General features: G+C 71.7%; 101 protein-coding genes, 1 tRNA gene, 4 pseudogenes and 1 riboswitch (2 of these 107 cut by a window edge). Of the genes and pseudogenes, 57 read left to right on the plus strand and 49 right to left on the minus strand.

The features are described 5' to 3' along the window. Together P3T35_RS01610 and P3T35_RS01615 are read left to right on the plus strand one after the other, a co-directional pair. A protein-coding gene (locus P3T35_RS01610) for a type I restriction endonuclease subunit R (RefSeq protein ID WP_101381022.1) crosses the window boundary here: on the plus strand, positions 1-1,516 show its 3' end. The gene continues 1,535 nt to the left of window position 1, outside the view; 1,516 of the gene's 3,051 nt are visible here — the last part of the coding sequence; its start codon lies beyond the left edge, outside the window; the stop codon is at positions 1,514-1,516. A gap of 621 nt (positions 1,517-2,137) precedes the next feature. Next, the gene (locus P3T35_RS01615) at positions 2,138-4,282 is read left to right on the plus strand and encodes an AIPR family protein (RefSeq protein ID WP_101381023.1); all 2,145 of its coding nucleotides are present in this window, start codon (positions 2,138-2,140) and stop codon (positions 4,280-4,282) included. 581 nt (positions 4,283-4,863) lie between these two features. Here the strand turns inward: P3T35_RS01615 and P3T35_RS01620 are convergent. From P3T35_RS01620 to P3T35_RS01630, 3 genes are all read right to left on the minus strand, one after another. Continuing rightward, entirely contained in the window at positions 4,864-7,053 is a 2,190-nt protein-coding gene (locus P3T35_RS01620) for an NACHT domain-containing protein (protein ID WP_101381024.1), read from the minus strand. Further along, the gene (locus tag P3T35_RS01625; protein WP_101381025.1) at positions 7,050-7,487 is read right to left on the minus strand and encodes a chromosome partitioning protein; all 438 of its coding nucleotides are present in this window, start codon (positions 7,485-7,487) and stop codon (positions 7,050-7,052) included. Before P3T35_RS01625 ends, P3T35_RS01620 begins: the two co-directional genes overlap by 4 nt. A 110-nt stretch (positions 7,488-7,597) precedes the next feature. Then, on the minus strand, positions 7,598-8,857 hold the full coding sequence (locus P3T35_RS01630) for a hypothetical protein (RefSeq protein ID WP_280703969.1): 1,260 nt from the start codon (positions 8,855-8,857) through the stop codon (positions 7,598-7,600). Between the two features lie 692 nt (positions 8,858-9,549). On the opposite strand from P3T35_RS01630, the pseudogene P3T35_RS01635 reads away from it, so the two are divergent. Both P3T35_RS01635 and P3T35_RS01640 read left to right on the plus strand, forming a co-directional pair. Then, positions 9,550-9,660: pseudogene (locus P3T35_RS01635) on the plus strand (DNA-binding response regulator); the annotation flags it as partial. Positions 9,661-9,918: 258 nt separating this feature from the next. Continuing rightward, positions 9,919-12,048, plus strand: coding sequence for a histidine kinase (locus tag P3T35_RS01640; protein ID WP_101381026.1), 2,130 nt, complete (start codon positions 9,919-9,921; stop codon positions 12,046-12,048). A gap of 30 nt (positions 12,049-12,078) precedes the next feature. Here P3T35_RS01640 and P3T35_RS01645 read toward each other — a convergent pair whose 3' ends face one another. After that, positions 12,079-12,687: a response regulator transcription factor gene (locus tag P3T35_RS01645; RefSeq protein WP_101381027.1), complete on the minus strand. Its 609-nt coding sequence runs from the start codon at positions 12,685-12,687 to the stop codon at positions 12,079-12,081. Between the two features lie 86 nt (positions 12,688-12,773). Between P3T35_RS01645 and P3T35_RS01650 the strand changes: the two genes are divergently transcribed. Next, complete coding sequence (locus P3T35_RS01650; protein ID WP_101381028.1) at positions 12,774-13,508, plus strand: ABC transporter ATP-binding protein; 735 nt, start codon at positions 12,774-12,776, stop codon at positions 13,506-13,508. After that, the gene (locus tag P3T35_RS01655) at positions 13,505-16,030 is read left to right on the plus strand and encodes an FtsX-like permease family protein (protein WP_101385095.1); all 2,526 of its coding nucleotides are present in this window, start codon (positions 13,505-13,507) and stop codon (positions 16,028-16,030) included. The genes P3T35_RS01650 and P3T35_RS01655 overlap by 4 nt, the downstream gene beginning before the upstream one ends. A gap of 12 nt (positions 16,031-16,042) precedes the next feature. Here the strand turns inward: P3T35_RS01655 and P3T35_RS01660 are convergent, their stop codons facing one another. Continuing rightward, complete coding sequence (locus tag P3T35_RS01660; RefSeq protein ID WP_101381029.1) at positions 16,043-16,567, minus strand: DUF2269 domain-containing protein; 525 nt, start codon at positions 16,565-16,567, stop codon at positions 16,043-16,045. A 228-nt stretch (positions 16,568-16,795) separates the two neighbouring features. Here P3T35_RS01660 and P3T35_RS01665 point away from each other — a divergent pair, with 228 nt between their 5' ends. The 4 genes from P3T35_RS01665 (at position 16,796) to P3T35_RS01680 (ending at position 22,996) form a co-directional block, all read left to right on the plus strand. Then, positions 16,796-17,497 carry a hypothetical protein gene (locus P3T35_RS01665; protein ID WP_101381030.1) on the plus strand — a complete coding sequence of 234 codons (702 nt, stop codon included), beginning with the start codon at positions 16,796-16,798 and terminating at the stop codon, positions 17,495-17,497. A 124-nt stretch (positions 17,498-17,621) separates the two neighbouring features. After that, entirely contained in the window at positions 17,622-19,829 is a 2,208-nt protein-coding gene (locus P3T35_RS01670) for a PHD finger domain-containing protein (RefSeq protein WP_143676840.1), read from the plus strand. A 33-nt stretch (positions 19,830-19,862) separates the two neighbouring features. Further along, complete coding sequence (gene grpE, locus P3T35_RS01675) at positions 19,863-20,447, plus strand: nucleotide exchange factor GrpE (RefSeq protein WP_101381032.1); 585 nt, start codon at positions 19,863-19,865, stop codon at positions 20,445-20,447. Between the two features lie 50 nt (positions 20,448-20,497). Continuing rightward, the gene (locus P3T35_RS01680) at positions 20,498-22,996 is read left to right on the plus strand and encodes an Hsp70 family protein (protein WP_101381033.1); all 2,499 of its coding nucleotides are present in this window, start codon (positions 20,498-20,500) and stop codon (positions 22,994-22,996) included. Between the two features lie 6 nt (positions 22,997-23,002). On the opposite strand, the gene P3T35_RS01685 is transcribed toward P3T35_RS01680, so the two are convergent. Then, complete coding sequence (locus P3T35_RS01685) at positions 23,003-23,788, minus strand: aminotransferase class IV family protein (protein WP_101385096.1); 786 nt, start codon at positions 23,786-23,788, stop codon at positions 23,003-23,005. A 157-nt stretch (positions 23,789-23,945) separates the two neighbouring features. Next, a riboswitch (M-box (ykoK) riboswitch) is annotated at positions 23,946-24,121 on the plus strand. Positions 24,122-24,418: 297 nt separating this feature from the next. On the opposite strand from P3T35_RS01685, the gene P3T35_RS01690 reads away from it, so the two are divergent. The 3 genes from P3T35_RS01690 to P3T35_RS01700 all read left to right on the plus strand — a co-directional run bounded on the left by P3T35_RS01690 (position 24,419) and on the right by P3T35_RS01700 (position 28,308). Then, positions 24,419-26,080, plus strand: a complete 1,662-nt coding sequence (locus tag P3T35_RS01690) for an NRAMP family divalent metal transporter (protein ID WP_180356500.1) — start codon at positions 24,419-24,421, stop codon at positions 26,078-26,080. A gap of 210 nt (positions 26,081-26,290) precedes the next feature. After that, on the plus strand, positions 26,291-27,562 hold the full coding sequence (gene aroA / locus P3T35_RS01695) for a 3-phosphoshikimate 1-carboxyvinyltransferase (protein WP_101381034.1): 1,272 nt from the start codon (positions 26,291-26,293) through the stop codon (positions 27,560-27,562). A gap of 194 nt (positions 27,563-27,756) precedes the next feature. Beyond that, positions 27,757-28,308, plus strand: coding sequence for a Uma2 family endonuclease (locus P3T35_RS01700; RefSeq protein WP_101381035.1), 552 nt, complete (start codon positions 27,757-27,759; stop codon positions 28,306-28,308). A gap of 18 nt (positions 28,309-28,326) precedes the next feature. Here the strand turns inward: P3T35_RS01700 and P3T35_RS01705 are convergent, their stop codons facing one another. The 7 genes from P3T35_RS01705 to P3T35_RS01735 form a co-directional block, all read right to left on the minus strand. Then, positions 28,327-29,184, minus strand: a complete 858-nt coding sequence (locus P3T35_RS01705) for a hypothetical protein (protein WP_280703970.1) — start codon at positions 29,182-29,184, stop codon at positions 28,327-28,329. A 314-nt stretch (positions 29,185-29,498) separates the two neighbouring features. Beyond that, positions 29,499-30,767, minus strand: coding sequence for a PQQ-binding-like beta-propeller repeat protein (locus P3T35_RS01710; protein ID WP_143676841.1), 1,269 nt, complete (start codon positions 30,765-30,767; stop codon positions 29,499-29,501). Between the two features lie 484 nt (positions 30,768-31,251). Then, positions 31,252-31,863 (minus strand): hypothetical protein, encoded by a 612-nt coding sequence (locus P3T35_RS01715; RefSeq protein WP_101381038.1) that lies wholly within the window; start codon positions 31,861-31,863, stop codon positions 31,252-31,254. A gap of 241 nt (positions 31,864-32,104) precedes the next feature. Further along, positions 32,105-32,413: an antibiotic biosynthesis monooxygenase gene (locus P3T35_RS01720; protein WP_218976697.1), complete on the minus strand. Its 309-nt coding sequence runs from the start codon at positions 32,411-32,413 to the stop codon at positions 32,105-32,107. 170 nt (positions 32,414-32,583) lie between these two features. Next, entirely contained in the window at positions 32,584-32,787 is a 204-nt protein-coding gene (locus tag P3T35_RS01725; RefSeq protein ID WP_180356501.1) for a hypothetical protein, read from the minus strand. Between the two features lie 109 nt (positions 32,788-32,896). Further along, positions 32,897-33,154, minus strand: a complete 258-nt coding sequence (locus P3T35_RS01730) for a DUF397 domain-containing protein (RefSeq protein ID WP_101381041.1) — start codon at positions 33,152-33,154, stop codon at positions 32,897-32,899. Further along, positions 33,151-33,963 (minus strand): helix-turn-helix transcriptional regulator, encoded by an 813-nt coding sequence (locus P3T35_RS01735; RefSeq protein WP_101385098.1) that lies wholly within the window; start codon positions 33,961-33,963, stop codon positions 33,151-33,153. Before P3T35_RS01735 ends, P3T35_RS01730 begins: the two co-directional genes overlap by 4 nt. Positions 33,964-34,134: 171 nt before the next feature. On the opposite strand from P3T35_RS01735, the gene P3T35_RS01740 reads away from it, so the two are divergent. After that, positions 34,135-34,590 (plus strand): ATP-binding protein, encoded by a 456-nt coding sequence (locus tag P3T35_RS01740; RefSeq protein ID WP_101381042.1) that lies wholly within the window; start codon positions 34,135-34,137, stop codon positions 34,588-34,590. 161 nt (positions 34,591-34,751) lie between these two features. On the opposite strand, the gene P3T35_RS01745 is transcribed toward P3T35_RS01740, so the two are convergent. Both P3T35_RS01745 and P3T35_RS01750 read right to left on the minus strand, forming a co-directional pair. Next, positions 34,752-35,657 (minus strand): AraC family transcriptional regulator, encoded by a 906-nt coding sequence (locus P3T35_RS01745; RefSeq protein ID WP_101381043.1) that lies wholly within the window; start codon positions 35,655-35,657, stop codon positions 34,752-34,754. Continuing rightward, positions 35,654-36,238: an isochorismatase family protein gene (locus P3T35_RS01750; RefSeq protein ID WP_180356502.1), complete on the minus strand. Its 585-nt coding sequence runs from the start codon at positions 36,236-36,238 to the stop codon at positions 35,654-35,656. Before P3T35_RS01750 ends, P3T35_RS01745 begins: the two co-directional genes overlap by 4 nt. Before the next feature lie 144 nt (positions 36,239-36,382). On the opposite strand from P3T35_RS01750, the gene P3T35_RS01755 reads away from it, so the two are divergent. Both P3T35_RS01755 and P3T35_RS01760 read left to right on the plus strand, forming a co-directional pair. After that, a complete protein-coding gene (locus P3T35_RS01755) occupies positions 36,383-36,790 on the plus strand; it encodes a DUF3224 domain-containing protein (RefSeq protein WP_101385100.1) in 408 nt (135 codons plus the stop codon). A gap of 77 nt (positions 36,791-36,867) precedes the next feature. Then, complete coding sequence (locus P3T35_RS01760; RefSeq protein ID WP_101381044.1) at positions 36,868-38,430, plus strand: hypothetical protein; 1,563 nt, start codon at positions 36,868-36,870, stop codon at positions 38,428-38,430. 43 nt (positions 38,431-38,473) lie between these two features. Here P3T35_RS01760 and P3T35_RS01765 read toward each other — a convergent pair whose 3' ends face one another. Next, positions 38,474-39,079 carry an HAD-IA family hydrolase gene (locus P3T35_RS01765; protein WP_101381045.1) on the minus strand — a complete coding sequence of 202 codons (606 nt, stop codon included), beginning with the start codon at positions 39,077-39,079 and terminating at the stop codon, positions 38,474-38,476. Positions 39,080-39,161: 82 nt separating this feature from the next. Next, positions 39,162-39,517, minus strand: a pseudogene (locus P3T35_RS01770) (ABC transporter ATP-binding protein); the annotation flags it as partial. 128 nt (positions 39,518-39,645) lie between these two features. Here P3T35_RS01770 and P3T35_RS01775 point away from each other — a divergent pair. Together P3T35_RS01775 and P3T35_RS01780 are read left to right on the plus strand one after the other, a co-directional pair. Beyond that, positions 39,646-41,217 (plus strand): protein kinase, encoded by a 1,572-nt coding sequence (locus P3T35_RS01775; RefSeq protein ID WP_101381046.1) that lies wholly within the window; start codon positions 39,646-39,648, stop codon positions 41,215-41,217. Positions 41,218-41,279: 62 nt separating this feature from the next. Beyond that, positions 41,280-42,242: an MmcQ/YjbR family DNA-binding protein gene (locus tag P3T35_RS01780; protein ID WP_101381047.1), complete on the plus strand. Its 963-nt coding sequence runs from the start codon at positions 41,280-41,282 to the stop codon at positions 42,240-42,242. 72 nt (positions 42,243-42,314) lie between these two features. Here P3T35_RS01780 and P3T35_RS01785 read toward each other — a convergent pair whose 3' ends face one another. After that, positions 42,315-43,691, minus strand: coding sequence for a hypothetical protein (locus P3T35_RS01785; protein WP_280703971.1), 1,377 nt, complete (start codon positions 43,689-43,691; stop codon positions 42,315-42,317). Positions 43,692-43,894: 203 nt separating this feature from the next. Further along, entirely contained in the window at positions 43,895-44,158 is a 264-nt protein-coding gene (gene tatA, locus P3T35_RS01790; RefSeq protein ID WP_101381048.1) for a Sec-independent protein translocase subunit TatA, read from the minus strand. A gap of 264 nt (positions 44,159-44,422) precedes the next feature. Here tatA and P3T35_RS01795 point away from each other — a divergent pair, with 264 nt between their 5' ends. Beyond that, positions 44,423-44,686 (plus strand): hypothetical protein, encoded by a 264-nt coding sequence (locus P3T35_RS01795; protein WP_101381049.1) that lies wholly within the window; start codon positions 44,423-44,425, stop codon positions 44,684-44,686. Between the two features lie 191 nt (positions 44,687-44,877). Here P3T35_RS01795 and P3T35_RS01800 read toward each other — a convergent pair whose 3' ends face one another. Then, a complete protein-coding gene (locus P3T35_RS01800) occupies positions 44,878-46,035 on the minus strand; it encodes an acyl-CoA dehydrogenase family protein (RefSeq protein ID WP_101381050.1) in 1,158 nt (385 codons plus the stop codon). Between the two features lie 240 nt (positions 46,036-46,275). On the opposite strand from P3T35_RS01800, the gene P3T35_RS01805 reads away from it, so the two are divergent. Next, entirely contained in the window at positions 46,276-47,463 is a 1,188-nt protein-coding gene (locus tag P3T35_RS01805) for a TetR/AcrR family transcriptional regulator (RefSeq protein ID WP_101381051.1), read from the plus strand. A gap of 38 nt (positions 47,464-47,501) precedes the next feature. On the opposite strand, the gene P3T35_RS01810 is transcribed toward P3T35_RS01805, so the two are convergent. Further along, complete coding sequence (locus tag P3T35_RS01810) at positions 47,502-47,801, minus strand: hypothetical protein (RefSeq protein ID WP_101381052.1); 300 nt, start codon at positions 47,799-47,801, stop codon at positions 47,502-47,504. Positions 47,802-48,046: 245 nt separating this feature from the next. Here P3T35_RS01810 and P3T35_RS01815 point away from each other — a divergent pair, with 245 nt between their 5' ends. The 5 genes from P3T35_RS01815 to P3T35_RS01835 all read left to right on the plus strand — a co-directional run bounded on the left by P3T35_RS01815 (position 48,047) and on the right by P3T35_RS01835 (position 57,229). Next, the gene (locus P3T35_RS01815; protein ID WP_101381053.1) at positions 48,047-49,945 is read left to right on the plus strand and encodes an ATP-binding protein; all 1,899 of its coding nucleotides are present in this window, start codon (positions 48,047-48,049) and stop codon (positions 49,943-49,945) included. Positions 49,946-50,072: 127 nt separating this feature from the next. Further along, positions 50,073-52,478 carry a hypothetical protein gene (locus P3T35_RS01820; RefSeq protein ID WP_101381054.1) on the plus strand — a complete coding sequence of 802 codons (2,406 nt, stop codon included), beginning with the start codon at positions 50,073-50,075 and terminating at the stop codon, positions 52,476-52,478. Between the two features lie 200 nt (positions 52,479-52,678). Continuing rightward, positions 52,679-54,574 (plus strand): threonine/serine exporter family protein, encoded by a 1,896-nt coding sequence (locus P3T35_RS01825; RefSeq protein ID WP_280703972.1) that lies wholly within the window; start codon positions 52,679-52,681, stop codon positions 54,572-54,574. A 56-nt stretch (positions 54,575-54,630) separates the two neighbouring features. Continuing rightward, on the plus strand, positions 54,631-55,584 hold the full coding sequence (locus P3T35_RS01830; protein WP_101381055.1) for a hypothetical protein: 954 nt from the start codon (positions 54,631-54,633) through the stop codon (positions 55,582-55,584). A 142-nt stretch (positions 55,585-55,726) separates the two neighbouring features. Beyond that, on the plus strand, positions 55,727-57,229 hold the full coding sequence (locus tag P3T35_RS01835; protein ID WP_101381056.1) for a C40 family peptidase: 1,503 nt from the start codon (positions 55,727-55,729) through the stop codon (positions 57,227-57,229). Between the two features lie 77 nt (positions 57,230-57,306). Here the strand turns inward: P3T35_RS01835 and P3T35_RS01840 are convergent, their stop codons facing one another. Both P3T35_RS01840 and P3T35_RS01845 read right to left on the minus strand, forming a co-directional pair. Then, positions 57,307-58,065 (minus strand): VOC family protein, encoded by a 759-nt coding sequence (locus tag P3T35_RS01840; protein ID WP_280703973.1) that lies wholly within the window; start codon positions 58,063-58,065, stop codon positions 57,307-57,309. Between the two features lie 117 nt (positions 58,066-58,182). Beyond that, positions 58,183-58,713: an SMI1/KNR4 family protein gene (locus P3T35_RS01845; RefSeq protein WP_101381058.1), complete on the minus strand. Its 531-nt coding sequence runs from the start codon at positions 58,711-58,713 to the stop codon at positions 58,183-58,185. A gap of 47 nt (positions 58,714-58,760) precedes the next feature. Between P3T35_RS01845 and P3T35_RS01850 the strand changes: the two genes are divergently transcribed. The 3 genes and pseudogenes from P3T35_RS01850 to P3T35_RS01860 all read left to right on the plus strand — a co-directional run. Continuing rightward, on the plus strand, positions 58,761-59,543 hold the full coding sequence (locus P3T35_RS01850) for an MBL fold metallo-hydrolase (protein WP_101381059.1): 783 nt from the start codon (positions 58,761-58,763) through the stop codon (positions 59,541-59,543). Between the two features lie 67 nt (positions 59,544-59,610). Further along, positions 59,611-60,159 carry a hypothetical protein gene (locus tag P3T35_RS01855; protein WP_101381060.1) on the plus strand — a complete coding sequence of 183 codons (549 nt, stop codon included), beginning with the start codon at positions 59,611-59,613 and terminating at the stop codon, positions 60,157-60,159. Between the two features lie 81 nt (positions 60,160-60,240). Next, positions 60,241-61,464 (plus strand): annotated as a pseudogene (locus tag P3T35_RS01860) (GNAT family N-acetyltransferase); the annotation flags it as partial. Positions 61,465-61,546: 82 nt separating this feature from the next. On the opposite strand, the gene P3T35_RS01865 reads toward P3T35_RS01860, so the two are convergent. Both P3T35_RS01865 and P3T35_RS01870 read right to left on the minus strand, forming a co-directional pair. Continuing rightward, on the minus strand, positions 61,547-62,209 hold the full coding sequence (locus P3T35_RS01865) for a class I SAM-dependent methyltransferase (RefSeq protein WP_101381061.1): 663 nt from the start codon (positions 62,207-62,209) through the stop codon (positions 61,547-61,549). Between the two features lie 45 nt (positions 62,210-62,254). Next, positions 62,255-63,049 (minus strand): TetR family transcriptional regulator, encoded by a 795-nt coding sequence (locus tag P3T35_RS01870; RefSeq protein WP_280703974.1) that lies wholly within the window; start codon positions 63,047-63,049, stop codon positions 62,255-62,257. A gap of 163 nt (positions 63,050-63,212) precedes the next feature. Between P3T35_RS01870 and P3T35_RS01875 the strand changes: the two genes are divergently transcribed. After that, positions 63,213-63,746 (plus strand): GNAT family N-acetyltransferase, encoded by a 534-nt coding sequence (locus P3T35_RS01875; RefSeq protein ID WP_101381062.1) that lies wholly within the window; start codon positions 63,213-63,215, stop codon positions 63,744-63,746. Here the strand turns inward: P3T35_RS01875 and P3T35_RS01880 are convergent. Beyond that, positions 63,743-64,966, minus strand: a complete 1,224-nt coding sequence (locus tag P3T35_RS01880) for an MFS transporter (RefSeq protein ID WP_101381063.1) — start codon at positions 64,964-64,966, stop codon at positions 63,743-63,745. The genes P3T35_RS01875 and P3T35_RS01880 overlap by 4 nt on opposite strands. A gap of 139 nt (positions 64,967-65,105) precedes the next feature. Here P3T35_RS01880 and P3T35_RS01885 point away from each other — a divergent pair, with 139 nt between their 5' ends. Continuing rightward, positions 65,106-66,074: a LysR family transcriptional regulator gene (locus tag P3T35_RS01885; RefSeq protein WP_101381064.1), complete on the plus strand. Its 969-nt coding sequence runs from the start codon at positions 65,106-65,108 to the stop codon at positions 66,072-66,074. Positions 66,075-66,230: 156 nt separating this feature from the next. Here the strand turns inward: P3T35_RS01885 and dmpI are convergent. The 3 genes and pseudogenes from dmpI to P3T35_RS01900 form a co-directional block, all read right to left on the minus strand. Further along, positions 66,231-66,428: pseudogene (dmpI, locus tag P3T35_RS01890) on the minus strand (4-oxalocrotonate tautomerase DmpI); the annotation flags it as partial. A gap of 97 nt (positions 66,429-66,525) precedes the next feature. Continuing rightward, entirely contained in the window at positions 66,526-67,449 is a 924-nt protein-coding gene (locus P3T35_RS01895; RefSeq protein ID WP_101381066.1) for a LysR substrate-binding domain-containing protein, read from the minus strand. 107 nt (positions 67,450-67,556) lie between these two features. Then, on the minus strand, positions 67,557-68,192 hold the full coding sequence (locus P3T35_RS01900; RefSeq protein ID WP_101381067.1) for a YceI family protein: 636 nt from the start codon (positions 68,190-68,192) through the stop codon (positions 67,557-67,559). A 175-nt stretch (positions 68,193-68,367) separates the two neighbouring features. On the opposite strand from P3T35_RS01900, the gene P3T35_RS01905 reads away from it, so the two are divergent. Then, complete coding sequence (locus P3T35_RS01905) at positions 68,368-71,475, plus strand: DEAD/DEAH box helicase (protein WP_101381068.1); 3,108 nt, start codon at positions 68,368-68,370, stop codon at positions 71,473-71,475. Between the two features lie 253 nt (positions 71,476-71,728). Further along, positions 71,729-72,853, plus strand: a complete 1,125-nt coding sequence (locus P3T35_RS01910) for a MerR family transcriptional regulator (RefSeq protein WP_101381070.1) — start codon at positions 71,729-71,731, stop codon at positions 72,851-72,853. A gap of 60 nt (positions 72,854-72,913) precedes the next feature. Here P3T35_RS01910 and P3T35_RS01915 read toward each other — a convergent pair whose 3' ends face one another. After that, positions 72,914-73,528: a LysE family translocator gene (locus P3T35_RS01915; protein WP_101381071.1), complete on the minus strand. Its 615-nt coding sequence runs from the start codon at positions 73,526-73,528 to the stop codon at positions 72,914-72,916. Then, complete coding sequence (locus P3T35_RS01920) at positions 73,528-74,307, minus strand: metallophosphoesterase (protein ID WP_101381072.1); 780 nt, start codon at positions 74,305-74,307, stop codon at positions 73,528-73,530. The genes P3T35_RS01915 and P3T35_RS01920 overlap by 1 nt, the downstream gene beginning before the upstream one ends. A gap of 145 nt (positions 74,308-74,452) precedes the next feature. Here P3T35_RS01920 and P3T35_RS01925 point away from each other — a divergent pair, with 145 nt between their 5' ends. Further along, complete coding sequence (locus tag P3T35_RS01925) at positions 74,453-75,094, plus strand: CGNR zinc finger domain-containing protein (protein ID WP_101381073.1); 642 nt, start codon at positions 74,453-74,455, stop codon at positions 75,092-75,094. Positions 75,095-75,164: 70 nt separating this feature from the next. Here the strand turns inward: P3T35_RS01925 and P3T35_RS01930 are convergent, their stop codons facing one another. Next, positions 75,165-76,664 (minus strand): MFS transporter, encoded by a 1,500-nt coding sequence (locus tag P3T35_RS01930; protein WP_101381074.1) that lies wholly within the window; start codon positions 76,662-76,664, stop codon positions 75,165-75,167. Between the two features lie 191 nt (positions 76,665-76,855). Between P3T35_RS01930 and P3T35_RS01935 the strand changes: the two genes are divergently transcribed. The 4 genes from P3T35_RS01935 to P3T35_RS01950 all read left to right on the plus strand — a co-directional run bounded on the left by P3T35_RS01935 (position 76,856) and on the right by P3T35_RS01950 (position 79,115). Beyond that, positions 76,856-77,587, plus strand: a complete 732-nt coding sequence (locus tag P3T35_RS01935) for a TetR/AcrR family transcriptional regulator C-terminal domain-containing protein (RefSeq protein ID WP_101381075.1) — start codon at positions 76,856-76,858, stop codon at positions 77,585-77,587. A gap of 52 nt (positions 77,588-77,639) precedes the next feature. Next, positions 77,640-77,996, plus strand: a complete 357-nt coding sequence (locus P3T35_RS01940; RefSeq protein ID WP_101381076.1) for a helix-turn-helix transcriptional regulator — start codon at positions 77,640-77,642, stop codon at positions 77,994-77,996. Positions 77,997-78,025: 29 nt separating this feature from the next. Next, on the plus strand, positions 78,026-78,571 hold the full coding sequence (locus tag P3T35_RS01945) for a hypothetical protein (RefSeq protein ID WP_101381077.1): 546 nt from the start codon (positions 78,026-78,028) through the stop codon (positions 78,569-78,571). A gap of 184 nt (positions 78,572-78,755) precedes the next feature. Continuing rightward, positions 78,756-79,115, plus strand: coding sequence for a DUF2516 family protein (locus tag P3T35_RS01950; RefSeq protein WP_101385104.1), 360 nt, complete (start codon positions 78,756-78,758; stop codon positions 79,113-79,115). Positions 79,116-79,143: 28 nt separating this feature from the next. Here P3T35_RS01950 and P3T35_RS01955 read toward each other — a convergent pair whose 3' ends face one another. Further along, positions 79,144-80,862 carry a PP2C family protein-serine/threonine phosphatase gene (locus P3T35_RS01955; protein ID WP_280704097.1) on the minus strand — a complete coding sequence of 573 codons (1,719 nt, stop codon included), beginning with the start codon at positions 80,860-80,862 and terminating at the stop codon, positions 79,144-79,146. A gap of 231 nt (positions 80,863-81,093) precedes the next feature. Here P3T35_RS01955 and P3T35_RS01960 point away from each other — a divergent pair, with 231 nt between their 5' ends. Beyond that, positions 81,094-81,654, plus strand: a complete 561-nt coding sequence (locus P3T35_RS01960) for an O-acetyl-ADP-ribose deacetylase (RefSeq protein ID WP_101381078.1) — start codon at positions 81,094-81,096, stop codon at positions 81,652-81,654. Positions 81,655-81,825: 171 nt separating this feature from the next. On the opposite strand, the gene P3T35_RS01965 is transcribed toward P3T35_RS01960, so the two are convergent. After that, complete coding sequence (locus P3T35_RS01965) at positions 81,826-82,656, minus strand: SAM-dependent methyltransferase (RefSeq protein ID WP_101381079.1); 831 nt, start codon at positions 82,654-82,656, stop codon at positions 81,826-81,828. A gap of 226 nt (positions 82,657-82,882) precedes the next feature. On the opposite strand from P3T35_RS01965, the gene mshA reads away from it, so the two are divergent. After that, complete coding sequence (mshA, locus tag P3T35_RS01970; protein ID WP_280704099.1) at positions 82,883-84,193, plus strand: D-inositol-3-phosphate glycosyltransferase; 1,311 nt, start codon at positions 82,883-82,885, stop codon at positions 84,191-84,193. Positions 84,194-84,465: 272 nt separating this feature from the next. Next, entirely contained in the window at positions 84,466-84,993 is a 528-nt protein-coding gene (locus tag P3T35_RS01975) for a YbjN domain-containing protein (protein ID WP_101381080.1), read from the plus strand. A 154-nt stretch (positions 84,994-85,147) separates the two neighbouring features. Here the strand turns inward: P3T35_RS01975 and P3T35_RS01980 are convergent, their stop codons facing one another. Continuing rightward, positions 85,148-86,434 (minus strand): MFS transporter, encoded by a 1,287-nt coding sequence (locus tag P3T35_RS01980; protein ID WP_280703975.1) that lies wholly within the window; start codon positions 86,432-86,434, stop codon positions 85,148-85,150. 158 nt (positions 86,435-86,592) lie between these two features. On the opposite strand from P3T35_RS01980, the gene P3T35_RS01985 reads away from it, so the two are divergent. Next, positions 86,593-87,351, plus strand: a complete 759-nt coding sequence (locus P3T35_RS01985; protein ID WP_101381081.1) for a phosphoglyceromutase — start codon at positions 86,593-86,595, stop codon at positions 87,349-87,351. A 143-nt stretch (positions 87,352-87,494) separates the two neighbouring features. Here the strand turns inward: P3T35_RS01985 and P3T35_RS01990 are convergent, their stop codons facing one another. Continuing rightward, positions 87,495-87,659 carry a hypothetical protein gene (locus P3T35_RS01990; protein WP_180356503.1) on the minus strand — a complete coding sequence of 55 codons (165 nt, stop codon included), beginning with the start codon at positions 87,657-87,659 and terminating at the stop codon, positions 87,495-87,497. 133 nt (positions 87,660-87,792) lie between these two features. After that, positions 87,793-88,488 (minus strand): phosphate signaling complex protein PhoU, encoded by a 696-nt coding sequence (gene phoU, locus P3T35_RS01995; protein WP_101381082.1) that lies wholly within the window; start codon positions 88,486-88,488, stop codon positions 87,793-87,795. Between the two features lie 273 nt (positions 88,489-88,761). Between phoU and P3T35_RS02000 the strand changes: the two genes are divergently transcribed. Both P3T35_RS02000 and P3T35_RS02005 read left to right on the plus strand, forming a co-directional pair. Continuing rightward, complete coding sequence (locus tag P3T35_RS02000; RefSeq protein WP_101381083.1) at positions 88,762-90,039, plus strand: ATP-binding protein; 1,278 nt, start codon at positions 88,762-88,764, stop codon at positions 90,037-90,039. After that, complete coding sequence (locus P3T35_RS02005) at positions 90,036-90,731, plus strand: response regulator transcription factor (RefSeq protein WP_101381084.1); 696 nt, start codon at positions 90,036-90,038, stop codon at positions 90,729-90,731. The genes P3T35_RS02000 and P3T35_RS02005 overlap by 4 nt, the downstream gene beginning before the upstream one ends. A gap of 94 nt (positions 90,732-90,825) precedes the next feature. Here P3T35_RS02005 and P3T35_RS02010 read toward each other — a convergent pair whose 3' ends face one another. Next, positions 90,826-91,548, minus strand: coding sequence for a DUF461 domain-containing protein (locus tag P3T35_RS02010; RefSeq protein WP_101381085.1), 723 nt, complete (start codon positions 91,546-91,548; stop codon positions 90,826-90,828). 400 nt (positions 91,549-91,948) lie between these two features. Here P3T35_RS02010 and P3T35_RS02015 point away from each other — a divergent pair, with 400 nt between their 5' ends. The 6 genes from P3T35_RS02015 (at position 91,949) to P3T35_RS02040 (ending at position 98,673) form a co-directional block, all read left to right on the plus strand. Then, positions 91,949-92,431, plus strand: a complete 483-nt coding sequence (locus P3T35_RS02015) for a CarD family transcriptional regulator (protein ID WP_030244332.1) — start codon at positions 91,949-91,951, stop codon at positions 92,429-92,431. A 286-nt stretch (positions 92,432-92,717) separates the two neighbouring features. Continuing rightward, entirely contained in the window at positions 92,718-93,440 is a 723-nt protein-coding gene (gene ispD / locus P3T35_RS02020; protein ID WP_101381086.1) for a 2-C-methyl-D-erythritol 4-phosphate cytidylyltransferase, read from the plus strand. Further along, the gene (gene ispF, locus P3T35_RS02025; RefSeq protein WP_101381087.1) at positions 93,430-93,936 is read left to right on the plus strand and encodes a 2-C-methyl-D-erythritol 2,4-cyclodiphosphate synthase; all 507 of its coding nucleotides are present in this window, start codon (positions 93,430-93,432) and stop codon (positions 93,934-93,936) included. Before ispD ends, ispF begins: the two co-directional genes overlap by 11 nt. Positions 93,937-94,059: 123 nt before the next feature. Then, the gene (gene cysS / locus P3T35_RS02030; protein ID WP_101381088.1) at positions 94,060-95,454 is read left to right on the plus strand and encodes a cysteine--tRNA ligase; all 1,395 of its coding nucleotides are present in this window, start codon (positions 94,060-94,062) and stop codon (positions 95,452-95,454) included. A gap of 172 nt (positions 95,455-95,626) precedes the next feature. Beyond that, positions 95,627-96,619, plus strand: coding sequence for a 23S rRNA (guanosine(2251)-2'-O)-methyltransferase RlmB (gene rlmB, locus P3T35_RS02035; RefSeq protein ID WP_101381089.1), 993 nt, complete (start codon positions 95,627-95,629; stop codon positions 96,617-96,619). Positions 96,620-96,963: 344 nt separating this feature from the next. After that, entirely contained in the window at positions 96,964-98,673 is a 1,710-nt protein-coding gene (locus P3T35_RS02040; protein WP_280703976.1) for a DoxX family protein, read from the plus strand. Positions 98,674-98,761: 88 nt separating this feature from the next. On the opposite strand, the gene P3T35_RS02045 is transcribed toward P3T35_RS02040, so the two are convergent. From P3T35_RS02045 to ugpC, 3 genes are all read right to left on the minus strand, one after another. Further along, positions 98,762-99,508 carry a nucleotidyltransferase family protein gene (locus P3T35_RS02045; protein WP_101381091.1) on the minus strand — a complete coding sequence of 249 codons (747 nt, stop codon included), beginning with the start codon at positions 99,506-99,508 and terminating at the stop codon, positions 98,762-98,764. A 144-nt stretch (positions 99,509-99,652) separates the two neighbouring features. Then, positions 99,653-100,111, minus strand: a complete 459-nt coding sequence (locus P3T35_RS02050) for a hypothetical protein (RefSeq protein WP_101381092.1) — start codon at positions 100,109-100,111, stop codon at positions 99,653-99,655. Between the two features lie 129 nt (positions 100,112-100,240). Further along, positions 100,241-101,332, minus strand: a complete 1,092-nt coding sequence (gene ugpC / locus P3T35_RS02055; protein WP_101381093.1) for a sn-glycerol-3-phosphate ABC transporter ATP-binding protein UgpC — start codon at positions 101,330-101,332, stop codon at positions 100,241-100,243. Between the two features lie 257 nt (positions 101,333-101,589). Here ugpC and P3T35_RS02060 point away from each other — a divergent pair. Next, positions 101,590-101,663, plus strand: a tRNA-Thr gene (locus P3T35_RS02060). Between the two features lie 79 nt (positions 101,664-101,742). Here P3T35_RS02060 and P3T35_RS02065 read toward each other — a convergent pair. From P3T35_RS02065 to P3T35_RS02075, 3 genes are all read right to left on the minus strand, one after another. Continuing rightward, positions 101,743-102,861, minus strand: a complete 1,119-nt coding sequence (locus tag P3T35_RS02065; RefSeq protein WP_280703977.1) for a site-specific integrase — start codon at positions 102,859-102,861, stop codon at positions 101,743-101,745. 304 nt (positions 102,862-103,165) lie between these two features. Then, positions 103,166-103,549 (minus strand): hypothetical protein, encoded by a 384-nt coding sequence (locus tag P3T35_RS02070; RefSeq protein ID WP_143676842.1) that lies wholly within the window; start codon positions 103,547-103,549, stop codon positions 103,166-103,168. A 282-nt stretch (positions 103,550-103,831) separates the two neighbouring features. Further along, positions 103,832-104,416 (minus strand): hypothetical protein, encoded by a 585-nt coding sequence (locus tag P3T35_RS02075; protein ID WP_180356504.1) that lies wholly within the window; start codon positions 104,414-104,416, stop codon positions 103,832-103,834. Between the two features lie 309 nt (positions 104,417-104,725). Here P3T35_RS02075 and P3T35_RS02080 point away from each other — a divergent pair, with 309 nt between their 5' ends. The 3 genes from P3T35_RS02080 (at position 104,726) to P3T35_RS02090 (ending at position 105,506) form a co-directional block, all read left to right on the plus strand. Continuing rightward, the gene (locus tag P3T35_RS02080) at positions 104,726-104,920 is read left to right on the plus strand and encodes a helix-turn-helix domain-containing protein (RefSeq protein WP_280703978.1); all 195 of its coding nucleotides are present in this window, start codon (positions 104,726-104,728) and stop codon (positions 104,918-104,920) included. Beyond that, positions 104,917-105,141 carry an excisionase gene (locus tag P3T35_RS02085; protein ID WP_101381097.1) on the plus strand — a complete coding sequence of 75 codons (225 nt, stop codon included), beginning with the start codon at positions 104,917-104,919 and terminating at the stop codon, positions 105,139-105,141. The genes P3T35_RS02080 and P3T35_RS02085 overlap by 4 nt, the downstream gene beginning before the upstream one ends. 143 nt (positions 105,142-105,284) lie before the next feature. Then, the gene (locus tag P3T35_RS02090; protein WP_101381098.1) at positions 105,285-105,506 is read left to right on the plus strand and encodes a hypothetical protein; all 222 of its coding nucleotides are present in this window, start codon (positions 105,285-105,287) and stop codon (positions 105,504-105,506) included. A 149-nt stretch (positions 105,507-105,655) separates the two neighbouring features. Here P3T35_RS02090 and P3T35_RS02095 read toward each other — a convergent pair whose 3' ends face one another. Continuing rightward, a complete protein-coding gene (locus tag P3T35_RS02095; protein WP_143676844.1) occupies positions 105,656-106,213 on the minus strand; it encodes a hypothetical protein in 558 nt (185 codons plus the stop codon). A gap of 166 nt (positions 106,214-106,379) precedes the next feature. On the opposite strand from P3T35_RS02095, the gene P3T35_RS02100 reads away from it, so the two are divergent. After that, positions 106,380-106,718 carry a hypothetical protein gene (locus P3T35_RS02100; RefSeq protein ID WP_143676845.1) on the plus strand — a complete coding sequence of 113 codons (339 nt, stop codon included), beginning with the start codon at positions 106,380-106,382 and terminating at the stop codon, positions 106,716-106,718. Positions 106,719-106,929: 211 nt separating this feature from the next. Here P3T35_RS02100 and P3T35_RS02105 read toward each other — a convergent pair whose 3' ends face one another. The 4 genes from P3T35_RS02105 to P3T35_RS02120 all read right to left on the minus strand — a co-directional run bounded on the left by P3T35_RS02105 (position 106,930) and on the right by P3T35_RS02120 (position 110,654). Next, the gene (locus P3T35_RS02105; protein WP_101381101.1) at positions 106,930-107,964 is read right to left on the minus strand and encodes a C40 family peptidase; all 1,035 of its coding nucleotides are present in this window, start codon (positions 107,962-107,964) and stop codon (positions 106,930-106,932) included. Between the two features lie 314 nt (positions 107,965-108,278). Further along, positions 108,279-109,493, minus strand: coding sequence for an MAB_1171c family putative transporter (locus P3T35_RS02110; RefSeq protein ID WP_101381102.1), 1,215 nt, complete (start codon positions 109,491-109,493; stop codon positions 108,279-108,281). Next, complete coding sequence (locus tag P3T35_RS02115; RefSeq protein ID WP_101381103.1) at positions 109,486-110,025, minus strand: hypothetical protein; 540 nt, start codon at positions 110,023-110,025, stop codon at positions 109,486-109,488. The genes P3T35_RS02110 and P3T35_RS02115 overlap by 8 nt, the downstream gene beginning before the upstream one ends. 149 nt (positions 110,026-110,174) lie before the next feature. After that, positions 110,175-110,654, minus strand: coding sequence for a helix-turn-helix domain-containing protein (locus tag P3T35_RS02120; RefSeq protein ID WP_101385109.1), 480 nt, complete (start codon positions 110,652-110,654; stop codon positions 110,175-110,177). A 314-nt stretch (positions 110,655-110,968) separates the two neighbouring features. Between P3T35_RS02120 and P3T35_RS02125 the strand changes: the two genes are divergently transcribed. The 3 genes in view from P3T35_RS02125 to P3T35_RS02135 are tightly spaced (at most 37 nt apart) and all read left to right on the plus strand, a layout consistent with a single transcriptional unit that may run on beyond the window. Then, a complete protein-coding gene (locus P3T35_RS02125) occupies positions 110,969-111,280 on the plus strand; it encodes a hypothetical protein (protein WP_101381104.1) in 312 nt (103 codons plus the stop codon). Positions 111,281-111,304: 24 nt separating this feature from the next. Beyond that, positions 111,305-112,060, plus strand: coding sequence for a hypothetical protein (locus P3T35_RS02130; protein WP_101381105.1), 756 nt, complete (start codon positions 111,305-111,307; stop codon positions 112,058-112,060). Between the two features lie 37 nt (positions 112,061-112,097). After that, positions 112,098-113,601 carry the 5' portion of a hypothetical protein gene (locus P3T35_RS02135; protein WP_101381106.1) on the plus strand. Its footprint extends 311 nt past the window's final position, so only the first 1,504 of its 1,815 coding nucleotides appear in the window; it begins with the start codon at positions 112,098-112,100; its stop codon lies beyond the right edge, outside the window.

A 113,601-nucleotide genomic window follows, 5' to 3' on the forward strand; every position in this document is an offset into this window, starting at 1 on the left:
TCAGGCCACCAACAAGCCGGTGGCCGCGATCGACACCGAGTCCGCACTGCTGCACCCGGACCGGGTGCGTATGGTGGCTGAGTACATCCTGGACCGCTTCGACCAGAAGACCCGACGCGGTGAGGGATACGTCCTCAAGGACAAGCGCGTGCGCGGGTTCAATTCGATGTTCGCCACGGCCTCCATCGACGCAGCCAAGCGGTACTACAACGCCATTGAGAGGCTGCAGCGTGAGCGGGCGCAGGCAGCCCAGGCTGCGGGAAAGCGGTACGAGCGCCTGAAGGTTGGGCTGATCTACTCCTTCGCCCCCAACGAGGATGAGCCGGACGGCCTGCTGGGCGAGGAGGACTTCGAGCCCGACGGCTTGGACAAGGCGTCCCGCGACTTCCTGGAGGACGCAGTCCAGGACTACAACGACATGTTCGGCACCTCGTACGACACCTCTTCGACAAAATTTGAGAACTACTACAAGGATCTGTCAGGTCGACTCAAGAACCGCGAGCTCGACCTGGTCATTGTGGTCAACATGTTCCTGACGGGGTTCGACGCCACCACCCTCAACACCCTCTGGGTGGACAAGAATCTCAAGCAGCACGGCCTGATCCAGGCATTCTCCCGTACCAACCGCATCCTCAACTCGGTCAAGACCTACGGCAACATCGTTTGCTTCCGTGACCTAGAGGACGAGGTCGACGACGCCCTCGCGCTGTTCGGGAACAAGGACGCCGCCAGCGTCGTCAAGATCGCCCCCTACGGGGAGTACTACTCCAAGTACCAGCAGAAGATCAGCGACTTGCTCGACCGCTTCCCCCTCGGCAAGGAGATCGTTGGGGAACAGGCTCAGAAGGACTTCATCGCGCTGTTCGGTGCGATCCTGGGCCTGCGTAACATCCTGGTCGCCTTCGACGAGTTCGCTGGCAACGAGATCCTCACCCCTCGGCAGATGCAGGACTATCAGTCGATCTACCTGGACCTGTATGAGGACTTCCGGCGAACCGCTGAGGGTGACAAGGAGTCCATAAGCGAGGACGTCGTCTTCGAGATCGAGCTGGTCAAGCAGATCGAGGTTGGCGTCGACTACATCCTGATGCTGGTGTCCGAGTACCAGAAGCAGAAGGGCAACGGCGTCGACAAGGAGCTTGAGGCTCGCTCGAACATCGCCCGCGCTCTGGAGGCCAGCGCGTCGCTGCGTAACAAGAAGGACTTGGTCATGGAGTTCGTCGACTCCATCTCCGCCGACATCAACACCGTCCACGCCTGGCAGGCCTACATCGCCCAGAAGAAGCACGACGAGCTCGAGCGAATCATCGCCGAGGAGAACCTGAAGCCTGGGCCCGCCCGCGCCTTCGTGGAGGATGCCTTCCGCAACGGTGAGATCCCGACCGGCGGTACCGCAATCACCAAGATCCTGCCCCCGGTCTCCCGGTTCGCCCACGGCAACAACCATGGAACCAAGAAGGCCGTCGTGTTGGAGAAGCTCAAGGCCTTCTTCGACCGGTTCTCCGGCCTGTCCTGACGCTGTCTAACTGCTCGCCCTCGACGATCGCCGGTACGGAGTGGAGCGCCAGCGCGCGATGAGTACCACAACGCGCGCTGGCGCTGGTTTGCAAGCGTCACGTGGCGAGCAGGATCGCTCTGGCCCCGTACCGCACTTTCCCGTGAGATGTGCCGTTTTGAAGTCGTTACGCTGCCAGTCACGTACCAGCACGCACACCACGCGGGCAGGCGACGCTGCTGTCGTGCTGGATGACGACCACGTGGGTGTCCTCTTGCGGATCATCCACGACCAGGCACCGTCTGGCCTCACAGTCACGGAGAGGATCCTGGCAGAGGAGATCGACTGCGTGGTCACCCGCGCTCTCGCCCGGTAATGGGACAACGCCGATGCTCGCAACCGGGGAGACCGTCGCGCCGCCGCCGCGGTCTTCCGCTGGTACATATTGAAGCCGGTGGGGGAGCCGTATGACTCCATCGTCGCCTGCATCGAAGCCGGCTACCTCGTTGACTGACGATGTACGGAGGCCCGGCAACCTGTGGCGGTTGCCGGGCCCTGCCGCGCTGCTCACTCGGTTCACCCCCACGCTCTGAACCACCTGGGTAGGCTGGGCAGTTAGGGCGAGACCGGGAGTGGGATCAGATGGGGAAGAGCACGCAGGGGATGCCGCTGGAGGTGCGGCAGGTTCGCGAGGCGTTGCTGAGGGAGTTCGCTGACCGGATTTCCATGGACGATTTCGAGAAGAAGGATCCCAAGGAGCGTGAGGCCGCCCTCTTATCCCGGGCTGTATCGGCGAAAGCAGCTCGTATCCTGACTGACTGCACCTCGGACGAGGCGGCCGCTGGGGTGATCGATGGCCGGGACGACTTTGGCATCGACTCCGTGGCCTTCTCCGCTTCCGGGACGGAACTCTGGCTGATCCAGGCCAAGTGGAAGAACTCTGGGACAGCAGGCTTCGATACCGAGGCCGCACTCAAGCTCATCCAGGGGCTGAAGAAGCTCGATAACCGGGATTTCGATCACTTCAACGAGCGTCTGCGGCTTCTTGGGGACCGGGTGCACGGCGTTCTCAAGCTGCCAACCTGCAAGGTGCATTTGGTCGTCGCCCTCATGGGGGATAGCCGACTGTCGCCCGAAACGCATAACATCCTTGACGAGGCGGCGCGGGAGTTCGGTGGTTTCGGCCGCACTGTCGAATATCGAGTGGTTGGCCAGGCTGACTTCCATCGGGCCATTCGGGAAGATCTAGAACCGGAGCCGATCACACTCACCGCGAAAATGACCGAAGGCTGGCACGACCGCGATACCCCTTATGTGGCCATAATTGGCGAGGTGAGCGCTGCGGAGCTTGCCCAGTGGTATGCGGACAACGGCGAGCGTCTCTATGATCGGAACGTCCGAAAGTCGCTCGGGCTCACCGGGGTCAACAAAACCCTGGTCGACAGCATGTTGGAAGATCCCGACGGTTTCCTCTATCGCCACAACGGCATCACGGTGCAGTGCGATGTCATCGAAAGGGAGTTCTTTGCGAAGCGTGCGACCGGCGCGCCCATCTCCCTGACCCTCCGCAACGCAAGCGTCGTGAACGGGGCGCAGACCGTCACCTCGGCGAACCGGGCCTTCGAGAAGGATCCGGACACGGTGGCGGAAGCTTATGTCTCGGTGCGGATCGTCTCCGTACAAGGGGCGCCCGAGGGTTTCGCGCAAAGCATTACCAAGGCGACCAACACCCAGAATCACATGGAGCGCCGGGATTTCATCGCAATCGACCCGGTCCAGAGTGAGATCCAGAAGGATTTCAAGCTCTCACTTGACAAGGAGTACGTCTTCCGGCGCGGCGAGATGGACCCGGCCCCCGAGTCTGGGTGCTCGGTCACCGAGGCAGCTACCGCCCTCGCCTGTGCATATCAGGATCCGACCTTCGCTGTCCGGGTGAAGGGGTCGACGGAGGCTCTGTGGAAGGAAGGTGCTGACGGCGCCTATACCCGCCTTTTCGGGCAACAGCCGAGCGCCTACCAGATCTGGCGCTCCGTCCAGGTCCTGCGGGAGATCCGCGATGAGCTGACGAAGCTCCGGTCGACGCTGTCGGGGAGGGCGGCGTCCATCGCGGATAGCGGGGCGCTACTGGCCGCCCATGTGGTGTTCCAGCGTATCGGCAGCGAGGCGATCGAAGAACCCGACAGTGACTTGGACGCGATCATTCGGAGCGTGCCCGAACAGGTGCGAGGTGTGCTGGCTTGCCTGATCGACATGGTGGACAAGCTCTTCACTAACAAGAGCTACATCACCAGCACATTCGCCAGTGACGAGAAGTCCAGGCAGCTGGTCCAGGCGGTATTGCTGACACTCGCCGCAGGGAACGGCACCCCTGATCTATCGGCGTTTGTGGCGGCAGCCAACGAGAAGCGTGCGAAGCGTCCGCCGACGATTCACCTTCTCGTGGACCACGACCTCATCCCCGATGGCACCCTGCTGGCTTACGCAGCCAGTGACACGGAAGAACGAGCCATCGGCGCCTGGCTCGACCAGGACCCGCGTCGGCGTCGGGCGACCTGGCTCAACGACCGCAAGGCGCCGATCCTCTGGGAGGCGGACGGGCGACGCTACTCCCCGACTGGACTGGTGAACTACATCTGGCAGCAGGCCGAGTGGCGGGAGCAGTGGAGTGCTGTTCAGGGGCCCAAACAGTGGCGGGTTCCTGGAGAGGGGACGTTGGTGGAGATCGCGGAACGGCTGTGGCGGCGGTTGGATACGGAACAGGAACCGGAGGAGGCCAGCGAGTCTTAACCAGACCGCCCCGATCAGCACCGTCCTGGTCGGGTTCGCAGACTCTCACGCTCTTGCCCTGCGGTCGCCAAGCGTTGTGCCAGATACTGCTCAAATCTGGCCGTGCGGGAACCAGGATGCGTGAGCGATGCGTGAGCGGACGGGGCAGCACGTGCCGGTTCGGGTGGGATCGTGGATCACGGGGCAACGTCCTGACCTGCGAATTTATCACCAGACGCTCGATGCTGGCAGCAGCCAGCATGATCACTCTCGGGCTCGTAATGCGTAGGTCGCGGGTTCGAATCCCGCAGGCGGCTCCGAGAAGGCCCAGGTCAGATAGCCCATGACCTGGGCCTTTGCTGTTCCGCGACCTGCGGGCAGGCGTCGGCGACGCGCTACGAGATCCTTGCGTGAGCGATGCATGGGAACCGCTTGCCCCACGCCCAAGCTGCAGCGCCGCCGTTTCCATCACTTCTTGAGCGCGATATCCAGGTATGCCTGCACCGGCTCGAAGACCCCGTACGGGGCACGTACGAGAGGATGTCTGGAGGCGCCACCCAAGCAGGCGCAGAGAAGGCGGCCGGCAGGGCATGCGCGGCGTTTCAGTCGACTGGATCACCGGTGGGACGGTCGCGCCGTTTGCGCTGTTGCGGTGCTTGGGCGAAGTGCTCTTGAAGCCGCGCATGGCGGAACTCGTAGACCGCGCCGACCTGGCGCAGGACGCCGCGTTGGTGGGCGTCTTCGAGGAACGCCATCGTGTCCCAGGGCAGCTTGCCCCTGAGAGGCAGCCAGACGCGTGCGACGACCATCCACTGACCCCACGCAGTCAGGCTGAGTCCGGATCCGAGCCCGCCTCCGAGCGCGGTGAGGAATGCGAATCTGAGCGAATCGCCGGAGGTCCAGGAGATTCCGATGCCCCAGACGCAGTGGTGCAGCAGTTCGTCGCTGAGCCAGACCCCGGCTGCGGACACGATGCCGAGCGGCGGTGCGAACATGAGCAGTTGCAGGCGCACGGTCCTGCGGTTCCGGTCCAGCAGGTCACGGGGTCCGGGAGCTATTTCGACGGCGATGGGAGCCTCGAGCCAGGCCATCAGTGCGCCTATGAGCCCGCCTGCGAGTGCGAACGGGCCCGCGAGGAGCACCACGTATACCAGCCCGATCAGAAGCTCATGCGCGTTCCAGAGGATCAGGGTGGGCACGAGCCCTTCCAGCGCCCCGATCCCGACCCCGGCACCGAGCCCTGCCAGCGCCCCGATCCCGGCCCGCGCCAGGATCTCGCGGGGAGACCTGGCACCTGACCCTTCTGCCTTGCTGCCGATGGGCGTCCACACGCGCGAGGGCTCCAGCGCCGCGCCCCTGCGCATGGTCCCGATCCCGTGCGCGAGTGCAAAGACCAGTCCGGCCGGGACGCCGTTGACCAGTGCGTCCACGAACCCGACTTGGAGTCCTAGCCAGAGCCGGTACCCGAGCCCGTGCCCGGGTGCGGGGTAGGTGAGACCGTTGATGATCGCGTCCGTGGGTCCGACGACGAGTCCAACGGCCAGCCCGGACATCAGTCCGATGAGGAGCATGCGTTGGAACAGGCCCATGGTGGTGCCCAGTTGCCACCATGCGAGGCTGGGTTTGCCGCGTTGTTGGAGGTGGCGGGCGAGGTGGCCGAGCCAGTCGGTCACCTGTTTCACATCAGGGCGCCGCGCGTCCGTGAACAATCCGTCCGGCTCCCTGCGGCCAGGCTGGGGTGGCGGCGGTGGGTCACTCGAGTAGACCGACGGGACGAGCGACTTCAGCAGGTGGGTCTCGATCGCCTTCCGGGTGGGGAATCTGTCAGACGTCGCGAGGTCCCCGGGGCCCTCTTCATCGTTCAGGCGTGCGTAGGCCTGGCGGCACAGCCACAGCATGAGCGGACCCTTCAAGACCCTGGCCACGGTGCTGGACGGGTCCTGAACCAGCGCCTGCGCGAGCGGATCCCAGTACTCCTGATGCTGCGGGGTGGCGCTCCTGAGCAGGTAGTCCGAGACCTCCTGAGCGGTCAGGGGTTCGGCTTGGACCACAGCGGCCGCGCGAATTACGGGGTCGCGCTTGATCGCTTTGGCGTACTCCTTCGTCCGGCAGGTGAGGACCAGGGGTCCGCCCTCTCCCAGGACCCTGTTGAGTTTCCGCAGGGCTACCGGCTGGTCAGCAGCGGGCAACTCGTCCAGGCCGTCGAGCACCGGCAGGACGCGCCGTTTGGCGACGATGGTGCGGACCGTGCCGAGGGCCAGAGAGGGGTACTCGTACACCAACTGCCGTTCCAGCCACGTCTTCAGGTGCTCCCTCCGGGGCTTCCAGGAGGCGAGCGAGAGCAGGACGGGGACTGGGTCCCCCTTGCCCATCTGCTGGAGCAGCTCGATCACCAGCAGCACGGCCAGGGTGGTCTTGCCACTGCCCGCCTTGCCCAGCACCACCAGTCTGCGCTTGAGCGTGCCCGTGAACCTGTCGGCGAAAGCAGGAAGATCCGCAACGCTGCCCGCCACCGGATCCCCTGTCAGGCGGCGGTGGTCACCGAGCTGCTTGATCGATCCCTCGCGCCACCTGACGGGAATCGGCTCCGGGTCACACAGACCGCGCATAGCGGCCTCCTGCCGCCACTGCGCGTCCACCATGCTTCCCAGCTCTTGCACCGCCGTCTCCACCGGATCGGGGAACTGCAGCTCGAAGTAGTTGTTCTGGACGTTGTGGTCGCCGAACATCAATGCGGAGACGGCCTTGAAGACGAAGACGCTTGACTTGACGCCAGGCTCCGCAGCGGTCACTTGGACTCGAAACGGTTGTCCTGTCGGCCCTTGTCGCCGATCACGAACGCAGCCGACCCTTCGACGGTGATCCGGCTGATGTTGTACTTGCCGGTCCCCGGGTCAGCGGACGCCGGGAGGGCCTGGGCCACCCGGTCCACAGCCTCCGCCAGTGCCTTGGCGAAGGCGCTGTCCTGCGTGGTCGCATCCTCCAACACCGCCTCCAGCTGGTTTCGGGTCTCCGCGGTCGGCTCTTGCCGACCGGAGCCGGCCTCCAGCATCACGTTCTCCAGCACCGGCGCAGGGCCCAGCCGGGAGACCACCACGTCGTGCAGGTGGTCCATCCCGGCGTCCAGCGCCCGATCGACCTCTGCGTCCGCCCGGCCGGCCACCCGCCGAGCTTTGCGCACGGCCCACGCGAAGAGATACCCGACCGCCAACTCCACACCCACCACGTTCGCCTCCTCTGTAGGACACGTTCGTCAGTCAACTGACCTTAGCTGCAAGCACCCGGCCGCATGGCGAAGCTCTGAAGGAGTGCCGCGACGGCCGAGCAGGGTGTTGCTCAGGGACCTGGGTTCCCTGTCGTCTCGTCCACGGGCTCGCTCACATGCCCGTACGCCAGCGCCGTTGCGCGAATACGGCGTTTCCTGGTCCAGGCGCTGAGGACGGCGGCGGCGATGCCGGCGGCGATCAGGACAGCGGCGATCAGGAGTGGGTACGGGAAGTGCTCGTGCTTGGCCGGCAGGAGGATGGAAGCGGTACTGAGCGGGGCGCCACCGCTCGGTTGGGAGCTCGCTGTGCTGGCCGACGCGCTCGCAGTGCCGGGAGTCGACGGTGCCGTGGCTGTGGGTGCAGCCGATGCTGACGAACTCGGTCCACCCGTTGCGTTCGACGGAACCGCACCACCTGATCCGCCGCTCGCGCCGGTTCCACCGCTCTTACCCGTTCCGCCGCTCGTGCCTGTTCCGCCGCTCTTACCCGTTCCGCCGCTCGTGCCTGTTCCGCCGCTCTTACCCGTTCCGCCGCTCGTGCCTGTTCCGCCGCTCGTGGCCGAGCCACCGCTCGTGCCCGTTCCGCCGCCCGTGCCCGAGCCGCCCGACGACGCCCCGGTCTTTGCGTCTGAGGGCGTTGCGGTCGGGGTGCCGGGGTTCCCGCCGTCCGTCGACCCCGAGGAAGGCGCTGGCGTAGGCGGGGGCGGCTCCGTCACCGCGACGGACTGGAGGACGTTGTCCTGCGCGGAGCCCGGCGAGCAGGACCCGCCAATCGTGCCCAGGGCGGCGCCACTCGCCGTCCTCGGGGTGACTTGCGCGGTGAAACTCCCGATGGTGATCTTCGCCTGACCTCGCTGGCTGAGCGTCATGGGAGGCGCGGCACCGGTCGCCGTAAGCGCGAACGAGCCGGACGCCGGGATCGCGGTCCTGGCAATGGACATGGTGATGTCCTCCGGAACGTTGCCCTGCGGCGCCACCACCGTGCCGTGTCCGACCACCGTTCCGTCCACGCTGGTGGCACCGAGGATGGCCGCGTACTGCGCGAAGCTCGCGTCCACCATCGCCGTCCCGCGGACGGTGAACCGCGGACTGGGCCGGCCCACCACCATCGAGGTGGGAACGTCCGCATCGATCGTGATGTCCGCGGCAGCGCCGATCACCCCGGACGAGCACGAGTAGTGCAACGTGCGCGAGACAGGGGCAGCGGCGGAGGATCCGACGTCGAGCACCGCCCCCACACCGACGGCAGCCATGACCGTCGCCGTCACCCCGAGGACGGCCCGTGCCCCGAACCGTCCCGCGCGACGTCCTTTGCCGAGCGTGATATTCATGATCACTCCCGATGGCGGCCTCCCCGATTCCCCCGATGCCAGTCAGTATGGCGACTGGTCATAAATGGATGGTTGCAGCCGACACGCCGTACTGTGCGTAAGCTGACTGAACATCAGATACCCGCCATCACATCCGGTAACCAGTAAGCAAGCGCAGCTCGTGTGAAGCTGTGGGGGTCGGCACTCCGTTCGGCCTCGGCCATGGCACGGCCGACCGCGAGCCAGGCGTTGCCGTGATCGCCGAGCTCGAGTACCAGGCTCACCGCACTGGTGACGACGGTGCTGCCCTACCTGCTCGCGTTCGGCGGCATGCTGCCGACCAGCCCGGCCGAGTGGCTGCTCCGGCTCACGCCCGCGGCGGGCTTCGCCGTCCAGCAGAGCCTGCCGCGCTACGACCAGGGCTTACCGTCTACGCGCCGTCCTCGGGCTACTTCCCGCTCCAGCCCTGGGCCGGCCTCGCCATCCCCGGAGCCTGGACGGCGCTCGCCCTCGCGGCGGCGACCGTGCTGCTGCGGCGGAGGGACGCATGAGTGCCCGCGATCTCGCGGCGCTGCGCCGGGCCTGCCGCGCCGAGTGGACCACGCTGCTCCTCGACGGCACGCTGCTGCGACTGCGCCTGAGTCCAGGCTGGGGTGCGGCGGCCCCCCCGATGCTTTACGCGCGCTTTACACACTGTGCCAGAATTCCTGGGTGTGGCTATGAAGTTGCTGATAGCCGATGGCCAGGAGATGGTGCGGCGCGGGATGCGGCGGATCCTGGAGAGCCAGCCGGACATGGAGGCGGTCGGCGAGGCGGCTGACGGCGGGCCCGCACGAGGGCGGTTGGCGGGTCAGCGGGGTGCTGCCGCTGGGCAGCTGAGTCCTCGGCGGCGTGGGTGCAGCGGGTGGGTTGCGGTGATCGTCCCCGGTGTGGGTCGGTGGCGGGCTCTGGGAGGCGGGCCCGCGGTATCGTCCCTGCGCAGGTCGGCGGCGGGCGGGCCACGGTGATCGTCCCCTGCGTGGGGCGCTCGCGGGCGTTCGGGAGGCGGGCCGCAGTGATCGTCTTCGGCGTACGATGCCCGCGTGGAGGGGGAATCCGGCGGGGACGTCGCGCCGCGGCTGGCACGCGCCCTGGTGGTCGCCGTGGCCGCCGCGCTCGCCTCGGCGCACCTGCTCAAGGGGCTGGGACGGATACCGACGGCCCCGGTCACCGGTGGCGCGATAGCGGCGGCCTGCCTGGCCCTGGTGGTGCTGCAGCTCCGGCACACCCGCTCCACCCCGGCGCGGGGTCGCGGGCCGGGCTGGGCGGTAGCGGAGTTGGCGGTCGCCTTCCTCGCGGTCGGCCCGCTGGGCGTCTCGGTCGGCCTGCTCTGCCTGCCCGCCGCCTCGCTGCTGCTGGAGCGCCGCCGGCTGCTGCTGGCCCTGTTCGGCACCGGCGCCGTGCTGGTCGAGGCCCTGCGGTCGGCGAGCATCCGCGACGCCGTCGACCTGCTGCTGACCGTCGCGCTCGGCGGCGTCATGCTGTACGCCGTCACCACTCTGGCCCTGCTGGCGACCCGGGTGCACGCCGCCCGGCTCACCCTCGCGGCGGCCGCGGTCACCGATGAGCGGCTGCGCATCGCGTCCAGCCTGCGCAGTGAGCTGTCCCAGGGCCTGGCGGAGATCCACGGCTTGGCCGTCCGACAGGACCCGTCGGCCCTGGACCGGTTGATCGCGGTGGCGCGCCGGACGCTGGCCGCCGCCCGCGCCACCGCCGCGGAGCTGCGCAGCCTCTCGCTGGCCCCGGAGGCGGCGAGTGCCCGGGCGCTGCTGGCGTCCGCCGGTATCGCGGCCGACATCCGCGTCGGGCACCGCGAGCCGCTCGGACCGGCCGGGACGGTGCTGGCGACGGTGCTGCGCGAGGCGGTCACCGCGGTCGTCCGGGTCGGTGACGCCCGCCGCTGCGAGGTCTCCACCGGCGAGCGGGCCGGGCGGGTGGTGCTGCGGGTGGTCAACGACGGCGTGCCGACGGCTGCCCTCGGTGCGGACGTGCTGGACGATCTGGCGGCCCGGGTCCGCGCGGTCGGCGGCCGGCTGACGGCGGGTCTGGAGCCGGACGGCCGGTTCGCCGTGGAGGCGACGGTCGCGGCCACCCCCGCCCCGGCGGCCGCCGCCGACCCGCCCGAGCTGCGTGGTGCGCTCGGCCTGTACCACTTCCTGCTCGCCGCCTTCTGCGTCAAGGCGCTGATGTTCGTCCCGGCGTCGGATCGCGGCCTCGGCGTGGCGTGCGTGCTGGTGTTCAGCGCCGTCCAGGCCCGCTTCGCGTTCCAGGACGCGGCCCTCCTCCGGTCGCCGGTCGGGGCCCGCCTCGCCCTGCTCGCCTCGGCGGTTCTCGCGCTGCTGCCGCTGCCCTGGTTCGGGCGGAACTGGATCGGCGCGGCCGGCATCCTGGCCGGCTCGCTGCTGATCGTCCTGCCGCTGCGGGCGGGCGCGGCCCTGGCTGCCGCGCTGGCGGTGGCAGCCGGCGTGATCAGCGGCCATGGTGCGGGTGCGGTGCTGCTGGCCGCGGTCAACATGCTGATCACCTGCGTGGTCGTCTACGGGGTGCTGCGCCTGGTCCGGCTGGTGCGGGAGCTCCAGCAGGCGGGGGCCGGGCTGGCCCGCGCCGCCGTCGTCACCGAACGCCTGCGCGCGGCCCGCGACTTGCACGACCTGCTCGGCCACGGTCTGGCCGCGATCCTGCTCAAGGCCGAGCTGGCGCGGCGCCTGGCGGACACGGACACCGGCCGCTGCCGGGCCGAGTTGACGGACATCGTGTCCCTGGCCGAGCGCGGGCAGGCCGAGTTGGGGGCGGTGGCCGGTGACAGTCCCCGGCTGTCCTTCGCCACCGAACTGGCTTCGGCGGCGGCGGTCCTGGAGGCGGCCGCGATCACGGTGGAGCTGGAGGACGCGCCGGTGCCGCCCGAGGCGGGGGCCGTGCTGAGCGTGGTCCTGCGCGAGGCCGTGACCAACATCCTGCGGCACAGCTCGGCCCGCCACGCGCGGATCGCCGCCTCGGTGGCCGGCGACCGGGTGCGCCTGGAGGTGGAGAACGACGGCGCCCCGGACGGCGTGACCGCGCCCGGTTCCGGGATCGGCGGGCTGACGGTCCGCGTCACCGAGGCCGGCGGCACCCTGGCGGCGGGCCCGGACGACGGCTGGTACCTGCTGAGCGCCGAACTGCCACTGAACTGACCAGCCAGACCTGCTACTTGGCGGTGCGACTTACAGCCAGCCCGCATCGCGGGCGATGCGCACCGCGTCCGTCCGGTTCCGGGCGTTCAACTTGCCGACCACCGCGGTCAGTACGTTGCGCACCGTCCCGGTCGACAGGTGCAACCGCGCGGCGATCTCCGGCGGTTCGGCGCCTCCGGCCAGCTCCCGCAGCACGTCGTTCTCCCGTGGGGTCAGCGGGTTGTCCGCCAGGTCCCAGGCAGCGACGGCCAGTGTCGGGTCCAACACCCGCCCACCGGAGGCGACTTGGCGAATCGCCGCGACGAGTTCCGGTGGCGGAACGGTCTTCAGTAGGAACCCGTCGACCTTCGCGTCCAGGGCCTTGCGGAGCAGCCCGGGACGGCCGAGCGAGGTGAGCATCAGAGTCCGGCAGCCCGGCAGCTTCTCCTTCAGGGCCGCTGCCGCCTGCAGGCCGTCCGACCGGCCCGGCATCTCGATGTCGAGGACCGCCACGTCGGGCGTGAAGACCAGCGCCCGCGGCACCACGTCGTCGGCCGAGTCGGCCTGCGCCACGACCTCCAGATCGGGTTCCAGTTCCAGCAGCGCCACCAGCGCGCCCCGCACCACGTGCTGGTCCTCGGCCAGCAGGATTCTGATCACGTCACGACCCTACCCGTGACGATGTCACGGGTGCCGCGTGATGCCGTCCCTGGGCGGGGAGTTCGCAGGTCGGCACGCTTGAGCACATGAGCGAAGCGATCACTTTGGACGCCGTGAGCAAGGTCTACGGCAAGGGGCGGGGCGCGGTCGCCGCGCTGCGGGAGGTGACGGTGCGGTTCCCCAAGGGCGGCTTCACCGCGGTGATGGGGCCGTCCGGTTCGGGCAAGAGCACCTTCCTGCACTGTGCGGCCGGTCTGGACCGGCCGACCTCCGGCACGGTCCGCCTGGGCGACACCGACCTGTCCCGGCTCAGCGAGACGAAACTGACCGAACTGCGCCGGGAACGCGCGGGTTTCGTGTTCCAGTCCTTCAACCTGATCTCCTCGCTGACCGTCGAGCAGAACGTCACGCTGCCGCTGCGCCTGGCCGGGCGGCGTGCCGACGCCGGGCGGCTGGCCGAACTGGTCCGCCGGGTGGGGCTGCAGGACCGCGCCGGGCACCGGCCGGCCCAGTTGTCCGGCGGCCAGCAGCAGCGGGTGGCGATCGCCCGGGCGCTGATCTCCGACCCCGAGGTGGTCTTCGCCGACGAGCCCACCGGCGCGCTGGACACCATGACGGCCCGCGAGGTGCTGACCCTGCTGCGGCAGACCGTCGACGAACTCGGCCAGACCATCGTCATGGTCACCCACGACCCCGTCGCCGCGTCCTACGCCGACGAGGTGCTGTTCCTGGCCGATGGCCGGGTCGTCGACACCATGCTCGGGCCGACCGCCGCCAACGTCGCCGACCGCATGATCCGCCTGGGAGCGTGGAACCGATGATGCTGGGTCTCTCCCTCGCCACCCTCCGGCACCGGATGGCCGCCTTCGTCGGCGCGTTCGTCGCCCTGTTCTGCGCCGCCGCCATGGTCTGCGGCTGCGGAACGCTCCTGGTCACCGGCCTGACCAGCACGGTCCGGCCGGAACGCTACGCGGCCGCGCCGATCGTGGTCTCCGGGGACCGGAACGTCCACGCCATCGAGAAGCAGGGCAACGGCAAGACCAAGGAGAAGACCAAGCCGATCGCCGACCACGCCTGGGTGCCGGCCGACCTCGCCGACCGCATCAAGGCCCTGCCGTCGGTGCGGGCGGTCGCCACCGAGGTGACCTTCCCGGTGCTGCTGCCCGGCGGTCGCAGCAGTGAGTCCTGGGGCCACGGTTGGGAGTCCGCGCCGCTGGCCGGCCTCACCCTTGCCGCCGGGCGGGAGCCGTCCGCCCCGGACGAGGTCGTCGTCGACGCGGCCACCGCCGCCCGGGCCCACCTGTCCCTCGGCGCCACGACGCCCGCGCGCACCGCCTCGGGCACCCTGGCCGTGCGGGTGGTCGGCGTCACCGCCCAGGGGTTCGGGAGCCAGGCGGCGGTGTTCTTCGCCCCCGACCGGGCCCGTCAACTCGCCGGCCATGACGGCCTGGTCAGCGCGATCGGCGTCTTCCCGGCCGGACCGTCGGCCGCCGCCGACGTCCGGGCCCTGCTCGCCGCCGCACCGACGGTCTCCGGCGCACCGACGGGCTCCGGCGCCTCGGCAGCTCCCGGCGCCCCGACGGTCCCCGCCGCCGTGGTCAGCACCGGTGACGACCGGGGGACGGTGGAGTTCACTGACGCCGCCAACGCCCAGGTCCGCCTGATCAGCATGGGCGCCGTGCTGGGCGGCACCTCGCTGCTGGTCGCCCTGCTGGTCGTGGTCGGCACCTTCGGCCTGTCGATCCAGCAGCGGCAGCGGGAGATCGCGGTGCTGCGCGCCGTGGGCGCGACCGGACGGCAGGTCCGCAAGATGATCGGCGGCGAGGCGCTGGTCGTCGGCCTGGTCGCCGGTGCCCTCGGCGCCGTCGCGGGTCTGCCGCTGGGTGGCTGGCTGCACGAGCGGTTCGTGGCCCTGGACGTGATCCCGGCGAACCTGCCCGTCGTCCTGTCGCCGTTCCCGGTGCTCGTCGCGGCGGCCGCCACCCTGCTGTCCGGCTGGGCCGCCGCCCGGATCTCGGCCCGGCGCGCCACCGCCATCAAGCCGGTCGAAGCCCTCGGCGAGGCCGAGCTCAAGCCGGCGCGGCCGAGCTGGGGCCGGATCGGGTTCGGCGTCCTCGCCGCCGCCGGCGCCGGCGTGCTCACCGAGCTGCTCACCGTCCTGCACACCGACGCGGCGTCCACCCCGGTCTGCTTCAACGCCGTCCTGCTGTGGTGCACCGCGCTGGCCCTGCTCGGCCCGGTGGTCGTCAGGGGTGCCACCGCCGTGCTGGGCCTGCCGCTGCGGGTGTCCCGGGTCGGCGGCTACCTCGCCGCCCACAACCTGCGGGCGGGCGCGCACCGGCTCTCCTCGGTGGTCACCCCGCTGACCCTGCTGATCGCGATGGCCTGCACCATCCTGTTCACCGCGACCACCGTCGACCACGCTGCCGGGGCGCAGCGCCAGCGCGGGAACGTCGCCGACTTCGTGGTGGGGCCCCGCGTCCCGGCGACCGCCGCTACGGAGGTCGCCGCCGTCCCCGGGGTCCGGACGGTGACCCGGGTGCTGCACACCACGGTTCGCGACGGCCTGGCCGAGCGCAGCGTGCAGGCGGTCACGCCCGAGCACCTGGCCGACACCCTCGACCTCGGCGTCACCGCCGGCGACCTCGGCCGGCTGGCGGACGGTACTGCGGCGGCCGCCGACGGGCTGGGCTACCGGCTCGGGCAGCACGTGCACCTGACCCTGGCCGACGGCACCCCGGCCGATGTCACGGTCGTCGCCCTCTACAGCCGCGGCCTCGGCTTCGGCGACCTCGTCCTCGCGCACGGACCGGTCGCCGCCCACGTCGACGTGCCGCTGGACGACGAGTTGCTGGTCCGCGGCGACGGCCTCACCCGGCCGGCCCTCGCGGCGGCCCTGCACGCCGATCCCGGCCTCGGGGTGCTCACCAGCGCCGCCGCCGAGGGCTCGCAGACCCAGGTGAGCACCCAGATCGGCTACGTCATGCTCGGCCTGATCGTCGCCTTCGTCGCCATCGCGGTCCTCAACACCCTGGCGATGAGCATCGCCGACCGCCGCAGGGAGTTCACCGCGCTCAAGCTGACCGGTGCCACCCGGCGGCAGATCCGGCGGATGCTCGGCTGGGAGACGGTGACCTCCGTGGCCATCGCCACCGCCTTCGGCCTCGCGGTCGCGTTCGCGGTGCTCACCACCTACGCCGAGGGCATCACCCGCGGCACCGCCGGGATCGCCATGCCCGGCAGCCGGCTCGCCGCGATCCTGGTCGGCACCGTCGTCCTCGCCGCCGTCGGCACCTGGCTCCCCGCCGGCAGCGCCCTGCGCGGCCTGCGCCGCCCGGCCTGACCACCGGCTCGCTCAGCGGCCTCGCGACCGGCCGGAGGGCTTGAGGCCGGAGGGCTTGAGGACGGAGAGGACGACGTTGGTGAGGTACACCGACAGGGCGACGGTCGGGATGATCACCAGGTTGTAGCGGGTGAAGCCGAGGTGCATGTCGGCGATGGTGCCGGCGGGGTGCCGGGCGACCAGCCGGGCCGCCTCGTGCAGTCGGGCGGTGAGCTCGACGATCGAGGCGGCCGCGGCGGCCAGGGTGAGCCAGAACTTGACGGTGACCCAGCGGTACTTGAAGAGGCGCCAGGGCGTGCCGAGGGCGAGGGCCAGCCCGCTCAGCAGGGTGAGCAGGCTGAGCGGGACGATCAGTGCGTCGCCGAGGAGCCGCATCGTCAGATAGGCGCTGCGCAGGGTGGTGGCGCTGGAGGTCAGCAGGCCGGCGGTGCCGAGGGTGAGCAGGCAGAGCATCAGGCCGAGCCAGCTCATCGAGGCGGCGAGGTGGACGATCAGCAGGGTCTTGCGGGCGGCCGGCGAGAGGCGTTTGGTCGCCATGACGCTTGGCCCTCCCTTCAGTTGAGCGGTTCCCGACCCTGGGATCCTCGCCGTCGCGGCCCGGCCGCGTCGTCACCCGGCGGACGGCCGTCGGCGTACTTCCGCGGGAGTACGGCACAAGCCCCCCGGCGGGGGACGCTCGGACGGCGGGCGGTCCGGTGAACTGAGGCCCGCCGAGCCTGGGCCCTCCAGTCGGCGCCGCCCCAACTACGGAGGACGTCAACCGTGTTGACCTCAGTCACGACCCCGCCCCGCCGTACCTCCACCGGGGCGCTCAGCGGCGTCCTGTACGTGCTGTTCTTCGTGGCCAGCCTGGTGATGGGCGGCGTCACCGCGCCGTCCGGCCCGATCGCCACGCCGTACTCCAGTGACCAGGTGGCCCGCACGTTCCTGTCCGCCGACCCGTCCGCGCTGCACCGGTCGCTGCAACTCACCGGCCTGCTCCAGATGTTGTCGGCTCTGGCGCTGCTGGCCTTCGTTCCGGTGCTGGCGGATTTCGTGAGCCGCCACGGGAGTTCGGCGCGGGCGGGCCTGGTCCGCACGGCGGGCGTCGCGTCCGGGGTGCTGCTGGTGGTCTCCTCGGCCGGGGGCTGGATCCTGTCGATGGTCAACTCCCTGGGTGACCTGGCCGTTTCCCGCACCCTGATGGATCTCACCTTCATCACCGGCGCCGCTCCCGCGATCGGCACCCTCGGCCTGGTGCTCTGGCAGGTGTCGCGCACCGCCCTGGCCGCCCGAGCGCTGCCCGCCTGGATTGGCTGGGCCGGGTCGGTGCTGGCCGTGGCGAGCGTGCTGTCGCTGCTCTCCCTGGTCGCCGAACCGGCCACGCTGCTGATCCCGGTCGGCCGCTACCTGGGCTTCGTCTGGTTCCTCGCGGTGAGCCTGCTGCTGTGGCGCCGGGGCGGGACCGATGGCACCGTGTCGCGCTGAGTCCACCTGACCTAACCGCTGTCCGCGAGTCAGTGGAATTACCCTCAGGCGTGACGAACCGTCAGTACCGTGCTCGGCGTCCCTTGCGGCGAGCGGTGCGGGCGAACGAGGGGGTGCGCCAAGGGTGTCGGAGGAGCAGGGGGCAGCCGGGGGTGGCGCCGTGCGGCCGAGCCTGGTGCTCAGTCGGGCCGCCAGGGCGCTGGCGGCGGGGGAGTATGCCCAGGCCGTGGGCCTGCACCGGCAGTTGGACACGATGCGGCCCGGCCTGTCGCCGCAGTTCCTGCCGGCCAGGGCCGCCGCCCGTGGTTTTCTCGCCGCCCGGGCGGGCGACTGGGCGGCGAGCGCCGACTGGTACGCCTTTGTGCTGGACGCGCACGTCGAGGGGTTGCTGCCCGAGCCGCCGGCCGAGCGGCGCTGCCGGGTCCAGGGCTGCCGGCGGGGGCGGGGCTTGGAGCCGATGCTGCGCTGCGGCCAGTGCCATCGGCTCTGCTGCTCCGAGCACGGCGCCGCCCGGCCGGGTGGCCCGCAGCGCTGCGACGACTGCCTGTGGACCGCGCTGAGCAACCTGACCATCGCGGCGGTCGCCCTCGACAGCCCGCAGACGGCCCTGCCGGCGCTCACCGCCTGGTGCGAACAGGGCGACTGGGAGGACGCCGGGCTGCTGCGCGACGTGCTCACCGGCGACCCGGGTGCAGCGGCCCAGCTGCCTGCCGAGTGCCGCGAGTTGGGCCGGGTGGTCCTGCTGCGTCGGGCCGCCGGAGTGAGCGACCGGCGCGACCTGTTGGACCGCTTGTCGCAACTCGGGCAGGTGGACGGCCTGTTGGCCGGACCGGCCCGGGAGCTCCAGGCCCAGGCCGCCCAGCAGGCCACCCGCCGGGGCGATCCGGCCGCCGCCGAGGAGGCCTGGCGCCGGGCCTGGGCAGCGGCGCCGAGCGACCTGGCACTGGTGCACGCCGCAGGGCTCGCGGCCCTGGCGGCCGCGACGGCGGAGCCGGATCCGGACCGCTGCGCGGCCGCGGCCCGGCGCGCGATCGGCTGCCTGGCGGTGACGGTGAACGGCGGAGCCTACTGGAAGGCGCTGGCCGAGAGCACCGGCCGCCCGCTGACGGACGAGGAGCAGGACGAGGTCCGCATCGCGTTCGACGAGCAACTCCGGCTGCGCTTGCGGGTGCTGGACACCCGGCTGGCGCGGCCCGCCCACCAGGGCCTGGAGCTGGCCTGGACGGTGGAGACGGAGGCCGTCCGGCTGCTGATGGAGCTGGCCGTCGAGGCCGTGGGGCCGCCCCTGGAGACCGGCTCGGGCAGCACGCTGCTGGGCGGTCCGATCTTCCTGACGCTCAGTCAACCCTTCGCCGGGGAGCCGCTCGGCGTCCGGCCGGGCGGCCTGGCCGGCGTGCTGGCCCTGCTGCGCGAGCACCTGTCCTGGCCGCCCGGCCGGGAACCGCAGCACAGCCATCCCGTGACGTTCCTCCGCCTCGTCGAAGTGGCCTCGCCGAACGGGCCGTTCCTGCAACTGCTGGCCGAGAAGCGCTTCCAGGAGGCGATCGAGATCGCCGAGGAGGAGCTCGACGCGACGCCCGCGGACCGGCGCGGAGACCTGCGCCGCGAGGAGCTCCGCCATCTGCTGGGCCGGGCGCTGCTCGGCCGCGCCAAGGAGCGATTGGACGAGCAGGATTGGCAGGCCGCCTTCGAGGACTACGAGCGCGCCGCCGACCAAGGAGCCGAACTGAAGCCGCATCAGGCCGACTTGGAGCAGGCCACCTACCAGTGGGGCAAGGAGCTGCGCCGTGGGGACCGCAGCTCCTGGCAGTCCTACGCGGCCGTGCTGAACCGCGCCCTGCGCCTGCTGCCGAGCCGCGGCCTGGCCGAGAACCTGGAGGAGGCGCTCCGCCGCCTGCCCGCCGACTACAAGCTGCCACCGGTGCAGCGCCCCGAGCGCGCGCGGGTCAGCCGCCCGCACGCGGAGCCGGCGCCCGAGGCGGCCGCCCCGAAGGCGGCCCGGCCGCGCACCGAGCAGTTGTCGCCCTACTTGGTGCTGGATGTGCCGCCGTCCGCCGACGGCTCTGCCGTGCAGGCCGCCTACCTGCGGGAGTTGAAGGCGGCCGGCCGGGACGCCGTCCGCAAGAAGCAGGTCGCCGCCGCCCGCAGCGCCCTCAGCAGCCCGCAGCGGCGCCGGATGGCCGACCTGCTGGTCCCGCTGCCCGGCCTCGCCGCCGACGGCGGGTCGCTCGACGAACTGGGCGCCCACTGCGGTCGGTTGGCCGAGCAGCAGGCCGCCGCGCTGCGCCCGCTGCCACCGGCGCTCGCCCAGCTGATCCCGCTCGCCCCGTAGCCGCACCCGACCCCGCCGCCGAAGGACCCGCCAATGACCACCCCGCCACCCGAGCCCGACCTCGACTTCCTCAAGCGCCGCTGCGCCGCACTGGCCACCCGGATGGAGCGTCTGAAGGACGAACACCGCGACGAGAAGAGCAGGTTGCTGTTCAGCCTGATCAGCGTCGACGACGCCCTGCTGCGCACCCAGGCCTGGCTGGTCCGGGTCGACCCGGAGGCCTCGGGGCTGCCGCCGGGCGAGGTGGTCCGCCAACTGCTCGACCAGGTCGACTCGGTGGGCGAGCTGCTGCAGCTGCGGCTGCGGGAGTTCGACGTCCGGCCGCTGCGCCTGCTGGACGGGCATCCGGACGCCGAGGTGGCAGACGTGGTCGAGCTCTGGCCCACCCTGGAGGCGGAGCCGGGCACGGTGCTGGAGGAGCGGCGCCGCGGCTTCCTGCTGGGCGCCGAGATCCTGCGCCGGGCCGAGGTCGTGGTCGCGGTGGAGCCGCCGCCGGGCTCCGGCATCCCCGCACCCCGGGACGGGAAGGAACCCGGGCGGGACGCCCGACGGGCCCGCTCCCACGCCCGGTCCGCCCGCTCCACCGCCCGCCGGGTCCGCCGCCTGCAGCACGGCTGACCAAGCCCCCAACGTCCGCATTTTCCGAACCCACGTGAGGACTTCGTACGGTGTACCGCACCCTCGGAATCGATCTGGGCACCACCAACTCCGTCGCCGCCTGGATGCGCCACGGCAACGCCGAGGTGATCCGCAACCAGGACGGCGAGCTCGCCACCCCGTCCGCCGTCGCGCTCGACAACGACGGCGGCCTGCTGGTCGGGGCGCCGGCGCTGGGCCGGCGCGGCGCCGGCCAGGACGTCATCTGGGCGGTCAAGCGCCTGATGGGACGGCAGTTCGACGATCCCGAGGTGCAGCAGGCGGTGCGGCACCTCGGCGCCGGCGGCTACGCCGTCTCGGGCGCGCCCGACGGCGGGGTGCTGGTCCGGCTCGGCAAGCGCGACTACACGCCGGTGCAGATCTCCGCGATGGTGCTGCGCCGGATCAAGCGCGATGCCGAGGCCCGCACCGGCGAGCGCTTCGACCGCGCCGTGATCACCGTGCCCGCCTACTTCCACGAGCCGCAGATCGCCGCCACCCGGGACGCCGGGCAGCTGGCCGGGTTCCATGTCGCGCGGGTGCTGACCGAGCCCACCGCCGCGGCGCTGGCGCACGGCTACACGGCCGGGACCGAGGACGCCCCGGCCGTGCTGGTCTACGACCTGGGCGGCGGCACCTTCGACGTCTCGGTGCTGACCCTGGTCACCGAGCTCACCGACAACCTGGCGCTCGGCGGCGACCGGCTGCTCGGCGGCGAGGACTTCGACCACCTGCTGGCCGAGCAGTTGGAGGACCGGCTGTGCGACCAGCAGCCGGGCTACGACCCGCTGCCCGGCGACTCCCGGCTGCTGCGGGTGCAGGCCGAGCAGACCAAGATCCGCCTCTCCGGCGTCGACCGCACCGAAGTGCTGCTGCCCTCGCTCGGCAAGACGGCCGTCAACTTCCGTGCCGCGGTGACCCGCGGCGACTTCGAGCAGCTGATCCGGCCGCAGGTCGAGGCGACCGTGGCGGAGGTGCTGACCACCCTGCGCAGCGCCTCGCTGCTGCCCGAGGACATCGACCACGTGCTGCTGGTCGGCGGCTCCAGCTCGGTGCCGCTGGTCCGGGAGCGCCTCGCGGACGTCTTCGGGGCCGAGACGCTGCGCAGCGACGTCGACCCGATGCTCTGCGTGGCCCAGGGCGCCGCCGTGCAGACGGCCCTGCTGGCCGAGTTGGAGTGCCCCGGCTGCCTGGCCAAGTGCCCGCTGACGGCGGACAGCTGCCCGGACTGCGGGGCCGGCCTGGTGGGCCGGCCGACGGTCGACTGCCCCGGCTGCCACCTTCCGGCGGACGTCGCGCTGGGCGCCTGCCCGCTCTGCGCCGCCGCGCTGCCGGATGCCGAAGCCGAGCCGCCCGTCAACGACCGGGTGCCGAACCGCAGTTGCCCGGGCTGCGGGCTGCCGGTGCCGGACGGGACGACGGTCTGCCCGGCCTGCGACACGGTGCTCACCGACGGCGCCGAGCAGGCCGGCCTGCGCTGCGCCGGCTGCGGCGAGGTCAACCCGGCCGGCGCCACCGCCTGCCTGTTCTGCGACGAGCCGTTCCCGGTCGCCGACCCGCAGAACGTCACCGCGCACCCGCTCGGCCTGAAGCTCAAGGACGGCCGCTTCTCGGTGCTGGTCGAGAAGGGCACCCCGTACCCGTTCGAGCCCGTCCTGCGCACCTACAACCTCAACGCCAGCACCGGTGACACTCTGGAACTCGCGTTCTACGAGGGAGAGTTCCGGCATGCCGACCGCAACTCCCCGTTCGGCACGGTGCACTGCCAACTGCCGCAGGGCATCTCCGGCACGCACCGGCTCACCGTCTCGGTGGAGCTGTCCACCGATCGGCTGGTGATCGTGCGCGCCAGCATGGAGGGCGAGGAGTTCGTGGTGCAGCAGTTCCGCCGCAGCGTGGTGCCGCCGCGGATCCGGGAGCGGGCGGCGGAGGTGCGGCGGGATCTGGCGCACTATGTGCAGCGCTGGCACCGCGAGCTCACCGAGGCCGAAATGGACGTGCACCAGGGGGCGTTGAGCACGCTCGACCGGATCATCGAGGGCGAGGGCATCGACGACTCGCTGGACTCGCTGCTCGACGAGACCGATGAGCGCCGCCGCCGGCAGACCTTCATCCGCAACCAGGACGCGGACGCCTACCTGTTCCGGCAGCACCTCGGCTCGCTGCTGCCCGCCGCCACCGACGCCGAGCTGTCCCGGGTGCGCGACGAGCTGCGCCGGGCCCGCGACGTCGCCGACTTCATCCGCGCCTACCGGATCGCCGAGCAGATCCGCGAGCTGGTCGCCGGGCTCGGCCCCGACATGCGCCGGGTGATGCTGAGCTGCGCCTTCGCCAATGAGGAGCGGCTGCAGCCCAAGCTGCGCCGCGACATCGAGACCGCCAAGCGGGAGTTGGAGACCGCCCACGCCAACGGCGACACCCGGCGCAAGGAGGCGGCCTTCGACAGCTTCCTGCGCTTCCAGAGCGAGGTGGACGACCAGCTGTCCGCCGGCCAGGACCGCAAGCCCCGGATCGTCCGTCCGGAGGACTGAGCCCCGTCAGACCTCTTCGCCCGCCGGCCGCCAGTAGGCCCCGCGCAGCCGGTCGAGCACCGGGTGCGCGGGCGGGAACCGGTGGCCGTCGACGGCGGTGATCGGGCGCACCCCGATCGCGGTGTTGCAGGCGAACGCGGCGTCGTACCCGCCCAGTTCGTCGTGGCGCACCGGCTCGGTGCGGTGGTCGGGGTGGAGCGCGGTGAGCAGCCGCATGGTGACGCCCGCCAGCACCTCGGCGCGCGGCCAGACCAGCCGCTCGCCGCGCACCAGCCCGAGGTTCCAGGTGGCGCCCTCGCCGACCAGCCCGTCCGGGTCGGTGAAGAGCACGTCGTCCCACCCGTGCAGCTGGGCGTCCCGGCGCAGCCGCAGCGAGTCGTAGAGGCCGACGTGCTTGATCGCCGGGTCCGCCCGCCGGTGCACGGCCGAGCAGACCCGCAGCGGCGCCAGTCCGCCCGGGTCGCCGGCTGCTCGGGTGCTGACCAGGATCCGCGGATCGCGGGCGTCGGCCGGCCGCCCGAGGTCGAACCCGGGGTCGTAGACGGTCACCCTGGCGATCATCGGCGCCGCCTCGGCGGCCAGCGCCTGGCGCAGGTAGCCGCGCACCAGGCCGGTGTCCAGCTCGACCCCGAACAGGGCCCGGCAGTCCGCCGTGAGCCGCGCCAGGTGCAGCCCGAGCCCTCGCACCGTGCGGCCGTCGTCGGTGCGCATCGTGGTGAAGTGCCCGTAGGGCGTCAGGGCCAGCGGAGCCAGCCGGTCGGCGGTCACCGGCTGCCCGTCGAGGATCATCATGCGCGCCAGCATGGCAGCGGCGGCGGGCTCCCGGCGGGACGCCCCCACCCGAAGAGCGTTCCGCGTCACACGTCAAAGTTTGGTAAATATGGCAAGCGTCTGTTCGGCCGGGGGCTAAGCTTGTAGAGGTTTGCGACGGGTCGCAGACTGGAATTCGAAGGCACCTCGTTCGGTGAGGCGTCTTCACGGACACAGGCCACTGATCCCAACCGTCGAGAGACGCTCCGGATCAGGACAGATCTTCCCGACCTAAGGGTTGATCCCAAGTGGCTTCTGGCGAATGCGCCGGATCACGCCGTGAAGTGCCAAAGCTCTGACGAGTTGGGGTGTGCCGGCCTGCCTCGGGCGGGTTGGTCCGCTCCTTGCCGTGTCGTTCTGCGCGACGGATGGTCCGCGCGCACCGGCCGGGAGGAGGCGAGAGACATGGACTGCAGTAGTCCGGGCCACAGTTGCCCCTATTCCCGCCTGTCCTCGTACTCCATCGGCACGCGGTAACCACCTTCTCTGCGCGTTCATCTGATGTGGCGTCAGCCCTGTGCTGCCTGCTGCCCGGATAGTGCCCTCGCAGGGCGGATAGCTGCTGCGTGCCCCCGAACTCCCCCTGATCCGGGGGGCTGAGGGAGGTTCGTCATGACCGACACCATCACCACCTCGCGCGACACCATGGCGCCCGTCGCGGCGCACACTGCGGCCGTGCTGGACGACGCCCACATCGGCGACATCCAGGGCGCGTTCGGCACCATCAAGCTGGACGACACCGCCCCGCGCCAGGGCCTGTCCGCCAAGCTGAAGACCTTGCTGGCCATCGTCGGCCCCGGCCTGATCGTGATGGTCGGCGACAACGACGCCGGCGCCTTCTCCACCTACGGCCAGGCCGGCCAGAACTACGGCACCCACCTGCTGTGGACGCTGCTGCTGCTGGTCCCCGTCCTCTACGTCAACCAGGAGATGGTGCTGCGCCTGGGCGCGGTCACCGGTGTCGGCCACGCGCGGCTGATCCTGGAGCGGTTCGGCAAGTTCTGGGGCGCGTTCAGCGTCATCGACCTCTTCCTGCTGAACGCGCTGACCCTGGTCACCGAGTTCATCGGCGTCACCCTGGCGGCCGGCTACCTCGGGCTGCCGAAGGTCCTGTCGGTGATCCTGGCGGCGGCGATCATCATCGCCTCGGCGTTCACCGGCTCGTTCCGCCGGTTCGAGCGGGTGGCCATCTCGCTCTGCGTCGGCTCGCTGCTGCTGGTGCCGATCTACTTCATGGTGCACCCGAAGACCTCGCAGATGGCGCACGACTTCGTGGTGCCCAACATGCCGGGCGGCAGCGGCCAGTTGGCCACCGTGATGCTGCTGATCATCTCCATCGTCGGCACCACCGTCGCCCCGTGGCAGCTGTTCTTCCAGCAGAGCTACGTCATCGACAAGCGCATCACCCCGCGCTTCATGAAGTACGAGAAGATCGACCTGTGGATCGGCATCGTGATCGTCGTGGTCGGTGCCGCCGCCATGATGGGCCTGACCGCCGCCGCCTTCGCGGGCACCGATGGATTCGGCCAGTTCAGCGACGCGGCGGGCGTGGCCAAGGGCCTGGAGGCCCACGCGGGCAAGCTGGTCGGCGTGCTGTTCGCGATCGCCCTGCTGGACGCCTCGATCATCGGCGCCTTCGCGGTCTCGCTCTCCACCGCCTACGCGATCGGTGACGTCTTCGGCATCAAGCACTCGCTGCACCGCGGCGTCGGCGGCGCCAAGGGCTTCTACGCGGTCTACGCCGGCCTGGTCCTCGCGGCCGCCGCGATCGTGCTGGTGTCCAGCGACCACACGCTGGGCCTGCTCACCCAGGGCGTCCAGGTGCTCGCCGGTGTGCTGCTGCCGTCCGCCTCGGTCTTCCTGCTGCTGCTCTGCAACGACAAGGAGGCCCTCGGCCCCTGGGTCAACGGCCCGAAGACCAACGCCTTCACCTCGGCGGTGGTCGGCGTCCTGGTCACCCTGTCGATCATCCTGACCGCCTCGGTGCTGTTCCCGAACATCTCCTCCGGCGCGATCCTCGACATCATGGCCGGCTGCGGCGTGGTGGGCGTGCTGGTCGCGGGCTACTCCTTCACCCGCCGGCGCACCGCCACCAAGGAGGACCCCATCGACCGCACCGGCCGCGAGAACTGGCGGATGCCCCCGCTGGAGACCCTGGCCATGCCGGTCATGTCCCGCACCCGCAAGATCGGCATGGGCGCCCTGCGCGGCTACCTGCTGATCGCGATGATCCTGGTCGTCGTCAAGCTGGTCCAGGTCGCACTGGGTCACTGACACCCGCGGCTCACTTCTGACGGCGCCCACCCCGGCGATGGGGTGGGCGCCGTCATTCGGTTGTGGCGCCGTCATCCGGTTGTACGGTGACGAGCCCTCAGGCGTGCGGGTCCACGATCCGGATATTCCGCTCGGTGTGATGTGAACACCCGTTAGCGTGGCGGGCCCGGTCACCTGTTCGAGGAGCCCGATGACGGCAAGGAGCCTGCCATGAGTACCTCTACCGAACCCGCGCTCGCCCGGATACCCGGGTCGAAGAGCATCACCAACCGGGCGCTGCTGCTGGCCGCGGCAGCCGACGGGCCGAGCCTGCTGAAGGCGCCGCTGGTCAGCGATGACACGGTGGCGTTCCGGGACGGGCTGGCCGCGTTGGGGGTGGAGATCACCGAGCAGGCCGGCGCGGACGGGGTGGACTGGCTGGTCCACGGGATCGGGCGCGGGCCGCGCGGGCGGGCGAGCGTGTGGTGCGCGGACGCGGGGACGGCGGCCCGGTTCCTGCCGGTCTTCGCGGCCACGGGGGCGGGGGAGTTCGCGTTCGACGCCTCGGAGCAGCTGCGGGCCCGGCCGCTGCGCCCGCTGATCGAGGCGATCGAGGCGCTGGGCGCCCAGGTGCTGCCGGGGGAGGGCGCGGCCGAGGGGAGCGGGCTGCCGCTGCGGGTGCGCACCGCCGGGCTGCGCGGCGGCGAGCTGGTGGTGGACTCCAGCACCAGCAGCCAGTACCTGACCGGGATCCTGCTCTCCGCGCCGCTGATGGGCCGTCCACTGACGGTCCGGGCACCCGGGCTGGTCTCCCGGCCCTACCTCGACATCACACTGGCCCTGATGCGCCACTTCGGCGGCGACCCGGCGGTCGGGCCGGACGGCCGGATCCGGGTGGGCACCGGTGGCTACCGGGCCCGCGACCTGCGGATCGAGCCCGACGCCTCGACGGCCTCCTACGTCTTCGCCGCGGCGGCGGTGACCAACCGCTCGGTCACCGTTCCCGGCCTCGGATCCGGCAGCCTGCAAGGCGACCTGCGGTTCGCCGAGGTGCTCCGGCTCACCGGCGCCCAGGTGGCGATCGGCCCGGACGCCACCACGGTGACCGGAACCGGAATGGGGACATTGCGTGGAGGATTTGAAGTCGACATGGGGGACATCTCCGATACCTTCATGACCCTGGCCGCGATCGCCCCGCTCGCCGACGCCCCGATCACCATCCGCGGCATCGGCCACGCCCGCCTCAAGGAGTCCGACCGGATCGCCGCAATGGCCACCAACCTGCGCGCACTCGGCGCCGAGGTGGCCGACGGCCCCGACTGGATCACCATCACCCCCGGCCCGCTGCGCCCCGCCGAGATCGCCTGCCACCGCGACCACCGGATCGCCATGTCCTTCTCGGTGCTCGGCCTGCGCACCCCGGGCATCACGCTGGACGACCCGGCCTGCGTCAGCAAGACCTTCCCGCAGTTCCACCAGGAGTTCGCGCGGCTCTTCGGCTGAGTCGTTGTCAGTTGAAGTACGTGAGGTCGGCCCGCGATGCCTTTCGACCCTGCCCCGCATCGGTGAAGGGTGGGCGCCGTCGCCCGTTCGGGGGGCGGCCAGTGGATCCGGCTGTGGCCGTTGGCGGGCGGCCGTACGGTGCGGATGACGCCCGGTCGGGAGGAGACACCATGGCCGCTGAGCACCGACCACAGATGTCAACCGAGGCATTCGAGGCCATCGCCGCCGCCGCGCTGCGCGAGGAGGTGGATCTGGAGTTCCTCGATGGGCAGTTGACCGTCAGAAGGCCCGTGGATGGCGATCACAGCGAGATCATGCGCTGCGTCGCCAAGCAGTGCATCCAGCGGCTCCCGGGGCTCTGGCCGTATCCGAGACCCGGCCTGCGCGTGGAGCTGTACCGGACCGGCCGTGCCCGGCCCGACTGCGTGCTCGCCCCTGACGAGAGCTTCGCCGGCCAGGGCGAGTGGGCCGACCCCGCCCCGGTGCTGATGGCCGTCGAGGTCACCTCCTACGACTCCGACACGGATGCCCGAGACCGGCGGGACAAGGTGCGTGCCTACGCCGAGACCGACATCCCGGTCTACCTGCTGATCGACCGGGACAGTTGCGAGGCGCTGGTGTACAGCGACCCGGTGGACGGCACCTACCGTTCCCTGGTCCGCCGCCCGTTCGGCGACGAGGTCGAGCTCCCAGCCCCGGTGGGCATGGTGCTGGACACCGAGCGGATGAAGAACTGGGTGCGGTGAGAACCCGCCTCGCGCCTCTCAGGGTCCCCCGCCGCGCTGCCGCCCGGTTCGTTCTCGCCCGCCGCGTTCTCGAGCGGTGCGTTCTCGAGCGGTGCGGGCCACTGCTCGGACCTCGGCGATCAGGCGGGCGCGGACTCCGGGCGGCTCGGCGACCGCTTTCGGGGTGCTGAGGCAGCGCGGGCAGAGCGCACTGGAGTGAGGCACCGGCGCGCGGCAGCCCGCGCACCTCGGGATGGTGGCCGGGGCTGCCGGAGGCTCGGGCGGGATCTTGTCGACCAGGCGCTTCCGGACGAACGGGCCCGGTGCGGAGACGCTGTGCGGCAGGTCGTTGGTCAGCACGTGCAGGAACTGCTCCAGCGAAACGCGCCGGGCGAACCACTCGGCGGCGAGTGGTTCCAGCGCCTCGCAGTCCTTGGCGGAGAGCATCAGCTTGGCGTTGGCGTTGCCCAGTTCGGCCAGTGCGCGGTAGGCCTCCGAGCGTGGCGGCGGCCCGGGCTCGGGGGGCGTGGTGCCGCCGGTGCGGCGACTGTTCACCAGGCTCTTCCACCAGGATTCGGTGCGCGGAGTGCGGGAGAAGAAGGTGCGCCGCACCCACCGGGTAACCCCATCGCCGACCTTCTCAAGCTCACGCCACAGGTGCCCGGCCTCGCACAGCGCCGTCAGCGCCTTGCGCACCGCCTGCTGCCCGTAACGGGGTTGCTCGCGGGCCAGCGTCTTGATGTCGATCGCCGCGCCCTCGGGCAGCCGGTCGATGAACTGTGCGAGATAGGCCTCGCGCTCGGGCAGGTGCGCGAAGTCGCTTGCACTTCTGGGGGATTGGGACGGCGCGGTGCGCTTCCCGAAGCCGGGCGCGGCGCTAGGGTACGTGGTAGCCACAGATCGGAGCCTGTTCAGCTAGACGATCATGTCGGTCAGACCCTCGTCAGGCGTTGTGAGCGCCGACGGGGGTCGTCTTTTTGTCGCTTCTGCCGCGAACCGTACACGCCGAAGCACCCCGTAGCCAATTGCTGACGATAAGTCATATTCACTGCTCAGGGCGGAGTTTGGCGCAAAGGGGTGGGTGGGTGGGGGAGAGCCACCCGCCGTTCGTCAGTAGGGAGCGCTCGGCGCCCGAAGCTCAACGCTCGGGTGGCGAACGGCGAGCATTCGAGCACTGTCCACAGCCCTGTGGACAGACCGGGTGGCGGCATTCACGCCCGGCAGGTGTCCCCGTTCTCGCCGTCGATCAGGAGCAGCTGGTCCTGATCGTCGACCCGGGTCAGCACCAGCAGGTGTTCGCCGGACGGGACAACATCGCGATAGGGAAAGGTCTTTGACCAGAGCACCCGGCCGTCCCGGTAGGCGAGCAGCTCGTCGTGCTTGTGGTAGACGACCGCCAGGTAGAGCCTGTCGGGTCCCGCGAGCATGTCGACGAAGGCGCCGCGCTTCACCGGCCGACCGCGCAGCGGACGCAGCAGCGCGAAGGCGCGGTCGGCGCGGGCGGTGTGCACGCGCTGCCCGCTGAAGCCCAGCAGGCGGCGCCACTTGGCGAAGTCGTGCCGGGACTGGACCACGGCGTAGACCCGCCCGTCCAGCTCGATGAGGCCGGTGTCGCTGGTGGCGCCGTTGGAGAACGGACGGCGAAGCAGGAACCTCGCCGGTCGCGCGGTTCCGAGGGCGGGTGCCCGTTTCAGTAGCCGGTGCCGCTGCTTGAACCAGAGGGCCGTACCGTCACCATGCGCGTTGACCGTGGACCAGCCGAGTCGGTGCTGTCTCGTGTGCAGCCGCTCGCCGGTGCCCGGGGCGAACACCACCCATTCGTCGTAGGCGATCCTGGCCAGCACTTCCCGCCCGGTGCACCGCAGTTCGCGGTGGAAGGTGTTCGCCCCGTCGCGCCACAGCTCGACGCCGGTGTGCACCTGGAAGGCGAACAGCCCGCCCTCGTCGACCACCGGCACGGAGACGATCACCCGCTCGCCCACCAGCACCGGAGCCCCGAGCTTCGAGAACTCGTGGCGCCACCGCACGCTGCCGTCGTCGAGGTTGAGCGCGGTGAGGTGCTGGGGAGCGGAGTCGCGGCTCTGCCAGAGCAGCACGGTGTTCGTCGGCCCGTCCACCAGGAACCCGGAGAGGAGTTCGGCGTCCCGTACCCAGGCCCGGCTGCCGTCGGTCAGGTCCAGCGCGGTGAGGCTGACCGGGCCGCCCTGGTATCGGTCGGGCTCGTCGCCGGCGATCACCAGTCGGCTCCCGGCGGGGCGCAGCACCGGGCGGACGCGCTCGCCCAGGGGTATGCGGTCCACGGCCCGCCACCGCACCTGCCCGGTGGCGGCGTCCAGCGCGGTCGGCTGCCCGTCGACCAGCAGCAGCACCGCGTCCCCGGTGACCACCGGCGAGCGGAGGCTCCAGGCGGGCGCGGTCAGCGTCCAGAGCCCGCTGACCGGGTCGCGGCGGGTACGGACGGGTACGGCGTCGGCGATCACGCGCCACTCCCCGTCGGCCAGGCGGCAGTTGGCAGCTGCGGAGCAGCAGGCATGACGGTTCCCCCAGGTTCTGACGGCCCACCCGCCGGGCCGTCAGAAGGTGAGGCTACTCCTCCGGTTTCGGGAGAGCTTCGGCAAGATCGCGAAGGCGGATGATGTCGTCCGCCCGTGATCTCTAGTCCGGCCGGCTACTGACGCCTCGACTCGAACGGGCGCAGCAGCTCCGACAGTCCCACCGACAGGTCGACCCGTTGGAGGGTGCTGTCCCAGTCGGTGGTCCATACGACCGGAACCGCTGACCCTGAGGAACGCGGTGCGCGAGATCGGGGAGGAAGGGGATATGCGGACGGAGCACAACGACCCCGATATCCAGCTCCAGGCGAGCGTGGTCGACCAGAAGATCGCTATGGCGCAGCAGCAGGTTGTGAAGTTCGAGCAGTGGGCCCGCCCGCAGTTCTGGCCGCCGACTTCTGCTGACGGGACATCAGTCGATCTTCCAGACCACCTCTGGGGTGGTGGCGGCTTGGTCACCTGTGAAGCTCAGGAAGGCTGGCTTGGCGTCCCGTGGGAGCAGGTAGACCTGGCAGGTGGTGACGGAGGCGCCCGGCTTCAGGGACAGGGCGGCGTAGGAGGCCTCCTGGCAGGGTGCGAACGCGGTGCCCCAGGTCGCGAGGTGGTCGTAGGTGTGCTGCGGGTCACTGTCCAGGAAGAGCTTGCGGGCGTAGTCGTCCATGTTCACGGAGTGGTTCAGCGCGGTGTAGGTGGTGGTCACGTAGTACGCCATCTCGCTGGTCATCACGGGGAGTCCGAGCCTGGCCACGGCCGCCGGGTCGCCCTTGACCACCGAGACCGGGCTGATGCTCAGCTGGCTACCGTCCTTGCTGGGTTCCTGATGGACGGTCGTGGTGGCCTTCGCCTTCCAGGTGAGCGGGTCGGCGAAGGTGCCCTTGGGGCCCGAAGGGCTGCTGCCGGGCGTGGGCTTGGAGGCGCTGGGCGAGGGAGCGTCGGCGTGGGTATCGCCTGGGCCGCAGGCGGTGAGCAGCGCGGTCGCCAGCCCCAACGGGACGGTCGCGCGCAGCAGTCGGTGGATCGGCATGGACACCCCCCTGATCGCACAGAGCGCGCCCCCTGCGCGACTCACGGTAAGCATTCTAACCACCTGTCAGATGGTCTACGAGGGAGGCAGACGCTCCCGCGCCCCGGACCCAGGGCCGCGCGGTCTGAGTGCTCGGTGAACTCGCCGTCGCTGGCCGGGTGGTGTCAGGTGGCGTGTCGCACGGTCAGGTGCGTGCCGTCGAAGTGGGGTTCGACCTTGCAGCGGCACAGTGCTCGGCAGGTCATGGATTGCCTCGGCCGTGCACATGGACGGCGTGGCCGTAAGAGCCCTCAGGCTGCTGGGCCAGGAGCGGAAGCACCCGGCGAGTCACCGCGGCGACCGGCTCGGAACGGGTGACCGTGTCGTGTGCTTCCTTGTCGATCCACAGCTGTGTCAGCCAAACCGTGTCCGGCTCGTCAAAGGCTGTGTTGATGCTGTAGGCAAGCAGGCCACTGTCCTCGCCGCCGACGCGGAATCCATCAAGGAGCAAGGCGATCAGATCGTCACGCCGACCAGGCAGTGCGGTCATTCGTCCGTAGACACTGAACATGTGCCCACTGGACACGCGCGTTCCCCCTCGCCCGACCGCTCCGCGTGCCAGCCTACCCGTCCGCGGGCTCCGCAACGGCGAAGTGCCGGGCAAATACCTGTGGATCAAGATTTCAAGCGGCAACGTCATTCACCAGAAGCCCTGACCGGCCGAGCCGGGCAGATGCGGGGTCAACGCCGGCGGCGCCTGGGGAACAGCGTGCTGAGCGTCGCGAACACCAGCGCTCCGAACAGCAGCCCGCCCCACGGTAGGACGCTGACCGGCTGATGCGTCACCATCGTGCACGCGAGGATGGCGAGGCTGCCGTTCACCACGAAGAACATGAGGTTGCGGAGCAAACGCCACCAGCTGGGGCGGTCTATCTCTCGGATCACAGCGGGCATTGTGCACCTTCCGGCAGTCCGCTACCAGTAGGCGGGTGGGGCTGATCGCTGCGGTGACCTGGCGAAACGGACCGGTCACAGCGCCAGATGGCCGGGTGCGCTACGCCGCTGCGGCGCGGAGCTCGGGTGCGGAGGCGGCGAACGCGGCCCAGGCGGTGGGGGAGAAGGCGAGTTGCGGGCCGGTCTTGTCCTTGGAGTCGCGGACGTGGACGCTGGCGGGGTGGGCGGCGATTTCGACGCAGGCGAACTCGTTGTCGTTGCAGTGGCTGGACGGGCGCCAGTCGAGGGCAACTTCGACGCATTCGCCTCCGTTGCTGGCGCTGTAGCTTGACTTGAACCATGTCAGTTCGGTGCTCACAGTGCCTCCGCCAACCTGCCGATGAACCGAGCGGACTCCTCAACTCCGAGGGCCTGCATCCGGATCATCCCATGGCGCTGGGTGAGGACGCTCAGCCTGTCGGCGTCGGCATACAGCATCCCGCTCTCCTGCCCCTCTACAAATGCGTAATTGTGGTGCTCGGGGGTTTCGAGTAGGACAAACGGGCCGGTCAGTGCCGAAGTGGCACCGCGATCGACCGGCAGCACCTGGATGCTGACGTTCCGCAGCCTGCTGACCTCCAATAGATGGTGGAACTGATGCTTCATCACCGCACGCCCGCCGACCAAGGTGTGAAGCGCGGCCTCGTAGATGACGAACCCGAAGAGTGCGGGCGGGTTGCGGGTCAGCTTCTCTTGGCGGTCGATTCGAGCCGCCACGCGCTCATCCACCGTGTCATCGCCGAGTGGTGGGCAGTGATCCGACATCAGCGCTTTTGCATAGGCCGGCGTTTGCAGCAGGCCAGGGATCAGCAGCGCTGCATACGAGTGAAGGGCAGTCGCCTCATCCTCGACTGCCATGTACTCCTTGACGTTACTCGGAAACTTCTCCGGCTTCAGGAACCCCGTAGCCGCCAGCAGCATCCCCCGCGCATCGCACAGGGTTTCGCCCGCGTTCAGCAACGTATAGGTCGGCCGCCGTCGACCCAGCTCCATGGACTTCACGGTCTCCAGGTCGTAGTTCGACTCTTCAGCCAACTGCTCCCTGCTGACCCCGCTGCGCTCGCGCCACAGCTTCACCTGGTTCCCGCAGTACCGCCATGCCATCGGACGCTCAGCGTTCGCACCCATCACAGCACCCCCAGAAGACTCGGCGGGTACGCCACAGGTACACGCACGATCTGGCCCCAGCTTGCCACTCCCGAAGGCTATGGCCGGTCCTTCACCGTAGGAGCTGCAATAGCCGGATTGCGTCTGAATGAGTGACACTCCGGTCCTCCCACGCGTGCCCCAAGGACCCTGATGCCCAATCAGCCCTTCACCACCACCATCTCCTCCTCCCCCCGCGCCCCGCGCAGCGTCGGCCGTGCCCGGCACGCCTTCCGTGCCGACGCCGACGCCTGGGGCATCCCCGAGGACACCGCCGACACGGCGGAGCTGCTCCTCTCCGAACTCCTCACCAACGCCTGCCGCTACGCCAAGTACCCGCCGGGCCGCGACATCTCCGCCACCTGGACCCTCACCCCCACCGCCGGCCTGCTCCGCATCGAGGTGTCCGACGCCAACCGCCGCCTCCCCAAGCCCCGCCAGGCCACTGCCGACGACGAGGCCGGCCGCGGCCTGGAGCTCCTCACCGCACTCGCCACCACCTGGGGCACGGACGTCCGCCCGTTCGGAATCGGCAAAACGGTCTGGGTCGAGCTCAAGCTGCCGACTGAGCTGGCAGCCACTACCGGGCCAGGTAGGTCTTCAGACTGACGGCCCGTCCGGCGCCCTTCGCACGGATCTCGGCCGCCACCGCCTTGTCCATCGGAACGACCACCCGGTCCCCGGCCGACAAGCGGACCAGGCCGCCGATGGGGGTGCGGTGGACGACCTGCTGCGAGCCGCCGGGGGCCGGAGCCTCAGGGCCGCAAGCGCTACGCCCGTGCGCGGAGGCGGCGCAGCATCCGGGCGTCTTGGAATCCGACCGCATGCGCCGCCGATTCGCTGGTCGCGCCGTGCGAGATGAGGTGTTCGGCGCGTTCGAGCCGCAGCTCCTGCTGGTAGCGCAGCGGGGTCAGGCCGGTGGCCGCGGTGAAGCGGCGGGTGAGGGTCCGTTCGCTGACTCCGGCGGCGGTGGACAGGTCGGACAGGCTCAGCCTGCTGGTGTAGCGGGTGTCGATCAGATCCTGGACCTGGTGGACCGCGTCGACGAGATGGGCCCGGTGGCGGAGCATGGCGCTGGCCTGCCGTTCGTCGCCGTTGCGGCGGGCGTAGACCACCATGGAGCGGGCGATCCGGGCGGCGGCCGACGGCCCGTGCCGGACCGCGACGAGGTGCAGCGCGAGGTCGATGCCGCTGGCGATGCCGGCGGAGGTGACGACGCGGTCGTCCACCACGTACAGCACGTCGGGGACGACGCTCGCCCGCGGATAGCGCGCGGCGAGCTCGTCCTGTACTTCGTGGTGGGTGGTGCAGTGGCGGCCGTCCAGCAGCCCGGCCCGCCCGAGCACATCGGCACCGGAGCAGACGCTGGCGACCGTGCCGCCCGCCGCATGGTGGGCTGCCAGCCGCTGCAGTGTGTCCGGGGTGAGAGCACCGCTGTCACCCGGGAAGGGCGAGCGCCAGCCGGGGACCACGACCAGGTCGTCGGCCGTGAGGGCCGGCCAGCTGGTGGCGGCCCGCAGTGTGACGCCCTGGGCCGATGGGACGTCCTCCTGCTCGGCCACGTAGCCGATCTCGTAGCTGTGGCCGAGGTCGGCCGCCGTCGAGAACACCTGGGCGGGCCCGGCCAGGTCCAGCAGGTGCAGCTGCGGGACGAGCAGGAAGACGACATGGGTCACGATCCGGTCAGCTCCTCGACGGTGGCGATGGTGGCGAAGCGGCCCGCGAGCGCGTACTCGGTGCGGGCGATGATCTCGTCCGTGGCCAGGGTGCGCGGGTCGGCGAGGATCTCGTCCAGCGTGCGGTCGGCCGGCGCGTCCCGGTGCGGGATGGGGTTGGTCGCGGTCGCGTCGGTGACGAAGGTGACCTGGTAGCCGAGGTCGGACGCGACCCGCGCGGTCGTCTCGCAGCACTGCTCGGTGCGGATGCCGCTGATCAGGAGGTGGTTGATGCCGCGCTGGGTGAGGAGCTGCTGCAGGTTGGTGGTGGTGAAGGCATTGTGCGAGGTCTTGGTGATGATCGGCTCGCGCTCGGCCGGGACCAGCCCCTCGATCAGGCGGACGTGGCCGAGCGCCGGATCGAACACCGTGCCGGTGTCCGGCTCGGCGTGCATCACCCAGACGACGAGGTCGCCCTTGGCCCTCGTGGCCTCCACCAGGCGGTTCACCTGGCCGACGATATCGGGGTTGGAGACGGCGGCCCAGTTCGGGCGCTGGCGGAAGGACTCCTGGACGTCGATCACGATGAGTGCGCTGTTCATGTGTCCATCCTGGCCGCCGGGAGCCCCGCTGCTGAAGACCTGATCGTGTCCCGGTGCGGAACGATCCGGTCAGACGGTCAGGCACTGGTGGCTGGCGGGCGCGCTGCTGACCTGTTGTCAGTCCCGTTCCGTACCGTCATTCCCATGAGAGCCACCGGTACCTTCAGTGTCCTGTCCTTCGTGCCGACCGACCTCGCGCCCGAGCCGGCCATCGCCACCAATGTGCCCGTCGGGGTGTCGCGAATGAAGAAGCGGTTCGAGGGCGAGGTCGCCGGGCGGTCGGCGACGCTGTTCACGGCGGCCTTCGACCAGACGACCGGGACGGGGACGTATCTGGCGATGGAGTCCTTCGAGGGGGAGCTGAACGGGCGCCGGGGCGCGTTCAACTTCGTGCACTCGGCCAGCACTTCGGGCACCGACCGGAGCAACGAGTTCTTCGCCGTCGTGCCGGGTAGCGGCTCGGGGGAGCTGGTGGGCATCACGGGCACGGGCGGGCTGACCGTGGAGGCGGACGGGACGCACCGGATCTGGCTGGAGTACACGATTGATTGATCGGGCGTCAGAAGTAGTGAACAGCGAGAAGGCGAAAGGGTGGTGGGGATTCGGCGGTCTGCGCCAAGGTATTGGATGTGATTGACGCACAGTCGGATGAGCTGGTGATCCTGGTCCACGGGACCTTTGCGGGCGACAAGGACAGGCGCGATGAGGGGCCGCGCTGGTGGCAGCGGGGCAGCACCACTTGGGAGGCCCTGACCGAGGTGCTGCCCCCGGGGGCGGTGCTGCCGGACGAGGAGACCGGGCTCTTCCATTGGACAGGCGCCAATGCGCAGTCGGAGCGATTGCGGGGGAGCGCCGATCTGCTCGCCGTGCTGCTGTGGTTGGAGGAGCAGGGGCGGTCGTACCACCTGGTCGGCCACAGCCATGGCGGCTCGGTGATCTGGGAGGCGTTGGTCTCGGCGCAACTCCTCTCCGAGACCAAGAAGGTGCCTTCATCCTTGAGAGGCCCGCTGGGGATCGCTCCGTCCTCGCTGAAGTCCAAACGCTGGGTGGAGTGGGCGCAGTTGAGGGGGCTGCGCAGTGTGACCACGGTGGGGACGCCGTTCCTGCACTTCCTGCCCAGAACGACCTGGCTCACCAGCGGCTGGCGCAGTCGGCACTTCACCCTCAAAGGGCCCGACGTCGGCTTCGTGCGAAACATGGTGGGCTTGTCGTTCTATGTTCCGGCCCTGGCTGCCATGGTGGGCTCGGTGCTCGGCCTACCCGCCCTGACCATCGGCGCGGTGCTCGAAGTGTTCGACGTCGCGGTCCCGTTCGGGTTGATGGGGTTAGCCTGGGGCGCCGCCCTGGTGCTGACGGCGGTCCTGCTCGGCCCGGCCAACCGGCTCCTGTTCGCCGACGCACTCACCCACCGGGCGCAGACCTCGCGCACGGTGTTCGAGCGCTTCGCGGACCGCTGGCTCGGCCTCTGGGCGCCCGACGACGAGGCCATCGGAATGCTGCGGGGCGTGGCCGCCCCACGGCGCCCGGACTACCGGTGGCTCTGGCATCCGGCGGCTGACCGCGAGCCCTGGGCCACCCCGGAAGGCATGGGGGCGCCGATACCGCGCGTCCCGGTCCGGATCGCCGATCCGATATCGAACACCGGCATGGTCCCCCACGCGTCGCTCTGGAAGCTCACCCGCACGCTGGGCCCGCTGCGAGCCGCCTTCAACCGCTGGATCGGCCCGCGCATTTCGGGCGCGATCTCCCGGCTGCTGCTGCACACCGTCCAGGGCAACGACCTGCCGTACACCAGCCTGGTGTACGCGTCCCCGTGGCCGCTGCCACTGGACGACCTACCGCCGGGGCTGCCCGAGACGCTCGCCTTCCGGCTGACCGCGCACGCCAATGCCAGGGCAGCTCAACTCGCCCCAGCCATCCGGGAGATCCTCGCCCAGGCCGCGCTGGACGGCATCTCGCTGCCGCAGGCGGCGGCCAGTCGGCAACGGCCGCGTCCGGACGGCGCTCTGGTGCACACCGGCTACTTCGAGGATCCGGAGCTGGTGCGGTTGATCGGCCTGCACATCGAGCGCCACATGGCCCGGCCGCCGCTCAAAGCCCTCGACGAGCCGGCGCTGCTGAGCTGGCTCGACGAGAACGCCGAGGCGGTGCAGCGCCGGCTCGCGCAGTTCCGCAGCGCCGTGCCTGAGTGACGGCGCGGGCTTTCGCCGCTCAGCCGAGCCGGCGTGCGGGCTCTCAGCCGCCCAGGTGCCGTTCGATCCGGGCGATCGCGTCGGCGTTGCCGGTGAACAGGTGCGAGTGCATGCCGACCGCCCGGGCGCCCTCGATGTTGGGGGCGTGGTCGTCGATGAAGAGGCACTCGGCAGGGGTGGCGTCCAGCGCGGTGAGGGCGGCCGCGAAGGCGCGCGGGTCGGGCTTCTGCACGCCGATCTCGTGCGAGTAGACCAGGTGCTCGGCCAGGCCCGCGAACCCGTAGGCGGCCTGCTCGCGCTCCCGGGCGCCGACGAAGCTGTTGCTCAGGACCGCGATGCGGCAGCGGGACCGCAGGCCCGCCAAGTAGTCGATCATCTCCTGGTTGGGGCTGCCCAGGTAGTCCGCCCACAGGTCGTCCAGCAACGCGGTGAGCTGCTCGCCATCGAGCCCTAGCCGCGCGGTGAGCTGGGCCGACACCCCGGGCTCGTCGATCCCGCCGACCATCCCGGCCGCCCAGACATCGGCCATCCGCTCCTCGATCGCCCCCTCGGGCAACCCCAGCCGCCGCTCCCACCGCCCGGGCCAGCCGGTGTGCGGGGTGAGCTCCAGGACGCCGCCGATGTCAACGATCAGGCAGGGCAGGTTCATACGGGTTCCCTTCGTGGATGCAGTGGGCAACTGCGCTCCACGCTGGGGGTTCCCGTTGGGTGAAGGTCAAGCGCGGGCGGCCTCAGCGCACCCCGGACGCCGCCGGGCGCGCCGCCGCCCGGGCCGCCCAGCGGCCCTCCTCGCGGGTGATCCGGACCGGGTGGTCGAAGCAGGCGCTGATCAGGTCGGTGGTCACCACGTCGGGCGCGGGGCCACCGGCCACGCAGGTGCCGTCGCGCAGGAGGAGGGCGTGCGAGGTGGTGGTGGGGGAGCTCTTTCAGGGTGGTGGGTGACCAGGACGCTGGAGAGGGAGGGGTGGAGGCGGCGCAACTCGTCGAGGCTGGTGAGGAGTTGCTCGTGAGCCGTCAGGTCGAGGCCGGTGGCGGGCTCATCGAGGAGCAGCACGCGGGGATGCGGCATCAGGGCGCGGGCGATCAGGGGTTCGCCCCCGTCCCGTCGCCGTTCCACAGGGTGGACTGCGCTCGACAGGGAGTCCGCCGCTACTCTTCGCAGGAGCCCAGGTCGGTCCAACGGCCGGCAGCACGGACTACGAGGAGCTGGACCAGGTGATCGGACGAGCGCTGAACGGCCGCTATGAACTGGTCGGCACCCTCGGGGTCGGCGGCATGGCCACGGTGTACCACGGGGTGGACCGGGTGCTGGGCCGCCCCGTCGCCGTCAAGATACTCAACGGCGGGCTGGCCGAGGACCCGCGGTTCGCCGAGCGGTTCCAGCGGGAGGCGCAGCATGCCGCGATGCTGGTGCACCCGCGGATCGCCATGGTCTTCGACTCCGGGATGGACGAGGGCTCCCCGTACATCGTGATGGAGCTGATCAGGGGCCGCTCGCTGAGCTCGGTGCTGGCCGAGGCCGGGCCGCTGCCGGTGGAGCGGGCGGTCGGCATCGCGGCGGCGGTCTGCGAGGCGCTGGAGGTCGCGCACACGGCCGGCCTGGTGCACCGGGACATCAAGCCCGGCAATGTGATGCTCACCGACGACGGCGGCGTCAAGGTGGTGGACTTCGGCATCGCCCGGGCCTCCGACTCCGGCCAGCAGCTGACCCAGACCGCCACCGTGCTCGGCACCGCCGCCTACCTCTCCCCGGAGCAGGCCACCGCCGGCGAGGTGGACGGCCGGGCGGACCTCTACGCGCTGGGCTGCGTGCTCACCGAACTGCTCACCGGCGAGCCGCCGTTCACCGCGGACACGCCCGTGGCGATCGCCTTCAAGCAGGTCACCGAGGAGGCCGCGCCGGTCAGCCTGCACCGTCCCGAGGTGCCGCCGGCGCTGGACATCGTGGTGACCCGGCTGCTCGCCAAGCGGCCCGAGGAGCGGCCGGCCACGGCGGCCGCCGCCCGGGCCGAACTGCTGGCCGCGGTGCCGGTGGCCGGTGCGGTGGACCGCACCGCCGAGCTGCTGGCGACGGCCGCGTCGGACGGCGACCGGACCACGGTGCTCCCGATGGGATCCGGGAGCGGCGTGGCGGGCTTCGGAAACGGCACCGGCGGCTTCGGCGGCGGTACGGGGGGCTTCGGAGCCGTCCCGGCCGCCACCTCGCTGATGGAGGCGCTGCCGGGGCAGTCACCCGAGCCCGCACCGGCGCCCCGGTCCCGCCGCACCATCGCGCTGGTGCTCGGCGGCGCGGGCGTGTCGGTGGTGGCGCTGCTGGGCGTGCTGGCCCTGGTGAACCCCTCCTCGTCGAGCAACCCGCCGGCCGCCGCGCACTCGCAGGCCGCGAGCCCGGCGGCGACCCAGCCGGCCACCGCCCCGACGACCGGCGCCTCGGGCCCGGCCGCTCCGCCGTCACCGAGCGCACCCCGCCAGACCCCGGGCACCCCGATCGCCGCCATCGCCGGACTGCGCACCGACATCGCGGCCACCCCGATGCAGCCGAAGGACCGCCAGGCCGCGCTGATCAAGACCCTGGACACCGCGACCGCCGCGCTGAACGCCCAGCAGCCCGCCCAGGCGGACCTTGCCCTGAAGGCGGCGCAGCGCCAGGTCCACGACCTGAGCAAGAAGCACACCATCGACGCCCAGACCGCCGCCGGCTGGCAGCGCCAGCTCAGCGCGATCATCGGCTCCCTCGGTGCCGGTGGCGGCGCCACCGCCAACGCGGGTGACAACGGGGACAACTGACGCGGCGCCACCTCGACGTGTGGCACCATGCCCTCATCGGTGGGACGACGGGGGGGTACGGGGTGGCCACGGTCGAACAGGTCAGAGCGGCGGCACTACGGCTGCCGAGGACCGAGGAGCACCTGATCCGCGACCGGGTGAAGTTCCGGGTCGGCCGGATCGTCTACCTGGCGCTCTCGCCGGACGAGACGACGCTCGGCTTCGCGTTCCCGCGCGAGGAGCGGGCGGCGCTGCTGGCCGCCGAGCCGGACCGGTACCTGCCGCCCGTGCCGTCCGACGAGCGCTACAACTGGCTGCGCCTGCGCCTGGCGGCGTTCGACGAGGCCGAGCTCACCGAGATCGTCGAGGAGGCCTGGCGGATGGCGGTACCCAAGAAGCTGGCCGCCTCGGTCCTCATGCCGGTCGGGCCCACCCTGGCCGAACTGCGGGCGGCCGCCGAGGTGTTCGCCGGCTACGGCGCGGTGGACACGGGCTGGGAGCGCTGGGCCGCCGAGACCGCGCCGGCCGCCGATCTGGCCGACCCGGCGCACCGGGCGGCGCTGCACCGCTGGCTCAACTCCTGGGGCTGCCGGATCCGTTACCCGCGCCCCGGGGAGCCGGACCTGATGGCGGACGGCCTGGCGGGGTGGTGGCAGCGGCACGCCGCCGCCCTGCCGGCGGTCAGCCTGCTGAAGCTGACGGACCAGCAGATCGACCGGCTGGCCGACGCCTACGCCGAGCTGCAGGCGCTGCCGGTCGGCCCGACCCGCACCCTGGGCCCGACTGCTGCCGCCAAGGCGCTGTACGCCCTGCGCCCGACCGCCGTGATGCCCTGGGACGCGGCGATCGCCAAGCGGCTGCACGGCGCCCGGGACGGCGCCGCGTTCGCCCGCCATCTGCGCTGCGGGCGCGCCTGGGCCGGCGCGGTGCTGGCCGAGTCCGGGCTGACCGAGCAGCGGCTGCCGGCCGCGCTGGGGCGCGGCTCGGTGCCGCTGGCCAAGGTGCTGGACGACTACCTGTACGTGACGATCACCGCGGCGGGCTGACGGCGACTGCGGCGGGCTGACCGGGGCGGGCAGACGGCGACTGCGGCACGCTGACGGTCACTGGCGGCGCCGTCAACCAGGGGACCGAGCGGCCGCGCCGGATGTGACACGCTCCCCGGGTTCGTCCAGGAACTCCACCACCGCCAGCACGGCGAGCAGCCCCACCGTGAGCCAGACCACCACCAGGTCGGTCGGATACTCCCAGCTCACCAGCACGCCGAACGCCGCCAGCACGGCAGCCCAGTCCAGCCACAGCTTGGTCCGGTGAACGAACCGCCCGACCGGCCCCAGCCGCATGCCGAGCCGCCCGGCGACCCGCCGGACCTCGCCGATCCCGGCCTGCCAGAGGGTGCGCACCGTGCGCGCCCAGCGCCCGGAACCGCTCACCCAGGCGCCCAGCGCGACCAGCACGCCGAGTACCAGCACCAGGCGCACCCCGGCGTACAGGTAGTGCGTCAGCGCGTCGTAGACGGCACCGGCCGCCCCCTGGTTCACATCGGCGGGCAGCCGGTCCAGGTAGATCGGCCGGAACGCGTCCATCCCGATGCCCAGCAGCGCGGTGGCGCCCGCCATGGCGAGCGCCACCGTGACGGCGGCCCGCCGGCGCCGGGCGGCGGCCAGCACGCCGCCGACGGCCAGCAGCACCGCGGCCACCGGCACCCAGGTCCCGGCCACCTCGAGCAGCCGCAGCAGCGTCCGGATCTGGGGGATGCTGTCCGACTCGAGCAGCACGTAGTCGGTGTGCACGGTCGGGATCTGCTTGGCGACGCTCAGGCCGTTGGCCACCAGCTGGGTCTTCACCTGGTCGATCACGGGCGCCAGGTCGAGGGTCACGGTGTTGCCCTGGATCTGCACCGCGCCGCCGCCCTGGCCGGTCAGCACGCGGTCCAGGGAGCCATGGGCCGTCCGGTTGATGTTGACCCACAGCGTGGCGAACTGCTCGCTCTGCACCAGCTTGGCCACCTGGTCGTGCACCAGGGAGCTGATCGAGTTGGTCACCGCCCCGCCGGCGGCGTTCAGCAGCTGCTTGATCAGCGGCTGGTCGGCGCTGGGCACCAGGGAGAGCAGCTTGTCGATCGGCAGCGCGCCGACGATCCCGCTGGTCACCCGGTCGGTGACGGCGGCCTGCACGTCCGGATGGCTGGCCAGCGGACCCACCGTGGCCACATAGCGGTTGGTGTCGGTGATCTGCGAGTGGGCCCAGGTGGCGACCACCGACAACGGGGCCAGCAGCGCGGCCAGGATGATCAGGACGGCGGAGAGCAGGCTCAGCGGGCGGAACCGGAAGCCGCGCTTGTGCCGTTCCAGGGCGGTGAGCCGACCGCGCAGCGCGGCGAGCTCGGCGGCGTCGCCAGCGGCGTCGCTGCTGCCGGCGCCGCTGTCGTCGGGCCCGGGCTCAGCGGGCTCGGGGCCCTCGGGAGGCGGTTGGCTGGGGGGATGACTGGCCACCAGATCAGGAGATACCGGGATAAAACGGACGGCCACTCGAGTCGGCAAGCGGGTCAGGCATGCGGGTCAGGCATGCGGGTCAGCCGTGAAGGTCGGGCATGCGGGTCAGGCGCGACTTGGGCATGACGAAGCCCCTGACGGTCCATCGGGCTGCGACGGGTCAGGGGCTCGCGAGAGACCGAGAGGGTGCCTGGACCGGGGTCTCAGGTGATGTTGTCCCTGGCCACGGCGTCCTCGGCCTTGGTGACGTTGACCCGCTCCACGGCCGGGCGGTCGCCGGCCGTGGACTTGGCGGTGCCGTCGGAGTCCGCGCCGTCCTCGCGCATCGCCTTGGTCTCGGCCTTCAGAATGCGCATCGACTTGCCAAGCCCGCGCGCCATCTCCGGCAGCTTCTTCGAGCCGAACAGCAGGATGATGACGACCAGCACCACCAGGAGGTGCCAGGGCTCCAGACCGTTGCGGAACATCCCTGACCACCGGTCCCTTCGGTTTACTCGCCGTTGCAGAGCCGGGCGGGCCGCCCGACCCTGCAAGTATGCCTAACCCGGAGCCGGAACGTATACACCGCTCGGGAAACGGCGGTCAAAGAGGCGGTGACGGAGTAGGCTGCGGCGGGTTTCGGGCGCGTCGTGGTCTACACCACACTCCGGGTCTGCGCCGCGCCCGGGTAGGCACCCCGGTCGGACCCGTCCGGGGTGCGAGAGCGCGGCGCCGGTCCGATGGTGGGTCACATGACGAACACCCAGAAGATCTCCATGGGAATCCAGCCCAACCGGCAGCTGATCGGCGCCGGCATGGTGCTCGGCGCGGTGGGCGCGGCCGCCGCCACGGTGGGCACGATCATGATTTTCTCGGCTCTCGCGGCGGCGGGGCGGAGCTGGCTCCGGCAGTTGGAGACCGCCCCCGCCGAACGGGCCTCCCGGGCGCTGACGCAGGCCAAGGCCGCCTCTCAGGCCGGACTGGACGCCTGGCGCAGCGCGGCCGCGTCCAACTAGTCCCCGGCTGGTCCTCGGCGGGGCGCGCCGGCCGGTCAGCCGCCTCGCCGCACGGCCGCGCGGCTCTTCCGCGCGGCTCCTCCGGACGGCTCCGGCAGCTCGCCCGCGCCGCCGGTGGCGAGCGCGGCGGGGCTGGACGGTCCGAAGCCAGGGCATTGGCCGCCCGGGCCTCGGACCGCTGCCGCAGGGCCTTACAGCCCCAGCGACTTGGCGATGATGGTCTTCATGACCTCGCTGGTGCCGCCGTAGATCCGGAACACCCGGTTGTCGGCGTACAGGCGCGCGATCGGGTACTCCAGGATGTAGCCGTAACCGCCGTGCAGCTGGAGGCACTTGTCGACCACCACGGAGGCGGCCTCGGTGGTGAAGAGCTTCGCCTCGGCGGCGTCGGCCACCGTCAACTCGCCCTTCTGGTACAGCTCCAGGGCCTGGTCCACGAACGCCTGCATCGCGGTGACCTGGGTCTTGCACTCGGCCAGCACGAACTTGGTGTTCTGGAACTCGGCCACCGCCTGGCCGAAGACCTTGCGGTCCTTGACGTACTGCAGTGCGAAGTTGACCGCTGCGGCGGCCACCGCGTAGCCGCTGACCGCGATCGCCAGGCGCTCCTGCACCAGGTTGTGGGTCAGGTAGCTGAACGCCTTGCCCTCCTCGCCGAGCAGGTCGGCGACCGGCACCTTGACGTCCGCGAAGGCGAGTTCGGCGGTGTCCGAGGTGCGCAGGCCGATCTTCTCCAGCTTGCGGCCGACGGTGTAGCCCTCGGACTTGGTGTCCACGCAGAGGATGGAGAGGCCGGCGCGGCGGTTGGCCGGGTCGTACGGGCTGGTCCGGGCGACCACCAGGACCAGGTCGGCCAGCACGCCGCCGGTGATGAAGGTCTTGGCGCCGTTGAGGACGTAGTGGGTGCCGTCCTCGGAGAGCTTGGCGGTGGTGGTGATGCCGGCCAGGTCGGAGCCGGTGCCGGGCTCGGTCATGGCGATCGCGGTCATGATCTCGCCGGAGATGAAGCCGGGCAGCCAGCGCTGCTTCTGCTCCTCGTTGGCGTACTCCAGCAGGTACGGCAGCACCAGGCCGGTGTGCACGCCCGACGAGCCGAAGCTGACGCCGGCCCGGGCGGTCTCCTCCATGAGCACGGCCTGGTACTTGAAGCCCGTCTCGCCCGCGCCGCCGTACTCCTCCGGCACCTCGATGCCGAACACGCCCAGCTCGGCGAGCTTGTTGTAGAAGCTGCGCGGCGGGTGGCCGTCCTTCTCCCAGGTCTCGTAGACCGGGACGACCTCCTTGGAGATGAAGTCCCGGATCGTCGCCCGGAACGCCTCGTGGTCCTCGTTGTACACAGTGCGGCGCACGACGGCGCTCCCTTCGCACAGGGGCCTGCCCGGCGGGGCCGGTCGGGGCTGCGGCCGCGCTCCCGGATGCCGGGTTGAACGGGGCCTAAGTTAATCCCCGGTAGCTTTGCTGTCCAGGGTGGGCGCGTGCCTTGGGTGACCGTTTCCACCCGCCCCCGGGGCCCGTGGCAGTGGACCTGGGTCGACTTTTTGTGAATCATTGCTAGCCACAGGCCCGCAGGGCGGAGGAGGCGAGCGCGGATGGACCGGGAGGCGGCGGTGGCACGCCGGCCGCGCGGGCGCCGCACCCAGATCCTGCTGGCGGCCGCGGAGCAGTTCCATCGGCGCGGCTACCACCAGGTGGCGATGGCCGAGGTGGCGGCCGCCGTCGGCATCACCGCCCCCGCGCTCTACCGGCACTACCGGGGCAAGCCGGAGCTGCTGCGCCAGGCGGTCCGCGGCGGCCTGGACGAACTGGACCGGGCGGTCACCGCGGCCGGGGCACGGCCGGAGCGCGGACCGGTGGCGCTCGCCGAGGCGCTGGCCGCCGTCGCCCTGGACCAGCGGGCGCTGGGCACGCTCTGCCAGCGGGACGCCCGGCTGCTGCCGGCCGCCCAACGCTCGGAGCTGCGCCGCCAGTTGTGCGCCACGGTTCGCTCCGGAGCGGGGCAGCTGCGCACGGCCCGCCCGGAACTCGCTACAGGCGAGGCTGAGTTGCTGCTCTGGTCGGCGCTCTCGGTGGGCGGCAGCCTGTCGTACCACACCTTTGCCCCGCCGCGCCGGCGGTTCGAGCAGCTGCTCTCGGGGCTGCTGCGCGGTGTGCTTGAAGCAGAAGTCGACACAACGTCAGATGCGATGAGCAAGAGGCGAGTTGATGAGGAGGAGCCGGTCGGGCGCCGCGAGGAGCTGCTGGCCGCCGCCGTGCGGCTCTTCGATGAGCGCGGCTTCGACAACGTCAGCACCGACCGGATCGGTGCGGCGGTCGGCATCGCCGGGCCCAGCCTCTACAAGCACTTTCCAACTAAGGTCGACCTGCTGGCCGCCGCCCTGGTTCGCTGCCGGGAGCGGCTCTGGCACGAGGTGGCGGGCACCCTGGCCGGGCCGGGCGAGCCGGCTGCCATGCTGGTGAACGGCCTCGCCGCCTATGTCGACTTCGCCCGCCGGCACCACCACTACCTCGGCGCGATGGTCAGCGAGACCGAGCGGCTGGCCGAGCCGGACCGCACCCGGGCGGTGGACTTCCGCCGGGACTTCCTGCGGCTCTGGGTCGACCTGCTGCGGCAGGTGCGCCCGGAGTACGACAAGGCCGAGGCCCGGATCCGGGTGCACGCCATGTTCGCCCTGGTCAACGACGGGGTGCGGCACCCGGCTTGGCGGCGGACCGGCCAACCGGCGCCGGGGCTGGCGCAGTTGGCCGGCATCGTGCTGGGGCTGCCGGGAGCGGCCTGACGGGGTGAGCCCTTGGTCAGGGCCCACCCCTGCGCGGATCAGCCGTTGTGCACCTGGTTCACATTGTCCTGCTGCGCACCGACGTTGCCTCCGTTGCCGGCCGCCAGCGTGGTGTTGGTCTGGTTGCTGCCGCCGGAGCCGGTGGCCACCTGCAGCCCGCTGTTGCTGTTGCCGGCCACGCTGCCGACGATGTTGCCGGAGCCCCAGTTGCTGACGATGCTGCTGTTGGAACCGTTGCCGGCGACGGCGCCATTGTCGGCGGCCTGGGCGCTGCCGGCACCGATCAGCAGGAAGGCGCCGAGCGCGGTGACGGCGGCGAGAGTCCGGGTACGGGACACGATGGTCTCCCTAGGAGTGCTGGTACTGCTGCGAGTTGGCGCCTGCGGGGTGGCCGCCCCGGGTGCGCCGCTGGTTGTGGCGTCGCACAGAAAGCCTCCCTCGCCGTCGACCTTTGGAGCCAGGAATCGAGGACCGATTCCCTCAAAAGGGTCATAACACCCAGAAATCCCACTGCGTCAGGTTTAGGCCCGGCGAGGGCAAACCCGGTGGTCCGGCGATTGTCAGACTGGCAGACTGGGGCCTCATGTCTGAAGAAGGTCACGAGAACCTGCGCACCACCGAGGTCGATCTCGGCGGACTGGTGAGCGTCCTCGCCACCCACCTCTACTCCACGCCGCTGGTCGCCCTGCGCGAACTCGTCCAGAACGCCCACGACTCGCACACCCGGCGCCGCCTGGAGGACCCGGCGGGCGCCCACCGGGCCGTGATCCGGGTCAGCGGCGACCCGGTCCGGCGCACCGTCGCCATCGAGGACACCGGCGCCGGCCTCACCGAACCGGAGATCCACGCCTACCTGGCGACCGTCGGCACCGGCTACACCCGGCTGCTGCGCGACCTCACCGGCAACGAGGACCTGATCGGCGCCTTCGGCCTGGGCTTCCTCTCCGCCTTCTCGGTGGCCGACGAGGTCACCGTCACCACCACCTCGCACCGCGCCCCCGAACTCGGCCACCGCTACCGCAGCCGCGGCGGCGAGCAGTACAGCGTCGACCCGGTGGCGCCCCGCCCGCGGCCTGGCACCGTGGTCGAGCTGGCCCTGAAGCCCGAGCACGCCCACCTCGCCGACGAGGAGGTGCTGCGCGACGTGCTGGCCCGCTACTGCGTGCTGCTCGGCGTCCCGGTGCACGTCGGTGACGACGAGCACCCGGTCAACGCGGTCCCGGTGCCCTGGCGCGAGGACCTGCCCGCCGGCGAGCAGCACGCCGCCCGGATGGCCTTCGCCACCGCCTTCGGCCGCCGCTTCGAACCGCTGACGGCTTTTCCGGTCGAGCCGACCGAGCAGACCGACGCCGCCGGCCTGCTCTGGGTGCAGGACGGCGGCACCTACGGCAGCAGCGACAACCGCGACCTGGCCGTCTACCTGCGCGGCATGCTGCTCGCCGAGGACGCCCGCGACCTGCTGCCCAGCTGGGCCGGGTTCATCGGCGGCGTCGTCGAGTCCAACCGGCTCACCCCCACCGCCAGCCGCGAGGACCTGCAGCGCGACGAGCACTACCGGGCCCTCCAGCAGACCCTCGCCGACGCCATCGTCAACGGCCTCTACGAGACCGCGCGCCTGCACCCGGCCGCCTGGCGCCGCATCCTGGCCCGGCACGGCCAGGAACTGCTCGGCGCCGCGCTCTGCGACGACCGGCTCTTCACCCTGCTCGCCGACGACGTGCCGGTGCCCACCTCGCAGGGCGACCTGACGGCGGGTGCGCTGCGCGCGGCCGGCGGCGGCGCGGTGCACGTCGCGCTGGGCTCCGGCGGCGGCTTCGAGGAGATGCTCTACCGCGCCATGCGGGTGCCGATCGCGCGCGGCGACCGCTACGCCGTGCTGCCGTTCCTGCGCCGCTACGCGCAGCTGCGCGACTGCCGGATCGTCGAGCTCGGCAGCGAGAGCGGCAACCGGGAGCTGTTCCGCGACCCGCAGACCCCGCTGCCGCCCGAGGAGGCCGGCTGGCTGGCCGCCGCGCTCGCCGACGAGGGCGAGCAACTGGTGCCGGCCAGGTTCGACCCGCCGGGCCTGCCGCTGGTGCTGGTCCCGGACCGGGAGGCCGAGCTGAAGGCCCGGATCGAGGACGACCAGGCCGACGCCCGGATCCCGTCCGCCGCGCTACGCCTGGCCCGGGCGTTCACCGCCCGCACCGACGGCAGCGTGCGGGCCCGGCTCTACCTCAACACCGACGCCCCCGCCGTGCGCGACCTGCTGCGCGCCTACCGGGCCGGCCACACCGGGGCCGCCACCGCCGCCGGACTGCTCCGCTCGGTCAAGGTGATCATGGCGGCGGCCGCCTCGGACGCCCGGGCCGGCGACGACCTGACCGCCGCGCTGGCCGGCATCGGCACCGCCGTGGCCGCGCTGACCGCCCCGGCTGACGGAATGTCAGTGGACGTGGGCACACTGTTCCCGCAGGACGACGGCGGGGAGGACGAGCGATGAGCGAGCGGTGCGGGCACCCCCGGCCGGAGGCTGGGGGAGCGGCCATCATTGAGAGGTGCGCGTGGGCGAATGCCCCCGCCGAGCATGGGGGTACCACCCGGCCGAAGGCTGGGGGAGAGGTGGGCGCATGAGCACTGACATCTGGGACTGGGTCTACGAGACCCACACCCGGCTGGTCGAGGGCGGCCAGCACCGGCTGGCCACGGCGTTGGTGGAGATCGCCGGCCATGCCGTCGACGGCCGCAACGACCAGCTCGACGCGATGTATCCCGAGGCGCTGGCCTCGGCCCGCGCGCTCAACCTGCCCTGGGTCGAGGTCTTCCTTCGGCACTGGCGGCTGCAGAACCTGCTGAACAAGCGCCACCAGGGTGAGCGGGCGATGGCCGAGGCGGTCTCGCTGCTGGAGTTCGCCCACCGCGAGGAGACCGCCGGCTGCCCGCAGTCGGTCTGCGCGGTGCAGGACTTCACCATCTGCCACGCCAACATCGACGGCCCCGGGTACGTGCCGGAGCGGCTGGCGGTGCTGGAGGAGGCGCTGGAGCGGGTCGAGCCGGCCCGAGCCTGCTTCGACTGCCTCTCCCGGGAGTACGCCGACACCCTGGAGGACGACGGCCGGGCCGATGCCGCCCTGGCCCACCTGGACCGCGCCCAGGCCCGGATCCAGGCAGCCGGCGAGACGGTCTCGCTCTCCTTCGGCCACGCCCGCGCCTCCGCCCTCCACCGGCTCGGCCGGCACCAGGAGGCGCTGGACTCGCTGGCCGCCGCCGAGCAGGCGTACACCAAGGCCGGGCACAGCCTGGACGACGACGACCGGCGCAAGTGCGGCGTGATCCGGGCCCGGCTGCTCGCCCACCAGGGCCGGCTCGACGAGGCCCTGGCCGAGCTGCCCGACGCCGCCGAGGCGGACGAGTTCGCCGACGTCCGGCACCGCTGGGCCGAGGCCGTCGACCTGCTGACCGCCGCCGACCGGTACCCCAACGACGCCCTGCTGGGCGCCCGGCTGGCCCGCTGGGTCTCCTACCTGGACGCCGCCGGCTCCCACCGCCCCTGCCTGGACCTGGCCCTGACGGCGGGCCGAATCGCCGTGCGGCGCGGCGCCCGCGAGGTGGCGCTGGCGCTGGCCGCCACCGGGGAGCGCAAGCTGGCGCTGCTGCGCCGCACCGGCCCGGTGGCCGACCGGCTGGCCGAGCTGCGGGCGGCGGCGCTGGCCCTGCCGGTGGCCGAGCTGCCGGTGCCGGCCGCCGAGCTGCTGGCCCACCTCGCCGGGCGCGATGGGGGCACCTCCCGGCCGAATGCTGGGGGAGAGGCCGCGCCGGCCGACCCGGAGGCCGACCTGGAGCTGCTGGCCGCGGCCTGGGCGGCGGCTGACGACGCGTTGCCGCCGCCCGCCGCGACCGACCTGCTGCTGAGCCTGGCCGGACTGCTCGCCTCCCTCGGCCATGAGCAGGCCTCCGCCGGGCTGCTCTGGGCCCGACTGGACCAGGACCCGGACCACCAGGACTTGGTGGGCATGCTCGGCTCGGTGCTGATCGAGGCCCGGGACGGCGACGGGATCCGGCGGCTGGCCGACCGGGTCGCCGCCGCCGACTCGCCCCAGGGGCACTGGCTGCGGGCCCGCTGGGCGATGGCCGAGAGCCGCTGGCCGGAGGTGCTGGAGCAGTGCCGGGCGTTGCTGCGCGCGCACCCGGACCGGCTCAACCCGCGCCGGATGGCCGCTGCCGCCGCAACCGAGCTGGGCGACCACGCCGCGGCCCAGCAGTTCTACCAGGACCTGATAGAGCACTCGCAGTCCCCCGAGGAGACCCCGCTCGACCAGCCGCACCGCACCGTGCAGCCGGCCGACCTGTGGCAGCTGATCACCGCGGCGACCGCCAACCGCGACTGGCCGGTGGTCCGGTGGACCGGGCGCCTGCTCGGCATCGAGTTCGACCAGCCGGACGGTCCGGTGGACGAGGAGTGGCAGTACGTCATCGTCCGGGCCCGGCGGGGCAACGGCGCGCAGACCGATCTGCCGGCCGTGCGCACCGGCCCGGCCACCGCGCGGATCCTGCCGGTGCTCGGCGAGGACATCGCGCTCAACCACGGCGACGTGGTGGTGTTCCGCCCCGAGCTGCTGGAGCCGGCCCCGGCCGAGGACGCCCCGGAGCAGGAGAAGGAGCGCTGGCGGCCCACCTTCGAGCTGCTGACCCTGCTCGACCCGGCCGGCTACACCACCTGGTTCGTGGACGGGGCCTGGCCTGGCGAGGCCGGCTGGGAGGCGCTGCGGCACGGGCTTCGGGAGCGCGGCTTCGGGATCTGGGCCTACAGCGGCGAGCAGTACCTGATCATCGACCCGGTCGCCGGGGAGGTCACGCTGCCCGGCATCTACGCGGCGATCGGCGTGCCGCCCACCGCCTCGGCGGTCGAGGCCGACGCGCTGCTGGAGGCGCTGACCGTCGACTGGCCGCACCGGCTCAGCTGGCTCGACCTGGCCAAGGCGGCCGGCGTCGACACCGCCCGGCACGAGGAGGCGGTGCAGCTTTACGGGCTCTGAGACGCCAAGGCGTCTGAGCTGCGGTGATTCTCCCCACCGGTAGGGATGCGGCATCGCGTTCGACCACCCGGAAGTCGTATCGTCGGGATGGCCGGTCCGGTACGCGCGGTAGCCGGGAGCGGCCGACTTGTCCATATGCGTCATGACTTGGCGTCGGGCAAGGTGGAGCCGGAGATCACCAGCAGTCAGGAGCAGCAGCAGTGCCTAAGCGGGGCCGTCGGGGTGGGAGTGAGCAGCGGGGCGGCAGTGCCCACAAGGGTGGTGAGCCGGTTCCGCCGTCCCAGGCGCCGCCCACCGAGAACCTGCTCGCCAACCCCGCACCACCGGCCGACCAGGTGCAGCTGATCCCGCTGGCCCCGCTGCCGCAGGAGACCGAGGGGCTGCTGACGCCGGGTCAGCGCACCGGTGAGCAGCCGCTGCCGTCCGTGGCCGAGGAGACTCCCGAGGAGATCACCGAGGAGACTCCTGAGGGGATCACCGAGGAGACTCCCGAGGACGCCGTCGAGCAGCGGCCCGAGCTCGTGGACTCCGACGAGTTCGCCGCCTTCGAGGCGTTCGGCGGCGGCTCCGAGGACACCCTCTCCCCGGAGGTCTGGCGGGCCGTCGGCTACAACCCGCCCAGCGGCGCGATCCCGATCCTGCAGCAGGGCCCGCGCGGCACCGAGCCCTGGCCGGACCGGATGCGCACCCTGCTGCGTACCCCGATGTCCGAGCGCCCGGCCTCCGAGCGGGCGCCGCACCTGGCCAAGTCGGAGTCCGTCGCCCGCAACGTGCCCCGGGTCTTCGACCTGACGCTGCGCATCGGCGAGCTGCTGCTCGCCAGCGGCGAGGCGGCGGAGGACGTGGAGGCCGCCATGCTCGGTGTCACCCACGCCTACGGGCTGGACCGCTGCGAGCCGCAGGTCACCTTCACCCTGATCTCGATCTCCTACCAGCCCTCGCTGGTGGAGGCACCGGTCACCTCGGCCCGGGTGGTGCGCCGCCGCACCTCCGACTACACCCGGCTCGCGGCGGTGTACCGACTGGTCGCCGACATCACCGGCGGCAACGTCACGGTCAACGACGCGTACCGCCGGCTCGCGGCGATCCGCCGCAACCGGCACCCGTACCCGGCGTGGGTGCTGTCGCTCACCGCCGGTCTGCTCGCTGGCGCCGCGACGTTCCTGGTCGGTGGCCGCGTGGACGCGAAGGCGTGGCTGGTCTTCGTGAACGCGGTGGCCGCCGCGATCATCGGCGACCGGCTGGCCTCGCTGGTGGCCGGCCGCGGGCTGCCGGAGTTCTACCAGTTCGTGCTGGCCGCGATGCCGGCTGCCACGTTCGGCATCATCCTGTCGCTGAACAGCTCAGGGCTGCGCGGTTCGGTGGTGGTCACCGGTGGCCTGTTCGCGCTGCTGCCCGGGCGCGCGCTGGTCGCCGCCGTGCAGGACGGCCTGACCGGCTTCTACATCACCGCCGCCGCCCGCCTGCTGGAAGTGGTCTACCTGGTGGCGGGCATCGTCATCGGCGTGATGCTGATCCTCTATGCCGGAGTCAGCTTCGATGCCCAGCTGAGGCCGAGCGAGTCGCTGGTCGGCAACTACAACCCGCCGGTGCAACTGGTCGCCGCGATGCTGCTGACGCTGTTCTTCGCGATGCTGCTCCAGGCGAGCCGCCGTACCCTGGCGCTGGTCACGCTCAACGGCGGCATCGGCTGGACGGTCTACGGTGTGCTGGTCTACAACGGCGGGGTCTCGCCGATCGTGGCGACCGGGATCGCGGCCGGCGTGGTCGGCCTGTTCGGGCAGCTGATGGCCCGTTACCGGTACGCCTCGGCGCTGCCCTACGTCACCGCCGCGCTCGGCCCGCTGATGCCCGGATCCGCGCTGTACCTGGGGATGCTCGCGTTCGCGCAGGGGCAGTCCTCGTCCGGCCTGGTGTCGATAAGCAAGGCGGCCGCGCTGGCCATGGCGCTGGCGGTCGGGGTGAACCTCGGCGGCGAGGTGGCCCGGCTCTTCATGAAGGTGCCGGGGCCGAGCGGCGGGATCGAGGTGGCGGGCCGCCTGGTGCCGTACCTGACCGGGCCGCGCCGGGCCGCGAAGCGTACCCGCGGCTTCTGATCGCCCGTTGAAGGGGGCAGCACGCCGATGACCGCGAGCCCGAGGACGTAGCACCGATGCAGTTGGCCGGCCTGGTGGAGGCATACCGCACGCACATCGTGGCCGCGCACAAGCAGCCGCTCTTCCTGCTGCTGGCCGGGTTCATCAGCTCGTTCGTCTTCATCAGGTTCAGCGTGCGGATGATCCGGGCCAAGGTGCGCTGGTGGCCCGGGAACATCACGCCGGGCGGGCTGCACATCCACCACATGGTGTTCGGGGTGGGCGCGCTGCTGGTGGCCGGGACCGGGGTGTTCGCCACCAACGGCGGCCGCCCGTGGATCGACTGGTTCGGGCTGCTCTTCGGCATCGGCTGCGGCCTGGTGCTGGACGAGTTCGCGCTGATCCTGCACCTGGAGGACGTCTACTGGAAGGAGGAGGGCCGCAAGTCGGTGGACGCGGTGATCCTGGGCATCCTGGTCACCGGCCTGCTGCTGATCGGCTTCGTGCCGCTCGGGGTGGTGCCCGGGGCGGGCGGCGCCGAGGGGTCGGGGCGCTGGGGCGTGGTGGGGATCATCTCGTTCAACGCGCTGATGTCGATCGTCGCGCTGCTCAAGGGCAAGGCGTGGACGGGGCTGCTCGGCATCATGGTGCCCGGCCTGTCCTGGATCGGGGCGGTCCGGCTGGCCCGGCCGTCCAGCCCCTGGGCGCGCTGGCGGTACGGCGACCGGCCGCGCCGGCGGGCCCGCGCGGTGCGGCGGGACCGGCTGCTGCACGCCCGGGTGGACCGGGCCCGGATGTGGCTCTTCGACCTGATCGCGGGCGCCCCCGACAAGGTGCCCGCGCACCACGCGGTGACCCACCGGATGGCCGAGCGGGTGGCGGCCCGGGCCACCGCGCACCTCGACCCGAACCGTGCCAACCGCCCGGCCGCGGCGCCCACCGAGCGCGCCGCCGACCAGCGGCGCCGCATCGTGCAGGCCGGCCGGGTCCGCTCCTACCGTGCGCGGAGCGCGCGCCGGCGCGGGCCCTGACCCCGAGTGGGGGCCGACTGCATCCGGGATCTCACCCGGATGCCCGCAGGGGTCATGGTGCTGATGATCTGTCGGATTTGAGAATATTGCGTCGAGTGACCGGATAGTCACGTGATGGGATGGTTCATTGATCACTGAACGGATGATCCGCACGCGGAACCGCAGCCGGATGCTCGCCCGGATCCGCGCCCGGCGCTGCCGCATGGTGCCGCTGCTCGCCCTGGTCCTGCTGGTCAGCGGGACGGTACTGGCCCCGCCGGCCACCGCCCGCCCGGCTGCCCTGTCGTCGCCGGCCCCCTTCCGGGCCGCCCCGGCGGCTCTGCCCGCCCTGCCCGTCCTGGCCGCCGTGCCGACCGACGACCCGCCGCAGCCGAACGGCCAGGCGTACCCCAGCACCGGCGACATCGACCGGGCCCGGGCCGACGCCGCCCGGCGGGCCGCCGCCGCGAGCGCCATCGAGGCCCGGCTGGCCGACGCCCGCACCGAACTCGAGCAGGCCGGACAGCGCGCCGAACAGGCCGTCGAGGCCTACAACGGCGCCCAGGCCAGGCTCACCCGGGCCCGCGCCGCATCGGCCGCTGCCGCCGTTCGCGCCGCCACCGCCGAGTCGGCCCGCGTCGATGCCGCCGAGCGGGCCGCCGCGCTGGCCGCCGCCACCTACCGCACCGGCGCCACCCCCGAGCTCTCCGCCTTCAACGACCTGTTCACCGTGCGCGGCCCCCGCGCCGCCGCCGAACAGTCCGCCGCGGTGGGCGCCGCCGGCCGCACCACCCGGCAGATCCTGGACGAGGCCACCAGCACCGCCCGGGCCGCCGCCGACGCCCAGCGCGCCGCCCAGGCCGACGCCGCTGCGGCCGAGCGGGCAGCCGGCGCGGTCGCCCGGGCCAAGGCCGAGGCCCAGGCCCAGCTGACGGCCCACCAGCAGACCGTCACCGAACTGGGCGAGCGCCGGGAACGCCTGCTCGGCGAACTGGCCGCCGCCCGCAACACCACCGTGGAGCTGGAGCGGCGCCGGCAGGCCGCCCTGGAGGCGATCGCCGCGCAGCAGGCCGAGGCGGCAGCCAAGGCGGCAGCGCTCGCCGCCGAGAAGGCGGCAGCCGAGAAGGCCGCGGAGGAGAAGGCAGCGGCGGAGAAGGCCGCCGCTGACAAGGCGGCTGCTGACAAGGCGGCTGCCGACAAGGCCGTGGCGGACAAGGCCGCCGCCGAGGAGGCCGCGCAGCAGTCCGAGGACGCACCGGACCAGCCCCAGCAGGCCGCACCGCCGCCCGCGCCCTCGTCCGAGTCGGGCGGCCAGGCGGCCGTCGCCTATGCGCGGGCCCGCCTGGGTCTGCCGTACGTCTGGGGCGGCGAGGGCCCGGGCGGCTACGACTGCTCGGGCCTGACCAAGCTCGCCTGGCAGCAGAGCGGCCGCCGGCTGACCCACTTCGCGGCCGACCAGTACGCCGAGTCCACCCCCGTGACCTACCACCAGCTGCGCCCCGGCGACCTGGTCTTCTGGTCGCACACCGGCAAGCCCGCCGACATCTACCACGTGGCGATCTACCTGGGCGACGATCAGGTCATCATGGCGCCCCACCCCGGCGGCACGATCGAGCAGACCAGCCTCTGGGTGATGGGCGGGCCCACCTCCTACGCCCGGCCCTGAACCGGCGGCTACTCCCGCCCGACAGCCGTCGGAGCCGCGCCGTGCGTCCGGCGCGACCCCGACGGATGCGGTGCGGCTCAGCCGTTGCGCGGGGCGAAGACGCCGAAGGTGGCACCCTGCGGGTCGCGGATGACCGCGATCCTGGGGCCGTTCTCCATCTCCACGTCCACCGGGCCGTGCATGATCTCGGCGCCGAGCTTCGAGGCGCTACCGGCGGCGGCGTCCACGTCGCGGACCATGAAGAACGGAGTCCAGTGCGAGGGGACCTCCGGCGGGAACATGGTGCCCATCTCCATGACGCCGCCGAACATCTTTCCGGCCAGGCCCACCATCGGGTACTGCTCGCTCGGCGTGACCTCCCAGCCGAACACGCTCTTGTAGAAGGCCACCGCGGCGTCCCGGTTCCGGGTGGCGAGGTCGATCCAGCCGAAGGCGTTCGGCTCGTCCGCCACACCGAAGCCGGCGAACTGCCCGGCCTGCCACAGCGTGAACGGCGCGCCGGTCGGGTCGCTGAGCAGGGCCCAGCGGCCCAGCGGGCCGACGTCCATCGGGCCCATCCAGAGCTGGGCGCCGGCCGCCTTGGCGGCGTCGGAGACCTCATCGGCGCTGGGGGTCGCGAAGGCGAGCAGCCACTGCACCGGCTGCTGCGGGTTCATCAGCGGGGCGACGGCCGCGGCGGGGGCGCCGTCCAGGGAGAAGATCGTGTAGCCGCCGTACTGGGGGTCCTGGGCGGTGGCGGTCCAGCCGAACAGCTGGCCGTAGAACCGCTGGGATTCCGCCAGATCGGATGTGCTCAGCTGCACCCAGCAGGGCGAGCCGGGGAGGATTTCGGTCACCTTCAACGCAGTCCCTCTCGACGTCGTTTTCGGGGGCGGGCTTCTCATCCAAACCCGCCCCCGGCACGGGCGCCACCGGACGGCGGTCCATCCGGTGCTCCCCCGTGGCACACGGGTTCAGCGGCAGAGCTCGAAGATGGTGTCCTCGAAGTCGGGGAACTCCTGGGCGGCCGCTTCGATCACGGCCTCGGGCGAACGGCGCCGGTCCGGCGCGAACCGCTCGGCGATGGCGGTGATCTCGGGGTTGGTACGCGGGGTCCAGTCGCCGGACGGGTCCGGGCAGGCTGCCTCCGCAGGGCCGTAACCGCCGGCCAGCAGCCACAGCAGGTCGCCCAAGTCCCGTGCCACCACGCCGGTTTCGCCCTCCGAACCAAGGAACACCACGGGCTGCTCGGTGACCGGCCGGCCCGGGCGGACCAGCCAGAACGCCGCGTACCCGCCGGCGCCGTTCATACCGAAGACGCGGAACTGGCTGCCGTCCACCTCCTTGTTCCCCGTCCAGAGCCGGAACCACCAGGCGGTGTCCTCGGCGGCCTCGAAGGCCGGGTAGGGCTCGAAATCCACCCAGCTGTCCTCGTCGTCCTCGAACGGGACGGCCAGCACGGCAGCGAGCGCGGCGGGGAAGTCGCGGTCATCGGTCAGCGTCATGCGCACACGCTAGCGGCCGGCACCGTCACCCCCGTTAGGCTTGCGCGATGAGCAACGAGCCGCTCCGGCTGACGGTCCTGGGCAGTGCGACGCCGTATCCGAGCGCGGACAATCCGTGCTCCGGCTACCTGGTGTCCGGCGGGGGCACCCGGGTGTGGGTGGACGCGGGCAGCGGAACCCTGGGGCCGCTGCAACGCCACGTCCGGCTGGACGAGTTGGACGCCATCTGGATCTCGCACCTGCACGCCGACCACAGCGCGGACCTGCTCACCGCCTACTACGGCGCGCTCTACGCGGACATCCGCCTCGCCGCGCCGATCCCGCTCTACGGTCCACCGGGCATCGCGGACCGGCTGGCCGGCTTCCTCAGCAACACCCCGGCGCGCAGTCCGATCGAATCGGCCTTCGCCGTCACCGAGTTGACCGACGGCCATCGCGTGACCATCGGCCAACTCGCCCTGACCAGCCGGGCGGTGGCGCACGGCATCCCCGCGTTCGCGCTGCGCGTCGAGTCCGGCGGCCGCACGCTCGTCTACTCCGGGGACACCGCGCCCTGCGCCGCCCTGACCGAGTTGGCCGACGGGTGCGACGCACTGCTCTGCGAGGCCGACCTCGCGCAGCCGCCGGTCGACGGCGACTACGTGCACCACACCTCCGAGGACGCGGGCGGGACGGCGCGCGCCGCCCGGGCCGGCCGGCTGATCGTCACGCATGTCGGCCGGTCCCTGACGCCGCGGCAGGCCGTCGCCCGCGCCGCGACGCGCTTCGACGGCCCCGTCGCCCACGCCGACCCCGGTGCGGTCTTCGACCTCGCAGACCCGTCCCTGTAGTGGCACGATCGCGGTCGGTTATCGGATTCGCCTGACAGCGCGGCCGGCTGCCGGGCACGATGCTCCCATGGCACGACTTGAGAACCAGGTCTTCCCGCTGCTGAAGGCCTGCGCGGACCCGGCCTCGCGCACCGCGGCGACCCGGCGGGACCACCCGGGCTGCCAGATCGTCACCGCCACCATGGAGAAGGACATGGGCACCGGTGCCGTTGACAACACCATGTTCCTGGCGGCGGGCATGGCGATCGCGGGTGCCACGGTGCTGGAGCTGGGCGCGATCCACCGCGGTGTCCGGGCGCTGGCCTTCATCGACGCGCTGGACCAGGGCAGTGCGGACGAGAAGTGGCTGATGATGCTCCTCCGCAGCTTCTTCGCCGAGGAGGGGCCCACTCCGCCCGATGTGCTGGGCCAGTGCTGGGACAGCAGTCAGGACGAGTTCTACGACCTGATCGTGGAACTCGGCGACTTCGGCGCCACCCTGATCGACCGCCTGACCGGCCGCGGTGCCTACACCGAGGCGGAGATCCTCCTGGAGATCGTCGACGCGCTCGGCGACGAGGAGGGCGGGGGCGGCGAGGAGGGCGGGGGCGGCGAGGAAGGCGAGGAGCGCGACTGACCCCTCGCCCTCGGGTGCCCGGTAGTTCGGGTGCCCCGTAATTCGGATGCCCGGTTTGTCGCCTCGGCCTACGGTGGGCGGATGAGCGAAGAGGTGGCGCCGACCGACGGCATCGAGATCCGCAGCATCACCGAGGGCGAGCTCGGGGCCTGGGGCGACGCGGTGAGCAGGGGATTCCAGCGCGCCGGGATGCCGGAGGCATTGGAGTTCCGCCGGCTGCGCAACTACCCGGGGCGCACCCTGGGCGCCTTCGAACGGGACAAGATCGTCGGCACCCTGCGCAGCTTCCCCAACGAGCTCACCGTGCCCGGCGGCGCGCTGCTGCCCGTCTCCGCCATCTCGGGCGTCACGGTCCGTCAGACCCACCGCCGGCGCGGCCTGCTCAACCGGATGATGGCCCGGGAACTGGCCGGAGCCCGCGAACGCGGTGAGTCGGTGGCCATCCTGGTCGCGGCGGAGTACGGCATCTACGGCAGGTACGGCTTCGGTCCCGCCACCCGTGCGGACGGCCTGGTGGTCAACCTGCACCACGCGGAGGGCCTGCGCGCCGACCTGCCCGAGTCCGCCGGCCGCCTCGACCTGGTGAGCATGGCCGAACTCGCCGAGTACGGCCCGGAGCTGCACGAGCGCTGGCGCCGCAGCAGGCCCGGTGCGATCGGCCGCGACGAAGCGTTCTGGCGGGAGGCCACCCGCACCATCGAGATGCCCGGCCCGGAGCGGAAGGAACCGTTCGCGGTGGTCCACCGGGACGCCGGCGGCACCGTCACCGGACTGCTGGTCTACTCGGTCACCGACCAGTGGGACGGGCCCAACCCCGACTGCGTCCTGACGGTCCACGACTTCCTCGCCCTGGACACCGTGACGGCCGTGGCCCTCTGGCGCTACGCCTGCTCGATGGACTGGGTCCGCGGCGTGTCCATCGCCTCGCTCGCCCCCGACGACCCGCTGCCGCTGCTCCTCAACAACCCCCGGGCCGCCAGGCCGCACCCCGAGCAGTGGGACCACACCTGGCTGCGGGTGCTCGACGTGCCGGCCGCGTTCGGTGCGCGTACCTACGCGGGGCCGGGCCGCGTGGTGCTCGACGTCACCGACCGGCAGGGCTACGCGTCCGGCCGCTGGCTCCTCCAGGCGGACGCGACGGGCGCGGGCACGGCCGAACCGACCAGCGAGGAGCCGGACTTGGCCATCGATGCGGCCGTCCTCGGCAGCCTCTACCCGGGAGCCGAGTCCGCCACCCGCTTCGCCGCGGCCGCGCGGCTGACCGAACTGCGCCCGGGCGCGGCCTTCGCCGCGGACCGGCTGCTCGGGACGCCGCTGAAGGCGTACAACCCGGACACTTCTGAGCCCCCGACTCCGTTGCCAGGCGCCTCAATTCCTTTGCCGGCTCTCAACTCCGCTGCCAGACCATGGTGTAGCGCCAGAACAGCCGACGCCGCAGGCGGACGCCGGGAAGGAGGCGGCGTGCCTCCCGGCGGATCTCGGGGAAGGTCATGGTGGCGGGGCGCGTGCGGGCGGTCATCGCCACGGGCCGCGAAGTGGCCCGGCGGCCACGGTTCTTGAGCCAGCCGATCACCGGGTTCAGCGGAATCGCCGCCAGGCCGAGGAGATGGTCGACCGGGCTCGCCGCCCGCGCGAGCCCGACGACCACCAAGGTGCCGCCCGGCGCGAGCTGTTGGCGGAACGCGGTGAGTGCCTCGCCGAACGGCAGATGGTGGAGCACGGCGACGCAGGTGATCACCTGATGCGGCCCGCCGGGCAGTTCGCCCATCGCATCGCCGACGGTGTACCGAACGGGCGCCCCCGCGCGGGTCGACTCCCGCGCCCGCTCGACGATGTCCGCATCACTGTCGACCCCGTGCACCATCTCGCTGCGCACCGCCAGCAGCCGTGCCAACTCCCCGGCGCCGCACCCGACATCCAGCGCACTGCTGACGCGCCGGGGGAGCTGCCGCATGATCCAGCGGTGGTGGTGCGCGTTGTGGTCCCAGGGGTAGGCGGCGTTGAGGCGGCCGAGGGCGTGGAGCAGGCGGGGCGGGAGGGAAGTGGCCACGCTGCTATCTCAGCACGTTCGGACCCCGGCCGGCCCCGCGCTGCCTCAGCTCCCCGCGCGGGCCCCCATGGTCGGCAGGATGAAGTCCTGGATCAGCCCCTTGGCGTCCCGGACGATGGGGCGGAAGACGCGGTAGCGGGAGAGGCGTATCACCCGGGCGGCCATGGGGGTGGAGCGGCGGACGAAGGCGCGGGTGCGCTCGGTGTCGGGGGTGCGGTCGAAGACCCAGTAGAGGACCACGATCATCAGGTGCAGCCAGAGCAGGTCGGGGAGCAGCTCGGTGAGTTCGCGGTCGAGCTTGGTGCGCAGGTCGGAGCCGGTGAGGACGTCGCGGAACAGGTCGACGGCGGTGGCGCGGGCGCGGTGTGACTCGTTGGCGAACGGGCTGAGCGAGTTGCTCGGGTCGGCGGCGGTGCGGAAGAACTGGGCGGCGAACTCGTGGTACGGCGCGGCGCAGTCGATCCAGGAGAGCAGGGCGATCTCCAGCCGCTTGGCGAAGTCGGTGTGGCCGCGCAGCCGCGCCTGGGCCTCGGTGGCGTGCTCCAGGGTCATCCGGTCGTAGAAGCCCTGGATCAGGTACTCCTTGCCGGCGAAGTAGTAGTAGGCGTTGCCGACCGAGATGCCGGCCTCGGCGGCGATGGCGCGCATGGTGGTCTTCTCGTAGCCGCGTTCCTGGAAGAGCCGCATCGCGGTCTCCAGGATCAGGGCCCGGGTCTGCTCGCTCTTGCCGGTCTTGGGGCGTGCGCGGCCGCCCGGAAGCTCGGCCGCCGAGGCCGGGTCCGGGGCGGGGCCCGGGGTGGGGTCGCCGGTGCTGGGGGTGCTGCCAGTCTGCTCGTCCACGGTCGTCGAGCCTAGCGGGACGGCATCCGGGGTGGCCTGCGGGCGTGCGCGAGCGAACCGGGTGTCCCCTCCACACCCGGTTCGAACGCGTTCAAAACAGCGAGCCGACTCTAGTGGGAGATCTTGAATGCGTTCAAGGCTGATTCCGTGTCAGGATCCTCGAATGATCGATTCCACCGTCACGATCCGCACCGGAACCGCCGCCGACGCCCTCGCGGTGGCCGATCTCCACACCGAGAGCTGGTGCACCGCCTACGCCGGGATCGTCCCGCCGGAGGCACTCGGCGCCGACCTCGCGCAGCAGCGGCGCGAGCTGTGGGAGATCCGGCTGACCGCCGACTACGGGCCGGCGGAGAACACCCCGCACCTGCTGATCGCGGAGCAGGCCGGGAGCGCGGGCGTGCTGGGGTTCGGGTACCTGGTGCCGCAGCCCGACGGGCGGGTGCTGCTGGACAACCTGCACGTGCGTCCCGGGCTGACCGGCGGCGGCATCGGCGCGGCCCTGCTGACCGCCGCCCGCGCCTGGACGGCCGAGCAGCACCCCGGCGCGCCGTTCTACCTGGAGGTGCTGCGCGACAACCGCCGTGCCATCGCCTTCTACGAGCGGGCCGGCGGCCGTCGCACCAAGGAGAGCTGGGCGCCGTTCCCGGGTGGCGGCGAGCTGCCGGAGTACGAGTACACCTGGGACCGCCCCTAGCCGGGTGCGTGAGCCAGGTCCGTCGGCTGGACCGTCGCCCGCCGCAAGCGGTGCCGAGCGCTGTGGGCGATCAGCAGGGCGGCGGCCGCGGCGACGGCCGGGAGGACGAAGCCCGCGCCCGGGGCGGTGTGCTGGATCAGCAGGCCGCCGAGCACCGAGCCGGTCGAGCTGCCGGTGATGATCGCCGCGACGGCCACCGCCATGCCCGCGTTCAACGCGCCCGTGGGGAGGAGGCGTTGCAGCAGGGTGAAGCCGCTCACCATGGTCGGCGCGGTTCCGCTGCCGGCCAGCAGCATCGCCGGGGCGAGCAGTGCCACCCCGCCGCCCAGGCCGACCGCGCCCAGCGGGAGCAGCAGCAGGGCGGCCATCGCGGTCAGCCCGAGCAGCAGCCGGCGCACCGCACCGCGGCGGGCGGGCAGCATCCCGAAGGCCAGCCCGGCCGCGCAGGAGCCGGCCGCCTGGAGGCCGAGCAGCGGGCCGGCCGCCCAGCTGTGGCCGTGCGCCCCGGTCCAGGCGAGCGTGGTGATCTCCAGCGAGCCGAACAGGATCCCGGTGCCGAAGAACACGGCCAGCAGCACGGGTACGCCATGGGCGCGGGGGCGCACCCCGTCGCCGGCGGTGGCCGGTGCGATCGGCGGCTCGGTGCGCCGCTCGGCGGCGAACAGCACGCCGCCGACGGTGGTCAGCACCGCGATCGCCAGCAGCCCGGCCTCCGGCTGCCAGGTGCAGAGCAGCGCGCCGAGCACCGGCCCGGTCATGAAGCAGAGTTCGTCCAGGGCCTGCTCCAGGGCGTTGGCGCGGTGCAGGACGGTCGGGTCGTCCTGGTGCAGGTGGGCCCAGCGGGCCCGGGCCATGCCGCCCAGGTTGGGGCCGAAGGAGGAGGCGAAGGCCGTGGCGGCCAGTGCCCAGGTCGGGGCCTGCCGGTGGATCAGCAGTACCAGGGCGAGTTGGGGTGCGAGGGTGAGCAGTGCGGCCGGCAGGGCGATCCGGCGCTGCCCGTAGCGGTCGACGAGCCGGCCGAGCAGCGGCAGCCCGATGGCCACGCCGACCATGGCCGCCGCCGCGACGGTGCCGGCCAGCGCGTAGGAGTGGCGGCGGACTGCGATGGCGGTCAGCAGGCTGACGCCCTGCATCGCGTAGCCGAGCCGGCCGACCAGCCCGGTGAGCGTGAAGGCGAGCGCGCCGGTCGGGGTCAGCACCTGGCGGTACGAGGAGAACACGGGACTCCAGCAGGTCCGTTGAGGCGTTGTGGGATGCCCTTAGCCTCGCCGCCGCCCCCGGAGCCGGTCCAACACCTGTTCGGCGGCATTGACGCAGTTGCGTTGTGAATCCCCCGGGGCTCCTTGTACGCTCCCGCGCATGCCCGCCGACCTGCACCCCCGCCTGCTGCGCGGCTTCGTCGCCACCGCCGAGACGCTGCACTTCGGGCAGGCCGCCCAGCGGCTGCACGTGGCGCAGCAGGCGCTCAGCCGGGACGTCCGGACCCTGGAACGGCTGCTCGGCCGGGAGCTGTTCGCCCGCACCACCCGCAGCGTGGCACTCACCGCGGCGGGGGAACGGCTGCTGCCGCAGGCGCGACGGTTCCTCGCCCTGCAGGACGAGATGCTGGCACCGCCCGGCGGCGGGCCGGTGCTGGTCGACCTCAACAGCGTGGTGACCGGCGAGGACCTGACGGTGGACCGGATCCTGGCCGCCGCCCGGGCGGCCGATCCCGGGCTCCAGCTGTTGGCCCGCTATCACGGTGGACTGGCCGCCGGGGCACGGGAGTTGCTGGCCGAACGGCTGGATGTGTCGTTCGGCTGGTTCAACGGGCTGCCGACCGTGCTGCGCGAGCAACTGGCGCACGTGCCAGTGCGGTTGGAGCAGGTGGCGCTGCTGCTGCCCGAGGGCCATCCGCTGGCCCGGCGGGCGGTGATCCGGCTGGCCGAGCTGGTCGGGCACCCGGTGGACATCTGCGCGGGCAATCCGGCGACCTCGGAGTGGACGGCCTTCGGTGAACGGCTGCTCGGCGCCCACGGGTTGACCGCCGCGCCACCGCTCGCCCCGCCGGTCGGCCCCGCCGAGACCGCGCGCTACCTGGCCCAGCACGCCGTACCGATGCTCACCACCACCGGCGGACCGCAGCTGCCCGGCGTGGTCACCCGCCCACTGGTGGAGCCGGTGCCGCTGACCCTGGTGAGCCTGGTGCGCCGCCCGGGCCCGCCGGCCGACGGGGTGGCGCTGCTGATCGACCAGGCGGGCCGACTCGCCGCTGCAGAAGGCTGGTTGACGCGCCCACCGGGGTGCTGGCTGGCCGTGGAGGACGAGGTGCTGCTGGCCGGCGCCTGAGCGGGGTGGCTCCAGGTGCCCGTGGCGTCCTGGGCAAGCGCTTGCTCAGGACGCTGCTGCGCGGGGCTCTGCTGGTCGGCCCTCTGCTGCTCGGGGCCCGGGGCTTGGGGCTCGGTGAGCAAGCGCTTGCTCGCGGCGCCCTGGCCAAGCGCTTGTTCAGCCGTCCGCGCGCAGCTTGCCGCCCTGGCCCCAGCTGTCGGTGGGCACCTCGTGGATCCAGACGGAGACGGTCTCGGCCGGAATCTGCAGGGTGTCCACGAAGGCGTCGGTTATCCGGGCCAGCAGCTCGCGCTTCTGCTCGACGGTGCGGGGGCCCTGCTGCACGGTGACGATGGGCATGATCTGCTCCTTGGTTCGCGGCCCTCCCGGCTGTTCCGGGCGACCTGCTGACGGAGATCAGTTCATCGCAGCAGCGGGGGTGCGACCCAGACCCGATTCGCTCTGGCAGCGATCACGAATCCTGATCACCGCTGCTCGCACCGGCGGACGCGTCGGCGCGGCAGGTGGCGGCCAGCAGTTTGAGCTCGGGGGAGAGCGGGCCCGGCCGGAGGGCCAGGCTGGTGGGCAGCGCGAGTCCGGGGGCGGCGAACGGGACGAAGGCGATCCGGGGGATCCGCATGATCTTGGCGTTGGTCGCGTAGACCACGGTCCACATCGGGGTGCCGGAGCCGATCGCGGCCAGGGTGTCCTGCAGGGCGCTGCTGGGGGCCGGGCCCGGGATCGGTTCGAAGCCGGCGGCGTGGCAGTTGTTCAGCACCAGGTCGACCAGGGACGGATTGTCGCGCCGCTCGGTGAGGCGCAGCGGGAGCTCAGCGAGGTCGGCGAACTCCAGGGTGGCGCGCGCGGCGAGGGGGTGGCGGGCCGGGATGGCGGCGACCAAGGGGTCCTGCCAGAGCGGCAGGTGTGTCAGTTCGGGGGCGTGGGCGGGGATGGTTCCGCGCACGAAGGCGGCGTCCAGTCGGCCGTCCGCGACCTGGGCCAGGCGTTCGCGGGCCGGGAGCGCCAGCAGTTCCAGCCGCATGCCGGGGGCCTGGCTCTCGAAGGCGTCCAGGATCCGGTCCAGTCGTTCGCCGAGGCCGGTGATGGTGCCGAGCCGCAGTACGCCCGCACTGCCCGTGGTGAGATCGGCGGCGACGGCGCGGGCCGCGTCCTCGGCGGTGAGCACCGCGCGGGCGGCGGGCAGGAAGGTCTGGCCGGCGGTGGTCAGGCGGACGGTGCGGGGCGTCCGGTCGAACAGCTCGACCTTCAACTCCCGTTCCAGTCGCCGGATCTGCTGGCTGACGGCGGGTTGGCCGATCAGCAGCCGCTCGGCCGCCCGGCCGAAGTGCAGCTCCTCGGCCACCGTGACGAAGTAGCGCAGCTGGCGCAGCTCCACCGCAGATCCTCCCCCGCTCCGTGATCCCCGGTCATCCTGCCGTATCGGCGGATCCGGGGACCACGGGGTGGTGCGGCAGTTGGACGGCGTCGGCCACGGCCGCGGGATCAGGCGCGGACGGCGGAGATGTCGAAGCTGAGCTTGACCTTCTCGCCGATCAGCACGCCGCCGGTCTCCAGCGCCGCGTTGTAGGTCAGGCCGAAGTCGGTGCGGTCGACGGTGGTGCGGCCCTCGAAGCCGAGCCGCTGGATGCCGTACGGGTCGGTGGCGCTGCCGGTGTAGTCCAGGTCGAGCACGACCGGGCGGGTGATGCCCTTGATGGTGAGGTCGCCGGTCATCCGGTAGGTCTCGCCGTCCAGCTGCTCGGCGGCGGTGCTGCGGAAGGTGATCTCCGGGTGCCTCTCGACCTCGAAGAAGTCGCCGGTGCGCAGGTGGCCGTCGCGCTGCTCGTTGCCGGTGTCGATGCTCTCCACCTTGAGGGCGAGCTCGGCGGTGGAGGCGGCCGGGTTGCTGCCGTCCAGGTGCAGGGTGCCCTGGTAGTCGGCGAACTCGCCGCGCACATTGGTGACCATGGCGTGCCGCACGCTGAAGCCGATCCGGCTGTGCGTGGTGTCGACCGTGTAGTCGCCGGTCAGGTGCGCCAGGTCGGTGGAGGGCGTGTCGAGCGTGGCGGCGGGGGCGGTGCTGGTGGCGGCCGGGGCGGTGGCGGTGGCGGTGGCGGACTTGCGGCTGAAGATGCCCATGACGACTCCTGGGTAGGTTGGTTTAGCGTTCAACTTCCTGAGTCCAACGGTAGCGCGCTTTGGTTCAAGCTTCAACTACATCGAAGAAATGTCCGACCCGCTGGTTAGGCTCACGAGGGGATCGAGTCGGCGCAGGGGCGTCGACGGACGGCGGAAGCGGAGGTGGCGGCAGCCGATGTTCGCCCTGCACGCCCGCTGGCTGCCCGACGCCGGTGGAGTGGCCCTCTGGGCCGAGGACGCCCGGGCGCTCGGCCGCGCACGGGAGGCAGCACCGGGCCGCGCCGTTCCCACCCACCCGTTCGCCGGCTCGGCCGAGCTGCTGACCCGGCTGCTCGGCGGGATCGGGCCCGGCCTGGAGTGGCTGGCCGGGCAGGCGGCCGAACGCTGGCTCACGCTCACCCTGCCGGGCCTGGGCGGCACGCCGGTTCCCTCGCCCGAACTGCTCGGCGGCGGGGCCAGGCACGCCGACTCCCGGCGGGACTGGCGGGTGCCCGTGCTGGTCTTCGAACCGGCGCAGGCGGCCCAGCTGCTGGGCGAGCTGTTCGACCCGCACTGGGCGCTGACCAGTGCCGAGCTGCCCGAGCTGGGCCGGGTGGACATCGCCTACGGGGCCTCCCTGCGCTGGCTGACCGGCGTCCACGACCTGGCCTGGCGGCTGGCGGGCAGCGGGCGGGTGCTGCCGGGGCTGGCGCGGGTGCGGGGTGCCGACTACGCCCGCTGGCAACCGGCGCCGACGGTGGCGGACCACCGCGAGGCCCGCGCCCTTGCCGCCGGTTGCCCGCCGGTGGTCCGTGGCGAACGGTCGGCGGACGAGCTGCTGGACGAGGCGCTGGCCGTACTGACGGACCGCGAGGTCCGCGTCGCGCTCGCCGAGCGACCGCCGCGGCTCCCGCAACTGGACGCTGATGCCGACGAGTTGGCGCAGCGGTGGTTCGCGGCGCTGCTGGTGGCGGACGGCCCGGGGCCACTGCACGGCCCGGCGGCGGAGCTGGACGGTCTCGCCGCCAAGCTGGCCGCCTGGCACGGCGCCGCCGCGCCGGACGCGCTGCGGCTGTGCCTGCGCCTGGTCGAGCCGCTCGGGCCCGATCCGCTCGACCCGCAGGGGCGGGCGGTCGGTGAGCACTGGCGAGTCGACCTGCTGGTCCAGGCGGTGGACGAGCCCTCGCTGCTGGTCTCCGCCGCCGAGCTGTGGGCCGGTGGCCCGGCGCAGGCCGCCCTGGCCCGGCACGCCGCCGACCCGCAAGCCGCCTACCTGGCTGCGCTCCAGCGGGCCGCCCGCTGCTGTGCGCGCCTCGCCCCGGCCCTGCGCGAGGTGCGGCCGACCGAGCTGCGGCTGGACCGGGCCGGCGCGCTGGACTTCCTGCGCTCCGCCGCTCCCGCCCTGGCCGCGGCCGGATTCGGGGTGCTGCTGCCCGGCTGGTGGCAGCGGCCACCCCGGTTGGGGCTGGCACTGACCGTGCGTCCCGGCACCCCCAGCGCCGTGGACCGGGCGACCCGGCTCGACCACGACGCGCTGATCGCCTTCCAGTGGCAGCTCGCGCTGGACGGCGAACCGCTCACCGCCAAGGAGCTCGCCGACCTGGCGGCGGCCAAGCGCGGGCTGCTGCGGATCCGCGGGCAGTGGATCGAGGCCGACCCCGAGCGGATCGCCGCCGCCGTCGGGTTCCTGGAGCGCGAAGGCACCGGCAGCGGCCCGGCCGGTCCGCTGCTCCGGCTCGCGCTGGACCCGGGCGCCCTGGTGGCCGGCCTGCCGGTCGGGGCGCTCCGGGCCACCGGGGTGCTCGGCGACCTGCTGCACCAGGGCGGCGACGTACCTGACGGCGGCGCGCTGCGACTGCCCGAAGCGTTCGGCGCCACCCTGCGCCCGTACCAGGAGCGCGGCGTCGCCTGGCTGCGTTCGCTCACCCGGTTCGGACTCGGCGCGGTGCTCGCCGACGACATGGGGCTCGGCAAGACCGTGCAGACCCTCGCACTGCTGGCCCTGGAGCACGACGCCGGCCAGGCCGACCCCGTGCTGCTGGTCTGCCCGATGTCCCTGGTGGCCAACTGGCGCAAGGAAGTTGCCCGATTCGCGCCGATGCTGCGGGTGCATGTGCAGCACGGCGCCGGCCGCTCCACCGGCGAGGCGCTGCAACTCGCGGTAGCCGAAGCCGACTTGGTGATCACCAGCTACGGTGTGCTGCAACGCGACGCCCCGCAGCTGCGTGCGATCCGCTGGCGCCGGGTGGTCGCCGACGAGGCGCAGACCGTCAAGAACGGCGCCACCGCCCAGGCCCGGGCGCTGCGTTCGCTCCCCGCCGCGCACCGGATCGCGCTGACCGGCACCCCGGTGGAGAACCGGTTGTCCGAGCTGCACGCGATCCTCGACTTCGCCAACCCCGGACTGCTCGGCTCCGCCGCCGCGTTCCGCGAGCGCTACGCCGTCCCGATCGAGCAGCACCGCAGCGCCGAGCGGACGGCCGAACTGCGGCGCCGCACCGCGCCGTTCGTGCTGCGGCGGCGCAAGGGCGACCCCGGGGTGCTGGCCGAGCTGCCGCCCAAGCAGGAGAGCACGGTGTGGTGCCCGCTCACCGCGGAGCAAGCCGGGCTCTACCAGGCCGTGGTCGCCGACCTGCTGCACCGGCTGCGCGGGCTCAAGGGCGTGGAACGCAAGGGCGCGGTGCTCGGGGCGATCGGGCGCCTGAAGCAGGTCTGCAACCACCCGGCCCAACTGCTGCACGACCGCTCGGCGGTGGCCGGCCGGTCCGGCAAGCTCGCCCGTCTGGAGGAGTTGCTCGACCAGTCGCTGGCCGCCGGCGAGCGGACCCTCGTCTTCACCCAGTACGCCGAGTTCGGTGCGCTGCTGCAACCCCACCTGGCCGACCGGCTCGGCACCGAGGTGCTCCATCTGCACGGGCGCCTCGGTGCCCGCCGTCGAGCGGAGTTGGTGGAGCGGTTCCAACAGGACGACGGGCCAGGGGTGTTCCTGCTCTCCCTCAAGGCGGGCGGCACCGGGCTCAACCTGACCGCCGCCGGCCAGGTGGTGCACCTGGACCGCTGGTGGAACCCGGCCGTCGAGGAGCAGGCCACCGACCGCGCCCATCGGATCGGCCAGCATCGCACGGTGCAGGTCCGCCGCTTCGTCTGCGCGGGCACCGTGGAGCAGCGGATCGATGAACTTATCGACTCCAAGCGGGAGTTGGTGAGGTCAGTGATGCCGCAGAGCGAGCGCTGGCTGACCGAACTGAGCACGGGTGAGCTGCGGGAACTGCTGACCCTCACCGAGGAGGCGATCGCGGAGTGACCGAACCGGACGGAAGGACTGGACCGACTGGAAGAACTGAGCTGGATGACTTCTGGAGCGGCGACTTCACACTCCGCCGGGAACCTCCCGAGCAAGCCGGCGCGGAGCCGCCGCCATTCGAGCTGCCGGCCGCCGGCGGGGTGACCGTGGGTGGCCGCGACCTCGCGCAGCTGCTGGCGCCGGTCTACCGGGCCCTGACCGGATGACCGGACCGCTTGACCCTCAAGCCGGTCGAGCCCCCAGAGTCCTCGACATGGAGAGTGCGACGCGCGGGATGCGCAGCATCGGCCAGCTGGCCAGGGAGAGCGGACTGAGCGTCAGCTCGCTGCGGTTCTACGACGGCGCGGACGTCTTCGGCCCCGCCTGGGTCGACCCGCAGACCGGCTACCGCTGGTACGCGGCCGATCAGCTGGCCGCCGCCCGACTGCTGGCGCGGCTGCGCAGGCTGGGCCTGCCGCTGACGCAGATCCGGGTGGTGCTCGCGGCGCCGCCCGGCGACCCCGCCGCCCATCGGGTGCTGGACGCCCATCTGCGGCGGTTGGAAGACGGCCTCGCGGACGCACGGCGCGAACTCTCCGCTGTCCGAGAACTGATCGACCAGAGGGAGCAACCGATGACCGCCGCCACCACCACCGCCCGCCTCACCGTCGGCCGGGCCGAGCTGGCCGCCGCACTGGCCGCCGTCCGCTTCGCCGTCAGCGCCGACCCCGAGCTGCCGATGCTCGGCGGCATCCTCTTCGACCTGGACGGCGAGACGCTGACCCTGGTCGCCACCGACCGCTACCGGCTGGCGATCGGCCGGGCGCCGGTCCGGGCCGAGCCGGGCACCGAGTTCTCCGCGCTGGCGCCCGCCGCGCTGGCGGACCGGATGCGGGCGCTGGCCGAGGAGGGGGCCGGCGAGCTGGTGCTCACGGTTGCGGGCGGTGAGCTGCGGGCCGAGGCCGACGGGCACACGGTCGCGGGGGAGCGGCTCGACCTGGACTTCCCCGACTACCGCCGGCTGACCCGGCTGGGGCAGACCCACCGGGTGGAGATCGGCAGCGCGGAGCTGCGCCGCGCCGTGCTGGACGGCCCGACCCGGCCGTTCACCCCGGAGCACCCGGCAGGGGAACGGCCGGGTGCTCCGGTGCCGCTGACCGTGCTGGCGGTCGACCGGGCCGGCGCGCTGAGCGTGGTGGCGGGCGAGGTGATGACGCCCACGGCCGAGGAGCGGCTGCGGGTGGCGGTCAACCGCGACTACCTGCTGGACGCCCTCGCCGCCGGGGTGACCGGCCAGCTGGTGCTGGAACTCGACGGCGACCTGGGCCCGCTGGCGATCCGCGCGGCCTCGGGCGAGGCGGGCGGCTTCTCGATCCTGATGCCGGTCCGGGTCTCCTGAGGTCCCGCGCCGCCAACCGACCACGGCGTCAGCCGACCGCGCCGTCAACCGACCGGTCCGTCAACCGACGACGGCGCGCAGGCCCAGCGTGACGAGTACGGCGGCGCTGACCCGCGCCAGTGCCGCCCGGGCCGGCCCGCGGGCGAAAGCCGCGGCGGCCCGGGCGACGACGACGGTCCAGGTGAGCAGCCACGCGCAGACCAGCGCCGCCTGGGCGGTGGCCAGCAGCAGGATCTGCGGCGGCAGCGGCCGGTGCGGGTCGACGAACTGCGGCACCAGGGTCAGGAAGATCGAGGCCGCCTTCGGGTTGAGCACGTTGCCGAGCACCGCCTGCCGATACGTGCCGCCCACCGCCCGGCCCACTTCGCGTCCGGCCTCCGTCCGCTGCGCACCGGCCCGGTACCAGCTCCACAGCCCCAGGGCGATCAGGTAGCCGGCGCCGGCCAGGCGGAGGGCGGTGAACGCGGCACTCGACCGCATGACCAGGGCGGAGAGGCCCAACGCGGCGAGGGTGGCGTGGACGTAGAGGCCGGTCGCAGTGCCGGCCGCCACCAGCAGGCCCTGCCGGCGGCCGGCACCGCTCACCCGCTGCACCAGCAGGGTGAAGCTGGCGCCGGGCGTCGCGATCAGCGGGAAGACGGCCGCCAGGAAGCCGGCGACGGCCCGCAGCGGCATCAGGCCTGCCCGTCGGCAACCCGGGGCACCACGCGGAAGTGGGTGGTGAGTCGGTGCTGCTCGTCGAGACTGTGCTCCTTGTCAAGGACGTGGAAGGCGAGCGCGGGCGGCTGGGCGCGGTCGGCGGCCTGGTCGCCCTCCCAGGGCAGCCGCAGCGTCCAGGTGGTGGCCGGGGCGATCAGCAGCGGGCGGCCGGCGAAGGTGCTGGCGGCGGCGGTGTGGGCGTGGCCGGTGAGGACGGCCGCCACCTCCGGGTGGGCGGCCAGCAGCGCGGCGAGCTCCTCCTCGCGCTGCAGCATGAGGGTGTCCGGCAGCGGGTGGTGGAGCCGCACCGGCGGGTGGTGGAAGGCGACCAGCGCCGGGGTGCCGGCCGGCAGCGAGTCCAGTGTGTCCGACAGCCAGGCCAGGGTCTCGGCATCCAGCAGGCCCTCGTCCTCACCCGGGATGCTGGAGTCGCACATCAGGATCGCCGTACCGCCGATCAGGTGCATCCGGTTGATCGGACCGTCGCCCGCCGGTTCGCCCAGCAGCGCGGTGCGCATGGGTGAGCGGGCGTCATGGTTGCCCGGGCAGGTGAGCACTGGGAACGGCGCGGCGAGGATCCGGGCCGCCTCCTGATACTCGCTCGGCTCGCCGTGATCGGCGATGTCCCCGGTCACCAGCAGGGCGTCGACGGGGGTGGGTAGCGCGCGCAGGTAGTCCATCACCCGGGCGGCGCGCTCGCGGGCGCGCTCGGTGCCGTCCAGGTGGAGATCGCTGATCTGGGCAAGCAGAACCATCGCGGGGTGCTCCCTCGTGAGTGCCTAACGGTAAACATCAGTTTTTCCGTTGACGACGGTAGAGTACGGTCGCAGTGTTGATCAAGAGGCACTGATCACAAGGGACTGATCATGAGGGACTGATCACGAGGGAGCGAGAGGCGGCATGACGACCGGGGGATACCTGGCGCTGGAGCTGGCGAGCACGGTTCGCCATGACGGCAACGGCGGTGTGGCGGACGATCTGACGGACCTGGCCGGGCTGGCCGACTGGGTCGATGCGCAGCGGGAGCGCCTCGCGGCCGCGGGGTTCACCGCGGCGCCGACGGCGCTGGCCACCGCGCTCGCCGACCGGGAGACGCTGGCTCAGGTGCTCGCGGTCCGGGCGGCGTTGCGGGCGCTGCTGGCCAGGGCGGTCAGCCCGGCACCGCCGAGTCCGGCGGACGCGCACCGGCTGATCCCGGCGGAGCAGGCGGTGCTGCGACTCAACGCGGCGGCCCAACGGGAGCCGGTGGCACCGCGGTTGGACTGGCCGGCGGGGGCCGAGCCGCAGGCCCGGTGGCAGCCGGTGGCGGTGCCCGCGGCAGCGGGTGAGGTGGCCGCCGGGCTCGGGGCGGCACTCGCGCGGACCTCGATCGGGTTCCTGACCGGCCCCGAGGTGGGTCGGCTGCGGGCCTGCACGGCGCCGCGCTGCGTGCGGTACTTCCTCCAGGGCCACGGCCGCCAGGAGTTCTGCAAGCCCTCGTGCGGCAACCGGGCCCGGGCCGCCCGCCACTACCAGCGGCACCACGCCGGCCCGCAGGCCTGACGCTGGACGAGCCCGAGCCGGCCGGCGCCCCCCTCACGGGGACGCCGGCCGGTGGCGGTGAGGGTGCGGGTCAGGCGGCGAGCGCCTGGTCCTGGGGCTGCGCCTCGGCGGGCTGGGGCTTGCTGCCGCGCATCACCAGCGCGGCCAGCAGTGCGGCGGCCAGCACGCCGACCGCGCTGATCGTGAAGGTCGTCGACATCGCGGAGGTGAAGGCCTGGCGGGCGGTGTGGACCAAGGCAGCGTCACCGTGGGCCGCCGCCAGGGCGCCGGTGATCGACTGCTTGGCCGCGTCGGGGGTGCCAGCGGGCATCTTGGCGGCGAAGCCGCTGGAGAGCAGTGAGCCGAGGATCGCGATGCCCAGCGCGGTGCCGGCCTGGCCGATGGTGTCGTTCAGCGCGGACCCGACGCCGGCCTGCTCGGCCGGGATGGTGCCCATCAGCGCGGCGACCGCGGCCGGCATCGCGATACCGGCGCCGAAGCCGAGCAGGGCGAGTGCGGTGGCCGGGACGGCGAAGCCGGTGCTCACGGAGACGGTGGTCAGCAGCGCGAAGGAGGCGGCCATCACCAGCATTCCGGTCAGCACCAGCGGGCGGTTGCCGGTCTTGGCGGCGAGCTTCATGCCCAGCCCGTTGCCGACCAGCGCGGCGACGGCCAGCGGTAGGAAGGCCAGGCCGGCTTTCAGCGGCGAGTAGCCGAGGACGGACTGCAGGTACTGGGTCAGCACCAGGAGTAGACCGCCGTTGCCGATCTGAACGAGGGTTAGCGAGAGCGAGCCGCCGCTGAAGTCGCGGTGGCGGAACAGGGCCAGCGGGACCATCGGCTCTGGGGTGGTGTTCTCCCAGATCACGAAGCCGGCCAGGGTGGCGACCGCGACGGTCAGGGTGATCGCGGACTGGCCGCCGAACGCGCCGTGCCGCGGCAGCTCGATGATCCACCAGATCAGGGCGGTCATGCCGACGGCGGAGAGTACGGCACCGAGCGGGTCGGGCTTGCGCCAGGCGCCCTTGGACTCCGGCATCAGGGTGAGGCCGGCCAGCACGGCCAGGGCGACGACCGGGACGTTCAGGAAGAAGATCGAGTGCCAGGAGAAGTGGTCGATCAGCACACCGCCGATCACGGGGCTGCCCACCAGGCCGAGCATCGACACCGAGCCCCAAGCGGCCATCGCCTTGCCGCGCTCCTCGGCGTCGAAGACGGTGATCAGGATGGACAGCGTCGACGGCATGATCAGCGCGCCGCCGATTCCCATGGTCACCCGGGCGGTGATCACCTCGCCGGGGGTGCTGCAGAAGGTCGCCGCCAGGGAGGCGGCCCCGAAGAGCAGCAGGCCGATGATCATCACTTTTCGGCGGCCGAACCGGTCGCCCAGGCTGCCCGAGGTCAGCAGTAGTCCGGCGAAGACCAGGACGTAGGAGTCCAGGATCCACTGGGTGTCCTGGGCGCTGGCGCCGAGGTCCTTGGCCATCGAGGGCACTGCCACGGTCAGCGCCATGCTGTCGACCGTCAGCACCAGGGAGCTGAGGCAGAGCACGATCAGGACCCACCAGCGGCGGGGGTTGCGGGCTTCCATGGCCGTTCCTTTCGGCTTGCGCACACTGTTCCGTCGATGCGCACACTGTATGCATCGGCGAACGGTGCGCGCAAGCCCGATGTGTGTACGCTGAATGCGAACGCTGTACGCATCTGGTGGGCCGAGGCCGCTGGGTGGGTTGTCGGATGCATCTTTCGGATGCTCGAAGGCAGACGCGCCAAGGGAGAGTCATGACTGCCAAGACGAACCAGATCCCGTCCGTGTGGGCTCGCCGCGAGCGTGAGGCGGAGCAGCCCGCGCTCAGCCGCGCGGCGATCGTCCGTGAGGCGGTCGCCATGCTGGACGCCGAGGGCGTCGAAGCGCTCAGCATGCGCAAGCTCGGCGCCCGGCTGAACGCCGGTGCGACCTCCCTCTACCGGCATGTCGCCACCAAGGACGAGCTGATGGAGCTCGCGGTGGACGAGGTCTTCGGCGAGATGGCGGTGCCGCCCGCGGGCGACCCGGACTGGCGGGGTCCGGTCGCCGAGGCGGCCCGGTCCTTCCGGGCGACCGCCGTGCGCCACCCCTGGCTGGCCTCGGTGCTGGGGCAGGCAGGGCTCGCCTATCTGGGCCCCAATCTCATGTCCTTCACCGAGCGGCTGGCGGCGCTGTTCACCGCGGCCGATTTCGCCGAGCCGGGCAAGGCGATCGACACGCTGCTCTTCTACGTGATCGGGGTGGGCAGCACCGAGGCGGCCTGGCTGACCACGGTGGCCCGCAGCGGTGAGACCGAGGCCGACTTCGTCGCCCGGCTGATGCCGGCGGCGCAGCAGGCGGCCGAGGGGCGCGACCGCCTGATGTCGGGTGCGGCCGACATCGATGCCGCAGCCGATCCGGCGGCCGCCCGGGAGGCCAAGTTCCGCTACGGCCTGGAGGTGGTCCTCGACGGGCTGGCGCTGCGGCGCGGCGACGCGTCCCGGTAGCGCCGAGAGAGTGGGTGCTTGCTTTTGCAAGCACCTCAGCTAGCATGGGGTCATGGCTTCACTGAACGTCAGTTCGCTGGGTGACTACATCCGCGAGCAGCGGCGGAACGCGCAGTACTCGTTGCGCCAGTTGGCCGAGGCAGCGGGTGTGTCCAACCCGTATCTCAGCCAGATTGAGCGAGGACTGCGCAAGCCGAGCGCGGAGATCCTGCAGCAGATCGCGAAGGCCCTGCGGATCTCGGCGGAGACGCTCTATGTGCAGGCCGGCATCCTCGAGGAGCGCCCGGCCAGTGGAGCCGACCTGCGGGCCGCGATCTTCGCGGACGCGGCGATCAGTGAGCAGCAGAAGCACGCGCTGCTGGCCGTCTACGAGGCCTTTGTGACCGAGAATCAGGCAGCCACGGGCTGAGCCCGGCCCGAGGCGGAGAGGACGATCCCATGCCCAGCACCGATGAGATCCGCAACGAGATCCGCAAGACGCTGAGCGACCCCACGCCGCTCTACGCGCTCGCGGGTGCCGGCGATCTCGCCTACCAGAAGCTGCGCGAGGTGCCGGGCCGGGTCGAGGCGTTGGCCGCCGACCGCAAGGCCGCCCAGGACGCCGCGGTGGCCCGGCTGCACGAGGCGCAGGGCAAGCTGGCCGACGCCCAGGCCAAGGTGGTCGGGACGGTCACCGCGCTGCCCACCGACCTGAAGTCCCTGCAGGGGAAGGCGCAGGAGTTCGCGCTGCAGCAGGCCGGCCTGGCCGCCGGACTGGCGGTCAAGGCCAAGGAGGTCTACGACGAGCTCGCCGAGCGCGGCAAGGTCGTGGTGACCCGCCCGGCGCGGGTGACCGGCGAGTCGGTGACGGTGGAGCGGGCCGAGTCGGTGCCGGTGGACGTCGAGGAGACCGAGGTGGTCGAGGGCGAGCCGGTTGCCGAAACCCCCAAGCCGGCCGCCAGGAAGACCACCCGGCCCCGGAAGAACCCGGACACGGGCAAGTAGGCGGCATCGGCGAGCGCGGATCGAGCGCAGATCGGGTGCCGAGCAGGCGCGGACTCGGTGCGTCGAGTAAGGACAGTGACAAGACACCGCCCGGAAGCCGCCCCGGCGTGGCAGGGTTGAGGCAGATCGCCGTGGGAAGTCACCTGGGGCGACGGTGGCGCGGTGCGCGGGAGGAGACCCGGTGATCCTGAACTCGTTTGACTGGCTGAACCCCTTCGAGTGGCTTGCCACGGTGATCCTGCTGTTCAAGGTGTTCGCCTTCGTCGACGCGGCGACCCGGCGGGAGGACGCCTACCGGGCGGCGGACAAGAAGACCAAGGGCTTCTGGCTGATCATCCTGGGGCTGGCCCTGGCGCTCGACCTGATCTTCGGGGTCAACCCCCTCGGCAGCTTCCTGACCCTGGCCGGTCTGGTGGCAGCGATCGTCTACATCGTGGATGTGCGCCCCGCGATCCGGGCGCTGACCGGTGGCCGCGGCGGCCCGGCCGACCGGCTTGGCAGGGCGCTGCGCTCACGCGGCCGCAAGGGCGGCGGCCGCTGGTGACGGCGGGTCGGGATGGGCTGACCGGTGGTCAGCCCATCAGCTGATGCGACTGGTTGCGCTCCAGCAGCAGCACGGCGACGTCATCGGTGAGCGCGCCGCCGTTGAGCTCCTCCACCTCGGCGAGCGCGCCGTCCACCAGTCGGCCGCGGGTGAGGCCGTTGGCCTGGTGGTCGCCGATCAGGGAGAGCAGCCCGTCCTGACCGAGCCGCCGCGAGCCCGCGCCGACCCGGCCCTCGATCAGGCCGTCGGTGTAGAGCAGCAGGCTCCAGCCGGGCTCCAGCTCCAGGTGGTACGGCGGCCAGACCGCATCGGTGTCGTCGCAGGGCAGCAGGCCGAGCGCCGGACCGGCGTGGTCGCTGGACAGCACCACCGGGTGCTCGGCGCCGGAGAGCAGCAGCGGCGCCGGGTGCCCGGCCAGGTACAGCTGGGCGTACTCGACGGCCGGACCCTCGGAGGGCAGCGGCTGCTGGCCGATCCCCGGCGCCGGTCGGTCGGGCAGCGCCTGCGCGCCGGTCACGGCCTGGCGGTGCGGGCCGGCCTGGTGCTCCGGCGGCGCGCTGGGGGTGATGACCAGCATGCAGAGGGTGGCGAAGATCTCCTCGTTGCGGCGCTCGTGCTCCAGCACGTGCTGCAGCGTGGTGAGCAGCGTCTGCCCGGTGAGCCCGGCGAAGACCAGGGTGCGCCACGCTATCCGCAGCGCGACGCCGAGCGCGGCCTCGTCGGGGCCGTGGCCGCAGACATCGCCGATGACCACGTGCACGGTGCCGTCGTCGGTGCGGACCGCGTCGTAGAAGTCGCCCCCGAGCAGGGCACGGCGGCGGCCCGGGCGGTAGCGGCGGGTGAAGGAGAGGTCGGCGCCGTTCAGCAGCGGGGTGGGCAGTAGGTGGCGCTGCAGCCGGGCGTTCTCCTGGCCGCGCAGCTCGGCCTCGACCAGGCGGCGCTGCGACTCGTCGGCCCGCTTGCGCTCCACCGCGTATCGCAGGGCGCGGGCCAGCAGCGGGCCGTCGGTGGCGCCGCGGGTGAGGAAGTCCTGGGCGCCGGCGGCCACGGCGCCGGCGCCCAGCTGGTTGTCGGCGGCGTCGGTGAGCACCACGACGGCCGCGTTGGGGGCCAGCCGGAGCACCTCGCGCAGCCCGTCCAGCGGGTCGGTCCGGTCGGGGGCGCCGGGCCCGCCCGGTGTGTCGGTGGGCGGGGTGGCCAGGTCGAGCAGCACGCAGCTGAAATCCGCCGACGCCGGGCGGCCGCGCCGCTGCGCGGCCAGCAGCCCGGCAGCCGCGGGCAGCCCGTGCGCCCGGTGCAGGTCGAACGTGGTGCCGCCGGTGGCGATCAGTTCCTGGATCAGCCGGGTGTCGGTGGTGTCGTTCTCGATCAGGAGCAGCTTGAGCGGGCCCGCCGCGCGGTCGCCGGTCACCGGGCGGGTGATGGCGCGCGGCGCGGGCAGGGCGACGCCGGCCGTCGGCTCGGCAGTCCCCGTGCCGTCGGCCGCACGACGGGGCAGCCGGGCCGCGTCGGCGACGCCGCTCAGGTCGCCGAGCGCCGCGGCGCTGCCGAGGCCGCCGAGTCGGCCCAGTTCCTCGAGGGAGTCGAGGCCGTGGATGGAGTGCAGTCCGTTCATGCCGTTCAGCTCGTCCTCGCCGACCACCGGGGCGGTCGGATCAGGGCAGGGCGCGGCGACGCGCTGGCGGACGCCAGCGGCGGCCGGGGCGCCGGACCGGCTGTCGGAGCCGTGTCCTTGCCCGTCTCCCATAGCGGGCACGGATGATTCCTCCTCTTCCCTGACGGGGTAACGGCTGCGGTCCGCGGGTAGTGCCCGCGCGGCACCGCGAGTCAGGGAGCCTTTCGCGACCATAACGTGATCTCCGGGGATTTCCTTGGCTGGTCGCCGTGGATGTGGTTATTGCCACGCTGGTGGCGGGGCTGACGGCTAGCGTGTGGAGCTCGGGTCCGGCGGACCCTGGTCGAGCTCGAGGAGCTGACGGTGACACAGATCACACTTGTTCAGGGTGATATCACGAAGCAGCGCGTTGATGTGGTGGTCAATGCCGCCAACTCGTCCCTGTTGGGCGGCGGTGGCGTGGACGGCGCGATCCATCGGGCGGGTGGCCCGGAGATCCTCGCCGAGTGCCGGGCGCTGCGGGCCGGGCACTACGGCAAGGGGCTGGCGACGGGGCAGGCGGTGGCGACCACGGCCGGGAAGCTGCCGGCCGGGCATGTGGTGCACACCGTCGGCCCGGTGTACGGGGCGTACGAGTTCGAGCAGGGGGCGGAGTTGCTGGCGTCCTGCTACCGGCAGTCGCTCCGGCTCGCGGTGGAGCTGGGGGCCGCATCGGTGGCCTTTCCGGCGATCTCGGCCGGGGTGTACGGGTGGCCGATGGAGTCGGCGGCGCGGGTTGCGCTGTCGACCGTGCTGGCCGAGGCGGCAGGGGGTGCGGGCGGACTGGCGGAGGTGCGGTTCGTGCTGTTCGGGGCCGAGGCCTACGAGGCTTTCGAGCGGGTGCGGGGCGAGTTGCCGGGCGGCCCGGCGGGAGCGCGGGGGTAGGCGCGCGGGGGCGAGTCGGCCCAAACGATCTGTTCGAATCAAGGAGCGTCAGTTGAACTGCCCCCATGGTGGCCTGACGGGGCGTCAACATGCCAGGGCAATTCGATAACTCGTTCGAGTGAATTGGCGGAGCCGCTCGAAGCTTCGAGCCCGCGGGGCGCCGCAGCGGCGTCAGGGCGCCAGCGCCGACCAGGGCAGCGTGACCTCGCCCTGCCGCCACCGCCCGGGCCCGTCCAGCAGCCGCCACTGCGCGCCCAGCGCGATGCACGCGGCCACCCAGCGCTGCCGGGCCCCGAACGCCCCGTACGGCGCCGCGGCCGCCCAGGCTCGGTCGAAGTCGGCGAGGAAGGCGTGCACCGGTCGCCCCGGCACGTTGTGGTGGATCAGCGCCTTGGGCAGGCGCTCGGCGAGGTCGGAGGGCCGCTCCAGCCCGGCCAGCCGCGCCGCGAAGGTCACCGTGCGCGGCCCCTCCGGGCCCAGCGCCACCCAGACGTGCCGGCGCCCGATCTCGTCGCACGTCCCCTCGACCAGCAGGCCGTCCGGCGCCAGCCGGTCGCACAGCCGCTGCCAGACCGCCTCCACCGCCTCCTCGTCGTACTGGCGCAGCACGTTGGCGGCCCGGATCAGCTGGGCGTCGGCCCCGTCCAGCGGCACCTCGAAGCCGCCCCGGCGGAAGGTCAGGCCGGGCGGCCGGGCGTACGGCAGCGCGGCCGCCACCCGGGCGGGCTCGATCTCGATGCCGACCATCCGCACGTCCGGCCGGACCGTGCGCAGTCGGCCGTACAGTTCCACCGCCGTCCACGGCGCCGCGCCGTAGCCCAGGTCCACCGCCACCGGCGCGGTGTCGGCGCGGCGCAGCCGGGTGCCCATGGTGTGCACGATCCAGCGGTCCATCCGACGCAGCCGGTTGGTGTTGGTGGTACCCCGGGTGACGGTCCCTACCGGTCGGGCGCCGCGCCGGGCGGCCGTCCCGAACGCGCCCGGGTCGAACGATGCAGCCATGCCCGCAGGGTACGTGGCCTCGGCCCGGCCCCGACCCGCGCGGTGCGCACGACGACTGAGTTGATGGTCACGGCGGCGTCCGGGAATGCCGGCTCCCCTCAGGGGGTTGTGCGCCTGTTGGACCCAGTAAAGCGGTCGGGCCACAGATCAGAGAGGTCGCAGTCAGGTGATCCAGCACCCCGTGTCGACGGCAAGGCGCGACCGGCAGTCCGCGTCGCGCGGGCGGCTGCACGCCTTCGCCACCCGCGGCCGCCGGCCGCGCCGGATCGCGATGCTGAGCGTCCACACCTCCCCGCTGCACCAGCCGGGCACCGGCGACGCCGGCGGGATGAACGTCTACATCGTCGAGCTGGCCAAGCGGCTGGCCACCCTCGACATAGAGGTGGAGGTCTTCACCCGGAGCACCTCCTCCGATCTGCCGCCGAGCGTCGAGCTGGCCCCCGGCGTGCTGGTCCGGCACGTCACCGCCGGCCCCTACGAGGGCCTGGTGAAGGAGGACCTGCCGACGCAGCTGTGCGCCTTCACCCACGGGGTGCTGCGGACCGAGGCGGGCCACCGGCCGGGCCACTACGACCTGGTGCACTCGCACTACTGGCTCTCCGGCCAGGTCGGCTGGCTGGCCGCCGAGCGCTGGGGGGTGCCGCTGGTGCACACCATGCACACCATGGCCAAGGTGAAGAACGCCGCGCTGGCCGAGGGCGACACCCCCGAGCCGGCGGCCCGGGTGATCGGCGAGACCCAGGTGGTCGAGGCCGCCGACCGGCTGATCGCCAACACCGCGGACGAGGCCCGTGAGCTGGCCTTCCACTACGCGGCCAGACCCGACCAGCTGGCCGTCGTCCACCCCGGGGTCAACCTGGAGCGGTTCGAGCCCGGCGGTCCGGGCGGGCAGCAGGCCGCGCGCGCCCGGCTGGGGCTGCCGCAGGATGCCGTGGTGCTGCTCTTCGCGGGCCGGATCCAGCCGCTGAAGGCGCCGGATGTGCTGGTCAAGGCGGTCGCGGAGCTGCTTGCTCGCCGCCCGGAGCTGCGCGAGCGGCTGGTGGTGGCGGTGGTCGGCGGCCCGTCCGGCAGCGGCCTGGCGGAGCCGAAGGGCCTGCAGAAGCTCGCCGCGCAGCTGGGGCTCTGCGATGTGGTGCGGTTCCATCCGCCGGTCGGCCAGGCCGAGCTGACCCAGTGGTACCGGGCCGCGACGGCGCTGGTGATGCCGTCCCACAGCGAGTCCTTCGGCCTGGTGGCACTGGAGGCACAGGCCTGTGCCACGCCGGTGGTCGCGGCCGCGGTCGGCGGGCTGCCGGTGGCGGTGCGGGACGGCGAGACCGGCACCCTGGTGCTGGGGCACGACCCGGCCGACTGGGCACGGGCCCTGGAGCCGTATCTGACCCGACCCGAACTGGTCGCCCGACAGGGTGCGGCGGCGGCCCGGCATGCGGCGGGCTTCGGCTGGGGTGCGGCCGCCGCGGCCACCGCCGAGGTCTACTCGGGAGCGATGAGCAGACCGGCCGGGCTGCTCAGCCTGGCCCGGCGGCGCTCGGGCTGAGCGCGGCAAGCCGGCCGAGCGGGTGAGCCTCCTGCCGCGTGGGACGCCGATGGTGCACGGCCGCTAAGCGCGGCAAGCCGCCAACCGGGTGAGGCGCCGACAAGCTGGGAGGCCGAGGTGCGGGCCGCCGAGCGGGTGAGGCGTCGGCCACCTGGGATGCCGGCTGCGCAAGCCGCCGTGCGGGTGAGCCGCAGGCCACCTGGGATGCCGGCCGGTGAGACGCCGGTCGCAAACGGCGGCAACGGTGCCTACCAGCCGGTAGCGTCACCGCCATGGCAACCCGTACCAAGGACGAGGCCCTCGGCCTGCTGGCCGCCGCGCTCGACGAGACCGGAGTGGGCTGGGAGCCGGCCGCCGCCGACCCGTACACCCTGGTGGCGACCCTCCCCGGCACCCGCAAGCTCAGCACCACCTGCGCGCTGCGGATCGGCGACCACACCCTCTCGGTGAACGCCTTCGTGATCCGCCGCCCGGACGAGAACCATGAGGCGGTTTTCCGCTGGCTGCTGGAGCGCAACACCCGGCTGTACGGCGTCGCCTACGCGCTGGACGCACTGGGCGATGTCTACCTGACCGGGCGGCTCCCGCTGGAGGCGCTGGACGCCCAGGCGGTGGACCGGCTGCTCGGCACCGTGCTGGAGGCGGCCGACGAGCCGTTCAACACCCTGCTGGAGCTGGGCTTCGCCACCGCGATCCGGAAGGAGTGGGAGTGGCGGACCAAGCGCGGCGAGTCCACTCGCAACCTGGCCGCCTTCGCCCATCTGGCCGGCCCGCAGCAGCAGTCGACCGGCCCCGAGTAGCAGCCGGCCGCCTCGGGCCGGCAGGGGGAGCCGCCCCGGGCCGCCAGTCGGCGACCGCTGCCACACTCCAGCGGCCGCGGCACGCCCAGCGGTTGGCCGTCCCGGAGTAGCAGCCGGCCACCCCGGACCGGCACGGGTACCGGCCCCCGGGCCGTCAGTCGGCGACGGCTGCCATGCTCCGGGCGGCCGCGGCGCTGCGAGCGGTTGCCGTGGCGTCGGCCCGGCGGGCGACCAGTAGGTAGCCCGCGCCCGCGACGGTGCCGAGCAGCGCGCAGCCGCCCCAGACCACGCCCGGCCCGCCGTGGTCCAGCAGCAGTCCGCCGGCCGCCGGGCCGACGAAGGCCGCCCCGGACCAGGCCAGCGAGGAGACCCCCTGGTAGCGGCCACGGGCGTGGGTCGGCGAGAGCTCGGCCACCAGGCTCATGTTGGTGGGCACCTGGATCACCTCGCCGACCGTCCAGACCGCCACGCTCAGCGCGTAGACGAGCACCGAGCCGCCGGCGAAGACGGCGATCGAGATGCCCCAGCCGGCCAGCAGCGCGGCGGTCATCAGCACCCGGGCGCGGTCGCGGCCGCGGATCAGCCGGGTGACCGGGATCTGCAGCACCACGATCAGCAGGCCGTTGAGTCCGGCGACCAGGCCGTACTGGGTGGTGCTCAGGCCCTCCCGGCCCATCACCACCGCCAGCGTGCTGTTGCCCTGGTTCATGATCACCGCGAACAGGAAGGTCATGGACACCAGCGCGATGAACCGCCGGTCGCGGAAGACCGTGCCCAGGCCGACCTGCGGCGCCCCGGCCCGCGAATCCCGGCCGGGCTCCGGCGCGGTCGGCCGGGATTCGCGGACCTTGGCGAACACCACCAGGGCGCAGAGCGCGGTGGTGGCGGCGTCGGCCAGGAAGAGCGGCTGGAAGCCGTTGAGGGCGATCAGTCCGGCCACCGCGGCGGAGACCCCGAAGCCGATGTTGATCGCCCAGTAGTTGAGGGAGAAGGCGCGCACCCGGTCCGCGGCCGGGACCACGTCGGCGATGATCGCGGAGACGGCGGGGCGGCCGGCGTTGGCGCACAGGCCGGTCAGCAGGGCGACGGCGGCGATCAGCAGCCGGCCGTTCGTGTAGGCGAGGGCGACCGTGCAGCCGGCGGTGAGCAGCTGGGCCCCGAGCACGGTGGGCCGCCGGCCGAGCCGGTCCGCCAGCACCCCGCCGGCCAGCGACCCGACCGCCGAGCCGAGCCCGTAGAGCGCGACTACCAGGCCGGCGTAGGAGGCCGAGTAGCCGCGTTCTCTCGTCAGGTAGAGCGCCATGAACGTGGTCACGAACGCGCCCAGCTTGTTGACCAGTGTGGACAGCCAGAGCCACCAGAACTCGGCCGGCAGGCCCCCGACCGACTCGGTCAGGACGCTGCGCAGCCGGGTCGGCAGGGGTGGGGCGGCGGTGGTCACGAAAGGGCTCCCGGGGTGGGGGTGTCCCGGGGTGGGCGAGTGGGGCGCCGCAGCCCGGAGCACCGAGCTGATGTAAGTGGCTCATGCGTCGAGCACACATTACATAGCGGCGCCGAGGCCAGGCCAGTGATTTATTTCGACGGACTAAGCTGTCGGCCATGGCTGACACGACCTACCGACTGATCCTGCTGCGCCACGGCGAGAGCGAGTGGAACCAGAAGAACCTCTTCACCGGCTGGGTCGACGTCGACCTCAATGAGAAGGGTGAGAAGGAGGCGGCGCGCGGCGGTGAGCTGCTGTCCGCCGAGGGCCTGCTCCCCGACGTGGTGCACACCTCGCTGCTGCGCCGCGCGATCCGCACCTCGCAGATCGCGCTGGACAAGGCCGACCGGCACTGGATCCCGGTCAGCCGCAGCTGGCGCCTGAACGAGCGCCACTACGGTGCGCTGCAGGGCAAGGACAAGGCGGCGACCCTGGCCGAGTTCGGCGAGGAGCAGTTCCAGCTGTGGCGCCGCTCCTACGACACCCCGCCGCCGGCGCTGCCCGACGACTCCGAGTTCTCCCAGGCCGAGGACCCGCGCTACGCCGAGATCCCCAGCGAGCTGCGGCCGCGCACCGAGTGCCTGAAGGACGTCGTCGACCGGATGCTGCCCTACTGGTACGACGCGATCGTGCCGGACCTGGCCGCGGGCAAGACGGTGCTGGTCACCGCGCACGGCAACAGCCTGCGCGCGCTGGTGAAGCACCTGGACGGCATCTCCGACGAGGCCATCGCCGGGCTGAACATCCCCACCGGCATCCCGCTGGTCTACGAGCTGGACGCGGACTTCAAGCCGGTCACCGCCGGCGGCCGCTACCTGGACGCCGACGCGGCCGCCGCCGCGATCGAGGCGGTCAAGAACCAGGGCAAGAAGTAGGCCCCACGGCCACCTGGCCCCTGACCTGCGCGAACGGCGCAGATCAGGGGCCATCGCCGTTTCCGGGCCGTCCGTGGCCCGTCACGCAACGGCCCCTGGGTCGCGCTGTTCCGCGCGACCCAGGGGCCGTTGTGGCTCGGGGTTCAGTGATCGCCGCAGCAGCCGCCGTGGGCACCGCCGCACTGGCACGGCGCACCGGACTGGCAGCCGCAGCCGCAGCCCGGGCTGCAGCCGCAGCTGGCGCCGAGCAGGATCTGCGGCCGCTCCGGCTCAGCGGGGGCGGCCGGTCGGGCGTGGTTGGTGGTCATGGTGAGGGGCCCTCCTCGATCGAACGGACGGCCTGGTCGAGGTCGCCTGACATCGAGTGAAGACCCGCCCCTGATGGAGCGTCAACGGGCGCACCGGAGTGGGGAGTCGGTCCGGCGTGCGCCCCCACCCGGACTACTGCCCGGCCGGGGCGTCGACGTCCGCCGGGTAGTCGTCCGGCACGTACTCGCCCGCGTGCTCGCCGGTGACCAGGAAGACCACCCGCTTGGCCACCGAGACCGCGTGGTCGGCGAACCGCTCGTAGTAGCGGCCGATCAGGGTCACGTCCACGCCGGTCTCGATGCCGTGCTGCCAGCGGTCGTCGATCAGGTGGGCGAAGAGCTCGCGGTGCAGCTCGTCCATCGCGTCGTCGTCGCGCTCCAGCTGCAGCGCCGCCTCGACGTCCTTGGTCGCGATGACCTGGCCGGCCTTGGCGACCAGCCGCTGGGCGAGCTGACCCATCTCCAGCACGATCGGGTGCAGGTCACCGGGAACGGCGTGGGCCGGGTAGCGCAGCCGGGCCACCTTGGCGACGTGCCGGGCCAGGTCGCCGCAGCGCTCCAGGTCGGCGCTCATCCGCAGGCTGGTGACCACTATCCGCAGGTCGGTGGCGACCGGCTGCTGGCGGGCCAGCAGGTCGATGGCCCGGTTCTCCAGCTCGTGGTGGAGGCTGTTGACCTTCTCGTCGGCCGCGATCACGCTCTCGGCGAGGGCCAGGTCGGCGTCGAGTAGCGCGGTGGTGGCCCGGCCCATCGCCGAACCGACCAGTCGGGCCATCTCGACCAGGCCGTCACCGATCGAGTCGAGTTCCTCGTGGTACGTGTCGCGCATGCGCTTCTCTTCTCCTCACTAGCTGTGTCGGTGGCGGTGCCGACCGGGCCGCCGCGCCCCTGCGGGCGGGCGGGCCCCTGCTGGTGGCGCGCATGGTACGCGCGCCACGGACCCACACGGGCTGCGTTCCACCAGACTGAGCCGTCCGGACGACGCGGCACGGCCGGGGCAGTGAATCGGCGGCTACCTGAAGGTGAATTCTCGGCAACGCATGGCCGATGCCTTGATTCGAAGCTTTCAAAGCGCTGGTCGGATGCGCTTACGCTGGTCCGCATGGACGTGAATGTGGCCGCCGCCGCTGCCTGCGCCATCGCCGGGCTCGGTGTCGGTCTCACCGCCTCCATCGCCTTCCGCTGGAGCGAGCGCGAGCAGAACCGCGGGCGAGGCCCTGGCAAGCGAACCGGCGGGACGGCAGCAGTGAGCTCGCCGCTTCAGGAACCGCCGCTCCCACCGGGCGTGGACACCGTGCTGTCGGTGCTGCGCTCGTGCGCGATCGTGCTCGGAGACGGCGACGAGGTGGTCAAGGCCAGCTCGGCCGCGTACTCCATGGGCCTGGTCCGCGGTGGCGCGGTGGCCGTCGAGCCGATGCTCGCGCTGGCCCGGTCCACCCGGCGGGACGGCGAGATCCGCCAGGCCGAGCTGGACGTGCCGCGCCCGGGCGTGCAGCGCTCCGGCGAGCCGCTCTCGGTCTCGGTCCGGGTCGCCCCGCTGGGCTCCCGGCTGGTCCTGGTGCTGGTCGAGGACCTCACCGACCGCCGCCGGATCGAGGCGGTCCGCCGCGACTTCGTGGCCAACGTCAGCCATGAGCTGAAGACCCCGGTGGGCGCACTGTCGCTGCTCTCGGAGGCGGTCGCGGACGCGGCCGACGACCCGGAGGCGGTGCAGCGGTTCGCCGGCCGGATGCAGATCGAGGCGACCCGGCTGGCCAGCCTGGTGCAGGAGATCATCGACCTCTCCCGGGTGCAGGACGACCGGCTGATGATGGACCCGGAGCCGGTGCCGGTGGACGAGCTGATCGCCGAGGCGATCGACCGCTGCCGCCAGCAGGCCGCGGCCAAGCAGATCCACATCGCGGCCGGCGGCATCGCCGGCCTCCACATCCACGGCGACCGCGGCCAGCTCGCCGCCGCGCTCGGTAACCTGGTCGAGAACGCCGTCAACTACAGCCCGCCGCGCACCCGGGTGGCGATCGCCACCCGGCGGATCGCCAGCGCCGCCGCGATCGGCGAGGCGGACGGCGAGCTGATCGAGATCTCGGTGACCGACCAGGGCATCGGCATCTCGGAGAAGGACCGCGAGCGGATCTTCGAACGCTTCTACCGGGTGGACCCGGCCCGGTCCCGGGCCACCGGCGGAACCGGCCTGGGCCTGTCCATCGTCAAGCACGTGGCTGCCTCGCACGGCGGCACCGTCTCGGTCTGGAGCGTCGAGGGCCAGGGCTCGACCTTCACCATCCGGCTGCCCGCCGGTCAGAACCCGGCGCCGTCTTCCGCGGCGTCCGACGAACCCGCCACACCAACCCCCCTTCCTGCCCCGGAGGCCCGATCGTGACCCGAGTACTGGTGGTCGAGGACGAGGAGTCGTTCAGCGACGCCCTGTCGTACATGCTTCGCAAGGAGGGATTCGAGGTGGCCGTGGCCGCCACCGGCCCCGACGCGCTGGAGCAGTTCGAACGGAACGGCGCCGACCTGGTGCTGCTCGACCTGATGCTGCCCGGGCTGCCCGGCACCGAGGTCTGCCGCCAGCTGCGGGTGCGCTCCAACGTGCCCGTGATCATGGTGACCGCCAAGGACAGCGAGATCGACAAGGTGGTCGGCCTGGAGATAGGTGCCGACGACTACGTCACCAAGCCGTACTCGACGCGTGAGCTGGTCGCCCGGATCCGCGCGGTGCTGCGCCGCCGCGGCGAGGACGGCGGGGTCGGCAGTGACGGCGGCGGCCCGGGCGCGCTGGAGGCCGGCCCGGTGCGGATGGACGTCGACCGGCACGTGGTGACCGTCGACGGGGCGAAGGTCGACCTGCCGCTCAAGGAGTTCGACCTGCTGGAGATGCTGCTGCGCAACGCCGGCCGGGTGCTGACCCGGATGCAGCTGATCGACCGGGTCTGGGGCGCGGACTACGTCGGCGACACCAAGACCCTGGACGTGCACGTGAAGCGGCTGCGCGCCAAGATCGAGCCCGACCCGGGGGCGCCGCGCTACCTGGTGACGGTCCGTGGGCTCGGCTACAAGTTCGAGCCGTAAGCCGGATCGGCTGGGCAAGAGTCAAGGGCCGCCCCCGAAAGGGGTGCGGCCCTTGGCGTGCGCGGGGGCGGCTGCGCCCCCGCGCACGTCTGACTCAGTGCGCCGAGGTGCTCGCGCTGGCGGAGGCGCTGCCGCTCGCGGTGCCGCTCGGGGTGCCCGAGGCCGAGCCGGTGGCGCTCGCCGGGGCGGACGGGCTGCCGCTCGCCGAGGCAGAGGCGCTGGTGGACGCACCGGCGGACGCCGACGCGCTCCCCGAGGCCGACGCGCTGCCCGAGGCGGACGCGCTGCCGGAGGCCGACGGCGTGCTCGGGCCGAACTCCGCGAAGGGGCCGACGGCCGGGGCGACCAGCGCGGTGGTGTCGACCTTGCCGGCCGACGAGAAGGCGAAGCTGGTGGGCGAGAAGCCGCCGACCGTCAGGGTGGCGTTGGCCAGGCGGGCGGAAGGCTCGTTGACGCCGCCGATGGCCACCGCGCCCAGCGGCGGGATCACGATGCCGGGCAGCGCGCGGCCGTTGGCGTCCTGGAAGGTCGCGGTGGTGCCGCCGACCGTCACGGACTGCAGGGTCTCCGGGGCGGAGCCGGTGTTGCTGATGTTGACCGTGAGGTTCGCCGGGCCGGCCTCGCCGCTGGTCTGCGTCGGGTTGACCACCACCACGATGCCGTTCAGCTTGAGGTCGGTGCCGATCGAGGCGGCCGGGAGGTTCGGCCTGACCTGCAGGGTTGCCGAACTGGTGCCTGCGGCGCAGGCGGTGAGGGATACGGCGGCGAAGGCGAGGACGATGGCGGCACTGCCACCGCGTCGAAGGCTGCGGCTCACGGCGGCGGTATCTCCTTGATCGCGTGTCGGTATGTCAGCGCCCAGCGTACCGACCACACTTATCCGGCCCTCACGGGGTGGTCCCGTGTCGCGGGTGGAGCGCCCGACCGGCGGCGGTAGCAGAGGTTCCGGAACCGTCGCAAGATCAGATCACGATCGTGAAACGGTGAATATCCGGTGACGACTTCAAGATCGAATGCTGGGTTTCCGAGCTGTTGCGTGAGGTTTGGCTTGCGCCGGGAAGGGCCTCCGACCTGCGAGAAGCCGCCCGGAGGCGGTGGCCGCAGCATGCCGCAGGGGTCCTTGTCAAGCCCCGAGACCGGCCCTGACCTGCGAAAACGCCCTTCGAGTGGACGGAAAAGCGTGTTATTCTGGAAAGCCACGGAAGGGGTCCTGTCACATGACGTTCAAGGTTGGCGACACGGTGGTCTACCCCCATCACGGGGCTGCACTGATCGAGGCCATCGAAATTCGCCAGATCAAAGGTGTGGACAAGACCTACCTGGTGCTGAAGGTTCAGCAGGGAGACCTCACGCTGCGCGTCCCCGCGGAGAACGCGGAGTTCGTCGGCGTGCGCGACGTGGTCGGCCAGGAGGGTCTGGACCGGGTCTTCGAGGTGCTGCGCGCGCCGTACACCGAAGAGCCCACCAACTGGTCTCGCCGCTACAAGGCGAACCTCGAGAAGCTCGCATCCGGTGACGTCATCAAGGTCGCCGAGGTTGTCCGCGACCTGTGGCGACGCGAGCGCGAGCGCGGCCTGTCGGCCGGCGAGAAGCGGATGCTCGCCAAGGCGCGGCAGATCCTCGTCAGCGAGCTGGCGCTGGCGGAGAACACCAACGAGGACAAGGCGGAGACGCTGCTCGACGAGGTGCTCGCCTCGTAGCGCGCAGCACGCCCGCGTTGCCGTGCATCAGCACAGCGCCCGGCGCTACCCCATCACCGCGGATCAGCTGGTCCGGATGTGATGCTGTGGCAACCCGGGCGCTGCGGCATGCCCGGGGGCGGATCGATTCGGTACCCGAGATGTCGGTGCCCGAGACGCGACCCGGTACCCGAGAGGCGGCGCCGGGTGGAAGGGGTCCGGTGCACCGTCTGACGGGTACGCCAGGGCCATACCCACTTCGGCGAAGGAGTGAAACCTGAACACCACAGGAGTAGTGGCAGCTGCCGTGGTCCCCGCCGCCGGGCGGGGCGAGCGGCTCGGACCGGGAGCGCCCAAGGCGCTGCGCGAACTGGGCGGTGCGCCGCTGCTGGTGCACGCCGTGCGGGCGCTGGCGCGCAGCCGGTCGGTCGGCCTGGTCGTGGTGGCCGCGCCGCCGAACGGAGTCGCCGAGGTGGTCGGCCTGCTGGACAGCCACGGGCTGGACGGCAAGGACGTCCGGGTGGTGGCCGGCGGGGCGACCCGCCAGGAGTCGGTGCGCCTGGGCCTGGCGGCGATCCCCGAGCAGACCGAGATCGTGCTGGTGCACGACGCGGCCCGGCCGCTGGTGCCGGTCGAGGTGGTGGACGCCGTGATCGGCGCGGTGCGCGGTGGCGCCGGGGCGGTGGTGCCGGCGGTGCCACTGGCCGACACGGTCAAGCGGGTGGAGCCCGCCGGGGCCGGCCGGCCCGAGCCGGTGCTCGACACGCCGGACCGCGCCACCCTGCGGGCGGTGCAGACGCCGCAGGGCTTCCGCCGCGAGCTGCTGGCCGAGGTGCACGCCAAGGCGCTGTCCGAGGCGGCGGCCGGTGACGGCCCGGCGGTGACCGACGACGCCGGGCTGGTCGAGTGGTACGGCGGCCAGGTGGTCGTGGTGCCCGGCCACGAGGAGGCGTTCAAGGTGACCCGGCCGCTGGACCTGGTGCTGGCCGAGGCGGTACTCGCCCGACGGAGGGCTTCCGATGGTTTCTGAGACTTCGTCAACTCCCTTCGTGGTCCCGCGAGTCGGGATCGGCACCGATGTGCACGCGTTCGCCGACGGGGTGCCGCTGCATGTCGCCGGGCTGCACTGGGAGGACGCCCCGCAGGGGCTGGCCGGTCACTCGGATGGCGATGTGGCGGCGCACGCCGCCTGCAACGCCATCTTCTCGGCGGCCGGACTCGGCGATCTGGGAACGCACTTCGGCACCGACCGCCCCGAGTGGGCCGGCGCCGCGGGCACCACGCTGCTCGCCGAGGCGGCCCGGATCGTGCGCGAGGCCGGCTTCGAGATCGGCAACATCGCGGTCCAGGTGATCGGGGTCCGGCCGCGGATCGGCAGCCGGCGGGCGGAGGCCGAGAAGGTGCTGTCGGCCGCCGCCGGAGCGCCGGTGGCGCTGTCCGCCGCCACCACCGACGGGCTCGGCATGACCGGGCGCGGCGAGGGGCTGGTCGGACTGGCCACCGCGCTGGTCTACCCGAGGGGTTGACGTCACCGGCCGACCGGAGCGGGGGCTCCGGTCGGCCACGGTGCGTCATCCCGGTTCACGCGGCCGTCACGTCCGCGCGCAAAGGTGGCGGGGCACTGCCCGGTTCCCACTACCCTGGACGCTGTGAGCCTTCGCCTGTACGACACCAGCACCCGCCAGGTACGCGACTTCGTCCCGCTTGTACCGGGCTGTGTCTCGATCTACCTGTGCGGCGCGACCGTACAGAGCGCCCCGCACATCGGGCACATCCGCTCCGGCCTGAACTTCGACATGATGCGTCGTTGGTTCGCCTACCGCGGCTTCGACGTGACGTTCGTGCGCAACGTCACCGACATCGACGACAAGGTCATCAAGAAGGAGCAGGAGCTCGGCCTGCCCTGGTGGCAGATCGCCTACGCCAACGAGCGTGCCTTCAGCGACGGTTACACCGCCCTCGGCTGCCTGCCGCCGACCGTCGAGCCGCGCGCCACCGGGCACATCCCCGAGATGATCGACATGATGCAGACGCTGATCGCCAACGGTCACGCCTATGCGGCCGACGGCAACGTCTACTTCGACGTCAAGTCGTTCCCCGACTACCTGCAGCTCTCCAACCAGAGGCTGGAGAACCTGCTGCAGCCCGAGGGCGAGGGCGAGACCGGCAAGCGCGACCCGCGCGACTTCGCCATGTGGAAGGCGGCGAAGGAGGGCGAGCCGAGCTGGAACACCCCCTGGGGCCCCGGCCGTCCGGGCTGGCACCTGGAGTGCTCCGCCATGGCGCACAAGTACCTGGGCACGGCCTTCGACGTCCACGGCGGCGGATTGGACCTGATCTTCCCGCACCACGAGAACGAGATCGCCCAGTCCAAGGCGTTCGGCGACGACTTCGCCAGCTTCTGGGTGCACAACGCCTGGGTCACCATGTCCGGCGAGAAGATGAGCAAGTCGCTGGGCAACTCGGTGCTGGTCTCCGAGATGGTGAAGCACTGGCGGCCCATCGTGCTCCGCTACTACCTGGGCAGCCCGCACTACCGCTCCATGATCGAGTACAGCGAGGAGGCGCTTCGCGAGGCCGAGGCCGCCTTCAGCCGGATCGAGGGCTTCATCCAGCGCGTCGTGGAGCGCTGCGGCCCGGTGGAGCCGGCCGCCGAGGTGCCGCCGGCCTTCGCCGAGGCGATGGACGACGACCTGGGCGTGCCGCAGGCGCTGGCCGTGGTGCACACCGCGGTCCGGCAGGGCAACAGCGCGCTCGCCGCGGACGACAAGGAGAACGCGGTCGCCCGCGTCGCCGAGGTCCGTGCGATGCTCGGTGTACTGGGCCTCGACCCGCTGGACCCGATGTGGGCCGGCACCGAGCAGGGCGACGACCTCCACGGCGTGGTCGACTCGCTGGTCCACCTGGTGCTGGAGCAGCGCCAGGCGGCCCGGGCCCGCAAGGACTACGCCGCCGCGGACGCCATCCGCGACCAGCTGGGGCTGGCCGGACTGGCGATCGAGGACACCCCGTCCGGCCCCCGCTGGACGCTCAGCAACCAGTAGCCCGTGCCCGTGTCACCCACCTACGGAATTCCGTAGGTGGGTGACACGGGCAGCAACCAGTAGCCCCGCGCCCGCGAGCCGGGCACCGGGCGTCGCTGGGCCGTACTCTCCAGGAGTACGGCCCTTCGGCATGACGCAGACAGATTTTCGGCGAAAGACAGGAAGCCACACCATGGCCGGCAACAGCCAGCGCAGGAACCGCCGCAACCCCGGATCGAAGAAGGGCGCGAGTGTCGGTACCGGCGGCCACAGCCGGAAGGCACTCCAGGGCAAGGGCCCGACCCCGCCCGGCGAGGAGCGCAAGGGACACCCCAAGCAGCGCGCCGCCAACGCGGCGCTCAAGCGCGAGCGGGACGCCAAGGCCCGCGCCGGGATGCGCCGGGCCGGCGGTGGCGGCCGGGGCGGCCGCGGTGGCGCGGGCAGCGCCGAGCTGGTGGTCGGCCGTAACTCGGTGGCCGAGGCGCTGCAGGGCGGGGTGCCCGCCACGGCGCTCTACGTGATGCAGTTCATCGACACCGACGACCGGGTGCGCGAGGCGTTCCAGGCCGCCAACGACCGCGGCATCCCGCTGATGGAGGCCCCCCGCGCGCAGCTGGACCAGATGACCGGCGGCCTGAACCACCAGGGCCTGGTGCTGCAGGTGCCGCCGTACGAGTACGCGCACCCCGAGGACCTGCTGGAGATCGCCGCCGACGCCGGCCAGGACGCGCTGATCATGGCGCTGGACGGGGTGACGGACTCGCGCAACCTGGGCGCCGTGGTCCGCTCGGCCGCCGCCTTCGGCGCGCACGGCGTGGTGATCCCGGAGCGCCGGGCGGCCGGCATGACCGCCGGTGCCTGGAAGACCTCCTCCGGTGCCGCGGCCCGGCTCTCGGTGGCCCGGGCCACCAACCTGACCCGGGCGCTGGAGGCCTACCAGAAGGCCGGTCTGATGGTGGTCGGCCTGGCCGCCGACGGCGAGGCCGAGATCGGCGACCTGGACGCGCTGACCGGCCCGGTGGTGGTCGTGGCGGGCAGCGAGGGCCGTGGGCTCTCCCGGCTGGTCTCGGAGACCTGCGACCTGCTGGTGCGGATCCCGATGCCGGGTGAGACCGAGTCGCTGAACGCCGGTGTGGCCGCCGGCATCGTGCTCTACGAGGCTGCCCGGCTGCGCGCCAAGGGCTGAGGTGCTACGCGGGCCGGGGCCGACATGGCGGGCGGCTGGGGCTGACGCTCTGGGCGCCACGGGTTGAGGTTCTGGGCGCCACGGGCGGAAGTTCTGGGCCGCCGGGGCTGAGGTTCGCCTCCCGGGTTCGGTTGAGCCCGGATTCCGCCCGCTTCTGACGGATGCGGTCACCCTCGTGCACGGGGGAGACCGCATCCGTCAGCGATGTTTGCGGTTGCACTCTCAGGAGTGTCCTAACCGGGCGTCACCCGGTTAGAGCTGGCGTGGACACCAGAACACGTCGTCGCCCGAGGCTTGGCCAAGCGGCCGGGATAGCGGAAGAGCCCGCCCTGAGCACGGTCCGGGTGCCTAGCGATCCGTCCCGGCTCAGCAGCACCCAGGTCAGTTTCCGGATCCGGCTGGCCGGGCCGGTCGCGTCCCTGATCGACGCACCACCGGCCCCGGCCGTGCCGTATGCCGACTCGTTCGGGCGGCCGTACGCCGCGATGAGCTACGGCGGCCGGCCCGGCCTGGTCCGGGCCGGAGGGGCGGACAGCGCACCGGCCGCCGGCCGCACCGCGGGCCGGCGCAAGGGCCGGGTCACCGCGGTGACCTGGAGCGGGCAGGCCGCCCCCGGCGACCTGGCAGCCACTCAGCTGCTGGACGCGGTGCGGCTGCACTCGATGGCCTCCCTGGGCGGGGCCGTCCGGGGCGGCGCCGCGCTGGGCGGCGGCGGTGGCACGCCGATGGGTTCGGTCGGCCTTGCCGATCCGGTCGGCTCGGTCGGTCTGGTCGACGCCGAGACCACCCAGCGGCTGGACACCGTGCCCGGCTGGGACAGCGCGCCGGTCGGCGGCGGCTACCGCCCCGGCCCGGCCCGCGGCGGCGTGCCGCGCCAGTCGTCCGGTGACGGCGGCTCGACCCCGGCCCGGCTGCCCCGGCCCGGCTGGCAGCCCAGCGGTGAACTGCCCGAGCACTCGGCGACCGCCGGGGAGCCCAGCCGACACGCCTGGTACCCCGGCCGCCGGGTCGACCTCGGCCTGGTACTGCTGCCGATGCGGGTGCTGCTCGGCTCGCTGTCGCTCTACGCCGGGCTCAGCAAGCTCTGCGACCCGGTGTACTTCGACGGCGGCAACCGCGGCTCGATGATGCGCTGGCTCGCCTCGCTGCACCCCTGGAAGACGGCCCAGCCGCTGCTGGAATTCGCCATGGCGCACCCCGTCGGCGCCGGCCTCGGGGTGGCGTTCACCGAGGTCGTGGTCGGGGTGCTCACCCTGCTGGGGCTGTGGCAGCGGCTGGCGGCCGGGGCGTCGATGCTGCTCTCCGCGGCGCTGCTCTTCACGGTCAGCTGGCAGGCCGTCCCCGCGTACGACACGCCCGACCTGATCCTGCTGGCGGCGTGGAGCCCGCTGCTGATCGCCGGCGCGCCGTACGCCTCGCTGGACGGGCGGCTGGCGCTGGAGGCCTGGCGGCGGTACGGGCCGCAGGCGCCCGGAGCCCTGCGCCGCCGGGTGCTGCGGCGGGGCACCGTGGTGGCCACCGTGGTGATCGGGGTGAGCCTGCTGTTCGGCTCGCTGGTCGGTGCCGCGGTGCGCGGCAACGGGCAGCCCCGGCCGGGCCAGGTGCCGTCGAGCGACTACGGCACCCCGGTCTGGCCCGCCGTCACCAGCGCACCTGCGACGGACCGGCCGCACACCCCGGGTGCGTCGGCGGGTGGCCCCGCCAAGCCGTCCGGAGCCGCCTCGCCGTCCCCGTCCGGCTCGGCCAGTCCGTCGCCCTCGACCTCGGCCTCGCCGGGCGGTTCCCGGCGGCCGCATCCGTCCGGCAGCGCCCGTGCCACCGAGGGCTCGGGCAACACCGCGACCCAGGGCGCCAGTTCGGCCGGTTCGGCGGGCAGCGCCGGCAGCGCCCCGGTCACCACCCCCGGCAGCACCGGCACCGCCGGTGGCACCCGGACGGCGAAGCCGAGCCCGAGCGGCGGCGGCGGGCTGATCGGCGGGGTGCTGGGCAGCGGGCTGCTGCCCTCCACCCTGGGGATGCCGCAGGGCAGTTCGGGGGTCCGGCCGGTGGTCTGACGCCGGTGCCGGCCAGCGGGTGGCCCCTCCTGTTCGCAGGAGGGGCCACCTTTTTGACACCTTGACGTCTTAGTTATGTGACGTTACGTCAGTAGCCCGATGCCGCAAGCTCCTTGGCGGCCTCGGTGAGGTCCTTGGCGGTGTCGATGGCGCGCCAGTAGACGCCCTGCGGGAGTTGGTAGCCGGCCAGTCGCCGGGCCCGGGCCAACTGCGGGAAGGTGGTGCGCTCGTGGTCGCCCGCGTCCGGCAGCAACTCGGCGAAGCCCGGCGCGAAGACGTACAGCCCGGCGTTGATCAGGAACGGCGACGGCGGCGCCTCGATGAAGTCCAGCACATTGCCGAACTGGTCGGTCTCCACGGCGCCCCAGGGGATCCGCGGCCGGACCAGGGCCAGGGTGGCGAGGGCGTCGCGCTCATGGTGGAAATCGGCCATCTCGCGCAGGCTGAACCTGGTCCAGATGTCGCCGTTGGTCGCGAACCAGGGCTCCTCGGGGCGGGGCAGCGCCGCGGCGGCGAACTTCAGCCCGCCACCCCGGCCCAGCGGCGCGGACTCCACCACCGTGCTCACCCGCAGCGGAAGTTGGGCCGAGGACAGCCACTCCTGCAGCACCTCGGCCAGATGGCCGCAGGAGACCACCACGTCCGTCACGCCTTCGGCCGCCAGCCAGGTGAGTTGGTGCCCCAGGATCGGGGTGCCGGTGCCGGGGATCTCGACCAGCGGCTTGGGCCGGTCATCGGTGTACGGGCGCAGCCTGGAACCCTGGCCGCCCGCGAGGATCACGGCCTGCGTGACGATGGGGGTGCTGGGCGCGTAGGGGATCGGGGTGCCGGTCATGGGGGCAGGGTAGCTCTCCAAGCCCGGTGGGATCAGCCCTTCGGGGCTCGCGGGCAGCGGCCTTTCAGGGCTCGCGGGAGCGGCCCTCCTGGCGCTGCGGGTTCAGCCTGGCAGGGCCCGTGGGATGGCGGCCCCTGCTTCGGTTCAGCCCTGCAGGCCGGCAGCGAAGGAGCCGTCGCAGACCGGGCGGGCGAAGGACCGGGCCCGCTGCACATCGCCCTGGTACAGCTTCACCGTGGCCTGGCCCAACTCCTTGGCCAGCGTGGTGCAGTAGGGCGTCAGCGAGGGCTGCTGCTGCATGCTGCGCTCCAGCAGGTCCAGCGCCGCGGGCGCGCCCTGGGAGCGCAGCTCGGAGAGCAGGTCGGTGCGGAGCGCGTCCACCGGGGTGAGTGACCCGTGGCCGGCGGCGCTTCCGGTGCCGGTGCCGGCGCCGACCTTTCCGATGCCCGGTGCGGTGCCGCTGGAAGCGGCGACCACCTGCTGGTCGTCACTGGTCGGCGGGGCCCAGGCGACCCGGGTCACGGCGAGCGTGCCGGTGGTCACCAGGACCACGGGCAGCGTGAGGGCGATGGTCTGGCCGATGCGGCGCACGAGCTGCTTCACGCCAGTGAGGGTAGCGCCGCGTGAGGGTTTGCCGACACTCCGTCACACGGATGAGTGACAACATCCGAGCCCCGTCGGACATCCGTCCGACGGGGCTCAGGCGTGCGTTCGACCGGAGATGACGCCGAATCAGTTGCTGAGTCGGGCGCCGGTGCTGGTGGAGAAGACGTGCGTCTCGCCGCCGGCCGGGACCACGTGGATGGTCTCGCCCTTCTGCGGCACCTGGCGGCCGTTGACCCGCACCACGATGTCCTTGTCCTCGCCGCCGACCACGGTGGTGCCGTAGACGAAGCCGTCCGCGCCGAGCTCCTCGACCACGTTGACGGTGACGGCCACGCCCTCGATGCCGCCCTCCGACACGATCTGGAAGTGCTCCGGACGGATGCCGACGGTCACGTTCTTGTCGCTGCCGGCCCCGGCCAGCTGCTCGCGGTCGATGTTGATCACCGAGCCGCCGAACTTCACGCCGCCGTCCACCAGCGGAACGTCGATCAGGTTCATCGCGGGCGAGCCGATGAAGCCGGCCACGAAGACGTTGGCGGGCTTGTCGTACATCCGGCGCGGGGTGTCGACCTGCTGCAGCAGGCCGTCCTTGAGCACCGCGACCCGGTCGCCCATGGTCATGGCCTCGGTCTGGTCGTGCGTCACGTAGACCGTGGTGATGCCCAGGCGGCGCTGGAGGCCGGCGATCTGGGTGCGGGTGGAGACGCGCAGCTTGGCGTCCAGGTTGGAGAGCGGCTCGTCCATCAGGAAGACCTGCGGCTCGCGGACGATCGCACGGCCCATCGCGACGCGCTGGCGCTGGCCACCGGAGAGCGCCTTGGGCTTGCGGTCCAGGTACTCGGTGAGGTCGAGGATCTTGGCGGCTTCCTCGACCTTCTTGCGGATCTCCGCCTTGTTGACGCCGGCGATCTTGAGGGCGAAGCCCATGTTGTCGGCGACGGTCATGTGCGGGTAGAGCGCGTAGTTCTGGAACACCATCGCGATGTCCCGGTCCTTCGGCGGCAGGTTGGTCACGTCGCGGTCGCCGATCCGGATGGCGCCGCCGTTGACGTCCTCCAGGCCGGCCAGCATCCGCAGGCTGGTCGACTTGCCGCAGCCCGAGGGGCCGACCAGCACCAGGAACTCGCCGTCCTCGATGTGCAGGTCCAGGGCGTCGACCGCGGGCTTGGTGCCGCCCGGGTACAGACGGGTCGCCTTGTCATAGGTGACAGAAGCCATGATGGTGCTCTCCTTCACCGGCAGGAACGTGCCGGACGATCCGAGTAAAGGCTGGGTTGTCCGCCGCCCCGATGTGGTCTGTACCACACGGCAACGGCTCCGGCTGAGGCTACCTGCCGCCTCACCTCTCTGTCAGCCCCCACCTCCCCACCAATCGGATACCAGTCCGATCACACCCCGAATCCGCCACCGCCGCCCCACCTTCCCCGGTAGACTGCCACCCGGTGCCGCCGTGGCTCGCTGCGGACGGTCACCATGCCTCCTTAGCTCAGCTGGCCAGAGCACCGCTCTTGTAAGGCGGTGCTCAACGCCCGGATCGGGCCGGGGGGCTCGACAAACTCCCTGGTCGGAGGCCCTTCCGTCGAGACGACGGAAGGGCCTCTGACGTTGCAGCACACATTCAGCACACATCAGGCCGCAGCGGCCAGCCCGCCCGACTCCAGGGCCGCCAGTTGCTCGGCAAGCTCCCGAGCCTTCCGCGCCGCCTTCTCGGCCTTCTTCCTGGCCTTCTCCAGCGCCTTGGTCCGCTGGGCGTCGAGACGGTCGGAGACCTCGTCCAGGCGGTCAGGCCAGAGGTGACCGTACGTGTCCAGGGTCAGCGTCGCGGTCTTGTGGCCGAGCATGGTCTGAACCACCTTGACGTCGGCTCCGCTGGCAATCGCCAGCGAGGCCGCAGTGTGCCGGAGCTTATGCAGGGTGATTCCCATGGAGCCCAGGCCGGCCGTTACCAGGGCGCCCTTGAAGTGTCGGCGCATGAAATTCCGGTACATCAGTACACCGCCCCGCGGAGCAGTGAAAAGATATTCCTCCGGGTCCCTCTCCGCGATGACAAGCGCCAGCTCCTTCACCAAGAAGGCCGGGATGGGAACCGACCTTCGCTCGTGATTCTTGGGGCTGTCCTCAAGATAGAGCTTGCCTTTGTCGGAACCCCACGCTTGGGCGATTCGAACCCGTCTGGTCTTCAGATCAACATGCTTGATCTGAACGGCGGTCGCCTCACCCCATCGGACGCCGGTGTAGGCAAGGAAGAGAATGAGAGGCCGATATTCAGCACAGGCTTCCGCAAGCGCCTCCACCTGTACATCCGTCAAGTAGATGTGTTCGGCGGGAGTGTAGCGGGGAAGCGGAACCCCGATAGCGGGGTTGTGCGCAATCTTCTTTGTCCGTACTGCGAATCCGAGGACGCCCTTAATGACGACCCAGATCTTCCTGATGGTCGCTGCGCTCAGTGGTGAGCCAGCGGCCACGGAGTCCGCCATGATGTTGCCCAGCCAGGTCACGATGTCTTCGTGCTGCACATCGGCAACTGCGGTGGTGCCCCAGCGGGGAATGACGTGGAGATCCAGGACGCCCCGGTACCGGGCACGGCTCGATCGGCGGAGATCGACCTTAGAGGCGATCCAGGCTTCGGCAATCTCGGCCAGCTTGGTTCGTCCAGCCCGAGGGTCTCGGTACGTCCCGAGGCCAAGAGAGCTCTCGACTTCGGTTCGCTTGGATTCGGCGTCCACCTTCCGAAGGAAGGTGAGCATTCGAGGCTTTCCGCTTGGGTCATACCAGCGAACCCGGAATCGACCCGGAGGCTTACGCCCGGTCGACTTCGCCTTTGCGGCGGACTTCTTGTATGCGGCGTGGTTAATGCGGTCTTCTATCCACACGCGGGACATATATCACCTGGGTCTTGCTCGCAATGTGCATGGTCATGTCCATTCCTTCTTTCTGCCCGTTTGAATGAGCGGCTTCTGCCGCGTTTCGGGTTGCATGGTTTATCAGGGCCCGCGAGCCGCGCCGGAGTAGCGATCGCCTCGGGCAGCTGGGTGGGGCCAGAGGGCGGTGTCAGGCTGGCCGTGGGATCGGTCGAACGCCGAGTGCAGGGTTGCTGGGCAGGTGTCCGCGTCGGACGCCAAACTCCAAGGCACGCTTGAGGGTTGCGATGACCTCGTTGATCGCGAACGGGCTCAGGTCATGATCGGCGCGAAGCGCCAGCACCAGACGCTCAACGTCTGCTCGGGTGATGGTGACGGCGAGCTTGCCCCCGTGGCGTGGCAGCAGGTGCAGGTCGAGCGGCTTGCGGTTGGGCAGCCGTGGCGGCCCGGGGCGCCTTGCCTCCACCGGCACTGCGGCCCACATGTCGACCAGGCGGTCTAGCGTCAACGGTGCCCAGCCGTAGGCGAGATCGGCTCGCGCAACCATCGCTAGGTGCCGGGTCGCTACGGTCAAGCTGCGGAGGGAACCTGTCTCGTCGCGCCAGCGGACGCGAAAGCGCCCCGGCGGGGTGCGGCCGGCTGCGCGGGCGCGTTCGACGGCCTTCTGGTAGTCCGCGTGCTTAGCGCGGTCCTCGATGCGTGCGGTAGGCATAGCGTGGTGCCAATCTCTGGTGTGTGCATGTCATGACTCTTCCTCTTCTCTGCCCGTACGTGTGCGGGATCGGGTGATTCCGCAATCGGGTTCTCTGAAATGGCGTCGCGGCGGTGCCGCGCGCCTGCTTGATGCTGCGGCCGACTAGGTGTCGGTTTCCCCGCGTCGCCGCACCAGAGCCGCGAGGTCCTCCGGGCTTGCGCCGGCCTCGACGGCAGCGGTGATCTTCTCCAAGGTCGCCGCCATCTCCTGGTTGAACGAAGTCGTCAACTCCGCGGCCCGGTCCTGAAGTACGGACCGTGTGAGCTCGGCGATCGACTGCTTGTCATCTGGGGGTGGCATCTGCTGGACGGCCGCTGAGTAGAACTGGCGGGAGTCGGTCTCGGGCAACGCTCGTTGCCCGCGAATCCAGTCCAGCAGCAACTCGCGGTCGCTGACCGTCCTTTCGGAGGTCAGCAGGAGAGCTGTCCCCGGCTCCGCGTCGTCAGGCAGTCCCATCAGGTGGATGGGCGAGATGTCCAGCACCACCGCTAGGGCCACGACTTCGTCAAGGGTCAACTCGCGTTTCCGAACACCATTCGCGTCCCGGCGCCCGGTCTCGATGTTGTTCAGCACAGCGAACGTGAGCTTGGTGGCTCCGGCTTCGGCGCATGCGGCTGCCAGCTGCTTCGTGGTCCACCCGCGCCTAGTCCGGGCATCCCGGAGTCGGAGTGCTGCCGCGTCGCTCACCGACAGGGTCGGTGGAGCTGAGCCGCTCGACATCTGGCCTCCTTGCTCGTCGTATCGGCGACTCTACTCATCATCTCTCGATCGCGCAATCGGCGACTCCACAGGAGGGCCGAGCGCGTCGATTCGGCGATCGGCTCCCTCTGGGAGTGATCCCTGCCTGTGTGGCGGCAGGGCCATGGAACGTGTTCGCCGATTCGGCGAATGCTGAAGTCGTATTGACAACTCGGCCGACGACGCACGATGCTGATCCCGGTTGTTCAAACGGCGACTGCATTCGCCGAAATGACGAACGAGATGAGACGTGTACTCATGAGTACGGACAGGTTGTGGACCTTGAAGGAACTCGCGGAGTTCCTGGGCGTGCCAACGCAGTCGATCTACCAGATGAACTGGAAGGGCACCGGCCCGCGCTCCTTCAAGGTGGGCAGGCACCGGCGGTACGACCCGCGCGATGTGCAGCAGTGGCTGGAAACCCGTTCCTCCGACGCGGGGAGCGCGCGATGAAGCGATCGGTTAGCACAGTTCGCCGCCCCTGGTGGTCCGTGGAGGACGCGGCCTCCTATCTCGGCATCACGGCCGCGGAGCTTCGGGATCTGGGCACGGCCGGCATCGGCCCTAAGTACATCGAGGACGAAGTCCGGCGGTACCGGCCGGCCGACGTGCGGCTGTGGGCGACGACCGGCCTGACGCGTGACAGTCGTGGCTGGAACGGGGAGGCGCGATGACCCCCGGCGGAGCGGCCCCGCTGACCGTGGGCTGTCCGACGGGGCTGGGTGAAGCCTCCCGGCCACCCCGTCCTCCGTGACGGCCCCCGTCTCCAGTCAGTACGGCCCGGAAGTCCAAAGCCCAGTCACCGCAGGAGATCAACATGCAGAACTTCACCCACGACCGCTACGTCGAGCAGCCGCCGAACGCCTGGATCGGCCGTCACTGGATATCGACCACCAAGGACGGCTCCGGCCGGTATCTTCGCGGCCTGATCATGGACGTCCGTCCCGGAGAAGTGCGGGTGGAGTGGCCGTCCTCGGATGGGGCGCCGAGCCCAGCCGAGTGGGCCGCGACGGACAGGGGAACGCTCGCAAGGGAGTGAGCGCCAAGGCAGAAGGCCGGTGGGCCTCACCGTTCAACGGTGAGGCCCACCGGCCTTCTGCCTTGGCCAAACGGGGCGGCAGCGGTTCGCGATGATGCGGAGGAGGGTTGCGCCCCGGCCCCTCTTCATGCCCCTTCCCTCGCGCGGGTCTACAGGGTGACGTACTCGCGGATCTTGCCGCGGACCATGGGCAGCTCGTGGCCGATGGCGAACGGGAACGTCGGGTACTTCTGCGCCAACTCGGCCGAGGTGAGCGGGGGGCCGACCGGCAGGGCGGCCTTGCCGTCCTCGTTCCACTCCCACTTGCCCTCGACGTCACGGGCGCGTACCAGCCTGCCATCAGCGACGTAGACGACCAGGTGCAGCAGCCCCTCGTTGGTCCGGGCTAGGTTGAACCACTTCCGGTCCGCCTCCCGCTGCGCCTCGCTGGCCTCGTCCAGGCCGGTCTCTCCGTACACCCGGCCGTCAAGGTCGACCTTCGCTGTGTTGGAGCCGCGGTAGAGCACCAGCGCCAGGCCGGCTGCCCGCTGGCGCGCCCGGACAGTCTTGGGGTCGAGGCCGAGCAACTCCGCGGCCTGGTTCACGCCGCCGGCCTTGTGGACGATCGAGCGCATGAGGTGCGCGTGCTTGCCGCGCAGCCCTTGCTGCTCCTGCTCAACCTGATCCAGCAACTTGACCAGCTCGTCCAGGTCCGGCATTTTCGTCACGTCAGCCCCCAATGGTGTGGATATATCTCCGCATCATTGGACACAGGCGAGGGCATATCTGTCAAATGGTCTGGAGCATCCTCCGCACCATTGGATCTCGGCAAGGGTGTGACACTTGGGGCTGGCGAGGATGGTCCCGTGGCGGAACATCCGAAAGGAGACGAGCGTGGGGCAGACCCGCGAGGTGGAACTGCGTCAGCATCTCCACCAGGTACTTGGCCTGGCGGGCGGCGCCGTGATCTGCGCAGCCCTGGCACTGTTGGGCTCGCCCTGGCTGTTCTGGCCGTCTGCCGGCCTGGTGATGAGCGCCGCGGCGGTCGCCTGGCGAATCACTGGTCGGCAACGCTACGGCTACTGGGTCGCTTGGGCTGCTGGCACGGCGGTGTCGCTGATTCTGTGCCGCACGGCACCGGACACCCGCTGGATGCAGGAGCCCATCACGGTAGTCCTGGCGGCGGGCGCAGTGATCTTGTTCGGGCTGTGGCGCTCTGCTCTGCGCCGGTGAGCCTGTCTTCTCGGCTTGCGACCACCGAACGGTGCCAGTTCCATCGCGGAGGGCGCCCCGCTAGCCGACCTCGCTGACCCTGTGCGGTGCGCACGGGAGAGGGATCTCGATCCGGCGGGCCGAGACAGCGAGGGTAGCTAGCAGGAAGGACAGCGGGCTGCGGTTGCGGAACCCCGGTCCGGTTGAGTTGTCGCAAACGGCGGAAACTGCATCAGGACGGGACGATTCGGCGGAAAGCTACCGCTTGGGCGTCCCAGTACCCGCCTGTGAAGTGGGTGATCTGGATGTCCTTGCCCGTGCGTGGTGCGTCAAGGACAAGGTCGGACCCCAGATACATGCCGACGTGACCCGGAAGCGTGGGCGTGCCGTCGGAGCCGGCCGTGAAGATCAGGTCGCCGGGCTTGAGCTGGCTGGCCGAGTAGACCGGTGTTCCGTTGTACACCTGCTCGTACGTGGTGCGGTCGATCGTGATCCCGGCCGCCTCGTATGCGCGCATCATCAGTCCGGAGCAGTCGTAGCTCGGATCTCCGGTGCCGCCCCACTGGTACGGCATGCCGAGCTTGCTGACGCCGAACTGGATCGCCGTGACGACCTGCACCGGCGTACCTGTCGGTAGGGAGAAGCCGGCCGGGAGGGCGACTGGGTTGGTGATCGCCTGGCCGTCGCCGTCTCCGGTGGCGCCCGCGCAGTTCGCCGCTCCACCGCTCACTGTTCCGACCAGCTGCTTCGCCAAGTCCGCCCACTTCGCGTAGGCGTCCGGATAGAGGCTTCCTTGCACGCGCTGGGCGGCCTGCGCCACTGAAAGGGCCTCCCAGCCGGGTACCTTCACCAAGGCCGCGTAGAACGCCTTCGAGGCGTAGACCGGGTCAACGAGCTGGGCCGGAGAACCCCACCCTTGCGACGGACGCTGCTGGAACAGCCCAACGGAATCGAGGTCGCCGTCCGGCCTGTTGATCAGGCTGCTCTCCTGCATCGCGGTCGCGATGGCGACTACCGCTGCCTGCGGGGGGAGACCAAGGCCGTTGGCGACCTGGTAGATGATCGTGGCGTTGTTGATCTGTTCGCTGGTCAGTGCCTGGCCATCTGCGGTGACCGTCCCTGGTGCTACGGGTGTCACGCAGCCAAGGCCCCCAAGGTTGAGGTTGGGGCTCACGGCCGAAGCGCCGCCGGCCGTAAGGGCGATGCAGATCACGAGGCCGAACGGGACGGCAGCGCCCGCGGCGCAGACCTGCACGAGTTTCTTCATGGACCACCCCTGCGGACCGGGCCCGAGGTGCAGCTGCCCGGAGGCAAGAGCTGGTCGGCTCGGGAGAATTTACTTCAGCTGATTTGAGCTTTGCCAACCATAAGCTCAAGTTGATAGCCCTAGGCAGCCAAAGTTGCTGTGAGCTGGACTACATATCAGCTGGAGTGAAGAGGGGTCCCTGTTGGCCTCCCGCAGGCCGCGCGGCTGCGGCTGTGCGACCGCCGGTGCGCGGGAAGGTGTTCGAGCACAGGGGCCACCGCCCGAGGCTCGATCAGCTGCAACGAGGACCGCTCAATTCGGCTCCGCGCCGGGCTTCAGTGGAGCGCGGAACTGATCGACGGGAGCGGAGCATGGTCGCGGCGGTGTTCGAGGGCTGCTAGGGAATCCCGCACGGCCGTAGACCTTCTGGCGGCAGCGACTCGTCGCAACCACCGGGCCTCATCAGTCAGCTCGGCGGCCCCATGGGGAGGGAGGTTCGCAGGGCCCTCGTGTGGGGCGGCACCGCGTCCCCGGGCTTGCAGGCCCAGTCCAATCCACACTGCCTGTGCTGCCGCCTCGAAGTCGTCGTCGCGCAGGCCGGCCGCAGACAGGCTCGACCTGATCTCCTGCCACTCCTTGCAGCTGATGTGTCCGCGCAGTAGCAGCGAGGCATCCCTGATCTCGATGGTTCGCCGCAGCAGCCGGATGCTGAGGTAGCGGACCCCGGCGAGGTCATGGAGCAGGGTCGGCGGTGTGCCGAGGACGACGCCAGGTGCCGCGGTGGTCAGCTCGCTCCAGAGCGGTCGCAGGGCAAGCAGACTCCGAAGCTTTGCCAGGCCGTGGAGTCCTGCTTCCACCGTCGGCACAGAGATGCCGAGCACCATCAGCAGGACCGCGAGGATCAACGGCGCCCGGGTGACGACGAGCGCGAGATTGTTCCCACCGGGCACTCGAAACCCGACCAGCCAGGCCGTGAAGAGCGCGCACCGCCCTACCGCGAACAGCGACCCGGCCAGCGTTCCGGCCAGCATGAGCCATACGCCCGAGTTCAAGCAGCGCGAAGCGGCTTGCCCCAAGGCAGCCCTCAGCATGCGGCTTGCCGCGATCATGGCATAGCCGAAGTAGACCTCGAAGATCCCTACGGCGAGGATCGCGGCCTTGTCGCCCTCGGCCGCCACCACGAACTCGCGCGCCTCCGCGCGAGGGGCGGCCACGAATAGCGCGGCGAGCAGCCCGATCGAGGCTGCCGCCAGCGGTCGCCGGAAGCGGAGCATCGAGTGTGCTCTCGCTGCTGGGCTCACCGCGCCGACCCAGTCCAGCATCGCCGCTCCCGAGCAGATGCCCAGGCTGTAGAAGATCAGCCCGGACAGGTTGGCGATGCCGGCGAAGTGATCGGTGGCCGCGATCGAGGACGGCAGGTGAGCGGTCAGTGCCAGAGCGAGCCAGAGCAGTGCCCACCAGAGGGAACGCTTGATCGGTGAGCGTCGGGCACAGGGCAGTCGCCAGAGCACCATCAGCCAGAGGAGGGCGATGGCGATGTGCTCAACCACAGCGCTCGTCCCGCAGCGGGTGGCCGAGCGCTTCGCCAAGGCGGTCGATGAGCTTGGAGGGCTTGCCGTCCACCCGAACGTGGCCGATCCCGGCCCGTTCGATCAGAAGCGCGGCGACCATCTCGGCTTGCCGCTCTTCGAGCTTGGAGTAGCCGTGCCGGGTCGCGAACATGTGCGCGAGAGCTGCCGGCTCAAGATCGGGGAGGGCCTGGCGCAGGACCGCCGTGTCGAGAACCGCGTCGGGGGAGTGGCCACAGAGCATGTGACCGACCTCGTGAAGGGCGATCACCGCACGGTGAAGCGGAGAGGTGTCGTGCTCGACGTATATCTGGTCTTCGTGGTCCAGCTTGGCCCACCAGCCATTGGGAAACCCGTCACCTGCTGCCAGTCCCGGCACGAGGACGAGCCGGATGTGCCGACCACGCTGCACGCCAACCGACGCAAGGAACTGCGGCAGGTCGAAGGGCTGCGGTACAGGCAGCCCTCTGACCTGCTCGTAGCAGGACGCGCGCAATCGCCTCAACTCGCGCATGACAAGCCTTCCCGTTGAAGCCGAAGCTTCAGGTCAAAGCAGTGGCACCTAACCGGGGCTCTTCACCCGGACGCCAGTCAGCGTATGCGAACGATCGCAATGTGTTGGTCAACGGTGTTGAACTGTGATGATTCGGTGAGTGGTGAGCGTCACTCGTCCGGTTGCTCTCCGTCACCACCGTCGGGCAGCCCCTCTACGGTCCGTGCCGCCTCGATCATCTGCGCGATCCCGGCCAGCCCGCGCGGTGAGAGGCCGTCCGCACGCAGGACCAGCTGTCGCACCCCTTCGTCGCGCAGGGCCGAGAGGACCTTCAGCTGCTCGTTGGTGCGCTCGGCCGCCTCGTCCTCGTAGAAGTACATCGGCGAGACGCCGAAGAACTTGGCGATGGCAGTGAGCCGGCTGTGGGTCGGGTCGGTCCGCTTGCCCGTCTTCAGCTGCCACAGGTAGGTGGCGGAGAGAACCTGTTCGCCGGCATCGGCGTTGATCCGCTCCGCGACCTCCGCATTGCTGTAAGGGCCGCGGTCGGCGGGGTGGACGACCTTGAACAGGTGCTCAAGCCGGGCGGCGATCGTGCTGGGCTGGTTCTGCTCCGGGGTCTGTTCGTCGTTCGGGGCTTCTTCGTCGGTCATGGCCTTGGCGGCCCCCCTTTGCATGTGAATATGACGACCCCTCATGGTCGCGCACAGTGACACCCATTAGCCACTGTAAACGGAGAGTGGTGGCGTGAGGCTGGTCACAGTGATTCTGGTTGACGGATGGCATTCACTCCTGCGTATCTTTGCTCATCACCTCGTTAGCCAGAGTAAATCGCAGCAGTTCAGCGCGTACCTCGAAGCAAGCGGGCGATTCCCTCACCGTCCGCCTGTCCGCTCATCGCGGAGGCGACTTCCCGTAGCCGAGCCGGCCTCGCCGAGCAGCGGCGCGCCCGAAATAGGAGCCCGGTTTGTCCACGTCTCTGCACCTTGCCCAGTCGGCGCACATCCTGCTCGCCGATATCCAGAATCCCGCACCGGCCGACCCGACGAACGGCTCGAAGGGCGCGAACCTGCTGCTCTCCTACGCGAAGTGGGGAGCGCTGATCGCATGTGCGATAGCCGCCGTCGTCTCCGGCGGACTCATGGGTGTCGGCCACCTCAGCAACCGGCCGGACAGTGCGGAGAAGGGCAAGAGGGCCCTGGTCTGGTCCCTGGGCGGCGTCATCGTCACCGCCTGCGCGATCCCGGTGGTCAACACCGTCTTCGGCGCAGCGGCGTAGAAGAAACGCTTCTGCGAGCATCCGATGAGCAACCAATTCCTCGATCACCGCCCGCGCCGCCGGGTTCTCCCGCTCCTCCTTCTCGCGGTCGTCGGCCTTCTGGTCTTCGTCGCCGTCGGCGTAGCGATCGAGTCCGGCAGCGGGCCCCACGGGCCCCGGAGCTACGCCCCGCCGGCCGCGATCCCACCGCCCGGCTCGGTCACCGGAGTCAACCCGAGCGGATCGCCTGCCCCTGGCAACACCGGACCGCTGCAACTCGTCCAGGGCAACAAGCTGATCAACGGGGTCTCCATCGGCTACCCCCACTCCATGATCGGCGCTGTCTCCGCCGCCGTCGAGTACTGGCGCCAGATCGGCTCCACCCTCGACCCCGACCGAGCCGCCGCCGTCGGCCGACTGGTCGCCGATCCTTCGTGGTCGGATGCCCCGCAGCAGCTGGCCGCCGGGCCCATCAGTGCCCGCAAGGCGCTCGGCGTGGCCGCAGACGGCCCCGCTCCGGCGGGCGCCACGGTGATCCTTGCACCCGTCGAGTACCAGCTGCGCTCGGTCTCCGCCGACAACGTCCAGGTGCTGCTGCTGGCCACGTACACCACCAGCTCGCCCTCGCAGGGTCCGCAGACGCGCATGGGGGTCTACCCGCTCCAGCTGCACTGGGCGACCTCCGGCGACTGGAAGATCCCAGCCCCCTCCGGAAACGACACCACCGACTACAGCAGCCTCGTCGCCGAGCCAGGGTCCGTCCAGGCATCGGCCTACGGCTGGCAGGAGCTGAAGCAATGACCCCGGCCCGCATGCAGATCAACAGCCGGGAGACGACATGCCCTGCGGTCTGAGCGACCCCGTCAGCTGCGTCACCGGCCCCGTCCTCAGCGGGCTCGGCGGCGACGCTGTGAGCAGCTTGGCGTCCTCGGCCTGGGACTCCATCTGCAAGTCCTTCGCCGACGCGTGCACCGAGGTCCTCAAGGCGTTCGCGAACGCCTTCGTCAAGATCCCCCCGATCGACCTCACCTCCCACGGGATCCGCAGCGTCTACGCGATATCCCTGGGGCTGGCGAGCCTGGTCGCTTCGCTTCTCCTCATCGGCCAGGTGATCCGGACCGCCGTCACGCACGACGGTTCCGCCATGGCCACCGCCCTCGTCGGCGTCGGCAAGGCGGCACTCGCCTTCATGCTCACCCTGACGATCGCCTCCACCGCGCTGGTCGCGAGCGACGAGGTCACCAAGTTCATCGTTGATTCCACCTTCGACAGCCAGCAGGCGTTCAGTGACAAGATCGCCAAGCTGATCGCGTGGAGTCCGGGCAACAGCTCGTCCCTGTTGTTGATCTTCGCGATCCTCGGCATCCTGCTCACCATCGTCTTGTGGTTCGAGATGCTGATGCGCAACGCGGCCATCGCCGTGCTGATCGCCACCTCGCCGATCTCGGCGGCCGGCCAGGTCTCCGAGTCCACGAAGTCCTGGTGGACCAAGCTGGTCAGCTCCACCGTCCAGCTGATCATCCTCAAGCCCATCGTGGCCTTGGTCTTCGCACTCGGCTTCGGGATGGCCGGTGACTCGCAGGACTTGTCCACCACGCTCTCCGGCATGCTCGTGCTGTTGCTCGCAGCCTTGGCCTGGCCTTCCATCGCCAGGTTCTTCACCTTCGCCAGCGTCCAGGTCGGCGGCGGCGCGGGACTGGCCGCGCTGCTCGGATTCGCCGGAGGCCGTCTTAGCTCGGCCGGCGGGCCGGCGTCCGGCCCCTCGCCGGACACCTTCGGCCAGGAGAGCGCCAGCCGCACGATGAGCAGCTTCGCTGGAAAGGGCGGAGGCGCTGCCGGTGGAGCCGCTTCCGGTGGCGCCGGAGGTGCGGGTGCGGCGGCAGGAGGCGCCGGTGCCGCTGCTGGCCCGGTCGGCCTGGTCGCCGCTGCCGGTGTGAAGCTCGCCCAGCAGGCGGTCAACAGCCTTGCTGGCGGCATGGAGAAGATGGCCGGACACGCGGGTGTGCAGGGCGCGAATCCGTACGCGGCCCAGCCAGCCGGGTACGTCAACCGCCACGCGGGAGCGCCGCTGCCCGCCCGCGGAGCCCAGCCGAACCAGCCGGACGCGCCAAGCCCCCAGGAGCCGCAGGCAGAGCCGGCCGGTCAGCAGGCCGACCACCCACAGGCGCTCCAGGACACCACCCCGGACCTCCCGGTCACCGGTGCTCCGCGCAGCGACCCGCCCACGATCGAGATGTCCCCTGTGCCCGCAGGGCCGCCCGCCGCCACCACCCCGGCGGCCAGCGTCGCACCCCAGGCAGGCCCGGCCCCGCAGGCCGGCCCGGCAGCGGGCTCCTCGCCGA

This window comes from Kitasatospora sp. GP30 (assembly GCF_029892145.1).
Lineage (GTDB): Bacteria > Actinomycetota > Actinomycetes > Streptomycetales > Streptomycetaceae > Kitasatospora > Kitasatospora acidiphila.

Excerpts from the sequence above, each read along its gene's own strand:
- P3T35_RS01900 (WP_101381067.1), bottom strand. The coding sequence starts at position 68,192 with ATGGGCATCTTCAGCCGCAAGTCCGCCACCGCCACCGCCACCGCCCCG.
- P3T35_RS01935 (WP_101381075.1), top strand. The coding sequence starts at position 76,856 with ATGACTGCCAAGACGAACCAGATCCCGTCCGTGTGGGCTCGCCGCGAG.
- P3T35_RS02090 (WP_101381098.1), top strand. The coding sequence starts at position 105,285 with ATGCAGAACTTCACCCACGACCGCTACGTCGAGCAGCCGCCGAACGCC.
- P3T35_RS01735 (WP_101385098.1), bottom strand. The coding sequence starts at position 33,963 with ATGGGTGCGAACGCTGAGCGTCCGATGGCATGGCGGTACTGCGGGAAC.
- P3T35_RS01650 (WP_101381028.1), top strand. The coding sequence starts at position 12,774 with ATGAGCGAAGCGATCACTTTGGACGCCGTGAGCAAGGTCTACGGCAAG.
- P3T35_RS01740 (WP_101381042.1), top strand. The coding sequence starts at position 34,135 with ATGCCCAATCAGCCCTTCACCACCACCATCTCCTCCTCCCCCCGCGCC.
- P3T35_RS01755 (WP_101385100.1), top strand. The coding sequence starts at position 36,383 with ATGAGAGCCACCGGTACCTTCAGTGTCCTGTCCTTCGTGCCGACCGAC.
- rlmB (WP_101381089.1), top strand. The coding sequence starts at position 95,627 with ATGGCCGGCAACAGCCAGCGCAGGAACCGCCGCAACCCCGGATCGAAG.
- P3T35_RS01835 (WP_101381056.1), top strand. The coding sequence starts at position 55,727 with ATGATCCGCACGCGGAACCGCAGCCGGATGCTCGCCCGGATCCGCGCC.
- ispF (WP_101381087.1), top strand. The coding sequence starts at position 93,430 with ATGGTTTCTGAGACTTCGTCAACTCCCTTCGTGGTCCCGCGAGTCGGG.
- P3T35_RS01685 (WP_101385096.1), bottom strand. The coding sequence starts at position 23,788 with ATGATGATCCTCGACGGGCAGCCGGTGACCGCCGACCGGCTGGCTCCG.
- P3T35_RS01630 (WP_280703969.1), bottom strand. The coding sequence starts at position 8,857 with ATGAATATCACGCTCGGCAAAGGACGTCGCGCGGGACGGTTCGGGGCA.
- P3T35_RS01940 (WP_101381076.1), top strand. The coding sequence starts at position 77,640 with ATGGCTTCACTGAACGTCAGTTCGCTGGGTGACTACATCCGCGAGCAG.
- P3T35_RS01655 (WP_101385095.1), top strand. The coding sequence starts at position 13,505 with ATGATGCTGGGTCTCTCCCTCGCCACCCTCCGGCACCGGATGGCCGCC.
- P3T35_RS01955 (WP_280704097.1), bottom strand. The coding sequence starts at position 80,862 with ATGGGAGACGGGCAAGGACACGGCTCCGACAGCCGGTCCGGCGCCCCG.
- P3T35_RS01985 (WP_101381081.1), top strand. The coding sequence starts at position 86,593 with ATGGCTGACACGACCTACCGACTGATCCTGCTGCGCCACGGCGAGAGC.
- P3T35_RS02065 (WP_280703977.1), bottom strand. The coding sequence starts at position 102,861 with ATGCTCACCTTCCTTCGGAAGGTGGACGCCGAATCCAAGCGAACCGAA.
- P3T35_RS01855 (WP_101381060.1), top strand. The coding sequence starts at position 59,611 with ATGGCACGACTTGAGAACCAGGTCTTCCCGCTGCTGAAGGCCTGCGCG.
- phoU (WP_101381082.1), bottom strand. The coding sequence starts at position 88,488 with ATGCGCGACACGTACCACGAGGAACTCGACTCGATCGGTGACGGCCTG.
- P3T35_RS01795 (WP_101381049.1), top strand. The coding sequence starts at position 44,423 with ATGACGAACACCCAGAAGATCTCCATGGGAATCCAGCCCAACCGGCAG.
- P3T35_RS02130 (WP_101381105.1), top strand. The coding sequence starts at position 111,305 with ATGAGCAACCAATTCCTCGATCACCGCCCGCGCCGCCGGGTTCTCCCG.
- P3T35_RS02080 (WP_280703978.1), top strand. The coding sequence starts at position 104,726 with ATGAGTACGGACAGGTTGTGGACCTTGAAGGAACTCGCGGAGTTCCTG.
- P3T35_RS02105 (WP_101381101.1), bottom strand. The coding sequence starts at position 107,964 with ATGAAGAAACTCGTGCAGGTCTGCGCCGCGGGCGCTGCCGTCCCGTTC.
- P3T35_RS01885 (WP_101381064.1), top strand. The coding sequence starts at position 65,106 with ATGCCCGCCGACCTGCACCCCCGCCTGCTGCGCGGCTTCGTCGCCACC.
- P3T35_RS01875 (WP_101381062.1), top strand. The coding sequence starts at position 63,213 with ATGATCGATTCCACCGTCACGATCCGCACCGGAACCGCCGCCGACGCC.
- P3T35_RS01660 (WP_101381029.1), bottom strand. The coding sequence starts at position 16,567 with ATGGCGACCAAACGCCTCTCGCCGGCCGCCCGCAAGACCCTGCTGATC.
- P3T35_RS02000 (WP_101381083.1), top strand. The coding sequence starts at position 88,762 with ATGGACGTGAATGTGGCCGCCGCCGCTGCCTGCGCCATCGCCGGGCTC.
- P3T35_RS01720 (WP_218976697.1), bottom strand. The coding sequence starts at position 32,413 with ATGTTCAGTGTCTACGGACGAATGACCGCACTGCCTGGTCGGCGTGAC.
- grpE (WP_101381032.1), top strand. The coding sequence starts at position 19,863 with ATGACCACCCCGCCACCCGAGCCCGACCTCGACTTCCTCAAGCGCCGC.
- P3T35_RS01915 (WP_101381071.1), bottom strand. The coding sequence starts at position 73,528 with ATGCCGCTGCGGGCCGTCGCCGGCTTCCTGGCGGCCGTCTTCCCGCTG.
- P3T35_RS01820 (WP_101381054.1), top strand. The coding sequence starts at position 50,073 with ATGAGCACTGACATCTGGGACTGGGTCTACGAGACCCACACCCGGCTG.
- P3T35_RS02015 (WP_030244332.1), top strand. The coding sequence starts at position 91,949 with ATGACGTTCAAGGTTGGCGACACGGTGGTCTACCCCCATCACGGGGCT.
- P3T35_RS01750 (WP_180356502.1), bottom strand. The coding sequence starts at position 36,238 with ATGAACAGCGCACTCATCGTGATCGACGTCCAGGAGTCCTTCCGCCAG.
- tatA (WP_101381048.1), bottom strand. The coding sequence starts at position 44,158 with ATGTTCCGCAACGGTCTGGAGCCCTGGCACCTCCTGGTGGTGCTGGTC.
- ugpC (WP_101381093.1), bottom strand. The coding sequence starts at position 101,332 with ATGGCTTCTGTCACCTATGACAAGGCGACCCGTCTGTACCCGGGCGGC.
- P3T35_RS01805 (WP_101381051.1), top strand. The coding sequence starts at position 46,276 with ATGGACCGGGAGGCGGCGGTGGCACGCCGGCCGCGCGGGCGCCGCACC.
- P3T35_RS01845 (WP_101381058.1), bottom strand. The coding sequence starts at position 58,713 with ATGACGCTGACCGATGACCGCGACTTCCCCGCCGCGCTCGCTGCCGTG.
- P3T35_RS01615 (WP_101381023.1), top strand. The coding sequence starts at position 2,138 with ATGGGGAAGAGCACGCAGGGGATGCCGCTGGAGGTGCGGCAGGTTCGC.
- P3T35_RS01945 (WP_101381077.1), top strand. The coding sequence starts at position 78,026 with ATGCCCAGCACCGATGAGATCCGCAACGAGATCCGCAAGACGCTGAGC.
- P3T35_RS02045 (WP_101381091.1), bottom strand. The coding sequence starts at position 99,508 with ATGACCGGCACCCCGATCCCCTACGCGCCCAGCACCCCCATCGTCACG.
- P3T35_RS01990 (WP_180356503.1), bottom strand. The coding sequence starts at position 87,659 with ATGACCACCAACCACGCCCGACCGGCCGCCCCCGCTGAGCCGGAGCGG.
- P3T35_RS01715 (WP_101381038.1), bottom strand. The coding sequence starts at position 31,863 with ATGCCGATCCACCGACTGCTGCGCGCGACCGTCCCGTTGGGGCTGGCG.
- P3T35_RS01690 (WP_180356500.1), top strand. The coding sequence starts at position 24,419 with ATGACCGACACCATCACCACCTCGCGCGACACCATGGCGCCCGTCGCG.
- P3T35_RS01910 (WP_101381070.1), top strand. The coding sequence starts at position 71,729 with ATGGAGAGTGCGACGCGCGGGATGCGCAGCATCGGCCAGCTGGCCAGG.
- P3T35_RS01765 (WP_101381045.1), bottom strand. The coding sequence starts at position 39,079 with ATGAACCTGCCCTGCCTGATCGTTGACATCGGCGGCGTCCTGGAGCTC.
- P3T35_RS01700 (WP_101381035.1), top strand. The coding sequence starts at position 27,757 with ATGTCAACCGAGGCATTCGAGGCCATCGCCGCCGCCGCGCTGCGCGAG.
- P3T35_RS01965 (WP_101381079.1), bottom strand. The coding sequence starts at position 82,656 with ATGGCTGCATCGTTCGACCCGGGCGCGTTCGGGACGGCCGCCCGGCGC.
- P3T35_RS01905 (WP_101381068.1), top strand. The coding sequence starts at position 68,368 with ATGTTCGCCCTGCACGCCCGCTGGCTGCCCGACGCCGGTGGAGTGGCC.
- P3T35_RS02085 (WP_101381097.1), top strand. The coding sequence starts at position 104,917 with ATGAAGCGATCGGTTAGCACAGTTCGCCGCCCCTGGTGGTCCGTGGAG.
- P3T35_RS01830 (WP_101381055.1), top strand. The coding sequence starts at position 54,631 with ATGCAGTTGGCCGGCCTGGTGGAGGCATACCGCACGCACATCGTGGCC.
- P3T35_RS01850 (WP_101381059.1), top strand. The coding sequence starts at position 58,761 with ATGAGCAACGAGCCGCTCCGGCTGACGGTCCTGGGCAGTGCGACGCCG.
- P3T35_RS01920 (WP_101381072.1), bottom strand. The coding sequence starts at position 74,307 with ATGGTTCTGCTTGCCCAGATCAGCGATCTCCACCTGGACGGCACCGAG.
- P3T35_RS01815 (WP_101381053.1), top strand. The coding sequence starts at position 48,047 with ATGTCTGAAGAAGGTCACGAGAACCTGCGCACCACCGAGGTCGATCTC.
- P3T35_RS01930 (WP_101381074.1), bottom strand. The coding sequence starts at position 76,664 with ATGGAAGCCCGCAACCCCCGCCGCTGGTGGGTCCTGATCGTGCTCTGC.
- P3T35_RS01925 (WP_101381073.1), top strand. The coding sequence starts at position 74,453 with ATGACGACCGGGGGATACCTGGCGCTGGAGCTGGCGAGCACGGTTCGC.
- P3T35_RS02115 (WP_101381103.1), bottom strand. The coding sequence starts at position 110,025 with ATGCGCGAGTTGAGGCGATTGCGCGCGTCCTGCTACGAGCAGGTCAGA.
- P3T35_RS02120 (WP_101385109.1), bottom strand. The coding sequence starts at position 110,654 with ATGACCGACGAAGAAGCCCCGAACGACGAACAGACCCCGGAGCAGAAC.
- P3T35_RS01975 (WP_101381080.1), top strand. The coding sequence starts at position 84,466 with ATGGCAACCCGTACCAAGGACGAGGCCCTCGGCCTGCTGGCCGCCGCG.
- aroA (WP_101381034.1), top strand. The coding sequence starts at position 26,291 with ATGAGTACCTCTACCGAACCCGCGCTCGCCCGGATACCCGGGTCGAAG.